The sequence below is a fragment of the Agrobacterium sp. MCAB5 genome, assembly GCF_052114365.1.
In the GTDB taxonomy this organism is placed as follows: Bacteria; Pseudomonadota; Alphaproteobacteria; order Rhizobiales; family Rhizobiaceae; genus Agrobacterium; species Agrobacterium tumefaciens.
The window spans coordinates 1-115343 of record NZ_JBFREP010000011.1 but is presented as its reverse complement, the minus strand read 5'-3'; the positions used below and the strand labels follow the sequence as shown (position 1 = coordinate 115343).

Below are 115343 nucleotides of genomic sequence, written 5' to 3'. Positions count from 1 at the left end.
GCCCTTTATCGGGGAACGGGGTGCAGAAACCGCAAAGTCGGGTACCCCTGCCGCCACCCCCGGCAGCGAGAGCACGACCATCGACGAAAACGGTCAGGTCTCGTTCCAGAAAATGCTGCGCCTTGCCGTCGACAGCCCGCGCTCAAGCTTTGCCGAGACGCTGCGCAACGTGAAGCTGACGGCTGATGTCGTTATCCAGGAACGCCAGTGCCGGGTAATCGGCGTCATCTCATGCCTGCCGAACGAGGGTAAATCGGTCGTGGCGCTCAATCTCGCCGGTCTGATCGCCTCCACCGGCAAGCGCACGCTTGTGGTGGATGCCGACATCCGCAACCCCGGCCTCAGCCGCATGCTGACAACGCGGCAATCCGCCGGTCTGGTGGAGGTCGTGCTTGACGAGATACCGTGGACGCAGGCAGTGAAGGTCGATACCCGCACGAAAATGGGCATCCTGCCGGTTTCCACCAGCAACCAGTTTGCCCATTCAAGCGAGCTTCTTGCCTCCTCCGGCATGCGCAAATTCATCGAATCGGCGCGTGAGGCCTGCGACTACATCATTGTCGACCTTGCACCCGTCGTTCCCGTCATCGACGCTAAAGCCTTCGCACCGCAGGTCGATGGTTTCGTCTTCGTTACGGAATGGGGCAAGACGCCGATCCAGATGGTGCAGAACCTGATGGCCAACGAACCGCAGATTGCCAACAAGACGTTGGGGATCGTGCTCAACAAGACCGATATGACGGAATTGCAGCGTTATGCAGGCCCCGGTGGTTCTGAGCACTATCACGAGACATTCGCGGCCTATTACGGCGACGCCAAACCGCCGGTGAAGGAAAACGCCTGAATGGTGTAGCGGCCCGGTGCAAACCGGGCCGCTTTTTTTTTGCAGCTCAAATTTTGCYATCCAGCCTATGGCGTTGCCCGCAAAATTACGCATTGATGGCGACCAACCAATCGCCAGCAAGCAGGACCAGTTTCATGCCATCACCCATCGCCCTTGTTTCGCGGATGAATGCGCAAGCGGAAGCCATCTGGAAGCAAGCGCTTCGCGACGCCATGCCGGAAGAGGAAATCCTCTCCTTTTCCGAATTAAGCGGGGAGCAGAAACGCGCGGTGGACTTCGCCATCGTCGCCAATCCCGATCCAGCCGATATTGCAGCCTTGCCGGGTCTTTCGTGGATTCACAGCCTGTGGGCGGGTGTCGAACGGCTCGTTCTGGAACTGGGAGACAAGGCGCCGCCGATCGTGCGGCTGAAAGACCCGGAGCTTTCACGCGTGATGGCGGAAGCCGTGCTGGCATGGACATATTACCTGCAACGCGACATGCCGGCCTATCGCGTAAACCAGCAAAAAGCCCTCTGGCAGGAACTCGATTATCGGCATCCGGGCGAGATGACCGTCGGCCTCCTCGGCCTCGGCGCGCTCGGAACGGCTGCGGCGCAACGCCTGCTTCATGCAGGCTTCAACGTTTCCGGCTGGAGCCGCTCGGCCAAGGCAATCGAGGGAGTGGCAACGCTGACGGGCGATGACGGGCTGGGGGACTTGCTGGAAAAAAGCGACATTCTCGTCTGTCTGGTGCCGCTGACCGATGCGACGCGCGGCCTTCTGAATGCCGACCGTCTCGGCGCCATGAAAAAGGGAGTCGCACTCATCAATTTCGCCCGCGGAGCCGTCGTCGTCGCCGATGACCTGATCGCGGCGCTTGATTCCGGCCAGCTTTCGCATGCGGTTCTCGATGTCTTCGAACAGGAGCCGCTACCTCACGCTTCCGCATTCTGGCAGCACCCGAAAGTGACCGTCCTGCCACATATTTCCGCGCCGACAAGCCGGGAAAGTTCAGCGAAAATAGTGGCAGGCAATGTCAAGACATGGCGTGAAACAGGTACGCTGCCGGAAACGGTCGATATGACGCGCGGTTATTGAGACAGGATGGCGGGCGGTTTATTCGCCCGCCATCGTGTTTGCCGTATGGGCCAGTTCGACAGCTGAGACGATCTGCTGTTCGTCATAGGGCTTGGTCAAAAGCACTGCCGTTTCCGGCGCCCCGTTCGGCAGTTGGTTGTCTCCCGTGGCAAACACGATGGCTAGTCCCGGTTTCCGGCGCAATGCCTCAACCGCCAGCTCGCCGCCCTTCATGTCCGGCAGGCCTATGTCGGTAACGAGAACATCGATCTCTTCCGTCTCGATCGCCTTTAGCGCCTGCACAGCATTTCCGGCCTCGACGACGGCAAAGCCGTTATCGGCCAGCATCTCGGTCGAATTCATCCGGATCAACTCGTCATCCTCAACAAGAAGCACGCAAACCGATCTGGTCTCGTCTCCGACGACCTGCGCGGATTCGGGGGTTTTGGAATGACGCGGTGATGATACCGGCCTCGTCTTGGCGAGAGAAACCTGCTTGCGATTGGCGATGACATGGCGGATGCGCCGCGCCAGCGCTTCGCGCGTGTAAGGCTTGGAGAGCAGTTCCACCCCGGAATCCAGCTTGCCGCCATGCACGATGGAGTTTTCCGTATAACCGGATGTGAAGAGAACGGCGAGATTAGGCAACCTTTCCTGCGCCCGGCGCGCCATTTCCCGGCTTTTCAAAGGTCCCGGCATCACCACATCGGTGAAGATTACGTCAATCGGAATGCCGCTTTCGACCACCGTCAAACCAGCCTGCGCATCGCGGGCAGTGAGCACGCGGTAACCGAGATCGCTCAGTGTCTCGACGACGGTGCTGCGCACCTCCTCGTCATCCTCCACCACAAGGATCGTTTCCGTGCCACCCTCGACGGGGCCGGTCGGTATCACCACTTCCCTGTCCTCGTCGGCGGCGGATCGCGGTAGATACATCTTCACCGTCGTGCCCTGCCCCACCTCGCTATAGATGTTGACATGGCCACTGGACTGTTTTGCAAAACCGTAAACCATCGAAAGGCCGAGACCGGTGCCCTTGCCTTCCGGTTTCGTCGAAAAGAACGGCTCGAACACCTTTTCCAGAATGTCCGGCGACATGCCCGATCCGGTATCGGTAACAGCCAGCATGACATATTGCCCCGGCGAGACTTCCGAATGCTTGCGCGCGTAATCGCGATCGAGAACCGCATTGCCGACCTCGATTGTCAGCTTGCCGTGCCCTTCCATGGCATCACGCGCATTGATCGCCAGATTAAGGAGAGCGTTTTCCACCTGGTTGGGGTCGGCATAGGTATTCCACAGGCCGCCGGAGGTGATGACCTCAACCTCGATCGCCTCACCAAGCGAACGGCGCAGGAGATCGTCCATGCCGGTAACGAAGCGGGAGATGTTGATAACGCGCGGTTCCAGCGCCTGACGACGGCCAAAGGCCAGAAGCTGGCTTGCAAGCTTGGCACCGCGATGAACGCCGGCCAGCGCATTTTCCAGCCGCCGTTCGGCACGCTCGTTGCCAATCACGTCCTTTGACAGCAATTGCAGATTGCCCGCGATTACCTGAAGAAGATTGTTGAAATCATGCGCGACGCCACCGGTCAACTGGCCGATGGATTCCATTTTCTGCGCCTGCTGCAACGCTCTTTCGGTCTGGCGGCGCTCGGCGATTTCCGTCTCGACCCGCGCTTCCAGCCCTTCATTCAATTGGCGAAGCTGCTCTTCCGCTCTTATGCGGTGGCGAATCTCGCGTTCCAGATTGCTGGCATGTTCTTTAAGCGTGTTCTCGGCCAGCCGCTGTTCGGTGATATCCGTGTGGACACCCACCCATTCCGCAATATCACCGGAATTGTCGAAAATCGGAACGCCACGGATCGCAAATGTGCGGTAGACGCCGTCATGGCGGCGAACGCGATGCTCCCAAATATAGGTCGCCCGCGCGGAAACGGCTTTTGTCCAGCTTTCCAGCGAATGGTCCCTGTCTTCGGGATGAACCGCTTCGACCCAGCCGAACCCCTGATACTCGTCGAAGCTCTGCCCGGTAAGTGCACCCCACGCAGGCTGCTCACCCAGCATCATGCCGTCGGCGGTATTGGTCCAAAGCACGCCGTGGACCGCATCAACAGCGGCGCGGAAACGGTTATTGCTAAGCACGATTTCGTGCTCGGAACGTTTCCGGTCCTCGATATCGATGATCAGCACATAAATGCCGTCAACCGAACCATCTGCGATATAGCGGGGAACATAACGGATTTCGGCGGCTCGCTTGCTGCCATCCGGTCTGCTGATCACCGTATCCGAAACGATCTTTTCGCCGCCGAGCGCACGATCGAGATAGGCCCTGCGCGAACTGAAGAACGCGTCTCCAACAATTTCCGGAACGCTACGGCCGATCACCTCCTCGGCGCTGCGGCCGAACCACTCCAGATAACCGTCATTGGCGAATTTATAGACATAGTCGCGATCGACATATCCCACCAGGATTGGCAGGGCATTGGTAAGCCGGCTCAGCTCCTTGCGGCTCTGCTCCAGCGCCTCCACGGCCTTCACCTTTTCGGTGTTTTCAAGCACCGTGCACAGGACGCCGTCCACCGCGCCGCCATCATTGTAGATCGGCGTATAGAACAGATCGAAGATCACCTCTTCCGGCTGACCGTGCCGCATCAGCGTCATCGGCTGGTCGCGATAAGCCATGACCTCGCCACGAAAGCCAGCCTCCAGAATGCGGCTGTTCCAGTCCCAGATCTCGGGCCAGATACCTGGCACCGTTCCGCCCAGCGCCCGCGGGTGATAATTGCCGGCAATTTCCGCATAGCCGTCATTGTAGATCATCACATGATCCGCACCCCACATCAGCACCTGCGGAATGGGAGAGTTGACGACGGAATTGGCCTTCTGCCTCAAATTCTGCGGCCAGTCGCTAATCGGACCGAGCGATGTCTTCGACCAGTCGAAGCCACGCACAAGCTCACCCGTTTCACCGCCGCCGATCGGCCATACCGGGGCAGCACGAAGATTGGTCATTCAATATCACCACAAAAAAGAGACGAAATTTTCCGTAGTACAGAACGGAATAAATGTCCAAGAAAACAGAAACTTCTGCTTGTTGTTCACGGCTTTTCAGAAGCGCGACCGGCAAGACTGGGGAATTCGCACGCCGCAAATTTCGCAGAAGCACCCCACAAGCGTGATGATTGATTGACGATTGCCATCCTCAATACGCCAAAAACTGCCGCAAACGGAACGGCAACAAAGTAATTATTAACGCTCAATGCGGGTGCTGGCGGTCGCGGTGCCGTCAGCGCCCGGGTCTTCGCACACCGCGACCAGAGGGAACAAAAATGAAAATACTTTTGGGTGCCACAATTCTTTCCGCCGGCTTCGCCCTTACAGGCGGTGCAGCCTTTGCTGCGGACTGTGGAAACGTCACGATCGCCAGCATGAACTGGCAATCCGCTGAAGTCGCCGCCAATCTCGACAAGATCATTCTGGAAAAGGGTTACGGTTGCAGCGCTGAAATCGTCACAGGCGACACCGTACCGACATTGACCTCCATGGCCGAAAAGGGCCAGCCTGATATCGCGCCGGAGGCCTGGGTCAGCCTGCAGCCGGAAATCGTCAAACAGGGACTTGAGGGCGGCAAGGTCGTGGCGGCCGCCAAGATTCTGTCGGACGGCGCTGTGCAGGGATGGTGGATCCCGAAATATGTCGCCGATGCCAACCCCGATCTCAAGACCATTCCTGATCTCTTCAAACATCCCGAGCTCTTCCCCTCGCCTGAAGACAAGGCAAAGGGCGCCGTCTTCAACGGCCCGCAGGGCTGGGGCGGCACCGTCGTCACCGCCCAGCTTTTCAAGGCTTTTGGTGGTGAAAAGGCCGGCTTCACCCTGGTGGACACCGGTTCCGCCGCAGGTCTCGACGGCTCGGTCGCCAAGGCTTACGAAGCGAAACAGCCGTGGGTAGGCTATTACTGGGCTCCGACCTCGCTGCTCGGCAAATATGAGATGGTGAAGCTCGGCTTCGGCACGGAATATGACTCTGCCGAATGGAAGCGCTGCACCTCGGTTGCCGATTGCGCGGACCCGAAGCCCAATGCATGGCAGGTTGACGACGTGCAGACGCTGGTCAGCAAGACCTTTGCCGACCGCGCCGGCCCGGCCATGGACTATCTGAACAAACGCGCCTGGACCAACGACACCGTCAACAAGCTGATCGCCTGGATGACCGACAATCAGGCAACCGGCGAAGATGGCGCGAAACACTTCCTGAAGGAAAACGAGGCTCTGTGGACGGGCTGGGTTTCCCCCGACGTCGCGCAAAAGGTCAAGGCTGCCCTCTAAAAGGGTGGCACGACATATGTGGTCGACAGCTTGGCCCGCCAATGGCGGCGCCCGGCCGTTTTTAAGTTCCGGAGCGCGGCGGATATTGCCCGCCGGCCCCGGTTCGTCGTGGAGAACAGGATATGGATTGGCTTTTCAAATTTCCGACCATGAATGACGATGCCCTGCGTGCGCTGAAGAAAGTGATCGACGAGGGGTTTCGGGGTTTCACCAGAGCCTATGGCGGCACGATAGAGGGGCTGTTCACACCGCTCCAAAGCTTCCTCATCTGGGCGGAAAGGCTTTTGATCGGCACCCCCTGGCCGGTCGTTATTCTTATTGTCGGCGTACTCGCCTGGTTTGCCAGCCGCAGCGCCACCATTGTTGGACTATGTTGCGGTATTCTCTTTGCCATCGGCTGGTTCGGCATGTGGGAAGACACGATGAAGACGATCTCGATGATCTTCGTCTGCGCCGTGCTCTCGATCGTGATCGGTTTGCCGATTGGCATCGCCATGGCGCGGTCCAACCGCCTGCAGAGTATCGTGAACCCCGTTCTCGACGTCATGCAGACGATGCCGAGTTTCGTCTATCTCATTCCCGTCGTCATGCTGCTCGGCATCGGCCGTGTCCCGGGCGTCATCGCCGTGGTGATCTACGCCATTCCGCCGATGATCCGGCTTACCAATCTCGGCATCCGCATGGTTGACCGGGACGTGCTGGAAGCGGCAGACGCTTACGGTTCCTCGAAGCGCCAGAAGCTTTTCAAGGTGCAGCTGCCGCTTGCACTCCCCACCATCATGGCGGGCATCAACCAGACAATCATGATGGCGCTCGCCATGGTCGTCATCGCCTCCATGATAGGTGTTCAGGGCCTTGGCCAGCCGGTTCTGAAGGCCATCGCCAACCAGTATTTCACGCTCGGTGTGTTCAACGGCCTGGCAATCGTCGGCATCGCCATCATCTTCGACCGCATCAGCCAGGCCTACGGCCTTCGCCTGCAAAAACACCGGGAAGTGGCGCATGGCTAGTCAATCGATCGAAATCCGCAGCCTTTACAAGATTTTCGGCTCCAAGGCGGAGAACTACATCGACGCCGTGAAGGGCGGCATGTCCAAGGCGGAACTGAACGCCAAGCACGGCCATGTGCTCGGCCTAAGCGACATCAACATCACCATGCCGGGCGGGCAGATCACCGTGATCATGGGCCTTTCCGGCTCGGGAAAATCGACGCTGATCCGCCACGTCAACCGCCTGATCGACCCGACAGCGGGAGAAATCCTTTATGGCGGAACGGATGTCTGTCGCCTCAACGAAGCGGAACTTCTGGAATTCCGCCGCCACAAGACGGCGATGGTATTCCAGAAATTCGGCCTGCTGCCGCACCGCAACGTGCTGCAAAACGTCGTCTATGGCCTTGAGGTGCAGGGCGTCGACAAGGGCGAGCGGGAAGAAAAAGCCGACGTCTGGATCAAGCGGGTGGGGCTGGAAGGCTTTTCGAGCCATTATCCGAACCAGCTTTCAGGCGGCATGCAGCAGCGCGTGGGTCTCGCCCGCGCGCTGACCAACAACGCCGAAATCCTGCTGATGGACGAGGCCTATTCGGCACTTGATCCACTCATCCGCGTCGACATGCAGACAGTGCTGCTGGAATTGCAGAAAGAGCTGAAGAAAACCGTCGTCTTCATCACCCACGATCTGGATGAGGCTCTTCGGCTGGGAGACAAGATCGCCATTCTGCGCGACGGCGAGATCATCCAGCAGGGTACGGCCGCCGAAATTGTCATGAGTCCGGCAGACAGCTATATCGAAGCCTTCGTGGAAGAGGTCAACCGTGGCCGGGTCATTCGTCTCGGCGCCATCGTCCAGCCGGAGTTTACCGGCCAGTCGCGTCTTCAGCTCGATGCGGACATGACCGTCGAGGAAGGCTTGCGCGCGCTCGTCAGGGAGGATGTCGGCAGTGCCGTGATCATCGGCGAAAACGGCAAGTCACTCGGCTCCGTCACCACGGATGCCATCATGCGCTGCCTCGTCAGGACCACGCCAAGCGCGGAAAAAAAACTGGCCGAGGCCGGTTAGGCCAAGCCGTCGAGCCATTTGGTCATGCCCTTGGCGGCGGCCTTGCCAGTGGCAAAACAGGCGGTCAGCAGATAACCGCCGGTCGGCGCCTCCCAGTCCAGCATTTCCCCGGCAGCAAAAATGCCGGGGAGTTTTTTCAGCATGTAGTTCTCATCGATACCTTGCCAGTCAACGCCCCCAGCCGATGAAATCGCCTCGGCAATCGGTCTCGTCCGTGCAAGCGGTATCTCCGCATGTTTGATTCTTGCGGCGACCAGATCATCCGGCATCGCCGAGATATCGTGAAAGATTTCCCGCAGAAGTCCGACCTTGACGGCGGAGAGGCCCACGGCCTTCCGCAACCGGTTTGCAAAACTCTCCTTGCGGCCAAGCTTTGCCAGATCCCGGCCAAGGCGCTCCACGGTACGTCCCGGCGCCAGATCGACAGCGAGTGTCGCCTTTCCCGTGTGTTCCAGCTGGTCGCGAAGTGCGGCGGAATGGGCATAGATGACGCTGCCCTCAATGCCGTGCTGCGTCACCACGAACTCACCCTGAAACGCTCCGGCCGGGGAAATGGTGGTGACGGATTTCAACGCCTCACCGGCAAAACGCTGCCGGAAGACATCGCTCCAATCGACATCAAAGCCACAATTGGCGGGGCGGAAAGGGTTAAGCTCCACGCCTTCAGCCGCGAGTGCCGGCACCCATGCCGCATCCGAACCCAGACGCGGCCAGCTTGCGCCGCCGAGCGCCAGAAGAACGGCATCGGCCTTCATGAAGACATCGCCCTCCGGTGTCGCGAAAACCAGCCCGTCTGCGGAAAAACCCATCCAGCGATGCCGCGTCTTGATGATAACGCCGTGTGCCTCCAGCCGGGCAAGCCATGCCCGCAACAGCGGCGAGGCCTTCATGACCGTCGGAAACACCCGACCTGACGTGCCGACGAAGGTCTCCTGCCCCAGACCTTGCGCCCAGTGACGCAGCGCGCCGGGCGTGAAATCAACGAGGGCGGCGCGCAGCTTTTGCTCCGCGTCGCCAAAACGGTGGAGGAAAATGTCGTAGTCTTCGGCATGGGTGATGTTGAGACCGGATTTTCCGGCCATCAGCAATTTGCGCGCGACGGTCGGCATGGCCTCGAACACCGTTACGGCATGGCCAGCCGCAGACAGCACTTCGGCCGCCATCAGGCCCGCTGGCCCGCCGCCGACAATCGCGACCTGCCTTGCCTTCTTCAAAACCCGCTCCATCGCATCTTCGCCATTGTGGCCTTATACCGATTTCCGCGCGCGAATATATGCGATATTGAAGCGCGCATGTTCACGCTCGACCGACCCGTCACCTTTTCGCAGGATATCAAGAAAAGCCGCTTCATTGCCTTTGCAGCACCTGTCACTGGCGAGGAGGATGCGAAAAGCTTCCTTGCGGCGCATTCTGACTTCGACGCAAACCACAATTGCTGGGCATGGCGAACCGGCCAGACCTATCGTTTCAGTGACGACGGCGAGCCTTCCGGCACGGCGGGAAAGCCAATCCTTCAGGCTATCGACGGTCAGGCCCTGGACAATGTCGCGGTCCTCGTCATCCGCTGGTTCGGCGGCATTCTGCTCGGCAGCGGCGGCCTCATGCGCGCCTATGGCGGCACGGCGGCGGCCTGCCTTCGGCTTGGCGAGACGTCACCGGTCATCGCCTATGTCAGCGCGACCTTGAGCTGCCCGTTCTCCGATCTGGCCCTGGTAAAATCGCGCCTCGCCGCCACGCAAAACCTGCGAGTGGAAAAGGAGGACTTCACCGGCACCGGCGCGGATATGCAGCTTTCGGTTCCCGTAGAGGAAGCCGAGCGTCTGACACGGCTCATCAGCGATCTGACCAGTGGCCGCGTCAATCTTCATATTCCGGACTAATCATATTGCGCGGTGGGCATCTGGCCCCATGCCCGATTTGTGCTAAGGAAGCGCAATGTCATCTGAGCTTTCCAACCCCGTCTATAATCCGCCGCTCGAACCGTGGCTCACTATCGTGCACCGGGATGACGATCTACTGGTGCTGGACAAGCCGAGCGGACTTCTTTCGGTGCCGGGACGCGATCCCGCGCTCTCCGACAGTCTTTTGACGCGCGTGCAGAAACAGTTTCCAAAAGCACTGATGATCAACCGGCTGGACAAGGATACATCAGGCATCGTGTTGATGTCCCTGAACCGCAAGGCGCACGCGACCGTCGCCGCCCAGTTCGAGAACCGCCAGACCCGCAAATCCTATGTTGCCGTCGTCTGGGGTGAAGTCGAGGGTGAAGAGGGCAAGGTGGACCTGCCACTTGCGATCGACCCCGAGAACAAGCCCCGCCACCGGGTGGACCACGACCATGGCAAGCCGGCGCAAAGCCTTTGGCGCGTGCTGGAAAGATTGCCGCTTCCCGCTACGAGGCTCGCACTTGCCCCTCTCACCGGCCGCACCCATCAATTGCGGGTGCATATGAAGGCTCTCGGCCACCCTATCCTTGGCGATGAATTTTATGCAGAAGGTGAAGCGCTCGCCGCCGCGCCGCGTCTTATGCTGCATGCCGAGGCGGTGGGCTTTCGTCACCCGGATGGCCGCGACGTCACCTATACCGTGCCCTGCCCCTTCTGAGGCCTGCGATGAAAGAACAAGACGAAAGCTTCGTGGTGGATTTTGTTGGCGGTGCGGTCGGTCACCGTTTCCGCTCCGGCGAGGGGCGCGGACAGGCTCTGCCGAAGGCCGCGGGCTTCACCAAAGGCCGCACGCCAAAAATCGTCGATGCTACGGCAGGGCTCGGGCGCGATGCCTTTCTGTTGGCGTCACTCGGAGCCGAAGTTACGCTGATAGAGCGTTCACCCGGTATGCACGCCCACCTTGCTGACGGCATTCGCCGCGCATTGGAGGCGGGTGGAGCCTATGCCGAGGCTGCCTCCCGCATGACGCTGCTGCAGGGCGATTCCCGGCTTCTGCTGAAAGAACTTTCACCGGAGGTGGTGATCGTCGACCCAATGCATCCGCCGCGCCACAACACGGCGCTGGTGAAAAAGGAGATGCGGGTGCTGCGGGAACTGGTGGGATCCGATCCCGATCAGGTAGAGCTTATGGAGGCTGCGCTTGAACATGCGACGAAGCGGGTGGTTCTAAAATGGCCTCTGCGCGCCGAACCTATGCCCGGCATTCGCAAGCCTTCGCACCAGATAACGGGAAAGAACACCCGATATGATGTTTTCATGATTTTCGGAAAATCTCTCGATCCGGAGGACTGATCAGCGGAAGTTCGGCTTGCGCTGAGCGTTCATTAAAAGCTCGTGCCGGGATGCGAATTCTCCGAACAGCCTTCTCAACCGTGTCTCCTCGGCCTTGTCCAGCCGGTAACGGCGGCAAAACTCCGCAACATTGAGAATTGGCTTGGCTCTGTTCCCGTCTATGTTCTTGTTGTCGATGATCTGCATGGCGGCGCCCTCCGTGTAACCAGGGGGAAAACGTAGGCGTGGGCTTGCGGTTCCCTGTAAGTTTACATGGATGAAAAAAGAGGATGCCGCCCGTACACGGCCTCATCAAGTTTTCTTGAAACTATCGCAAGAAACGAATTCCTCCCCAAATGGTTCTCTGCCCGATGCAGACAAAGGAAGGGAGACCCATGTTCCGCAACAACCGATTTCTGAGTTCGACGATGCTATTCGCGCTGCTGGCCGTACCACTTGCCGGCGGCGCCCACGCACAGACCGCCCCGGCAGTCGAGACGAAACGGCCCAATGCGCCGGATCAGAAACCGGCTTTCGAGGGTCAGACCCGTGCGCCGCAAGCCGCCACTCAGCCGGATGTCGAAAAAACCGTCATTGCCGAGGGCCTACCGCATATCTGGTCGATGGAATTCCTGCCCGATGGCCGCATGATCGTGGCGGCCAAGGAAGGCGCAATGCACATCGTCGCAGACGGCAAAGCTGGCCCAGCGGTCGAAGGCGTGCCGGAGGTAGCGTCCGACGGACAGGGCGGTCTGCTCGACATCGCGCTGGCTCCCGATTTCGAAACCTCCCGTAAAATCTTCTTCTCTTTTTCCGAGCCACGGGATGGCGGCAACGGCACCTCCGTCGCATCGGCCAAGTTGACCGAAGAGGGTGGAGCAGCAAAACTGGAAGACGTCTCGGTGATCTTCCGCCAGATGCCGACCTATGATGGCGATAAGCATTTCGGCTCCCGCCTGGTCTTCGGCCAGAACAACGAGCTCTACGTCACCGTCGGTGAACGTTCAGACGCAACGCCGCGTGTGCAGGCGCAGGACCTGTCGAGCGGGCTTGGCAAGGTCTTCCGCATTGATGCCGAAGGCAAGGCCTTCGAGGGCAACCCCTTCGCCGGCCAGCAGAACGCCCTCCCCGAGATATGGAGCTATGGCCACCGTAACCTCCAGTCGGCAGCACTGGATGGACAGGGCAGGCTCTGGACAGTGGAACATGGCCCGAAAGGCGGCGACGAGATGAACCTGCCGAAGGCGGGCCTCAATTATGGCTGGCCGGTCATCACCTACGGTGTCGAATATAGCGGTCGGTCCGTTGGCGAAGGTGCCACCGCCAAGGAAGGCATGGAACAGCCGGTTTATTATTGGGACCCCGTCATCGGCCCGTCCGGCATGGCCTTTTACGACGCCGACCAGATTTCCGAGTGGAAGGGAGCCTTCATCGTAGGCGGTCTGGTGAGCCAGGGCCTCGTCATCCTGCACATTGACGGCGACAAGGTTGCGACGGAAAGCCGATTGCCGCTGGAAGCGCGCATTCGTGATGTGAAAGTGGGTCCGGATGGCGCCGTCTATGCCGTGACCGAAGAGCGCGGCGGCGGCAACTCGCAAATTTTGCGGATCGCCAAGGCCGGCTGAGAAAGTCATGACCGGAACAGCAGGCCGCCGGAACGAAGGCGGCCTGTTTCTCGTTTCCTGCAACCTTAAACCTGCCGGAAAAAACGATGCCACAACCGCCCACCCGCCTTCTTGCCAAAATCGGACTTGCCTATGTCAACGATCAGGAGCCGGGCATAGCCCGAGAAAGGCGCGGGCGCGGTTTCTGTTACCGGTTGCCGGGCGGCGAACTTCTGTCCGATAACGTGGAGTTGAAGCGCATCAAATCGCTCGGCGTCCCGCCTGCCTACAAAGATGTCTGGATATGCATCGACCCATCCGGGCATTTGCAGGCAACGGGCTTTGATGCGCGCGGGCGAAAGCAATATCGTTACCATCCCGACTGGCACGCATTGCGCGGTGAGACGAAGTTCTTTCAGCTGAAAAGCTTCGGCAAGGCGCTGCCTGCCATCCGGCGACGCGCCCTGGCTGACATTGCAAAACAGGATCACGGTCAGGACATGACACTGGCGGCCCTGACGCTGCTTCTCGATGCCGCCTATCTGCGCGTCGGCAACCGTTCTTATCTTGAAACCAACGGTACCTATGGCGCAACCACATTGCTCAAGCGCCACGTGTCCTTCGGCGAGACAATCGAATTGCGCTTTGCAGCCAAGGGCGGGCAGAAGGTGAAACGGCAATTGCGCCACCCGCGCCTTCAAAAAATCCTCGAGGAAATCGCCGATCTGCCCGGCAAGGAGCTGTTTGTCTGGCAGGACAGTGAAAACCGGGTTCACTCCGTCGATTCAAGCGATCTCAACGCCTATCTTTCCCGCGTCGGCGGACAAGGCATTTCTGCCAAGACTTTCCGTACCTGGGGCGGAACGCTTGCGGCCTTCTGTCATGCGATGGAACATGTGGCTGCGGGTGAAAAACCCAGCATCAAGGGTATGTGTCAGGCAGCGGCGACGGAACTGTCCAACACACCCGCCATTTGCCGCAAGAGCTACGTACATCCTACCGTTCTCGATATAGCGACGGAGGAGAAGGCGCAGAAGAAGCTTGGCCGTATTCTGAAGGTGGGCGCAAAGCCGGTCTCGGGCCTCAGGGCCGATGAAAGACGTCTGCTTGCCTTCCTGCCGTGATAATCAGCGGCCAGTCGCCCATTCGCCCAATTCCCGCTCGGCCCTTTCGAGCGCGCTGTAATTCAACAGCTTGCGCAGGAAAGCGACGGTGACGGCGCGGGTTCGAAGATTATAACGGCCTTCCGCCTCGTCATCACCGGCCGCCTGATGGACGTTCAGCTTTTCGTAGAGGCTTTGCAGCCGGTTCTGCACGCTGCGCAACGAAAGGTTACGGCGGCGCGCAATCGCCTTGTCCGTCAGGCCCAGCGCAACATCAACAAGGATTTCATATTCGGAATCGGTGAAGCCATGCGCCTTGCCAAGGCTTTTTTCCTGTAGGCCGCGCACTTCCCTGTCGATCACGCATTGCGCCTCGATGAAGATGCTGCGCAACGCCAGCCGCAACCGGTCGTCAGATGCTGATTTCAGCACGTAGCCATAGGCAGCACCTTCGGGCACGATGCGGGAAACACCGCGCACATAGGCCTCGTCGGAATAGTTGGACCAGAACAGGATGCGGGTGTCCGGCCGCTCCTTCCAGATGGTGCGCGCCGCCTCGATGCCGTTGCGTTCGTTCATCTGCAAATCCATGACGATATGGGCGGCGCGGTTTTCCCGCGCCAGCTTTTCGCCGGTTCTGCCGTTTGCCGCCTCCAGCACCTTGTCGCATTCCGGCAGGGCGGCTCTCACCGCCTCGTTCAGATAGGCGCGGTGTAGCGCATCGTCCTCAACGATCAGCACATCCATGTCATATTTCCTCCCGCCGGTCGAAAGCGCCTTCCGGCAACGTCACGGTAATGCGGGTTCCAGCGTCTTTGCCATTGCCACCAATATCGAATCTGGCTGAAATCAGCCGTGCCCGCGTCTTCATGTTGCCGATGCCTAGTCCACCAGAGACAGCCCCCTCGCCACGGCCGCTACCGTCATCGCTCACGGTCACCCGCAACCCGCCATCCGTTAACGACAGTGTCACCGCAATCGTTTCCGGCTGCGCGTGACGGATGGCGTTGTTGACCGCCTCCTGCACGATGCGGAACAGCGAGATGGCAACGGTCTTGTCGAGTGTCTCAACAAGACCGTCCGTCTCGTCCGTAACCGACCAGTCGATAGAAGAGCCGCTGTCGCGCACGGAGCGATCCACATAGGTCTCGATGGCCTGCACGACGCCGAACAATTGCAGGATGGAGGGTTTCGCCTCCTCAATGATCTCGCGCAGATCCTGCATGCAGTGCTGCAGGCTGCGCACCACCGGTTCCAGCATCTCGCCCGACACGTCCGGTGCGTGGCTCATCCGCTCGATGCGCCGTGCAAGCCGCGTCAGGTCCGCCAGCGTCTGGTCGTGCAAATCCATGCCGATCCGCTGTCGCTCGGCCTCCAGCGCTTCGGTCAATTGCAGGGCACCCAGCCGCAACCCCTCCTCGCGGGCATTGGCGCGCGCCTCCTCGATCGCAGACCGTTTGGCCTGTTCGGCGGCGCGGATGGCGTAAAAATAGGGCGCCAGCAAATCCGCAACCGCGCGGGCATTGGCGACATCCTCCATCGTATAGGCATCCGACTGGTGCGAGGAGCAACTGAGCGCGCCGATAATGTCGCCATGCACCTTCATCGGCACGTGCAGGCGGCTATGCAGATCAAGCTCGATGATCGGGCTGGAAAATGCGCCTTCGAAATGGAAGCGCGGATCGGCGCAGGCATCGCCGCTCAAAAGATATTCCACCTCGCCCGAGAGCACGGAACGGATGGGACTGCCGGACAGAAGGGCGGGCGGCTGGCGGCTCCAGGCGCTTGCCAGACCGCTTTCATAGGCGATGTGAAATTTGTCATCCAGCTGCTTGATGCAGACATCCATGTGGACGTGAGGAATTATATGGGTGATTTCGGTAGCGACCGCCTGAATGATGGCGTTGAATTCGAGCTGCCCGGCGAGCAGCCGCGAAATGCCCATGTAGTGATGGAAAAGAGCGCTTTTCGGCGTATCCAGCATGTGCGGACACCCTCCCAAGCGCCTGCCTTGTCAACTTGTGGCGGCGCGACCTGCCCCGTATCGGCTATTCTGCGCCCGGCGGTGGCGTTTCGTCCTGCGGGTTCCCGCATCCTTTCTGCGGAAACCCGCAGGAAGATTGCCGTTATCCGCCTGTACAAGCCAAACCTTCTTGGTCATTCTCGCTTTTACTGGGGAAAGGAGCTCCAGTGCAAAGGAATTCCGCCTGCCGCCGAGGAGATTTGCGGGAAAGCGGGTTCCGAGCTCAAAAAGGGCAAGCCACCAGGGAGGAAAATCAATGGCTTTCAGAAMGATGCTTCTGGCATCGGCCGCTGTCGCATGCGCAGCTTTGCCGATCACCGCTCACGCCGATACCTCGGCTAAAAAAATCGCGCTTTCGAACAATTACGCGGGCAATTCCTGGCGTCAGGCAATGCTGACGAGCTGGGACAAAATCACCAAGCAGGCAGTTGCAGACAAGCAGGTCGCTGCCGCTGACGCCTTCACGACAGCCGAAAATCAGGCGACCGAACAGGCGGCGCAGATCCAGAACCTCATTCTTCAGGGTTACGACGCCATCGTCATCAACGCCGCCTCGCCCACCGCTCTTAACGGTGCTGTCAAGGAAGCCTGTGACGCCGGCATTACCGTCGTCTCGTTCGATGGCATCGTCACCGAGCCTTGCGCCTGGCGTATCGCCGTTGATTTCAAGGCGATGGGCGCAAGCCAGATCGACTATCTCGCCAAGGCGATGCCGAAGGGTGGCAACCTGCTCGAAATCCGCGGCCTCGCGGGCGTTTCGGTGGACGATGAAATCCATGCCGGCATCGTCGACGCCGTCGCCAAGAACCCGCAGTTCAAGATTGTCGGTTCGGTCAATGGCGACTGGGCGCAGGACGTCGCACAGCGCGCTGTCGCCGGCATTCTGCCGAGCCTTCCCGAAGTTGCGGCAGTCGTGACGCAGGGCGGTGACGGTTACGGTGCAGCACAGGCTTTTGCCGCCGCCAAGCGCCCGACACCCACCATCGTCATGGGCAACCGCGAAGACGAGTTGCAATGGTGGAAGCAGCAGAAGGATGCCAGCGGCTACGAGACCATGTCGGTCTCCATCGCCCCCGGCGTTTCCACGCTCGCTTTCTGGGTGGCGCAGCAAATCCTCGACGGCAAGGATGTCAAAAAGGATTTGACCGTACCTTTCCTGCGCATCGATCAGGGCAATCTTGAGGAAAACCTCAAGAACACCCAGAAGGGCGGCGTCGCGAATGTGGAATATTCACAGGAAGACGCCCAGAAGGCCATCGCCTCCGCCAAATAGGCCGGACAATTTCCGGACACAAGCGATTGCGGCGCTCCCTGAACGGGCGCCGCAACTGCCACCTATATTATCCAAGTTTCAGATCACTGGCGTGAATGCTCATGAATGACATCATCGAGGCGGAAGAAGTCGTTGCCGCGCGCGGCGTGAAGGTCGTGTTCGGCGCGGTAAGGGCGCTTGATGGGGCCGATCTCGTCATAAGTTCGGGCGAATGCCTGGGGCTCGTCGGCCATAACGGTGCGGGAAAATCCACCATCGTCAACGTCATCAATGGCGGGCTGACGCCGCATGAGGGGTCCATTTCCTATCGCGGCGAACAAGGCCGTCAAGGAATCGCGGCAGCACGCGCCAGCGGCGTTCGCTGCGTGTTTCAGGAATTGTCGCTCTGCCCGAACCTGACGATCAGCGAAAACGTCCGCATCATGCATGCCGCGATGAACGGGCGGAACTGGCGCGGACGTGCGCTCGCCATGATCCGGCATACGCTGGACGAGATTTTTCCCGGCCACGGTATCGATTGCGAATTGACGATCGCGGAACTCTCCATCGCCGAGCGGCAGATGGTAGAAATCGCCATCAATTTTTGTCGAACCCCGGATGCGCCGAGACTGGTAATCCTCGATGAACCGACTTCCTCGCTTGATGCGGGTCTTGCGGAACAATTGATGGATTATGTTCGCAGTTTCGTGCGCACCGGCGGCTCCGTGCTGCTGATCTCGCATATTCTCGGCGAGATTCTGTCGACAGCAACCCGCATCGTGGTGATGAAGGACGGCCGAGTGGTCGCTGATCGGGCAGCGGGCGAGTTCACGACGCGCACGCTGGTGGAAGCCATGGGCAGCGTCGTCAAGGAACAGGACAGGCAAAAGGGCGAAAACCGCAAGGCGGGAGAGAAGGTGCTTTCGATGCCGGCGCGCCGGGGCGAAGGCCTCGCCTTCGAGGCTTTCCGCGGTGAAATCATCGGCCTTGCCGGTCTCGGCGGCCACGGGCAGACCGAAGCGCTACTCGATCTCTACCTTGCCCGCAACAGCAGCTGGCTGCCCGCGCGCAAGACCGACATCGCCTTCGTGGCGGGTGATCGCAGTCTGAACGGCACCTTCCCGCTGTGGAGCATCCTCAAAAACCTTTCCATCGCCTCGCTGCGGGATATTTCATCCGCCGGCATGGTGGACAGGGGCAAGGAAACCGAGCTTGGCGCGCAGTGGAAAAAGCGCATCGAAATCCGCACGCCCGACATGGGCAACAAAATCCTTTCGCTCTCCGGCGGCAACCAGCAGAAGGTGCTTTTCGCCCGCGCGCTCGCCACCACGGCTAGCACCGTGCTGATGGACGACCCGATGCGTGGCGTCGATATCGGCACCAAACAGGAGGTCTACGATATCTTGAGAACCGAAGCCTCCCACGGCCGCACCTTCATCTGGTACTCCACCGAGATGGATGAAATCCGCCTTTGCGACCGGGTCTATGTTTTCCGCGACGGCGCCATTCAGGCGGAACTGGTGGGAGAGGACATCACCGAACAGAATGTGCTGGCCGCTTCCTTTTCCGGAGAGGACCACGCATGAAACTCTCCGCCAGTGCCCTTCGTCTCATCATTCCCGCCGCCTCGCTCGCCTTCCTGCTCGCCGCCGTCTTTTACATGCAGCCGCGCGCCATGAGCTATAACGGACTCAACTTGCTGTTCAATCTGGCGGTGCCGATTGCACTTGCCACCATTGCGCAGATGCTGATCATGTCCGTCAACGATCTCGATCTGTCGATGGGTACCTTCGTCAGTTTCTGCGCCTGCGTCACCGCCACCTTCCTGCAAACGACGCCACTGCTCGGTATCGCGATCTTCGCCGGTGCGATTGCGGTTTATGCGATGCTGGGCGCCATCATCCACATCCGCGCCCTGCCCTCAATCGTCGTCACGCTTGGCATGAGCTTTGTCTGGGGCGGCCTTGCCGTCCTCATCCTCCCCTCACCCGGCGGCCAGGCGCCAGCCTTCATCCGGGCGCTGATGACGGCAAAACCGCCGCTCGTGCCAATTGCCATCGTTGCCAGCATCGTGATTGCGGTCGTCGCCCACTACATCGTCATGCGCTCCTCCTTCGGCGTGCTGATGCGCGGCGTCGGCGGTAACTTCCGCTCCGTCGAGCGCTCCGGCTGGTCGGTCATCGGCATACGTGCTGCCACCTTCGCGCTGGCCGGTTTCTTCGCGGTGTTGTCGGGCATAGCGCTCGTCGGGCTAACGACATCGGCAGATGCCAATATCGCGCTTCGCTACACGCTGCTGTCGATTGCCGGCGTTATTCTGGGCGGCGGCGAATTCGTCGGCGGTCGGGTCTCGCCCATCGGTGCTGTCATCGGCGCGCTGACGCTCACCCTTGCCGGCTCGTTCCTGTCCTTCATGCGCATTTCGCCGGACTGGCAGATAGGCGCACAAGGGGCGATCCTCATCATCGTGCTGGCGCTCCGCATCCTGCTCAACCGTCTCGAAAAGCGGGAGAAAAACCAATGAACGGGCTTTCGTCTCTCTCGAAAAAACCATGGATCTGGTCGTTCGCCGCAACGGCCGCGGTCTGGATCGTTACCGTCATGTTCACCGGCGGCGCCAGCTCCTTCGGCCTGTCGCACGCAGCCCTGACCTTCGCGGCCTTTTCCGTGATCGTCGGTATCGGCCAGATGTTCGTCATCACGCTCGGGCCGGGTAATATCGACCTCTGCGTTCCCGCCACGATGACGCTATCAGGCACGCTGGCGCTCAAATTCATGGATGTGTCCGATGGTCTCATCCTGCCGGGATTGCTGATCGCCATCCTGATCGGCATCGCCATCGGCATCGGCAACTATACGTTGATCAAGCTTCTGCGCATCCCACCGATCATCGCGACGCTTTCGATGAGCTTCATCGTGCAGTCTATCGCCATCTGGTCCAACCGCGGCCTGCGGATCAAGCCGCCGGAAACACTCGCCACCTTTGCCACGTCGAGCTCTCTCGGCATTCCGAATGTTGCCCTCGTCGCCCTTGTCCTCTCGGTCATCGCCTGGCTGCTGCTCGACCGCACCTTTTACGGACGCTGGATTTCCGCCATCGGCCAGAGCACTTTCGCCGCCCGCATGACCGGCATTCCGGTGGATGGAGCACGCTTCGTCACCTATGTGCTCTGCGCGGTACTGGCGGCGATCGCGGGTTATCTGCTCGCCAGCTTCTCCGGCGGCGCAGCACTCAACATGGGATCGGAATATCTGCTGATGTCCATCGCGGTGGTGGTGATCGGCGGCACGGCGGTTGCGGGCGGCGATTCCAACGTACCCGGTATCTGGGGCGCTTCGCTGTTCATGTTCCTGGTGGTCTCGATGCTGAACACCTATGGTTTCGGCGCGGGCATCCGCCTCATCCTCACCGGCCTCATCATCATTTCCGTCATTCTTCTGGCTAGCGGCCCCAAGGCCACACGCTGAACCCCGAACGAAAAGCCCTCAAGCGGACCACGCTCATGACCACAGACAACGCCTCCCCTTACGAAATCCACGATGAACGCTTCCGCCTTCTGATTGTCGGCAATGCGGAACTGGAAGAGCTTTATTCCGGCTGCCGCTGGGCGGAAGGCCCGGTGTGGTTTTCTGATCTGAGCTGCCTGCTGTTCAGCGACATTCCCAATGAGCGCATGTTGCGATGGGTGCCGAATGGCGGGATTTCGGTATTCCGCCACCCCTCCAACTTCACCAATGGCAATACGCGCGACCGGCAGGGACGGCTGGTTTCATGCGAACATGGCGGCCGTCGCGTCACCCGCACCGAAGTCGACGGCTCGATCACCGTTCTTGCCGACAGCTACGGCGGCAAGCGGCTGAACTCGCCTAATGACGTGGTGGTGAAATCCGATGGCAGTGTCTGGTTTACCGACCCCACTTACGGCATTCTTTCCGATTATGAGGGCTACAAGGCGGAACCCGAACAGAAGACGCGCAATGTTTACCGGCTCGATCCCGCAACCGGTGAAATCAAGATCGCCATCGATGACTTCGTGCAGCCAAACGGTCTGGCTTTCTCGCCTGATGAAACCAAGCTCTATGTCGCAGACAGTTCCTACAGCCATGATGTATCCCGCCCACGCCATATCCGCGTTTTCGATGTCGTGGACGGCGTGAAGCTCACAAACGGCCGGGAATTCTGCAATCTCGACAATGGCTTGCCTGATGGATTCCGTCTGGATACAGCGGGCAATCTCTGGACCAGTGCCGGCGATGGCGTGCACTGCTTTTCGCCTGACGGTACGCTGCTTGGCAAGATCAAGGTGCCGCAGACGGTCGCAAACCTCACCTTCGGCGGCCCGAAGAAAAACCGCCTGTTCATCACCGCAACGAAATCGCTCTATTCGGTCTACGTCGCCGCAACCGGCGCGCAGACGCCCTGATACGCTGGAAAAACCGGAGGGCATGTAGCAGACGGGAACTGGCAAGACGGCTTCACTGCGCTATAAAAGCGGGATGACCGATGATTCCAGCCCCTTCCTGACCGACGACATGGCACTGGATGGCGAAACGCAGGCTATCGAACCCACCAGCCGCATGCTGTCATGGGCGCGCAATTCCGCTCTCTACCGGCTGGAACAGCGCATGATGACGGAAAAGCAGCTGCGCGATGCGATCACCCGCAAGGCGCGGGAAAAATTCGAGGATATCAGCCCCGCTCAGATAAAGGCGCTTGGCGAATTCGCCGTGACCTTCGCCTATGGCATCAAGGCGCTCGACGATACGGCTTATGCAGAAATTGCCGTGCGAAGTGGCCAGCGCAGCGGCAAGTCGAAGCGCGGGCTTGCGCAAAAACTTCAGATCAAGGGCATTGATCGGGAAACGGCCGCAGTCGCACTGCAGGAAACCAACGATCTGGTGGCGGCCGTCATCTTTGCGCGCAAGCGCGCCTTCGGCCCCTTTCGCCGTGTCGAGCTTGATGAAAAACGCAAGTCGAAGGAATTTTCTGCCTTCGCCCGCAACGGCTTCGGCTTCGAAATCGGCGCGAAGGTGATGGCGATGACGGTGGAAGAGGCAGAAGAGATCGTCTCGGAAGCACCGCTTTAAAGGTTATTGCGGCATCGGATGCGTTTTCAGATAAGCGATCAGATCCGCGATATCCGTTTCGCTCCACAGCCCGAAAAAGCGCATCGAGGTTCCAGGGATCGCCTTTTTTGGGCTCGAGATAAAACTTTGCAGCTCCTCCTCCGTCCACACCCGACCCGCGGCACCGGCATCCTTCAGCGCCTGCGAATAATGGCCGTAACCAGCCACGGAGGCTATCGGCCTGCCCACCACGCCCATCAGATGCGGTCCCATGCGGGTGCGCGGCGCATCGATACTGTGGCAGGTGGAACAGCGGCTGAAAACTTTTTCCCCGTGCACCGCATCGCCTTCGGCCAATGCCGGCGCAGCAATACAGAGGAAAAAAGCCATTGAAGCCGGAAGCGTTCTGAATGCCGAGATCATCATGCCCCGCATAATACAACGCCCTCCCCGTCTGACAACGAAGAGGGCGTTTTTTGACATGCGACAGAATGCCCGGCGTTATAAGCCGGGCAGTACGTCGATGATCAGTTCATCGCAGTGAGCGTCACGGATGTACCGGTTGCGGCGAGGTTGAGGCCAACCTGACCCGTCACGCTGACCGTCTGAAGCTGGATGGAGCCCGAGGTGCCGCCAACGAGGATGTTGGTGCCAACGCCGAGGCCAACGGTTACTTCAGCCGTGGCGCCCTGATAAAGGCCACCGAGCGAACCACGGTGGTAACCCGCTGTCGGGGCGAAAACGGCCCAGACCAGACGGCCCTGCGTGGTGAAGCCAAGGTCAACGCCCATCTTGCGGATGGCGCCGGTATAATGGTCGGTGCGACGCGCGCCCATGGTGGACTGGAAGGTGCAATCCAGTTCCTTGGCCGAGCCGATTACGTAACCGACGCCACCGCCGATATCGCAGGTGAGGTAACCGATCTTGACGCCATTGCGTTCGTCCTGCTCCTGCGGAGCCGGCTCATATCTTGCAAGGTCGGCAGCGAGTGCGGACACGGTTCCACCGAGACCCATCGTCAATGCGGCAAAAGTTACGGCAACAGCCTTTTTCATCTGATTTTCTCCTGTTTTATTCCTACCCGCAGCAGCCCTTCTTGCCCTCTCCGGATATTGAATTCCGCACTGTTAACGTTTGTTCCCCGAAATCGATCCAAAACAACTGAATTGGGTGCAAGGAAAGCAAAACGGTTAACAATGTCTACTGGCGGTAGGATGCCATTAAGACATTGTTAGGGCGGGAAACGCCTGCGGAATTCCTGTTAAAGGCGAGTACGTCAGGGCGTTGTTTTGCTGCAACGATGTCAAAGCGGCAGTGCTACGGGAAAGCCGGTCGCAGCATGGGTCATGACATCCATACGGACGCCATAGATACGCTCCAGCGTTTCCGGCGTCATGATTTCGTTCGGCGTTCCCCTTGCGATAAGCCTACCGGAATGCAGTGCGACGATCTCATCGCAGAACCGCGCCGCCATGTTGACATCGTGCAGCACCACGATGACGCCGAGACCCTTTTCCCGCGACAGTCTTTGCACCAGCGAGAGAACCTCGAGCTGGTGTGCCATGTCGAGCGCCGATATGGGTTCGTCGAGAAGCAGGCTTTCGGCGTTCTGGGCAACCAGCATGGCCAGCCACACGCGCTGGCGCTCCCCGCCGGAAAGCGTGTCCACCAGCCGGTCCCTGAAGGCCACGGTGTCGGTCAGCTCTATAGCCTCGTCCACCCTCTCCTGATCCGCCTTGGTGAATTGGCCGAGCGCGCCGTGCCAGGGGTAACGGCCAAGCGCCACCAGTTCCTTGGCCAGCATGCCGGACGCAGCCGGCGTATATTGCGGAAGATAGGCGAGCTTTCGCGCAAATTCGCGGTTGCCCCAGCTCCCCAGCGGCTGCCCCTCGAACGACACCTTGCCCGCCGTCGGCTCGTGCATGCGCGCGAGAATCTTAAGCAGCGTCGATTTTCCCGAACCGTTATGGCCGATAAGACCGATGGTCTTGCCGGTGGCAAAGCTTGCCGTCAGCGGATGCAGCAATGTCCTGCCCGGAACCTCCATGGTTACCGCTTCCAGAAAGAAAAGCGGGATATCGTCGTAATCTACGGCAGGTGCGGCCTGACCCATTGTTCTCATCTCCGTAAATCGTTCAGAAAAATCATCATCGCCTGCCTGAAAGCCAGATCAGATAGGGCGCACCGGCCAGAGCCGCAAAAAGCCCAAGCGGCAACTCGTAAGGAAAGGTCACGGTTCTTGCCCCGAGATCGGAAAGCGCCATCAGCACCGCACCGAACAGGAACGATGCAAACAGGTGGTCGCGCGGTGTGGTGAAACCGGCCCGAAGCGCAATGTGCGGTGCCATCAACCCGACGAAGCTCAGCGGACCGACCAGCAGTGAGGCCGCACCGGTGGCAATGCCGGCCACGGCGATGACTGCAATACGCGCCGTAGCGAGCGGCAGACCTAGTGAGAGCGGCACATCCCGGCCAAGCGGCAGGATCACCAGCCAGCGCGTCACCGACAGGGCAGCGGCCAGGAGCACGACGGAAAGCACCGCAAGAAAGATCGCCGAACCTGATGTCGCCGTCGAACCCGAGCCGCTGAGCCAGGAGAGAATTTGCCAGGCCCGCTGATCACCAATGGCAAGCAGTGCCGAAAGTACCGCCGAGCAGAGCGAACTGATGGCAATGCCGGCGAGCAGTATTTTTTCAGGCGCCAGATGCCGGCGCACCGAAAAGAACAGAACGAGCATCATGACGGCTGCCGAGCCGAGGCCGGCGCCGCAAAACAGTTCGAACAGCCCGGCGGCCGGAAAGAGCGTGATGGCGGCGGCAAAACCAAGACCCGCGCCACCGCTGACGCCGATCACCTCCGGGCTTGCCATGGGATTTCCGGTCAGCCGCTGCAGAAGCGCGCCCGCCATCGCCAATAAACCACCGGCAGCACAAGCCGCCATCAACCGCGGCCAACGAAAGGGCAGAAGGCTTTGCAGGTCGCCAGCTTTCAGCACCGTCCAGCCCTCCGGCCCCTTGCCGATGGCGAGGGCTGCAAAAACCAGCCCGGCCATGATGACAAGCACCGGCAGCAGGGAGGCAAGCCTGCGTCTGATCGCGAGATCGCCGCCCTCATTGCGATGGATATTCGTAGGCGGGATTTTCGGCAGCAGCCAAAGCAGCAAAGGCCCGCCGATGAGAGCCGTGACCGCACCCGTCGGAAACACTTCCGCTGTCGTACTCGCCAGAAGCTGCACGAGACCGTCGCAGAACCAGAGCAGCAGACCGCCCAGAAGCGGCGAAACGAACAGCACGGAAGATGCACGTCGCACACCCAGCGCACGGGTAAGCGCAGGTGCTGCAAGTCCGATAAAACTGACGAGACCGACGGCGGCGGCGACGAATGCCGACAGCATCACGGCGACGGCAGCCACCGCCAGCCTGATCGAAAAGAGCGATACGCCGAGCGATCGCGCACTGGAATCGCTGAGACCCAGAACCGTCAATGGCCTTATCAGTAGCCCGGTGAGAACCAGACCAGCGAGAAGTTGGGCGGCAAGCAGAAACGCATTCGACCAGTCCTGCTGGCTGAGGGAACCGCCATTCCAGACCACAAGCGACATTAGATATTCGCCTCGTGCAAGCGTCAGCGCGGCGGCAACGGAAGCGGCGGTGATGCCGACCAGCAGTCCCGACACCACCATGGTGACGGGCTCGAAGGACCGCCGCCAGCCGAGAAGAAACACCACGGAGGCCGCAGCGGTACCGCCGGCGAGCGCCACCCATGCGCGGTTGCCATCCAGCACCGAGGGGAAGAACAGGGTCGCGATGACGATTGCCAGCTGGGCGCCGGCAGAGATGCCAAGGGTGGAGGGGTCGGCAATCGGATTGCGCAGCAATTGCTGGAAAAGCGCACCCGACAATCCCAGCATCGCCCCCGCCAGAATGGCAACCGCCACACGCGGCATCAGGCTGAAGGCGAAAATGACCTGATCCATCGACATGGACGCGGCATCGAACGGCAGGCCGGGCCAAGCGCCGAGGGGTAACCGCAGCAATCCGGCATGCAGGGAAAGCCCGCAGGCCAGAAGAAAGACGAGGCCGAAGAAAAGCTGGAGAGGCCGTGCCGTCACAATGCCTCTCCGTGGGTTGCCAGAGCCTCGGTCAAAAGCCGCGCAAAACGCATGGCTGCGGTGATACCGCCATAGGGGCTGACATTACCGAGGGTGACCACCCGGTTTTCCCGCACGGCCGGAAGCGCACGCCAGATGGCACTGTTGCGCAGAGTTTCCCGCGCCTCCACCGGAATATCGGAGACGATGACGATGCGCGCATCGGATGAGGCGGCGAGGTTTTCAAGCGGCACCGGGGCCGCGAAGGTGAATTGCGACCGATCCACCCAGGCATTGGTCAGCCCCAGACGGCCAAGAACATCCCCGAACATGCTATCCGCACCAAAGGCACGAAAATGCCGGGCGTCGCCTATGTTGATGACATAGGTCGGCCGTGCGGAAAACCCGGCAAGACGGGCCCGCATGGCGTGCAGTGCCGCTTCCGTTTCACCCAGAACCTTGCGCGCCTCTTCGGCCCGCCCGAGCTTTTCACCAAGCGCGGTGACCGCCGCCAGCGCCTTTTCGAAAGGCGGCTCACCCTTCACGTAAAAGGGCAGTGAAAAGACGGGGGCGATCGCTTCCAGCCTGCCGGTATAACGTGTGTAGAAAGGCGAAATCAGAATGAGCTCCGACCGGGTGAGCTGCAGAAGCTCGAAATTCGGAGCGCCGCGCAGGCCGAGATCGGCGACGGTTTCAGGGATATCAGGCTCGACCGCGCCGGACCGGAACTGGATGAGTTCGGTCGCCGCCACCGGCATGACGCCGAGCGCCACAGATGTTTCCAGCATGGCCCAGTCGATGGCGGCGATGCGCGGCGTCACTGCTGCCCGCGCCTTGCCCGCAAGAGCCGAGGCGGCGAGCAGGCTTAAAAATTCCCGCCGCCCCCAGAGGGGGGAAATCCATCGATCCTTACGCGTCATGCCCCTGCTGCTTCACTTTAATATGGCGTTACCAACGGTAGGTCAGCTTGCCCATAACGGTTCTGCCGTCACCGTAATAGCATCCGAAAGTGGAGCAACTAGAAATATATTCTTTATCAGTCAAGTTTTGCACCAGAAGCGAGGCGCGGTAGCCGTTCTTCTCGTAATGCACGCCGAGATCGAGCAGGGCGAGGCCCTTCATTTCGAAGGCATTGGCCGCATCGCCATAACGTTTTCCGACATAACGGACACCGCCGCCGATGCCGAAACCTTCAAGCGCCGTATCTTCCGGGAAGGTGTAGTCGAGCCAGAGGCTGGCGGCGTGCCGGGGCGTACTATCCAGCTCCTTGCCGTTGTTCACACGGCCGGAGACCTCGCTGTCCATGTAGGTATAGGCCGCCCGCAGGTCGAGCCCGTCTGCAAGGCTTGCGACGCCTTCCAGTTCGAGGCCTCTCACATGCGCCTCGTCCATCTGCTGCGTCACCCCGCCCACCGTCGTCGTGACGTTCTTCTGTTTCAGATCGTAGATCGCCGCGGAAAAGAAACCGTCAAAGCCCTCGGGCTGATATTTGATGCCCGCTTCCCATTGTTCGCCCGTGGTCGGTTTCGGCGCATCACCGACAGCCGGCTGCGGCACGGGCTCGAAGGAGGTCGCGTAGCTGACATACGGCGCGATGCCGCCATCGAAGAGATAGCTGACCCCGACACGGCCCGTCAGCTTATGGTCGTCCTTGTCGAGAGTGCGGTAGGTCGTTCCGTTGAACGTCGTGCCGCCGGTGCTTGCCCAATCCTGCCGCAGACCGGCGGTGACCCGCCAGTTCTCAAAGGCCATCTCGTCCTGCGCATAAAGACCGATCTGGGAAATATCCGTCTTCACATCGGCATAAAGCGTGCGCGAGGTGAGACTAATTGGCCCGCCATAAACAGGATTGACGGGATTGAGCGGCGTTGCGGCCCAGAATTCGGTTTTGACGTTATTGTCGAAATAGCGGTAATCCAGCCCGACAAGCAGGGTGTGGTCGACTGGTCCCGTGGAGAACTCCGCCTGCAGGCTGTTGTCGATGTTGAAGGTGTTCAGCAATTCATCCTGGAACGTCGCATTGCGGCGGATGAGATTGCCGATCATGCCGCCGCTGGTCGAAGACATGCCGAGCGCGCGGTAGGACCAGTCGAAATTGGAATAACGCGCATTCTGCCGGAAGGTGAAGGTCTCGTCGAAACGGTGCTCGAACTCATAGCCGATATTAGTGAACTTGCGGCTTGAGGTATCGAAAGAGGGATCGCCGACATAAAAGCTGCGGTCCAGCATATTGCCTGGTCTCAGATAGGTCAGCGCCGGCGGCAGGCCAGACGGCGAACTCGGATTGTCGTGCTGATAGGAGGCGAGAACCGTCAGTTTCGTATCCTCGTCGGGCTGCCATGTCAGCGCCGGGGCGATGAAATAACGATCGTTCTGCAGATTGTCCGTCTGAAGATGGGCGTTGCGGGCAAGGCCGGTCAGGCGATAGGCAAAACTGTCGCTATCCGCGACCGGCCCACCAATATCGAACATCGATTGGTAATAATCGAAGCTGCCGATCTGCGCTCCGACTTCGCCGAAACGCTCGAAAGTCGGCCGCTTGCTGATGAGATTGATGAGGCCACCGGGATTACCCTGACCGTAAAGCACCGAGGCCGGCCCGCGAATGACTTCCACCCGCTCCAGACCGTAGACCTCATAAGACGGCGCACCGGCCGTGCGCATCAGCCGCAGACTGTTGAGGAACTGCAGCTGGTTACCCTGAAAGCCGCGAATGCGCGGCGCATCGAAACGTGGATCCGCCCCAAACGGCTGCGCGACGACGCCAGGCACATAATTCAGCACCTCGCTGAGATTACGGACATTCTGCGCATCCATTTGATCCCTGGTGATGACGGAAACCGATTGCGGCGTCTCGATCAGGGATCGCCCCGTCTTGGTGGCGCTGGCGCTGGTTTTTGCCACATAGCCCTTCACCGGCGCCTTGGAGTCCTGATTTTTCGCGCCGTCCACGGTGATGGTCTGCAGCACCGTCGTTCCGGCTTCCTGCGCAAGGGCAACGCCGGAGGTCACGAACGCCACATAGGCGATGGCAGCGCAACCGCCCGCCAGAATGGAAATGTGTTTAGATTTTCCCTGCACGCCAAGACCCTTCATCAACCGCGCCGCCATGAGACGGTTATTTTTCTGGAGAATTTAAGTCATCTTATTACGCAAGGAGCGGATTGTGATCCAATAAGTGAAACTGGATTTTTTCAGAACTACTGATTATGAAAATTCTTACGGATAATAGCTTGGAATTATTCAAATCCGTCAGGAAAGGCAGTGATGATGGGCAGGAAACCGGCAAACCGGGCGGACGCGTTCGAGCTGCGGCACCTGCGCTATTTCACCACGCTGGTGGATGAGCGCAATTTCGAGCGCGCCGCCGCCCGCCTCGGCATTGCCCAGCCGGGTTTGAGCCAGCAGATCATGGCGCTCGAGCAGATCGTCGGCATGCCGTTGCTTGACCGGACACGGCGATCGGTGAAGCTCACCACGCCTGGCCAGCTTCTTTATGAGGATGCCCGCAAAATTCTCGCCAATGCCGAGGCGACACTTGCGGCGCTTAAACGCGTCGATCGCGGCGAGACGGGCCGCATCTCCATCGGTTATGTCGCTTCGGCCGCCTATTCCGGCCTGATGATCCAGTCCATCGCCAGTTTCCGCGCCTCTCATCCCGATGTGGAACTGCAACTGATCGAGATGGAGATGCGGCTGCAACTCGCCAAGATCGCCGACGGAAATCTGGATTTTGCCTTCATCCGCCCGCCTGCGCCCGTTCCGGAAGGTGTCACAACCCATGTGGTTCTGCGCGAACCGCTGGTGGCCGCACTTCCTGAAAACCATCCCCTGGCCTTTGCGCTGCAGGTCGACCTCAAGAACCTTGCCGACGAGACCTTCATCACACCGCGGCAGCCGCCGGATGTCGGCTTTCATTACAATACGATAGAAGCCTGCAACGAGGCCGGGTTCCAGCCAACGATAAGCCCGGAAGGCCGGGATTACACCACCATTACCAGCATGGTGGCGATCGGCCTCGGTGTGGCGCTGGTGCCGCGCTCGCTCGATTGTCTGCGGTTGCCCGGCGTGCGCTACGTGCCGCTTGCAGCAAGCGCCACGACTTCCGACCTCGCCATCGCCCACCGGAAAACGGAAGCCTCTCCCGCCGTCAGGGCCTTCATTCTCCATACCCGCAATTGACGCGACCGCACCCGCCCATGCGCTGAATATCCACGACCCGGCTGCCGATCCCGTGGACGAAAAACCCGTCATCGTCCGTTTCCGCGGCATCGGTGGCAACAGGCCAAGCGACGCAACCACATGAGATTACGGAAAGAATGGCGCTCTTTTCGGCAAACCGGAAGCAAGGCCTAAATCCCGTCCGGATATTTTCTGTTCCCGCTTTTCCCCGCAGCCGCGGCGCACCGTATAATCGCGGCAGATTTCGATTTACGGGAGACAGCAATGGCTGAGACTTACGAACACCACGCCGCAGGCCTCGAATCCCCGGCATCCCATGCTTTCGAGGTTGTTCCTGATGATACGAACCCGCTTCCTTCCCCCACGCGCGCCATCTATGTGGGCAATGGTGGTCATCTCTGCCTGACCCTGCTTTCCGGCGCGACGGTGACCTTCCAGAACCTGCCCGCAGGCAGCCTGCTGCCGGTCAGGGCCACCCGCATATTTGCAACCCGCACCACCGCCACAGGCATTCTGGGGCTCAATTGAGCGCTCCATCGCCGGCTGATCTCCTCGATCTGAAACGCAGCCCTCGCCAGAAGCCCACCAAGGAGTGTGACACTTTCATGACAAGCTTTCAGGTTGATGTCAGCAAAATGAAGCATCCGCCATTGATCGGCCCATGCGGCAGCTTGGACAGCGGCGTTCCCGCCCCTTTTTCGTTGCCGCCGGCCTATCGGAAATCTGGTGGATCTGGCAGTGGCTCTTTTTACCGCGAAAGCGACGGGAACAATAACGTATCGTCCGGAGATCGGCAGCGTGCCGCTCAGCCTGCTGACGGCGGCCTATCTGCTGTTTTTCACGAACCAGACATTCTGGTCGAAGGTTCACACCTATCTTTCCGCCTATCCGGTTGCCATCGTCGCGCTTTATGTCGCCATAGCGGCGCTTTTCGGTGCGCTCATCACCATTTTTTCCGCCAAATATCTCATCAAGCCGTTTCTTATCTTGCTGATATTCGCGGCCGCGGCGGCTTCATGGTTCATGGACCGCTACGGCATCATCATCGACAGCGACATGATCCGCAACGCCGTGGAGACCACGCGCGCGGAAGCGGGCAATCTGATGACACCTGGCCTTTTCTGGCATCTGACGATCTATGGGCTGGTGCCGTCGCTCGTCATCGCCGCCGTCCGGGTTCGGCATCGGCCGATCATCGACAAGTTGCTGTGGAACACCGTCAGCATCCTGATCTGCCTCACCGTTGCCGGCATCATCAGCTTTGCGAATTCCAAAACATTCACCACCGCCGTGCGCCAGCACAAGGATATCGTCAAAAGCGTCAATCCCTTGTCGCCGATCATATCCACCATTCACTATCTGACGCAGGCGGAAAAGGAAGCTGACATACAGGTGAGCCCGATCGGCAAGGATGCGAAAATCCTGCCGGCGCTGGGTGGCATCCACAAGCCACGCATCACCGTCATCGTGGCTGGTGAGACCGCGCGCGCTGCGAACTTTTCCCTGAACGGCTATGGGCGCGACACCAACCCGGAACTGGCAAAGCGCGACGTGATCTATTTCCCTAATACAACCAGCTGCGGCACTGCGACGGCGATTTCCATTCCCTGCATGTTCTCGAAATTCCCGCGTTCTGAGTATAGCCACAACAAGGCGCTCGCCAACGAGAACGTCATGGATGTTCTTGTCCATGCCGGTGTCGGTGCAACCTGGCTGGACAACAACACCGGCAGCAAGAACGTGGCCGACCGCATTCCCTTTTTCGACCTGCCTTCCACCAACGACACCCGCTTCTGCACTGGCGGAGAATGCCGCGACGATATCTTCTTCGACAAGCTCGACGCATGGCTCGATAACGTCAAGAAGGACAGTGTCATCGTGTTGCACCAGATGGGCAGCCATGGGCCGACCTACTATCTGCGTTACACAGACGAATTCCGGAAGTTCACCCCGGACTGTCGAACCGCTGAGCTTGGCAATTGCACGGACGCGCAAATCGTGAATTCCTATGACAACACGCTTCTCTACACCGATCATTTCCTGTCGACCGTGATCGACAAGCTGAAGGCACGCTCCAACACGCTGGCGACGGGGATGATCTACGCCTCGGACCATGGTGAATCGCTTGGCGAAAACGGCGTCTATCTGCACGGCGCACCCTATCTGCTGGCACCCGACCAGCAGACCCATGTGCCGTTTCTCGTCTGGTTCGATGATGATTTCGCCAAATCAATGGGGCTGGATCGCGCATGCCTTGCAAAAGGCGCAGCAAAGGGCGGGCGCTCGCACGACAATTATTTCCACAGTATCCTTGGAATGATGAACGTCTCCACCTCCGTCTACGATTCCGCGCAGGACGTGTTCGGCGGCTGCACCCAGCGCCAGAATAGCTGAACATACAGTGCTTGACGCTTATCCCGTGAAAGCGATACGCAAGACGACGCGATAAAGGAGCTGTCTTGCGGGTTCTGCTTGTTGAAGACGATCATGTGCTGGGAGAGGCGCTGCGAGACCATGTCGCCGCGGCAGGCCACGCCGTYGACTGGTTTAAGTTGCTCGACGACGCCACGGCGGCGACGCTGACCATGGCYTACGGGCTCATCCTGCTCGACATGCGGCTGCCGGAYGGCGATGGCATCACCCTTTTGCAATCACTGCGCAAYCGCGATGACTCGACGCCGGTGATCATTCTGACGGCGCACGACCAGGTGTCCGACCGGATTGCCGGACTGAATGCCGGTGCGGACGACTATCTGGTCAAGCCCTTCGATCTCAACGAGCTTTCGGCACGCATGCTGGCGGTCTCGCGGCGTTACGAGGGGCGCTCCGCCCCCGTCATTCGCCTGCCCGGCATCGAAATCAACCAGGTGGCGCGCAATATCGTCGTTGACGGAACAGCGCAAACGCTCAGCGCCAGAGAATGGGCCGTGCTGGAAAAGCTGGTCGAGCATCCCGGTGCGGTCGTCTCTAAATCTCAACTGCACGACACGCTCTATGAATTCGGCGCGGAAATAGAAAGCAATACGGTCGAGGTTTATATCAGCCGGCTGCGCAAGAAGATCGGCCATGACCGCGTCGAGACCGTGCGCGGCGTCGGCTACACCATCAGGTAGACAGAAATGGCCAGACCAACCAGCATGACCCGCAAGCTCGTCACGGCGCTGACGAGCGTTGTCGCCATATCCTGGTTTATCGCCTGCGGGTTRGGCGTCATGGTGATGCAGGACGAGTTCGCTGAAATTTTCGACGCTGGCGTTGAGGAAACAGCCGAAAGACTGCTGCCACTGCTGGTGGACGATCTCAGGGAAAACAACACGGGCCCCGCCTCGCAAAAACTCAACCAGTCTGCACATGCGGCGGAATATCTGACCTATCAGGTTCGCGACCGGGAAGGACAGGTCGTCCTTCATTCACATGACAGTTCGACCGAACCTTTCGAGGTCTCTCTCGACCCCGGTTTTTCTGAAACGGCGACCCAGCGCATCTACACGGTGGCGACACCGGACGGGAATTACTTCCTTCAGGTCGCAGATGCCTTCGCCAACCGGCGTGAGGCAATCGAGGAAGCCGGCACTGCAATTTTGCTGCCCGTTCTCATTCTTATCCCCGCCAGCATCTTTGCCGTTATCTTCGTGGTGCGCAAAACCCTGCAACCGATACAGACCTTGCGCGACGAGATCGGGAAAAAAGACGGCGGCAATCTCGCGCCACTGGAAACCCTGCCGTTTCCGGCTGAACTTCACCCGATTGCCCGCTCGGTTAATCTGCTGCTGAGGCGGCTGCGATCGACAATCGAAGCGGAAAGGGAGTTCACCGCCAACAGCGCCCATGAATTGCGCACGCCGATTGCCGGCGCGCTGGCGCAGGCGCAGCGGCTGCACGCCGATATTCCGCCTGAACTTGCACCGCGCGTGGAAAATATCGAGAAAGCCCTGATGCATCTCGGCCATCTCGCCGAAAAACTGCTGCAGATGTCGCGCGCGGAAGCAAGGATCGGGGTAACAGACACGGCGACCGACCTCATCCCCATTCTCGAGCTCATCATCGACGATATGAGCAGAACGGCGATCGGCACGTCCCGCATCCGCTTCACGAATCGCTGCGAAGGCGGCCTGAACTGCAAGCTGGGCACGGATGCCTTCGGCATCATCATCCGCAACCTACTCGAAAACGCCCTGATCCACAGTCCGSCGGAAAGCCCGGTGCACATACTGGCCGAAGAGGACGGTACGATCCTTATCGTCAATTCCGGCGCGGCGATCGACAAGGCGCTTCTTCCCAAACTGACGACGCGCTTTGTCCGAGGCCCGTCCAAGGCTGATGGCACCGGGCTTGGCCTCGCTATCGTCAGAAGCCTGATGGAACAGATTGGCGGCGAACTCGTGCTATCCTCCCCYGCACCCGGCAGACAGGACGGTTTTGAGGCCCGCATCGTGCTTCCGGTCGAAGACGCCGGAATGCGCTGAAAACAAAAAGCCCCGCCAGGGGGCGGGGCTTTCGCTGGTATTATTGTGGCCGCTCAATCCTCGTGAATATGGCTATGGTCGCGCGTATCGCGCATCTTCACATAAACCACCAGCGACAGCGCAATCATGATCGTAACGTACCAGAAGAACCAGTTTTCGTGGCCGATCTGCTTGAACTTCAAGGCTACGAATTCTGCCGTTCCMCCGAAAATCGTGTTCGCCAGCGCGTAGGGCAGAGCCACACCGAGCGCCCGGATGTGGGCGGGGAACATTTCCGCCTTCACCACCGCATTGATGGAAGTGTAGCCGGTGACGATCAACAGGCCGACCAGAACGAGAGCGAAAGCCATGATCGGGTCGGTTGTCGTCGCCAGCGTCGTGAAGATGAGATAGGTGAACAGCGTTCCAAGAATGCCGAAGCCGACCATCAGCGGCTTGCGACCCACCTTGTCCGACAGYGCACCGGCAATCGGCTGGCACAGCATGAAGACRAAGAGGGCTGCCGTGGTGATTTCGGTCGCGCTTTCCTTGCTGAAGCCGGAGGTATTGACGAGGAATTTCTGCAGATAGGTCGTGTAGGCGTAAAAGGCGAGCGTGCCGCCTGATGTCAGCGCCATGACCATCATCGCTTCCCGCGGRTARTGCTTGAAMAGCGCCCATCCGCTCGATTTCGGCTTGTCCGCGTTGCCCGCCTTGGCATTTTCAAAGGACTGCGTCTCGGCAAGGCCGCGACGGATGTAAAACACCGCAATTGCAAGAACGCCACCGATGAAGAAGGGAATGCGCCAGCCCCAGGCGCCGAGCTGCTCGGGTGTCAGAACCCGCTGCAGAACCAGCAACACCGCCAGCGCCAGAAGCTGGCCGGAAATCAGCGTCACGTACTGGAAACTGGAGAAAAAGCCGCGACGGTTCTTGCCGGCCATTTCGCTGAGATAGGTCGCGCTGGCGCCATATTCACCGCCGACGCTGATGCCCTGCAGCAGGCGGGCAAACACCAGAATGGCAGGCGCTGCAATGCCGATCGTCTCGTGGCCGGGTGTAATTGCGATCAACAGCGAGCCGAGGCACATCAAGGTAACGGACAAGGTCAGGCCGGCCTTGCGGCCCTTGCGGTCGGCATAGGTTCCCATGAACCACGCACCGATGGGCCGCATCAGAAATCCGACGGCAAAAACGGCGGCCGCGCTCAGCAATTCGGCGGTCTGGTTTCCGGAAGGGAAAAACACCGGCGCGAAATAAAGGGTGAAGGCCGAATAAACGTACCAGTCGTACCATTCGACGAGGTTGCCCGCCGATCCGCCGATAATGGATTTCAAACGGGTTTTCTGATCCGGTGCCGTAGCGGGACCATTTGCCATAATATTCACGGTAAACTCCAATTCATCTCGCCTGGAGGTGGAAGGGCGAACGGAAGGTGTGATAATTTGTCGCTCTCGGAGGGGGTATATACCCGCCATATTGCAATGCGCAAGTTTACGCCGCATCGCAGCATGGCAATGGCAGCGTCTACTCGCCATCTTCCGCGCCGGACCATTCTAATACGCCTTGTCACCCGGCCGTGCTCAAACTAAAAAATATCAATGATTTACGATACATCGGACATCCATATCGAAAAGCTTCTCATCCCCGCCGCGCGCGCGGGTGAAGCGCTGGCACGACTGGATGAGAGGATAAGCCGGTCGCCGATGAAACACGGCTTCATCGAAAGGCAGGACTTTACCGACGCGATTTCCTCCATGTGGGTTGATGGCGAACTTGTCCATATGGAAGATCTGGTCCTGCATGACGCCCATATGGATGTGCGGGCGCCAACCCATGAAATGACGGCGGCGCACCGGATCGTCCGCTCAAGGCGGCTGATTTTTTCAAACGCGCCAGGCTGGGCCTTCACTGCACCAGGCCTTTCCCGTCTGCGCGGAAGAATGGGAATTGCCGCCGACGCGACGGCATTTGCCCCGGAAACGGTGGATCATTCCGGCAACGAAGAGGCTGATGCAGAAGGCGAGACACCGCTGGACGGGGCCTTTTCCGAGCTGGACGCACTTCTGGCGCGAAGCGCCGCGACYTTGGACGCGATCACCGCCGGCACCACCCTTGCGCCGGTGACACATCGGGARGAGGCCCATCCGATGATCAACGATCCCGAYTGGGACGAGGAGGAAAGGCTGAAGGAATGGCGGCAGGTCCTTGGCCAGACGGAGGAGYTGCCCCCRATCCTGCGCACCGCAATCCTGCTGGATGCCTGGAATATGATCGAGGTTCTGCAACGCAGCCCCTGGCTCGGCAGGCTCATGGCCGCCGCTTTTCTGCGCGACGGGGCTGTCTCTCCCGACCACCTGCCGGCGCTCAGCGCTGGTCTTCGTGCCGTCCCGCGCGAGCGCCGGCACGCCAGAAACCAGACGCAACGCCTAGTCGCCCTTCTCGACAGCTTTTACGAGGCGGCGCTGGCCAGCATGAAGGAACATGACAGGCTGACCCACGCCAGAGAACGCATGATGCGCAAGCTGGCCGGCCGACGCTCGTCTTCGCGTCTTCCAGAGCTGGTGGAGCTTGTCGTCTCCCGGCCGGTGGTTTCGGCGGCCATGATCGTCAGGGAACTCGGCACCACGCCGCAGGGCGCGATAGGGCTCGCCAATCAACTGGAGTTGAGGGAGGTTACGGGCCGCGGCCGCTTCCGTGCCTGGGGCATGCTRTAGCACAAGCCGCYAGTCTTCATCCGCCTAAACCCCGGAAAAATAGTATTTTTCTCAACCCCTTGTTCCTGCGATGAATCCCGCAGGAATCCTGCGATCACGAATCTTAACAAAATTTAACTATTGCGTAGGTGGATGAAGCGGCTATGTTCTCGCTGCGTTGCAACACGATTTTTCTCCGGTAACGCGGTCGCATTCGGCTCCGGCAACCTTTCTTTGCCATCCGCATTAAAGTGTCCACCATGAGGGAGATGCAAAAAATGACAATTTCAGTCTCACAACTCGATTCCGATCAGGAAACAGATGCTCCTTTCGCCCGAAAAGTCCTGATGGCGCGCAATCTCGCCGGATATACGGTCGATCAGCTTGCCATCACCTGCGGCCTGACAGCCAATGAAATCCGCGCCYTGGAAGACGGCTCAGACAGCGATCCTCTGCGCATCAGGCGCGTTGCCGCCGCCCTGCATATTCCAGTCGAAACCGTTATCTGATCGTTCACAACGATCCGAACCAAATCTCAGCGCCGCCGGGGACGATGTTCACGCAACATCCGGGCGGCGCGCGTARCGGTTTGAACGCTACAAGTCTCTCCGGAACATTTTCCGCTCCGCTCTCTTAACATTTCCGTTATCCGGCACCACATGATGTCCGCACGGGACATGTTCGCCATGTGGCCCGCCTGCGCGAGAGCACCAATAATTTCCGGAATCCTGCCATGACACTCAGCCTTAACACCGAAGAACGGGTTTCTTCAGCATTGGATGAATTGTGGCCAACGGAGAAAACGGAAATTCTCGACTGGCTCGTCACCGGCACAAAGGACGAGCGCTTTATCGATGAGATATTCTTCGAGCTGTGTAGCAGGTTGCGCGAAAGTGGAATTTCCATAGCGCGGGGCGCACTTGCCTTCCGCATTCGTCACCCGCAATGGCTTGGCGCGCGCATCCTGTGGAAGGCCGGCATATCGTCGGCCGAGATCACCACCTATGGCTATGGGGCGGAGAGCTCGCCCGAATATCTGAACAGCCCCATCAACGACATCCATCAGGGCGCAACCGAAATCCGCCACCGGCTGACCGGCGACGAAATCGAGCCATCCGCTTATCCGATCTATGAGGAATTGCGCGCCGACGGGCTGACGGATTATTTCGCCTGGCCGATCGAACATACGTTCGGCAAGCGCCATGTCGCCACTTTTTCCAGCGATCGGCCCGGTGGCTTTTTGGAAGCGGAAGTCCTTGCGTTGAAAAACCTGCTACCGGCGCTCGCGCTGGTCAGCGAAATTCGCCTGAAAAACCGCATGACGCGCACCCTGCTGGAGACCTATGTCGGGCCGCATGCGGGCGAAAAAATCCTCAATGGCGCAACGACGCGCGGCAGCGGCATAACGGTCGGCGCGGCGATCCTGATCTGCGACCTGCGCAACTTCACCCATATTTCCGACCTCTGGCCGCGCGATGATGTGATCGAATTGCTGAACGGTTATTTCGACGCGATGTGCGATCCGATCGAGGAATTCGGTGGTGAAATCCTGAAATTCATGGGCGATGGGCTGCTGGCGATTTTCCCGCTCAGCGATCCACAGGCTTGTGAAAACCTGCTGAAAGCCATTGCCAGCGCACAGAAAAGTCTCGTTGCCCTCAACGACATCAATTGCCAGAAAGGCCATGACCCTCTGGGTTACGGCATCGGCGTCCATGTTGGCGATGTCATGTATGGCAATATCGGCTCGAAAACCCGCCTCGATTTTACCGTCATCGGTCCGGCCGTGAACATCGCATCACGGCTTGAAACCCTGACCAAGGAAACCGGCCGCAACGTCCTGTTTTCCGAAGAATTTGTCCGTATGGCCGGACACGAGGACAAGCTGGACAATCTCGGCCCATGGCTTCTGCGCGGCCTTGAAACCCCGGTCGAGGTTTATGCGCTTCCCCAACAGGAGGTCCTCGCACCCTCTGTCGACTGACTGCCGGTCAGGACTTTATTCCCGTTTCAACGCTTTCTCAACGCAGCGCTCACCCGTGCTGCGCAACCTCCCGAAGAGATGATTTCCGCTGCCCTGCCCGTCGTCAAAACGCTTGACACGCCTCCGATGTCGATCTAGCAAAATAGAACATATATTCCATATCGAAACATTGTTTGCGTTCATATTCTGTCTTTCCGGGAGTGGAAGACGGGTGTGAGGAACCGGAGGAAAGATGGTTACGAAATTGGCACTGCTCGGCGCTGGACGGATCGGCAAGGTCCACGCCAAGGCGATCACCACCGACAGCCGTGCGAAGCTGGTGGCCGTTGTGGACGCCGTTGCCGGTGCTGCGGAAGCAATCGCCCGCGAAGCGCAGTGCAAGGTCAGCACAATCGACGAGGTTCTGGCTGACAAGACGATCGAYGCCGTCATCATCTGCACGCCGACCAACACCCATGCCGATCTGATTGAGCGTTTCGCCCGTGCCGGCAAGGCCATCTTCTGCGAAAAACCCGTCGATCTGGATGTGGCCCGTGCGGAAGCCTGCGCCAAGGTGGTTGAGGAAACCGGTGCAAAGGTGATGCTCGGTTTCAACCGGCGTTTCGATCCGCATTTTCAGGCCGTGCACAAGGCAATCGAGGATGGCCGCATCGGCAAGGTCGAAATGGTGACCATCACCAGCCGCGATCCCGGCCCGCCGCCAGCCGAATACATCAAGGTTTCCGGCGGCATTTTCCGTGACATGACTATTCATGATTTCGACATGGCGCGGTTCCTGCTCGGCGAGGAAGTGGAAAGCGTATTCGCCACCGGTTCCGTTCTCGTCAATCCGGAGATCGGTGCACTCGGCGATTTCGATAGCGCCAGCATCATTCTGACGACGAAAAGCGGCAGGCAAGCCAGCATTTCGAATTCGCGACGCGCGACCTATGGGTATGACCAGCGTATCGAAGTGCATGGTTCGCTCGGTTCGGCTGCGGCCGAGAACCAGCGGCCGGTCTCCATCGAGATCGCCAATGCTGAGGGCTACACCCGCCCGCCGCTGCATGATTTCTTCATGACGCGTTATACGGCGGCCTACGCGGCGGAAATTACCGCTTTCATCGATTGCATCGAAAACAATGTAGCTCCGTCACCCTCCATCAAGGATGGGCTGATCGCATTGAAACTGGCCGACGCTGCGCTGAAATCCGTCACCTCGAAGGCGGCCGTGACGATCGGCTGATCGACGCGGAAATCACTCCGTAACCGACATCCTGTCCGCGGTGCGTTAACGCATGGCGGACAGGAAAACAGCTATTCGCAAAGCTTYCGCCAGCATCGGCGCCACCCGTGAACTTGACCGGGCAGAGGCAGTCTTCGGACTTGCATGGCAGCTATTCGGAAAATAAGGTTGTCTGACAAGATACGGCCAGACCATATGGCTGCTATTCACCTTATTCACGCCGAATCCTCTTTTTGCCGGCAACAGCCGGACAGTGGTTTATTTATGCCATCACCCAAGACCGGTTATCTTTATGCGCTCATAGCATTCACGATCTTTGCAGCGCAGGATGGCATATCCAAACATCTTGGCRGTTCTTATCCGCCCGTCTTCGTCGCCATGCTTCGATACTGGGCCTTCGCCGTCTTCGTTTTGTTGATGGCTGCAAGGTCCTCTGGCGGCATTCGGGGCGCTGTCATGGCAAACCGTCCGTGGCTGCAGATCAGCCGCGGCGTCCTTCTTGCCGTGCAGATTGTTTTTTCCATTTTCTCCTTCGCCGTTGTCGGGCTGGCGCACAGCCACTCCATCCTCGCTTCGGCGCCGCTGATCGTCGCCGCACTGTCCGTGCCGTTGCTTGGCGAACATGTGGGCTGGCGGCGCTGGTGCGCCATTTTTGTCGGCTTCGTCGGCGTTCTCGTCATTCTGAAACCTGATGGCGAAGGGTTCGACAACCGCCTGCTGATCACTTTCATCGCCGCCTTCATGCTTGCGCTCTACAGCGTCCTGACCCGCCTTGGCAGCAAGAGCGATTCAGCGATGACGAGCTTCTTTTATACCGGCGTGGCCGGTGCGGCAGCACTGACGCTGGTGGGTCCGTTTTATTGGGTTAGCCTTGCACCCCAGGATTGGGGCTGGATGCTGGCGCTGTGCATTACCGGCATGAGCGGCCATTATTGCCTGATCAAGGCATTCGAGCTGGCGGATGCGGCCTCGGTGCAGCCGTTTTCCTATTACCAGCTCGTGCTCGTCTCCATCATCGGCGTCACCATCTATGGCGAGGTCGTGACATCCAACATGGTTCTGGGTGCTGCAATCGTGATCGCCGCCGGTCTCTTCACCATCTGGCGGGAACATGCCGTTGCCCGCAGGGAACGCAGGCGGGCTGGCTGACGTCATTCCGGTTGAACGTCCTCTCAGGCGAGAGCCGCCTCGCAGCGCAACAGCATTCCAAACAGGTCGCGCGGCTCATCCGGATCGGCCAGCAGATCCAGYTCCGTRTAAAGCCCGGTGGCGGCCAGTTTCGAGCGCACATAACGCAGCGCCGAAAAATCCTCGGTCGCGAAACCGACGCTGTCGAACAGCGTGATCTGCCTGTCGTTTACCCGCCCGTGCTTTTCACCCGATATGACCTGCCATAGYTCWGTGACRGGGTAGTCCGCTGGCAATTGCTGGATTTCACCTTCGATGCGCGTCTGCGGTGGGTATTCGACAAAAATGTCCGACCGCAGCAGAATGTCCCGGTGCAGTTCCGTCTTGCCGGGACAATCGCCGCCGACGGCATTGATGTGAATGCCGGGGCCAACCATGTTGTCGGTCAGGATTGTCGCATATTGCTTGTCAGCCGTGACGGTGGTGATGATATCTGCACCTTCCACTGCGCCCTGCGCACTATCGCAAATTTCGATGGTAAAGCCCTGCCCGACAAGATTGCGGGCGCATTTTTCGCTGGCGGTCCGGTCGATATCGAAAAGCCGCACCGTGTCGATGCCAAGAATAGCCTTGAAGGCCCGCGCCTGGAACTCGCTCTGCGCGCCATTACCGATGATGGCCATCGAGCGGGCATTTTTGCGGGCTAGGTGTTTTGCAGCGACAGCCGAAGTAGCAGCGGTGCGCAGCGCCGTCAGAATGGTCATTTCGGTCAGGAGCAGTGGATAGCCGTTGCCGACATCGGAAAGCACCCCAAAAGCAGTCACCGTCTGGCGGCCCTCCTTCATGTTTTTCGGATGGCCGTTCACATATTTGAAGCCATACAGCGTTCCATCACTGGTTGGCATCAGCTCGATGACGCCCTCTTGGGAATGCGATGCGATGCGCGGCGTCTTGTCGAAACTTTCCCAGCGGCGGAAATCCTCTTCCACGACGTCGGCAAGTTCGCGCAGAAACGTATCGATCCCCACGCGCAGCACGAGTTTCATCATATGATCGACGCTGACGAAAGGTACGATATTAAGGTTCGGTATAATCGTCATTGCATCATCCCCCTTAGCCGGCCCGCGTCGGGCGGTCCATAACCCGCTTGCCCATCAGGCTGGCAGCCAGGTCGACCATCAGCGTCGCCGTCCTGCCGCGCTCATCGAGAAACGGGTTAAGCTCCACGAGATCGAGACTGCACACAAGCCCGCTATCATGCAGCATCTCCATCACCAGATGCGCCTCACGGAACGTCGCCCCACCCGGAACCGTGGTGCCGACCGCAGGCGCGATCGACGGTTCGAGGAAATCGACATCGAGACTGACATGCAACAGGCCGTTTGCCGCCTGCACCCGCGCAAGGAACGCGCGCAGCAGAACCGCGACACCATGCTCGTCTATCGAGCGCATGTCGTGAACGGTGATGCCGCTGTCTTCCAGTGCGGCTCTCTCGGCTGGATCGACGCTGCGGATGCCGATCATGCCGATATTTTCCTCAGGAACTGCATGGGAGAGCGGCGGAAAGTAACCCGAAAATCCGTCGCGACCACTGAAATAGGCGACCGGCGTGCCATGCAGGTTACCGCTGCGCGTCGTTTCAAGCGTGTGGTAATCAGTATGGGCATCGAGCCAGAGCACGAAAAACGGCCGGCCACTCTCCGCCACCCGCCGCGCCATGCCGGCGACGGTTCCCGCGGAAATTGCGTGGTCGCCGCCAAGAAAGATCGGCACGGCGGCAGCACTTTCTCGATAGGCGGCCTCCGTCAGCGCCTCGGTCCAGGCCACCGTCTCAGCGAGATGATGCACCGCCGGATTGGGGTGGCTAAACTCCCTCAGCGGCGCCGGCGTCACATTGCCGGTATCCACCACCCGATGGCCCAGATCTTCGAGCGCCCGCGTGAGACCGGCGATGCGATACGCACTCGGCCCCATCTCACACCCCAATTGCCCGGCTCCGATTTGCAACGGCGCACCGATCAGCCTGATATCCATTTGAGCCCTCGCTTTCATCAACCGATAACCTCACTAAACCACACAGACATGGCGGAATGAACATCAAATATTGGCAATATTATCGAAATAGGCTATCGATTTGGTCAAATCTATTTATCAGAATGGCTACCAATGGATGATCTCGACGAACGGCTCGTGACCCTTTTGAGGCATAACGGCAGACGCAGCATTTCCGATCTGGCGATCGAGACGGAAACCTCGCGCGCAACGGTACGCTCACGCATCGAAAAAATGGAAAATGACGGCACTATCATCGGTTACACCGTCATCCTGCGTGCCGATGCGGTGGAGGCGGCGATCCGCGGCATCATGATGATCGAGATTGAAGGACATGTGACGGACCGCGTCATCCGCACTCTCGGCGGTTTCCCGGAAATATCCGAAATCCACAGCACGAACGGCCGCTGGGACCTGATCGTAGAACTTAACGCCGCCACTCTCAGCGATTTCGACGCGGTGCTCCGCCGTATCCGCCTTGTCCCTGGCATTACCGGCAGCGAGACCAGCCTTCTGCTCTCCACCCCACGCTCCACCCGTGCGCGACTCTGACGCAGGAGACAGACGCAAAAGAGCGACGAAAACGCATTTTTCGATTTTTTCGACTTGCGCCCCGCAAGAAATCATCTATATGACGACCCACCAAAGCGAACGCGGTAACCCGCTTCGGGCTTTTGGGGAATAGTTCAATGGTAGAACGACGGACTCTGACTCCGTTAATCTTGGTTCGAGTCCAGGTTCCCCAGCCAAATTTCTCCAAACAAAATCAAATTGTTTCGAGCACTTGAGCTGCATCACCGCGCTCTGCCTATATCTGCCAACGTTGTGCGCGCGGCTCGATCCGACTAAGACATTTCCGTCTCCAGCTGGCCTTAGCCTCGATACACCACCGCCCCCCCAGTCATCCCCGCCCCTGCCGCCGTCAATAACAGCGTTTCACCCTCCGTGATGGGCCGCTCAGCATTGGAAACGGAAAGCGAAAGCGGAATAGTGGCGGCAGAAGAGTTGCCGAAGGTTTCGACTGTACGTACCGTCTTTTGCCGGTCGATGCCGATATTGCCGCAGACGGCATCGAACATGCGGGCATTGGCCTGATGCGGCACGAACCGCTGGATATCGGTGGCCGTCATTTCTGCGCGTTGCAGAGCGCGCTGTGAGGTCTGCGTCATTGTTGCGACGGCACGGGAAAAGACCTCGCGGCCGTCCCGCATCGTCATAAGGGTATCTTCAGCCTCTGTATCATTGGAAAAAGGCTGGCTGCTGCCGCCCGCCGCGATCTGGATCAGGTCGTAACCGCTCCCATCCGAAACGAGATCGGCAGACAAAAGGCCGCGCTGCGCATCCCGGCAGGGGACAAGCACGACGGCGCCGGCAGCATCGGCGAACAGAACCGCAGTTGCCCTTTCCGCCGGATTGATACGACGGCTCAAGATATTGGCGGCAACAACCAGCACCGCGCGGCCGTGGGTGCGGACAAAACCATCCGCAAGAGTGAGCGCATAAAGAAAACCGGAACAGGCCCCGGCAAGATCGATCGCCCCGGATTGTGTGAGGCCCAACCGGTGCGCAAGCAGCGGGGCCGAAGGCGGCAAAAGATGGTCTGGCGTGGACGTCGCAAGCAATGTCAGTGCGATATCCTCGGCGCCAATTCTCGCGTTTTCCAGTGCCATGCGGCCGGCTTTTTCGGCAAGGCCGCTCAGCGTCTCGCCCTCTTGCGCCCAATAACGTGTGCGGATCCCCGTCCGACGCTCTATCCAGCCAGCCTCCAGCCCAAGACGCGTCTCAATCTCGGCGTTGCGGACACATCGCGCTGGCACGGCATGCCCGAAGCCAGCCATGCGGGAAGAACGGGTCTGCATTGTCAGGCCTTTCGGAGACGGTTTTTGATCGCGGCCGCGCCGGGTTCTCCCGGAGCGGCTTCAGTCACGATCGAGGCCACTTCGTCCATGGCGTCAAAGGCGCGGGTGAGGTCTTGCGCCGTCGAACAATAGGGCGGCATCAGATAGAGCACATTGCCGAGCGGGCGGATGATGAGCCCGCGCTCGCGGAACAATTGCCGCATGCGTGGCCCCGCCTCCGCGAGATAACCGCCAGAGGGCACGACGAGGTCAAGCGCTGCGATGGTTCCAATCTGGCGCATGTTCGTGAAGCGCCTGTCATCCGCAAATCGCCCGAGATTGTCGCGCAGCACTTCTTGCAGTTGACCGATGCGCTGTACCACTGGCTCATCGCGCCAAACCTGCAGATTGGCGACAGCGGCAGCGCAGGCAATCGGATTGGCGGTGTAGGAACTCGAATGGAAAAAGGTCTTGCGGCGATCGGTCGAGAAGTGCGCGTCGAAGATTTCGCCACTGCACAAGGTCGCTGCCAACGGCAGGGAGCCACCGGTCAGCCCCTTGGAGGTGCACAGAATATCCGGTGAAACTCCCGCCTGCTCGCAGGCGAACATGGTTCCTGTCCGGCCCCAGCCCGTCATCACCTCGTCGGCGATGACAAGGCAACCGTAGCGTTCGGCAATTTGTTTCAGTCCGGCGAGAACTTCCGCGCGGTAAATCTTCATGCCACCGGCACCGAGAATAAGCGGCTCGATCAGCAAGGCGGCGACTCGGCCCAAACGACAAAAGCTCTCGAACATGTCGAGCGTCTCCTGCTCACAATCCGCTTCCGGAAAAGCAAGTCGGTCGACGCCGAATAGCAGTGGTTCATACGCAGCATTGAACACGCCGCGTTCGCCCGTCGACATGGCGCCGATCGTATCACCGTGGTAGCCGTGCTCCATGACCACGATGCGATCTCGCTTTTCACCGCAATTGTGAAAATAACCGAGCGCCATTTTCAGCGCCACTTCCACCGAGGTCGAACCGCTATCGGAATAAAACACATGTTCCAAGCCGGCAGGCGCGAGTTCGATCAGCCCTTTGGCCAGCGTTTCGGCCGGCTCGTGCGAAAACTCGGCGAAAATGATCTGGTCGAAGGTCTCGGTCGCTGCGCGGATGGCGGACATGATTGCCGGGTGCCGGTGGCCGTGAGTGATGACCCACCAGGATGAAATTGCATCGAACAACCGCTGGCCATCCTCATCGACCAGATAGGCGCCCTCCGCCGAGACGATGCGTTTCATCGGCGGTTCCAGCCCGTGCTGGGTGAAAGGATGCCAGACGCGGGAACGGCTCATGCCGGCACCTCCAGGAAATCAGCGAGATCGAATTGTTGAGCGAATGCATCGTGCAGCGCCTCGGCAGTCATCTCCGGTATGCGAGGCAAGCGGCCAAGCGAGCGAACTCGGCCTATATCGGCGATAATGCGCTGATTTTCCCGGTTCTCATCACCGATGAAGACCACGCCGTGCACCGGAATGGCTCTCAGCCGCAGCGCCTCGAGCGACAGCAGCGTGTGGTTGATGGTGCCGAGTGAGGTTCTGGCGCACAGGATCAGCGGAATTCGCCAGCGGGCGAAAATATCGACAAACAGCAATGTGTCGGTCAGCGGCACCAGCAGACCGCCCGCCCCTTCGATCACCAGCGGCCCATCGGTTTCCGGCGGCAGCAAAAGCTCGGGCTCGATCGTGACATTGTCGAAGCGGGCCGAAAGATGCGGTGAGGCCGGCATTTTCAGGCGATAGGCCTCCGGCAGGATGCGCGCGCGCGGCACGCCACCCATCCGCTCCACCACCTCGCTGTCGGTCTCTTCCTCGAGCCCGGATTGCACCGGCTTCCAGTAATGGGCTTGCAATGCGTGAGTAAGCGCCGCAGAAAAAACCGTCTTACCGATACCCGTATCGGTGCCCGAGACGATGAAACGGAGGCTCATCGTTCCTCCTCCATGGCGAAGGCGAGCAGCCCGACCATATCGGCGATCTGGCTTTCCTCGACATTGAGCGTAATGGATATGCGCAGGCGTGCCGTGCCTTCCGGCACCGTTGGCGGGCGGATAGCGCGCACGTCGAAGCCGCCGTCTCGCATACGCGTGGCGATCTTCAGTGCACGCGCATTGTCACCAATCATCACCGGCAATATCTGCGAGCCGCCGGGCGTCACGCCCAGCCCGGATCGTAATTGTTCGCTGGCCAAATTTATCAGTTCTTCCAGACGGATGCGCCGCCAGGGCTCGTCGGCGACGATCCGCAAGGCCTCCCGCACAGCCGCCGCCATCAGCGGTGACGGCGCGGTCGAATAGATGAAACCGCGGGCGCGGTTGGTGAGGTAATCGGCAAGAACCGCAGGCAGACTGATAAGCGCGCCGGAAAGACCAAGCGCCTTGCCGCAGGTGTGCAGCGCCACGACATTACCGCGACCTTCCAGTTCAGCGGCCAGGCCGCGCCCGCCCGGCCCGAACACGCCGGTGGCATGCGCCTCATCGACGACGAGAAAGCCGCCATGTCGCCCGGCGAGGTCGGCAAGGGCCGCAACCGGCGCCCGGTCACCATCCATGGAATAGAGGCTCTCCACCGCGATCCACGGGCGACCTTTGCCGCCCGCCTGCCGCCATCGGTTTATTTCCCGTTCGAATGCCTCAACCTGATTATGCGGCACAGCGACCGCCTTCGCCTTGCCGGCGGCAATGCCGTCATGCACGCTGGCATGGATCAGCGCATCGTAGAGAACGAGGTCGTCCCGCAGCGGCAGTGCGGAAAAAAGTGCGACATTGGCGGCAAATCCGCTACCGAAATAGATCGCCCTCTCAGCGCCGAAAAATACCGCCGCCTCCGTTTCAAGCGCCTCATGTTCGGGATGGTTGCCGCGAAGCAGCCGCGAACCACCGGCACCCACAGGCACGCCGCTCTCGATTGCGTCAGTGATCGCCGCCTTCAGCCGGGGTGCATCGGCAAGCCCGAGATAGTCGTTGGAGGTGAAGTCGATACCCTGCCGGGGCGCTAGCGCCCGCAGGCGCGACTTGCGGTGCAGACCGGCAAGCTTCAGCTCATAGGCGGAGAGCGCCGACGAATTCACCGGGTCTCTCCCGCTTCCGCCGTTTGCAACGCCATCGGCTTCAGGCCCAGCCGCCGGAACAGCGCCGTATCGTGATCTTCCCCCGGATTATCCGCCGTCAGCAGCGTCTCGCCGACGAAGATGGAATTCGCCCCGGCCAGAAAACAGAGCGCCTGCGTCTCATCACTCATTTCGGTACGTCCGGCGGAAAGCCTCACATGCGAACGGGGCATGAGGATGCGCGCAAGCGCAATGGTGCGGACGAAGTCGATCGGATCAACCGGAGCGGCCTTGGCAAGCTTCGAGCCGGGGATCGGGATCAGCATGTTGATCGGCACGCTTTCCGGCGGAACCGGCAGATTAGCAAGGGTTACCAGCATGGAAATACGGTCCTCGACCGTTTCTCCCATGCCGAGAATGCCGCCGGCGCAGACCTTCATGCCGGCATCACGAACATTGGCGAGCGTTTCCAGCCGATCCTCGAAGGTGCGGGTGGTGATGATCTCCGAATAGAACCGCTCCGACGTATCGACGTTGTGATTGTAGTAATCTAGCCCGGCGTGAGCGAGACGTTCGGATTGTTCCGGCGTCAGCATGCCGAGTGTCATGCAGGTTTCCATGCCGAGCGACTTGACGCCTTCGACCATGGCCACCACCGCCTCCATGTCGCGCTCCTTAGGGTTGCGCCACGCCGCCCCCATGCAATAGCGCGTCGCCCCGCCCTCTTTCGCCTTGCGCGCCTCTGCCAGAACTCGCTCCACCTCCATGAGTTTGGAAGCCTTCAGACCTGTTGGATTGCGGGCGGACTGGCTGCAATAACCACAATCCTCCGGGCAGCCGCCGGTCTTGATCGATAAAAGCCGGCTCATCTGGATGGCGTTGGCATCGAAATGGCGACGATGCACCTGCTGCGCCCGGAACAGGAGGTCATTAAATGGTAAATTATAGATAATTTTTGCTTCTTCGAGTGAAGAATCCACTTTGATTGAGGGGACTGGCGCCTGATTTTGTTCAATTTCCATAACAATCTGATCCATCCGGCGATTTTCCCTTCAAATAAATAGATAGAACTTATTTTTATCTATTTTTTTATCGGACCTTTTTGCAAGAACTTTTTTCGAGAAAAACGTCAGTCACCGGAGGTCGAAGAAATATGCGGGGTAAGACTGCGGCGTTTGGCTGCGGGGATTTAGCGAGTGGGAAAACGCCTTGCGGAAAAGACCCATGGCGCAAAAACGCCGCAATTGCTAARGGTGAGGSATGATCACAYTTCGTYCCGCCAACGCTCGCGACACGGCCCGCATCCTTGAAATATGGCGTAAGGCCGTAGACGMTACCCATGATTTTCTTCACAGAGCGGATCGCGCCGCAATCGAGGAAGAAGTGACGGCTTTTCTTCCCGAGGCCGCTTTGATGCTCGCCGTCGATGCGTCGGATAAGCCTCTCGGGTTCATGTTTCTGCATGAAGGGCACATGGAAGCGCTTTTCATCGATCCGGATTATCACGGCAGAGGCATCGGCAAGGCGCTCGTGCAGGCAGCACTTGCCACACACCCCGCGCTGACMACCGATGTCAACGAACAGAATACGCAGGCCATGGGCTTTTATCGCCGGCTCGGKTTCAAGCCGACGGGACGCTCCGACCTCGACGGGCAGGGACGTCCCTATCCGCTCGTCCATCTTGGGTTTSGCGCAACCGAACAATAAGCCGGGGGGACATGGCTCRTCTGGGGGGAGCAAGCCACGAACACCATCATCCGTTTCGCAACCGAGGATTTTCRGCCCGAGCACCGCTTCGACCAATGGCGCGAAGTGCGCGGCAAAAGCCTGTTTGGCGTAACSATCGAGCTTGCGCCGGATCGCCGCCRGGCCTTCAGCGGGTCGTTTCAGGCGCGCTCTGTTGCAGGCGCCGTCGTAAGCGAAATGCGCGCTTCCTCWTACCGGGTCAACCGCACGGAAGCCGATATTGCCCGCATTGCCGGCGACAGCCTCTGCATTGGCTTGCAGGTGAAGGGTTCGGGGTTGCTGCATGCCGGYCGAGACAGGATCCATGCCGTTAGCGGTGGTGATTTCACCATCAACTATTCGGACTTGCCCTATGACGCGATACCGGGCGGTGAGGCGGATTTTCACTACAAGATGCTCAAGATCCCCGTCGACGACGAAGTCATGCTTGGCCGACCGGCCGATGACCTGTTCGCCACGCGTTACGCCGACAAGACCGCCTTCTCCCGGCCGTTCCGGGCGCTCTTCAACGCGCTGAACGGCGAACACAGCAGGCTCATCGATTCCGTGCGCGATGTGACGCATATCGCTCGATTAGCCATAACGGCGCGTGGACGACTTTCGCCTGCAATGCCGGAAGTGCGCGCATCTTCAACTGGTTCGACGCGGGCGGGCTGCTGATGGACCGCCTGATCGCCGGGATCGACTGGGAAAAGCCGACAGAACAGGGCAGACACCTGACGGATGTGAAAACAGCATCGCAACTGGCGGCATCGCTCTCCCTTTCCCGAATCCATGTCAGGCGCAAGCTTGGCGCGGCCGAACTGATCGGCGGCATCGGCTGGAGCGGACGGAAGGGGCGTTCCGCTCTCTGGATCTCCACGGGCTTTTACGAGGAATATGCCCGCATGCAGGCACGTAAACTCCTCATTCTCGACGATGCCTTTATGGAGACAGTGTGAGGTTTAAGAACCGGCAGACGTGCTATTTATTGATGGTTATGAGCGATATCCATTGACAAACTTCAGGACTGCGGCTCTTCTACAGGGCATGCGTGGGATGTTGCGAACATCGAAATTGACGGCACTGCTGTTTCGACTGGTGATGATATTGTCACTGGCGGGATACAGCGTTTCCACCGTCAATGCCGCAATGCATGGTCCCGATACCGCGGAAATGCAGACCACCCAATCCGCCATGATGATGGATCACCGCGCGATGATGGACCATGGCGGTTCGGCCATGATGTCCAGCGACCACCATAATATGGATACGGCAGACCACGACAGCGGCGTCAAAAAGCCCGTGAAGCAGGAATGCTGCAACGATTTCTGTCTCGGCATGGCGGTGCTGATTGCGCATGACGCCCTTGGCGGACCAGTCGTCAATTCCATCCGTTCCTTCCTTGACGACAGCAAGACCGTGGGCCAGATCCCGCTGCTTCACCGTCCACCGAATATCTGAACAGGCAAAGCCCGCCTCTCGGGCAATGATCGTGCGTGAACGGCTTTAGCGCCGTCGCGCCGTTGCATCTCCTGTTCGGAAATTACCATGAACCCTATCTACATCGTGGTTGCAGCGCCCCTTTTGCTGGGCGGCTGCACAGCCACATCCTCGATGAACGAGGCCGCCTCGTATGAAGACGCGACAAACCCGTCGCTCGGCGTCACCCCTCTGCGTTATAAGACACCGGTCACAGGTTACTCGCACCGTGCTCCGGTGGACCCGAAGCCCTGGCGAAACCAGAACGATGCGCAGGCTCCGAAAGGAGACGCATCATGACGCTACGCGTGATCAAACTCACGGCCGTCCTTTCCGTCCCGCTCGTTCTTGGCGGCTGCGTCACGGCCGCCGACTACACCTCGACGAACGCAGGCTTCACCACCGTTTCGGCCAGGGCGACCGAGGCGACAGGAAAGCAGACTGTCTGGATACAGAACCGGGCCGAGGCGCAGGCAACCGCAACCCGCGTCAAATCGCTGATGTCAGCGAAAACAATCGATGTCGAGACGGCAGTTCAGGTCGCGCTCCTCAACAACAAGGGCCTTCAGGCGGCCTATGCCGATCTGGGTGAATCGGCCGCAACCGCCTGGCAATCGACCATGCTGGTCAATCCGAGGGTCGGCATCGGATTGACGGGGATCGGCACTCCGGGGCTCCGGGCCTACAAGGCGATCGAGGGTGTGATCGTCACCAATATTCTGGCACTGGCCACGCTCAAACAGAATGTCGAGATTGCCGATACCGGCTTCCGAAAGGCGCAGCTCGCAGCCGCGCTGAAGACGTTGCAATTGGCGGCAGATACCCGCCGCGCCTGGATCACGGCGGTTGCTGCCTGGGAAAATGTCGGCCAGCTGGCTCAGGCCCAGACAGCCGCGGATGCCGCCTCGGAACTTGCGAGGAGGCTTGGCGAAGCAGGCTCGCTGAACAAGGAAGGCCAGGCTCGCGAGCAGGTCTTCTATGCCGAACTGACCGGCCAGATCGCCAAGGCGCGGCTTGAAGCCCGGCTTGCGAAGGAGGAACTGACAAGGCTGATGGGCCTGTGGGGCGCGGACATAGACTACTCCATCCCCAACCGCCTGCCCCAGCTTCCAAAGGATCTGGCCAAACGTGAGATGATCGAGGCTGAGGCGCTGCAGCGCCGGGTGGATTTGCAGATGGCGAAGCTCGATCTGGAATCGACCGCCCGGTCGTTCAAACTCACAGAAGCCACCCGATACGTTACCGATCTAGAACTTCGTTCCGGCTTCGAGACCGAACGCGAACTTGAAGACGGCGAAAAACACAAACAGACGACCGGCAATGCCGAGCTGGAATTCGTCATTCCGATCTTCGATTCCGGTCGGGCAAGAATGCGGGAATCCGAACTCGCCTATATGCGCGCAGCAAACCTGCTGGCCGAAAAAGCGGTCAATATCCGCTCCGAAGCCCGCTCCGCCTATCAGGCCTATCGCTCGAACTACGACATCGCCCGGCACTATCGCAACAGCGTGGTGCCGCTGCGGACCAAGATCGAGGAGGAGTCGCTGCTGACCTATAACGGCATGCTCACCAACACCTTCGAACTGCTCGCCGACAGCCGCGAAAAGGTCAATTCGAACCTGCTCGCCATCAATGCCAAACGTGACTTCTGGCTCGCGGAAGCCAGCCTTGCGCCCGCCATCTACGGCGGTGGCGCGGGTACGGCAGGCGCGGAGACCGAAGTTGCCGCCACTGGTGGCGGCAGCGGTGGCGGACACTGAGAAAGGAAACGACCATGTTCAATAGAAGAAACTTTCTGGGCGTCGGCGCCGCAATGGTCTCCACGGCGGCCTGGGCAAAGACATCGAATAGCAGCCTRCCGGAAGCAGCCGTGATGGAAACGGCAGCAACGCAAGCCCCCGTCAAGCCCACTACCGGTCCCGATTACAATCCGGTCGTCACCCTCAACGGCTGGACCCTGCCCTTCCGGATGAACAATGGCGTCAAGGAATTCCACCTTGTCGCCGAGCCGGTGGAACGCGAGATGGCGGAGGGCATGACCGCCCGCCTCTGGGGCTATAACGGCCAGTCACCCGGCCCGACCATCGAGGCCGTAGAAGGCGACCGGGTGCGGATTTTCGTGACCAACAAGCTGCCGGAACATACAACGGTCCACTGGCACGGCATGATCCTGCCATCAGGCATGGACGGTGTCGGCGGCCTGTCGCAACCGCATATCCCCGTTGGCAAGACCTTCGTCTACGAGTTCGATCTCGTGAAGTCCGGCACCTTCATGTACCACCCGCATTCAGACGAGATGGTGCAGATGGCGATGGGCATGATGGGCTTTTTCGTGGTCCATCCAAAGGACCCGACCTTCATGCCTGTTGATCGCGACTTCGTGTTCCTGATCAACGCCTTCGACATCAATCCCGGCTCCTACGTTCCGAAAATCATGACCATGACGGACTTCAATCTGTGGTCATGGAACAGCCGGGTATTTCCGGGCATCGATCCGCTGGTGGTCTCCAAGGACGACCGGGTGCGTGTCAGGGTCGGAAACCTGACCATGACCAACCACCCGATCCACATGCACGGTTATGATTTCGAGGTGACGTGCACCGATGGCGGCTGGGTGCGGCCCGAGGCCCGGTGGCCGGAGGTCAGCATCGACATCCCCGTCGGCGCCATGCGGGCCTATGAATTCGACGCCAAATATGTCGGCGACTGGGCGATCCATTGCCACAAGTCGCACCACACGATGAATGCGATGGGACACGATGTCCCGACCTTCATCGGCGTCGACAAGAAGACCGTCACCGAAAAGATCCGCAAGGTGCGGCCGGAATACATGCCGATGGGTACAGCCGGCATGGCCGATATGGGCGCGATGGAGATGGAAATCCCTGAGAACACCGTTCCCATGATGACCGGCTGGGGTCCGCACGGCCCCATCGAAATGGGCGGCATGTTCTCCGTGGTGAAGGTCCGCGAAGGCATCTCCGCGGGCGATTACTCAGATCCCGGCTGGTACCAAAACCCGCCCGGTACCCAGGCCTGGGAATGGACCGGCGACGTGCCGGATACCGAAAAGACCAATGATCCGAAAACACAGATAACGCCGAAACCGATGAAACACGGCTGATCGTGCAGACCATATCCCCACCAGAACCAAGGAAAAATTCGATGACCAGACTGAAACTTGCACTGCTTCTCACCGCTCTTGCCACACCCGCCTTCGCATCGGGCACCCACGGCGGCGGCCATGAAGCGATGGCGATCGGCGAACCCGGCGACAAATCCAAGGTAACCCAGACCATACAGGTCACCATGAAGGAAACGCCTGATGGCAAGATGCTGTTCACGCCCGCCAAGTTCGAATTCAAGAAGGGCAAGACCGTTCGCTTTGCCGTGAAGAATGTCGGCGAGCTGGACCATGAATTCATTCTCGACGAACAGAGCGCAAATCTGGAGCACAAGGCCGCCATGGCAAAGGCCCCGGAGATGGAACACGACAATCCGAACGCAATCAGCCTTGCGCCGGGCGAAAGCGGCGAAATCATCTGGAAATTCACCAATGACGGCATGTTCGAATTCGCCTGCCTGAAGCCCGGACATTACGAGGCCGGCATGCGCGGCGATCTCAAAGTTTCGGCCAAGTAACCAATCGAAAAAAGGAATCTGACCATGAAGACGATCGTTAAAATTACCCTTGCAGCCGCTTTGTTGCTTACAGCCCCCTTTGGCGCATTCGCACAGGAATTCACCAAGGGTACGGTGAAGAAGGTCGACGCCACCGCCAAGAAAGTCACCATCATTCATGAGGAACTGAAGAACCTTGACATGCCCGCCATGACGATGGTGTTCCGAGTCAAGGACGATGCCCTGCTCGCCAAGCTCAAGGAAGGCGCGAACATCGAGTTCATCGCCGAACGTGCGGATGGCAAGCTGGTCGTCGCCCAGGTGAAATAAGGCAGTCACCGTCTGCACATGCCCGTACCAGACCACAGGCACGGGCATGTGCGATTTGAGCAGGCGGCGGACGAACCCCGAACACAAATTTATTGCTCGGGGCATGACCTTTGTTCGGCGCTATGCCGTATTCCCATGAATTAGCGCAGAAACGCAGTGTCGATTGTGTCCGCATGCTTCGTGAACAGCCGATGCAGTGAGAGGAACACGGCGAGCATCAGTGGCCATGCAATCAGGACATCGGAGAGAAAATGTGCGCCCATAGCTGCCCTGTTTAGGGAGCAAAGCACGATGAACGGCATCAAGATCGCCGTGGCGCTCAGGCGGAATTTTTCCGGCAGGAAGATGATGAACGCCAGCAGGGCGATTGCCGACGCGCTTTCGCCGGATGGAAAGGAGCAGTTGCGCGAACAGCTGCCATCGAGGGAAAGAACGGGCGTAAAAAACAAATCCGCCCCGAATTCACTGATATGCCGCGGTCTGGCACGTCCGAACAGGTCTTTCAGCACATGCACGGTCGCACCCGGCCCAAGCGCATAAAAGGTGAGAACAAGTAGCAGTTTGTGAGGGCGGATGGCACGCCGCACGCCGGAGACAAATGGCGTGGCAAGGAGCAGGCAGACAAGCGTGGACAATAAAATGGCGGGAAGTGCGCGGTTCAGATCGCGGACGGAAATCAGGAATTGATCCTCGCCAAGACGAAAACCATCTGTCCAGAACCAGCGACTGGCGTCAAGATCGATATCCGGCCTGACAGTGAAGAAGACCATCATTGCAAGCGTGGTCGAAAGCGCGAGCAGAGATGGGCTGCCGGAAACCCATGCGAAAGTCTGGCGCGCCGTGGGGATGACGGCAAAGCGGAACTTCGGTTTTTCGGGCCGGCCTGGCCATTTCTGTTCGGTCTTATGGGAGAGATACTGGTGCATAGCCAGCTTTCTTCCGTAGAAATGTCAAGGTTCTGCGGAGGAAGTCCCAAGACTGAGAGGAAAAGCGTGCCTGCCGCATCTATCTCGTGAGACGGCTCTTGCCCGGCGCTTTGCGTCGGCTTAGCGTCCCGGCAATAAAGCGGTAATATCAGTAAGTTCGTAAGGTCAGCATGGACAAAGGGCTCATTCTCATCGTCGAAGACGACCCCGACATCATGCAGATTCTGGACGCCTATCTCATTCGTGACGGATACAGAACCGTTAGAGCCGGGGATGGCGAGACGGCCATGACGCATTTCTCCATGCTGCGGCCGGATCTCATTCTTCTCGACATCGGGCTACCGAAGCTCGATGGCATCGATGTGCTGACACGCATACGGCGGGAGCGTGATACACCGATCATCATGGTCACCGCCCTTGCCGAAGATATGGACAAGCTGACCGGTCTGCGCCTGGGTGCCGACGACTACATCGTCAAACCTTTCAACCCGCAGGAAATGGTCGCCCGGGTGAATGCCGTTCTAAAACGCTCGCGTCAGCCAACTGGCGGAGGGATCCTGCGTTTCGGCGCCATCGAAATAGATACCGAAGCTTACATCGCGGCTGTTTGCAGCGATGCGGGACGAACCGTTCTGCCGTTGACGCTCAGCGAATTCAGAATTCTTGCCCATATGACGCGTCGCCCCACCTATGCCTTTCAGCGGGCCGATCTTCTGGATGCCTGCCTGCCGGAAAGCGATGCGCTGGCACGCACGGTCGATACGCACATCGCCAATCTGCGTAAAAAACTGACGGATCACGGTGCTGGCGGTTATCTGGTGTCGGTGCGCAGCATCGGCTACCGGCTTGCCAGGGAGCAGACATCATGAGGTTCCGGCGGCTCCGCCTGCGCACGATGACAGCGATCACAATCACCACAATGCTCATCTTTGCGGTTGCGTTGGTCTATTTCGGCGTTTCCTGGTATTCGGACACCATTGAGGAGCGCATCCTTGCCCAACTGTCGCCTGATGCCGCCAAGGCTTTCTCGGATATTGACCGGGGCGTGATGCCGGATCAGAGCCAGCTTCAGGCCCTTATCGAGGTTTTACCGGGCCTGGAGGACCAGGCAGATAGCGAACTTCTCAAATCGGTGTTCCTCTTTGGATTGCTCGGTGTCTTCCTGTGCAGCTTGCTTGGTTATTTCATCTCCCGGCGCATTGCAGCACCTCTCGGCGAACTTGCCGACGCGGCGCGGCGCATGGCGACCGGCGACTTCAGCGGAGGCGCAAAGATCAAGGCGAGCCGCATCGCCGAAGTCGGATTTCTGGTCGACAGTTTCGAGACTTTGACGCAGGAGCTTCAGATGATGGAGCGCCGGTTGAAGTTCAACACCATGGCGGTAGCCCACGAGCTGCGCACCCCGCTGACCATCCTGCAAGGCCGTTTACACGGCATTGCCGATGACGTCTTTCCGCTCGACAAGCAGGCCATTCGCCACCTCATCGGCCATGTGGAAGGACTTGCGCGTCTCGTCGACGATCTGCGGACGCTTTCGCTGGCAGAAACCAACAGTCTCGTTACGGAGATGCGGCCACTCGATCTCGCTACCGAATGCGCGGCCGTGGCGGAGGCGGCACGGCCTCTTCTCGAAGAGGCAGGAATTCGTCTCGATATGTCGCTGCAGACGGCTCCAATTAGCGGCGACCCTCAACGCCTTCAACAGCTGCTGCTCATCCTGATGGATAATGTACGCCGCTATGCGGCGAGCGGGAAGAGCCTCTTCTGCTCGACCGGAGTCCGGGAAGGACGTCCCTTCATAACAATCGAAGACAAGGGGCCGGGTTTTCCCCCCGGCATCGAGGCACACGGCATCGAACTCTTCTGGCGCACAGAGCCGTCGCGTGCACGTAAGACCGGTGGCACCGGCCTCGGCCTGTCGATTGCTCGAGCGATCGCAAGGGCGCATGACAGCGATTTGCAGATAGATCCGCGACAGGACGGCGGAACCGTCGTCACGGTTCTCTTCAAGGCGGCCTCCTGAAAAATCCCGGCGAGTTGATGCTCTCCCATGCGCGCTGACGGTGTGCTTCGTTGGGGCTTATTCCACGGTTCACCGCGCCAGGACTGCTGTCGGGAATAAGGTGATCGCAAATTTTCCCTACGCCGAATTATTTTCTATAAAATAGATAGAAAAAGAACGACCTGTCTTTCTTGAGGCGCTCCTCATGCCTAGTTTAGCTGTCATCATTGGTCGCCGTCAGGGAGGACCGATGTTGAGCGAAATCCCGTATCGATCCAGCAAACTGCACCGCTGCAATTGATACTGGCGCATTATCGGCCCGGTTGAATTGGAGGAAAAGGTGACACGATACGTTATCATTGGCGCAGGCGCGGTTGGCGCGAGCCTTGCCGCACAGTTCGAGCTTTCCGGCATCAAATATGCTCTGGTCGGACGCGGCGCACAAATTGCCTCCATCATTGAACAGGGGCTGAGCTACCAACGCCCCTCAGGCACGCAGCAAATAAGGCTGAACGCCTTCGACGTATCCGCTCCGCCGGACCTGGCGCCCGACGATATCCTGCTGCTGACCGTCAAAACGCAGGATGCGGCAGCCACTCTGGCAGACTGGTCATGGCGACAGGTATCCGGCGTGGAAGGTCTAACAGCCACGCAGTTGCCGGTGGTTACCTTTCAGAACGGTCTGGCGACGGAAGCGCTGGCGCTCAGGACCTTCGCCAATGTCTACGGCGCCAGTATTCTGACCCCTGCCCGGTTTACACAAACCGGCGCGGTTGCGGCGGCCGGCAATCCGCAGGTCGGCGTGGTCACGATCGGGCGCTTCCCGGCCGGTTCCGACGAAACGGCGAAGGAGATTGCCGCAGACCTCACACGCGCCAATTATCTTGCGGAAACCAGCAGCGATATCCGCCGCTGGAAATCGGCAAAACTGCTTCATAACGTCCGCAATGCGCTGGATCTGTTCGACGGAGAAGACGATCTGCGAGCATCGATCGCCGAAGCGCTGGTCAATGAAGCCCGCCAGACGCTTGAGGTAGCAGGCTACAATCTCGCCTCTCCCTCTGAACGGGCTGTCGATATTTCAGGCTGGAGCATCGCTCAAAACAGCGGCATTCAGCCCGGCCAGCAATCGACCTGGCAGAGCTTTGCCAGAGGCGCTTCCAGCGAGGTCGATTTTCTCAACGGTGAGATTGTGCTGCTCGGCCGTCTGCATAACGTCGCGACACCGTATAACGAGGCTATCCAGTCTCTTGGCGGCAGGCTGGCGCATCAGGGCGGCTTCTCGAGGGCGGTGCCGCTTGACGCGATCCTTTCTTTTGTCGGGCAGCTCCACGAGCGCGACAAAACCGGTCTCGCCGCCGCGCAATGATGCGTGCGACCTGTTCTTCCCATGAAACCACCAAGCTGAAGCGATAAAATGAGAGAAGCCATTCCAGACCAGATTCTCACCGCCGCCGGAGCGCTGTTTTATACCGAAGGTATCCGGGCGGTCGGTATCGACCGCATCATCGAAGAAGCGAAGGTCGCAAAAGCTACTCTCTATCGGCATTTTCCGTCCAAGGATCATCTTGTCGCGGCCTATCTTCAGGATCGCCACGATCGTGTCATTCGCTCGCTGAAGGATGTTCTGACGGCGACGATTGATCCAAGGGACCAGCTGCAGGTGATTTTCGAGCGGCTTTACGAGAAGGCCGACAGCCCTGAATTCAGGGGCTGTGCCTTTGCACTCGCGGTTGCCGAACACGGCGATTCCGAACGCGTCGTCACCGTGGCTCGAACCCACAAAAGAATGGTGCGGGATATTTTCGAGACCGTCATGTCGAAAGCGGGGGTGCGACTGGATCAGGCCGCCTCCCACCTTTCGCTTCTTTACGAAGGCGCACTTGCCACCGTCGCGGTCGGGCGCGATCCGCATGCCGTACTCATCGCCCGGGACTGTGCGCTCTCGGTGTTCGATCTCGCCACCGGCAAGATATCCTCAGGAGACAAGATATGACCAAGACCATCGACTATTTCTTCGGCATCGGCTCCCCCTGGGCCTTTCTCGGCCTGGATCCTTTCGCCGCGCTCGCTAACGAGCACAACGCCACGATACGGCCCTATGTCATCCCGCTGATCGAGGATAATGGCGCCATCTACTCACGCAACCGTCCGGAAGCGCGCCGCGCCTATTGGACGAAGGATTTGAAGCGATGGGCGGCGTTGCGCGGCAAGTCCCTTAACTTCGACAATCGCGCCGCCCTTTCCGATCCCACGCCGGCCGGCTTCATGGTCATTGCCGCGATCGATGCGGGCGAGGACTGGTTGAGGCTGACCAAGGCGCTTCAGGAAGCTTTCTGGGAAGGCGGCGAAGATATCGGCAATGCCGAAGTTCGCCGCGCAATCGCTGACAAGGCCGGTTTCGACGGTGCGGCGCTGGACGAACGCGGCGGAAGCGATGCCGTGGAAGCCATCCGGAAAGCCAATTATGAGGCCGCAAAGGCAGCCGGTGTGTTCGGGCTTCCGACATTCCGCTACGAGGACGAACTGTATTGGGGACAGGACAGCTTGCCCTTCCTCGAACGTCATCTCAAGGGCGAAAAACTGGCCGCCTGATCCCCGCCGAAAACCGGGTGACTGTCACGCCGTGGCCGCAACCCGGCCATGGCTCTCTCCAGACCATTCCCGTGGAGTTTCTCATGTCTCTTTTCCCGCCCTCCTCGCGCGGAGTATCGCGATGAGCGCACTGCCTCCCGCTCTCTCGGACTCTTTGCGCAACCGTTTCGGCGAGCGTTTTTCCACCGCGCAGGCATTGCGGGAACAACACGGCCGTGGCGAATCCCACCACACGCCGGCGATCCCGGATGCCGTCGTTTTCGCCGAGAGCACGGATGATGTGGCGGAAGCCGTGCGGCTTTGCGCCGCTGAAGGTGTTCCCGTCATCGCCTTCGGCACCGGCACTTCGCTCGAAGGCCATCTGACGGCAGTGCGTGGCGGTGTCTCCGTCGATCTGTCGCGCATGTCGAAAATCGTCCGCATCAGCGCCGAGGATCTCGATTGCACGGTGGAGGCCGGCGTCACGCGCGAGCAACTGAACACACATCTGCGCGACATGGGCCTGTTCTTTCCGATCGATCCTGGCGCCAATGCGTCCATCGGCGGCATGGCGGCAACCCGCGCTTCCGGCACAAACGCCGTGCGTTACGGCACAATGCGAGAAAACGTGCTGTCGCTGACAGTCGTCTTGCCGAACGGCCAGGTCATCCGCACCGGCGGGCGGGCGCGTAAATCATCAGCAGGTTATGACCTAACGCGGCTGTTCGTCGGCTCCGAGGGGACGCTCGGCATCATCACGGAAGTGACATTGCGACTCTACGGAATTCCCGAAACCATCTCGGCTGCACTTTGCTCCTTCGAAAGCGTCGAACAGGCAGTTGCGGCAGCCATTACGGTCGTGCAGCTCGGCATTCCAGTTGCGAGAATGGAATTAATGGACCGTGGCCTGATCGAGGCCGTCAACGCCTATTCCAGTCTTTCCCTCAAGGTCGAGGACACGCTCGCCTTCGAGTTCCACGGCTCGCCTGCTGGCGTGAAGGAACAGGTCGAGATGGTCGCTGCCATAGTGGAAGACAATGGCGGCAGGGATTTCGAATGGGCGAATGCGCCGGAGGACCGCAACCGCCTGTGGAAGGCGCGCCACAACGCGTTTTACGCCGTGGTCTCGCAGCGCCCGAACGCCAAGGGCTGGTCTTCCGATGTCTGCGTGCCGGTATCCGAGTTGAGCGGCTGCATCGTCAGGACCCGGGAATTGCTACGCGACTGCAGCGTGCCCGCCGCCATTCTCGGCCATGTCGGCGATGGCAACTATCATGTGGTCTTCGCCGTAGACCCTGCAAATCAAGCCGAACTCGACGAGGTGGCGGCAATCAACAAAAAGATGGTGCAGCACGCCATCTCGGTTGGCGGCACTTCCACCGGCGAGCATGGGGTTGGCACCGGCAAGATCGCTTATCTGCGGCAGGAACACGGCGACGCGGTGGACCTCATGGCGATCATCAAAAACGCCATAGATCCGGCCGGCATCATGAATCCGGGCAAGATCCTGCCGAGCCAAGACTTGCCCAGCCGCCGAGAAACGCTTTGACCGTGCGGGATTTCGCAGATGGATAATTACAAGACCCACAGCTCCCACTGGGGCGCCTTTTCCGGCAGCTACCGGAATGGCAAGCTCGATATCCGTCCACATCCGGACGATCCACACCCCTCGCCCTTGCTCGCCAATCTGCCGGCAATCGCCGATAGCGCCGCGCGCATCCGGCGTCCGGCGGTCAGGCGCGGCTGGCTGGAGGGGAAACCGGGCAACGCGCAGATACGCGGGGCGGACGACTATGTGGAGGTCGATTGGCCGCAGGCGGCGGACCTCGTCGCGAAGGAGCTTCAAAGGGTTTACGGCGATTACGGCCCACAGGCCGTGTTCGGCGGCTCCTACGGCTGGTCGAGCGCCGGGCGTTTCCATCACGCGCAAAGCCAGGTCCACCGTTTTCTGAACACGCTTGGCGGATATGTGCGCTCCGTCAACACCTACAGTTCCGGCGCGGCGATGGTCATCATTCCGCATGTGCTCGGACCCTACGATCATTTCGACCGCAAGAGCGTTACCTGGGATGCAATCGAGCGCAGCAGCGAATTGATCGTCGCCTTCGGCGGCATGGCGATCAAGAATACGGACGTGCATGGCGGCGGCAACAGCCTGCATATCGTGCCACAGAAGCTGAATGGCGCACGTGCACGCGGCGCGCGATTCGTGCTGATCAGCCCGCTAAAAGACGATTTTCCGAAAGACCTCAATGCGGAGTGGCTGCCGGTCATACCCGGTACCGATGTCGCGCTGATGCTCGGACTTGCGCATGTTCTCGTCACCGAGGGCCTGCACGATCGTGCGTTTCTTGACCGCTATGCCGTCGGCTATCAGCGTTTCGAAGACTACCTGCTCGGCCGGACCGATGGTGTGGCGAAAAGCCCCGAATGGGCTTCCGGGCTCTGCGGCATCGGCACGGAAACTATTAGGGAACTCGCCCGCACCATGGCGCGCGCGAGAACATTGATCACTGTCAGCCATTCGCTTCAGCGCGCCGATTATGGTGAGCAACCCGTCTGGCTGGGGATCGTTCTTGCCGCCATGCTCGGTCAGATTGGCCTCGACGGCGGCGGATATTCCTATTCCCTCGGCGCTTTGGGCAATGTCGGCAAGAACCTGCTGGCCGTTCCCCTGCCGACACTTAGCCAGTTCAAAAACCCGGTCGCGGATTTCATTCCGGTCGCGCGCATCGCCGACATGCTGCTCAATCCGGGTGGGGAATTTCACTATAACGGCCAGAGGATGCACTATCCCGATATCCGCTTGGTTTACTGGGCGGGTGGTAACCCGTTCCACCACCATCAGGATATCAACCGRCTACGGGCAGCGTTCAGACGGCCCGAGACCATCATCGTGCAYGAAACCGCATGGACATCATCTGCGCGGCATGCCGATRTCGTGCTGCCGGCGACGACAACTCTGGAGCGCGACGACATTGGCGCCGCCGACCGCGATCCTCTGATGATCGCGATGAAAAAGCTGATCGAACCGGTTGGTGAGGCGCGCGACGACTAYGAAATCTTCTCCGAGATCGCGCGCCGGCTCGGCAAATTCGAAACCTTCACCGAAGRYCGCAGCAGCCGGGAATGGCTTGCCTTCCTCTATGAAACAACGCGTGGGGCGCTTGCCGCCGGTGGGYAYGAGGCTCCCGATTTCGAAACGTTCTGGGAACGTGGAGAGATAGGTCTTCCGCTCAAGCCGGATGACGGAGGGCCTGCGCGTGCCTTCCGTGATGATCCCATAGCCTTCCCTCTGAAGACACCATCCGGTAAAATCGAAATCTTCTCCGAGACGATCGAGGGTTTCGGCTATGACGATTGCGGCGGCCATCCGCAATGGTATCCCGGCAGGACGAAACCGGAAGACGAAGCGCTCTATCCGCTGCATCTGGTGTGCAATCAGCCGCATCAGCGTCTGCACAGCCAGCTCGACTATGGCGCTTTCAGCCGCTCCACCAAGATTAAGGGCCGGGAACCCGTGCGCATCAACCCCGAAGATGCAGCCCGCCGGGGCATTGCCGATGGCGATATCATCAGGCTGTTCAACAGTCGTGGCAGCTGCCTCGCCGCAGCCGTCCTGAGCACGGATGTGCGCAACGGCGTGATGCAGCTGGCAACGGGTGCGTGGTTCGAACCGCATGACCGGCATGCAGAGCAAGCGAYGTGCATTCACGGCAATCCGAACATCCTGACGCGCGACATCGGCACCTCGAAACTGGCGCAGGGATCGACCGGTCAGATTACCAGAGTGGAGGTGGAACGTTTTGCCGGTGAGGCGCCTCCGGTGCGGATTTTCGAAAAGATGGCATTTGCAAAATAAGTGAGGGACCGGTGTTCCGGCACTGCCGGAAAAATCGCACCGCCAACGTATTCCGGGCGTCGGAAAAGCTGATCCTACCACCTTCGGAAACCGCGGCAAAATAATCCATTAATTCGATAGAAAAAGAACAACTGGTCTTTCTCCTTCTGGCCACCCTGCTACGTTAGACATCAAGAACCGAATTTCGAAACAAGGGACCGCGTCATGACCGCACGATGTATCAGCAAGCACGGCCTGCGATCGAACGAGCCGTCAATGGCTGAAAGTAACGGCTAAGCCGTAACATCGGTCGGACCCTCCAAGAGGTAACGCAGGCACATTTTTCCCGATTTCAGGACATTGAAACCACCGGCAAGGCTGTCGTGTGAAGCCTTTCGTGTGGCCGCAAAAGACCGGCGCAGAGCGGCGATAGTTCCTGAAATCACAAAGACAAGAAACAACGCGACCAATCAGGATTTTTTAATGACGATACGTTCYTCGCTTTTTTCCTTCTCCCGTCGGGGTCTGCTGACCACCACTCTCGCAGGGGCAATCGCGCTTCTGACGACGATGGSGCCTGCTCCGGTTGAGGCAGCCGATACCCCACGCAATGGCGGCGACATCACCTTCCTCATCGATTCTCTCGGCGACACCTGGATCCCGAATAACAGCGCCATTTCCAGCTTCCAGGGCCATATCTGGGGCCATGTCGCCGACAAGCTGCTTTATGTCGATGCCGACGGTAAGGTCAGCCCCTGGCTTGCCGAGCGCTGGGAGCAGAACGACAATGCCACCGAATTCACGCTTCACCTCAAAAACGGCGTGACCTTCTCCGATGGCACACCGCTGGATGCAGCGGCGGTCGTCGCCAATCTCGACATCTGGTATGCCGGACGCAAGAGCGAAGGCATCAACCCGATCGGTCTTTTCCCCAAGACCTACGACCATGCTGAAGCGGTGGACGCATCCACGGTGAAGGTCTTCTTCAAGAAGCCGACGCTCGGCTTTATTCCGACGCTCGGTTACCACGGCTCGATCCTGATCTCGCCGAAGACCATCGCCCAGCCCGCCACCCAGCAGGCCGATCTCAGCAAGACTTCCGGCAGCGGCCCCTATGTGGTCGAATCCTGGAAGGAGGGAGATTACGTCAAGCTGGTCAAGCGCAAGGAYTACAATTGGGGTCCTGCCGCCGTTGGCCACACCGGCCCAGCCTTCCTCGATTCCATCACCTATAAGCTGGTGTCGGAACCGTCGTTGCGTGTCGCCTCGGTCCAGTCCGGCCAGGCCGATGTCGCCTATAATGCTTCGCCGCAGGAACTGAAGTCGCTGCACGAAGAGGGCTTTACCGTCGCAACGCCGCGTTATCTCGGCTTCGTCAACGGCTGGGCGGTCAACACCAAGCTTCCGCCCTATGATGATGTGAAGGTTCGCCAGGCRCTKCAGGCCGGCGTRAACCGTCAGGAAATCATCGACACCGTCTATACGCCRGACTGGAAGCTCGCCACGTCCTTCATCCARAGCAACGTGCCGGGCGCGACCGACCACAGCGCACTTCTCGCTTACGATCCCGCCAAGGCCGAAAAGCTGCTCGACGAGGCGGGCTGGGTCAAGGGCGCCGATGGTATCCGGACCAAAGACGACAAACCGCTGTCGCTGACGATCCACTCCAATCCCTATCTCGCGACATCCAAGTCGGTCGATGAACTCATCGCCCAGCAACTCGGCAAGCTCGGCTGGAAAGTCGCTATTCGCGCTTACGACGTCGTGACCTTTGGTGAAAAGGTCAAATTCGGCGGTGCGGCCATCCCGACCTATGAGGTGACGCGCAGCTTCATCGATGCAGGCACCGTCGCCAGCATTCTCACCAACGCCAACAATGGCGAGAACTGGTTCGCCCTTGACGACCGCGACGCGACGCTCAACGGATTGCGCGACAAGATCGCCGGCGCCGGCTCTGTCGACGAGCGCAGCCCGCTTCTCGATGAGCTGCAGAAATATGTCCTTGAGCAGGGCTATTTCATTCCGCGAACGCAGATCGTGCAGCGGATCTACGTGCAGTCCCCGAARCTGAAGGGCGAAGTGTATAACGGCGTGGCTTATGCCAGCTACTAYACCGCCTCCATCAGCGACTGACGCGCACAACAAGGCAACGTTGAAGGAGGTCACCGGCATGAGCAATGCCTACCTAACCTACGCCGCAAAGCGGCTTGGCCAGGCGGTCGTCGTCATACTGCTGGCCTATGTCTTCACCTTCGTGGTCGTCAGCATCCTGCCTGGCGACCCGATCACCAGCGTGCTCAGGAACCCGCAAAACGGGTTTACCGAGCAGGAGATCGCGGAAATCATCGCCGCGCAGGGCCTCGACAGACCGGTTCTCGTGCAGCTGTGGTCGTCCCTGTCGGGGTTTCTGACTGGTGATCTGGGCATGTCGATGCGCTCCAACCGGCCGGTGGCGACCCTCATCGCTGAAGTGCTGCCATCGACACTGATCCTTGCATCCACGGGACTTGCCGTCGCCTTGATTCTGGCAATGGCCGTTGCTTACGGAACCCAGGTGGTACCAAAGCGCTACGGCCAGGGATTGCTACGAGCTTTCCCATCGCTGTTTCTCTCGACACCTAATTTTGTGATTGGCCTGATACTGATCCATCTCTTCGGCTTTCAGCTGCGCCTCTTCCGCGTTATCGAACCCGATAGCTTCTGGGCAACGGTGTTTGCCGCAATCACAATCGGAATTCCTTTCTCTGCGCAAATCGCCGAGGTACTTATAGCGAACCTCGACAGGGAGGCAGAACAGGAATACGCGGCCGTCGCCCGCAGCCGCGGCATCGGACAGGCGCGGCTGTTTGCACAGCATCTGCTCAAGCCTGCCTCGTTGCCCGTCGTCACCGTGATCGCCATCACCGTCGGTGAACTGCTTGGCAATTCACTGATCACCGAGTCTGTCTTTGGGCGAACCGGTCTCGGCAGCCTGGTGCAGCGCTCCGTGAGCACGCAGGACCTGCCCGTCCTGCAAGCGATCGTTTCGCTGGGAGCCGTGGTGTTCGTGCTCGTCAACCTGATTGCCGATCTTCTTTATCCCCTGCTCGATCCACGCGTGCAAATTCTCGGCGCGCGAAAGCCTCGCTTGGCCATTACAGAGGATCCCTCCACCACCACCAAGGCGGTGACACCATGACTTTCGCCTCGAACGCCTCCCTGCCGGGTGCGACCCCTGCAAACAGGCTGACAGGCCTGCGGATACCGCTGACCGTCGCCTTGTCCTTCGCCATTATCGCGCTCGTCGTCGCCTGGTCACTGGCGCCCGGCCTGTTTACCAGTCACAGCCCGGTCGTCGGGGTGCCGACGGACAAATTGCTCGGCCCAAGTCTCGCACACTGGTTCGGCACCGACCACCTCGGCCGCGATGTCTACGCACGCGTCGTTTATGGCACGTCCTCTTCCGTCTCCAGCGCACTCGTCGCTGTCGTCATCGGCGTCTTCGCCGGCGGTCTCATCGGGCTTCTTGCGGGCTTTCTCGGCGGCTGGGTCGATATCACACTTGCCCGGCTGGTCGATGTGCTCTTGGCAATTCCAAAGTTTYTGCTGGCGGTGATCGTGGTCACCGCCATAGGTTTCGAGACCATCAATGCCGCCATCGCCACCGGCGTCTCCGCCGTAGCGGTCTTTGCCCGCGTCACGCGTGCGGAGGTCATCAAGACCAGACAGGCGACATTCGTGGAGGCTTCGTACCTGCTCGGCGGCTCGCGCTGGTTCATCCTTCTGCGCCATGTTCTGCCTAACGCGTCACGCTCGGTGCTGCCGCTTGCCGTGTTGCAGTTCGGCGAGTCGATCCTCGTGATCGCAAGCCTTGCCTTTCTCGGATACGGCGACCCGCCGCCCGCCTCCGACTGGGGCCTGCTGATCTCGATCGGCAAGGACTACCTCAAATGGCCGTGGCTCGTATACGCCCCCGCCTTCGTCACAATCGCGACCGTCCTCTCTGTAAACAGGATCAGCCGATGGCTACGCAAGACAGACTGACCACCACTATCGCCCGCCCCGTTACCTTTGCGGCCAGACCGCAGCCGCAGCAGGCTCCTGTCCCGCTTCTCCGGGTCAACGATCTTTCGGTCGCCTATGGAGGCCAGGAGGTCGTCAGCAATGTCGGTTTCGAACTCGGCCGTGGCAAGAGCCTTGCCCTTATTGGCGAGTCCGGCTCCGGCAAATCGACAATCGCCCGTGCGGTCCTGCGGCTTTTGCCAAGCGGAGGACATGCCACCGGCCACGTCACCTTTGGTGATCAGGAGATATTGGGACTGCCAGAGCGCAACTTCCGACCGCTGCGGGGACGCGCCATCGGCTTTGTCCCGCAGGATCCAGGCAATTCGCTCAATCCGGTGCGGACAATCGGCGCGCAGGCCATGGAGGCGGCCGCACTTCTCGACGAGCCTGACAAGGCGATCCGCAAGGCCCTCATTCTCGAGACCTTCGCGCAGGTGGGATTGGACAACCCGGGTGTTGTCTACGAGTCCTACCCGCACCAATTATCCGGCGGCATGTTGCAGCGGGTGCTCATAGGCCTTGCGGTTCTGCCGCGCCCGTCACTTCTGGTCGCAGACGAGCCAACATCTGCGCTCGATGTGACGATCCAGAAGCGGATCCTCGATCTGCTCTCGCGGTTGCAGCACGAGCTGGATATCAGCCTGCTCCTCATCACACACGATCTGGCGATCGCCGCCGAACGGGCGGATTCGCTGGTAGTCCTGAAGGGTGGCAAGGTTCAGGAAGCCGGAAGCACCGCATCGGTGTTTTCCGCACCGGCCTCTGCCTATGCAAGGAAGCTGCATGCGGACGTGCCGGCACTCAATCCGGATCGCTACGCCCGGCTGCGCGATCCGGGTTTCCGTCTGCTGAAGGCAGAGTCCACCACGACGCCAAAGATCGCGGTCAATGCCGTCACCAAGAATTTCAGGGTCGGCGACAGGGTGCTGACGGCGGTCAACAACGTCTCCTTCAACGTGCCTGCAGGTACCACCCATGCGCTGGTTGGTGAGTCCGGCTCTGGCAAGACGACAACCATTCGGCTGCTGCTTGGCCTCGAGGAACCCGACACCGGCACAATATCGGTAGCCGGCGAAGAATTGACCGGCCGCTCCCGCACGTCGCTGCGTGCAACCTGGCGCCATCTTCAGTTCGTCTACCAGAACCCGTTTACCTCGCTTGATCCCACCTGGAGTGTCGAACAGCTGGTGCGCGAGCCGCTTGATCGTTTCAAGATCGGAACCCGTGCGGAACGGCTCAAAACTGTTCGTGAGGCTTTGGCCAATGTGGGCTTGAGCGAACACCTTCTCAACCGCAAGCCGACGGCCCTTTCGGGTGGCCAGCGCCAGCGCGTTGCCATTGCAAGGGCGCTGGTTCTCCGACCGGATGTGATCGTGCTCGACGAGCCGACCTCCGCACTTGATGTCAGCGTCCAGGCAGACATCGTCGATGTGCTGCTCTCGCTGCAGGCGAAGCTCGGCCTGACCTATGTTTTCGTCTCCCATGATCTGGCACTGGTACGCCAGCTCGCCCACACCGTTTCGGTGATGCAGCGCGGGCGTATCGTCGAACATGGAACGGTCGTCGATATCTTCGACAATCCGCAGCACCCCTATACCGCGTCGCTGCTGGAATCGATCCCATCCGGTGCCGCAACCATCGCCCGTGCGCCACAGCCGCCGCCCCGGCGGGTTCACGATAAGGAAAAGATCGCATGACCATCGCTGCACCCATCGATACTGCGTCYACGTCCTTCCGCCCCAAACAGCGGCTCGGCTTCAATACCCGTGTATCCTTCAGCGACGATGCCGGGCCGGCGCAGGGGCTGCGTGAGGGTATCGAACTGTTCAAGGYTGCCGAACAACTGGGCTACCAGTCCGGCTGGGCCTATCAGCGGCATTTCGATCACTATCTGTCCTCGCCACTTCCGTTCTTCGCCGCTGCCGGCCAGCATACCCGGCATATTACGCTCGGTTCTGCGGTCATCCCCATGCGCTATCAGGATCCGATCCTGCTTGCCGAGGCGGCCGGCACGACCGATCTTTTGATTGATGGGCGACTGGAACTTGCCATTTCGACCGGCGCAAACGCCGCCTTTGACGCGGTATTCGGCACGGTCGACACCGATGCCCGCACAGAGGCCAGACGTCGTCAGGCCCGCTTCCTCTCGGCAATCGCTGGCGATGTCCTGCACCGTGTCGAAGGCGGCCAATCCAACCCGGAGGGCACGGCACTGCGTGTCACGCCGCATAGCCCGACACTGCGTTCGCGCATCCGGCAGGGTGCAGCAAGCATTGCTTCGGCTGTGCAGGCGGCGGAACTCGGCATCGGCCTTATCTCGGGAACCGTCCAGCACGATCAGGCAGAAGGCGAGAGCTTCGGGGAATATCAGGCCCGAATCATCGAGGCCTTCCGTTCCACATGGCGAAAGACATGGACAACGGAACCGCCGCCGGTCGCCGTCGCCGCCTCCATCCTGGTTGGCACCACAGCCGAGCTTCGCGAAAAATACGCCGCCTATGATCTGGAGCGGCGTACCAAGGGTATTGCCGCGTCTCGCCCCAAAGGCGCTCTCGAACAGGCAGCCCAGCCAGCGGGGTTTCAAATTTCGCCCGTTTTCCAGGGCACGCCCGATCAGGTGCTGGAATCGGTATTCAACGATCCGGGCCTTGCAGCAGCCGATGAGGTCGTGCTGTTTTTGCCGCCTGCCTTCGGTCTCGCCGAAAACATACAACTGCTGACCGATCTGGCGGACACGGTGGCTCCGGGCCTGGGCTGGTCGCCCACCTTTTAACCGTTAGGGCACCGAGCGATTGCCACTTCGTGGCAGCGACTTGAAGACGGAAACGCGGCGGCGGTTGCTGGTCCTATATCGAAGGCCGTCACAGGGAATATTTTCTACATATTCGATAGAAAAAGAAAGACCTGTCTTCCTCGTTCCTACGCCGCGCCCTAACATGCTTGCATTGAACCTGAAGGAGCGCCCATGTCCGCGGAATTTATCAGCGTAAGCTTTCCCAATGCATCGAACGATCTAAACCCCGTTCCAGACGCACCTGTGGATCCTGTTTTTCTGGAGCGCTATGCCCGCGCCCTTGATGATTACGGTTTCAACTATACGCTGATCCCYTACTCCTCATCGTCTTTCGATCCTTTCACGCTGGGCGCCACGGTGCTCGCGCACACGAAAAACATCAAGATCATCGTCGCCCTGCGGCCGAACACGGTTTATCCCACAGTTGCGGCCAAGTCGCTCGCGACGCTCGATCAGTTGAGTGGTGGACGTGTCGTGGTGCACTTCATTGCCGGCGGCAGCGATGAAGAACAGGCGCGTGAAGGCGACTTCCTCAACAAGGAAGAACGCTATGAGCGCCAGGAGGAATATATCCGCATCCTGCGCCTGGCCTGGACCTCGAAAGAGCCCTTCGACTTCGACGGAAAATATTACCAGTTCAAGCAATTCCGCAGCGCGGTGCGGCCCACAAACGGGCTTATTCCGATTTCGCTCGGTGGCTCCTCGGACGCCGCCTATCGCATCGGTGGTTCGCTCTGCGATATCTTCGGCCTGTGGGGAGAGCCGCTTGCCGAAACCAAGCAGCAGATCGAGCGGGTCTATGCGGAAGCCGCAAAAGCGGGCCGCACGGATCGCCCCCGGATCTGGGTCACATTCCGGCCGATCGTCGCCGAGACGGACGAGCTTGCCTGGGAAAAGGCTCACAGAACTCTGGATCGGTTGAACGAGAACCGCCAGAAAGGCGTAACACGCGCACCGCTCAACGCGCCGCGCCCGGCCAATGTCGGTTCGCAACGGCTTCTGGAAATCGCCGCACGCGGCGATGTGCATGATCGCGCCCTCTGGTATCCGACGGTCACCGCCACCAATGCCAGCGGCGCCACCACTGCGCTGGTCGGTTCGCCACGCACCATTGCGGATTCCATCCTCGACTACATCGATCTTGGCGCTGACCTGATCTCGATCCGCGGCTACGACAATTACAACGACGCGGTGGATTATGGCCGCTACATCCTGCCGCTTGTCCGCGAAGGCATTCGCGAACGGGAAGATGCGAAGAAAAAGACCGCTGCATGATGCCGCGATCCGGCCCGGTCGCCTGACCGGGCATTTTTTTGAAGTGCGGACGGAGCCAATCGCCCCTGATGGGGAAATGGTATTCCCCACAGACAGAGAGCCTCGACCACGCATGTCTCATGACCCAACTGTCCTAGACGCAACCGCTCGCATCCTTGAACAGGCCGCACCGGATGCGGACCAGACTGGCCAGTTTCCCTGGACGGGTATCCGTGCCGTTCACGAAAACGGCCTCCTCGAAAGCACAGTTGCGACACGTTATGGCGGCCAGGGAGCGACGCTTGCCGATACCGCCCACATTCTCGCGGCACTTGGCCGGGGCGATCCTTCCGTGGCGCTGATCAGCGCCATGACGATCTTTACCCATCTCGCCCAGGCCGCGAAAAACCACTGGCCCGAAGATCTCTACCGGCGGCTTCTGACGGACGCCAAACAACGGCCGTTGCTGCTCAATGCCGCGCGTGTCGAGCCGGAGCTGGGGTCGCCGGCGCGCGGTGGCCTTCCCGCGACGCTCGCCCGCCGGACAAACAATGGCTGGTCTATCACGGGCCGAAAACGCTTCGTGACGGGCGCATATGGTCTCACGCATTTCCTCGTCTGGGCGCATACTGACGAAACGCCGGCGCGGGTGGGAACATTCGTGGTGCCGAACGGGTTGCCGGGCATCAAGGTCATCGAGAACTGGCAGAGCCTCGGCATGCGCGCTACGGGATCGCACGATGTCGAATATGCCAATGTCGAAATCCCGGCGGAAAACGTCATCGACCTCGTCGATCCATCGGTCGCCCAGCAGGACAACCGGGCGCATGCGGCACTCACGCTGGCTTTGACAGCGCTTTACCTCGGCGTGGCAGAAGCCGCTCAGGCCAAGTTCATCCGCTTCGCGCATGAGCGTGTGCCGGCCAATCTCGGCCATCCCATCGCCCGCACGGAACGTTTCATAACGCTTTCAGGCGAAATCGATCTTCTGGTCTCAGGCGCCCGCCAGATCATTTTCGGCACGCTCGAAAACAACAATGGCGATGCGGAAGGATTCATCAGGGCAAGGCTGCTTGCCGGCCGGCAGCTGCGTGATGCCGTCGAGATCGCAGTGCGCGGCATCGGCAATCCAGGTCTTGGTAGCGAACTGGGCCTCGAACGACATTTCCGCGACATCCAGACGGTGCTCGTCCATGCGCCGCAGGAGGATACGTCGATTGCGATTCTGGGCCGCTCCGCCTTTGGCCGCTGGAGCCGCGAGGAGACTGCGGCCGCAAAACCATCGGCAGGACTGCAAATCCTGAAATCCGCCTGACTATCGTCCCAGCGCCAGGGCACCACTAACCGTGGGCAAGCTTTCGCGCCGGGCCGAAGATCACAAAGCTCAGAGCGGCGAGCAACCAGACACTGATGCCGGCATAAAGCATGACCAGACCGAAACCGTCTGCGAGTGCCTGATGGACGAGTGCATCCGAAACACGCTCCACCGACGATCCCGCGGTTCCCGCCGCGATCTTCTCCGCGAGCGAACGCAGGGCGGGCAAATCCGCGCCGGACGGCAGGTTGGCCCTAAGCGACGACCAGACGCCCTCAACCAGAATGAAGCCCATGATCGGGATGTTGATGGCAAGCGAGATCATTCGCGCGCTCATGTCGATGCCGGAGGCCATGCCGGAACGGGCAGCGGGAACGGCACCGGTTGTCGTATTGGTGACCGGCGTGTTGGTGAGGCCAAGCCCGACACCGGACAGGATGCAGCCGGGCAGCATGGTGAGCCAGCTCGCATCTGCGACACTGCTGCCAAGTTTCATCAGCATGAAACCGAGACCGATGGTGAACAGCCCGGCCGGGACGACAAGACGGGGTTGATAACGCAGCGACAGGCGCTCGGCCAACGGCGGTACGACCAGCGCTGGCAGCGTATAGGCAAGCAGACCGAGACCGGCGGTGACGCTGTCATAACCAAGGCCCGCCTGAAACCAGATCGGCAGATAGATCATGAACGGCCAGAAGCTGATGTTCATCGCCGCCGAGCCGATAATCGCGCCGGAAAATGGCCGGATGCGGAATACGGAGAAATCGAACATCGGCCTTGGCGTGAGCTTTTCGACGATCACGAAGGCGATGAAACTCGCGACTGATAGACCAAGGATCAGAAGTGCCTTTGAACTGGCAAAGCCGAGTTCCGGTCCCTGGGTGATGAAAAACGCAAGGCAGAACACGGCAACCGAGAGTGTGGCGATACCGGCAAGATCAAGACGGGTCGCATCCGGATCACGCGATTCTTCCACACCGCTTGCGGCAAGGAACAGTGTCACGATGCCGAGCGCCACGTGAACGAGGAATACCCACTCCCAGCTCCACAGCGCAACGATGGCTCCGCCGATGATCGGCCCGAAACCCAGCCCGACGCCGGAGACAATACCCCACCAGCCGAAAGCCATTCCACGCTCGCGGGCCGTGCGGAACTGATGTGACAGAATGGCGATCTGGCATACCAGCATCGCTCCACCGCTTAGTCCCTGAAGGAAGCGTGCGCCGATCAGCACCGCCACGCTTTCAGTCATGCCGCAGGCGAGGGAGGAAATGGCGAAAGCGACGATGGTCGCGATGAAGACGCGTTTGCGACCGAAGCGGTCGGCCAACGCGCCGGTTGCCATCAGCACCATCGTCACGCCGATCGTATAGGCGTTCATGATCCACTGCAGCTGCCGGAAATCCGCGTGCAGCACCTGCTCGAGCGTCGGCAGGATCGCCGGCACGCTGGAGATTTCCAGCCCGAACATCAGAGCGGAGAGACAGACGGCGGCGAGCGCAATGGCACTTCTACTCCGGGTTGGGGCGGTAACGGCAAGGGTCATTCTTCAGCCTTTCGTGGTTCGGACTGAAGCATCAGAAGACATGCACGCTTCGATCCGTGTTTTGCAGAGTCCAAGGCAAATTAGTGAAAGCTTGACCATAACTGAATTGGATGCTTGGATATTTCAGAGACAACAAATTTGGATTATTAAAGTGACCACTCTGGATGTGGATGCCGTTCAGGCTTTCGTCACCATTGCCGATCTGCAGAGCTTCACCCGCGCTGCCGAAACGCTCGGAACCACGCAGGGTGCCATCAGCGTCAAGCTCAAGCGGCTGGAAGACCGGCTCGGCCAGCGGCTTCTTGAACGGACGCCGCGCTCGGTGCGCCTTTCCGCGCAAGGCGCAGTGTTTCTAACACCAGCCCGCGAATTCCTTGCCGCGCATGATCGCGCCATGGCAGGGCTTTTTTCCACGCGCCGACGCTTTGGCCTTGGCATAGCCGCCCATGTTGCAGGGCCGGAAGTGCCAACGCTGCTGGCGCGGCTCAACGCGCACGATCCGGGACTGACGATAGAAGTGCGGATGGACAATTCCCGCACGTTGCTGGATGCCTTCGACCGCGGCGAGATCGATGCTGCAATCATCCGGCGCGAGGATGACAGGCGTGATGGCGAAGTGCTCGGGCAAGAGCATTTCGGCTGGTTCGCAGCCCCGCAATTCGAGCATCGTCAGGGCGAGCCGCTGCGACTGGCAGCGCTTTCGCCCGCCTGCGGTGTACGTGACATCGCCACTCGTGCTCTTGATTCCGCCGCCATCGCGTGGACGGAAGTCTTTCTTGGCGGCACCTCATCGATGGTGACCGCGGCCGTTTCGGCAGGTCTCGCCATTTCGGCATTCTCCTGCCGCCTGGCGCCACCCGGTACAATCGAGGTCAGCCAGCGTTTCAGCCTCCCGCCGCTGCCTTCCACCGAGATCGTGATGTTCTCGACCCTTACCGACAGCAGATCCCGTGAGGCGCTGCGCACACTGGCCGCCGCTTTCCGGGAGCATCGACCGTGACACAGAGCGACACCCAGTGGGTGCACAGGTCCTTGACTGGTCGCGCGCCCAGGTCGCACTGATGCGCCCAAGCCGGAGCACACGAGCGCTGGAAGCCATCATCCGCGATCTCATCGAGACCCGCGACGGCGCGACGTATTTCGCCGAGCGCGTATGCGGCATTTCCCTCCGCTATGAGCTAGGCGAGAACCATCCGCTGGTGGGCTGCAGCGTTCCGGACTTCGAACTGGCGGACGGGAGCAGGACCGGCGAACTTCTGAGAAAGGGCAAAGGTCTGCTTTTGAATTTTAGCGTGGACGCATCGCTTGAAGCGCTGGCAGGCCGCTGGAACGGCCGGATCTTCTATGTCGTCGGCAATGCCATCGATCAATTGGGCTTGAGCACAGTCCTGGTGCGCCCCGATGGTATCGTCGCCTGTGCCACGGAGTCTGCTCCGGACAAGGAGAAATTCGCAAGGGCAGCAGCCCTTTGGTTCGGAGAGATTTGAAGGTTATGTGAAGTGGCCGATCCGGTTGCCAAGCCATTTCTTCGGCAGATATGCCAGCCCCCGGCAATCTCGAGATTGTTTCATCGCCTTCCTGCGTCAGCCGTACCGATGTATCGTTCCTTCCTATCAATGCAATGGAGTCATCATGTCCCTTCCCCAGAAAATCGGCTTTATCGGAACCGGCGCTATCACCGATGCGATGGTGCGGGGGCTCCTCAGCACGCCTGCCGCCGTGCCGCATGTCATGGTGTCCCAACGCAGCGCGGATATCTCGGACAGGCTTGCCGCCGATTTCCCGCAGGTGATCGTCTCCAGCGACAATCAGGCGATTGTTGACGGCTGCGATACCGTCGTTCTGGCCATCCGCCCGCAGATCGCCGAGGACGTCATCCGGCCGCTGCGGTTTCGCGAGGGGCAGAAAGTCATAAGCGTCGTTGCCGCAACCGGTCGACATGCACTGCTTGACTGGATCGGCGCGGATGTGCGCCTGACCCAGGCGATCCCGCTGCCTTTTGTCGCCCGCCGCAAAGGCGTCACGGCCGTTTACCCCTCCGATGCGGATACCGCCGCGATCTTCAACGTGCTCGGCAATGCGGTGGAATGTGAAACAAAGGCGGAATACGACCTTCTCGCCGCCGCAAGCGCCCTGATGGCAACCTATTTCGGCATTCTGCAACAGACGACGGAGTGGTTGGCCGAAAACGGCCTGCCGGAAGAAAAGGGCCGCGCCTATCTTGCACCCCTCTTCGCCGGCCTCTCCGAAGTGGCGCTGCTTGCCGGCAAGGACACGGACTTTACCGATCTCAGCCGCGAATTCGCCACCAAGGGTGGCCTGAACGAGCAGGTTCTTCAGGACTTTGACGGCAATGGCGGTTCGAGCGCATTGAAGCGGGCATTGAGCCGCGTGCTGGAACGGATTACGCAATAGACAGTCCGCGCCGACAATCGATCCGAACTGAAAGAACGATGCCATGACCTTTACTATCCATATGATCGATGTATTCGGCTCCGGCCCGCTTTCTGGCAATCCGCTGGCGGTCGTCACGGGTGCAGACACCTTGACCACGGATGACATGCAGCGATTGACGCGGTGGTTCAATCTGTCCGAAACCACGTTTCTGCTGCCGCCCACCCACCCCCAAGCTGATTACCGTGTCCGGATATTCTCACTGGACCGGGAGATGCCTTTTGCCGGACACCCTACGCTCGGCACTTGCCATGCCTGGCTTTCCGAAAACGGCCTGCCCAAAAGCGAAACGGGCATCGTTCAGGAGTGTGGTGCCGGTCTGGTCACGATCCGTCACGCGCATGGTCGACTTTCCTTTGCCGCTCCGCCCCTTATCCGTTCCGGCGCGCCGACACCCGCAGAGCTGGAAGAGGCCCGGCAGCTGCTGGGAATAGAGACACGCGACATCGTTGATGCCGCATGGATCGACAATGGCCCCGGCTGGTTGGGGATCAGGCTGGCATCGGCTGAGAAGGTGCTTGCCCTTGAGCCGGTCCGCAGCTGGCCCGGCCGCATTGACGTTGGCGTCGTTGGTCCGCACGCAAATGGCGGCGAAGCCGCCTTCGAGGTTCGCGCCTTCTTCAGCGATCATCTGGGCGCCATCGCCGAGGATCCGGTCACCGGAAGCCTCAACGCCTCGCTGGCGCAATGGCTGTTTGCGACAGGCGTGGTCGCGGAAGACTATGTCGCCGCCCAGGGCACACGTCTTGGCCGTAAAGGCCGCATTTACCTGACCCGCGATGATACCGGCCAGATATGGGTCGGCGGCGAGACACGCACGCAAGTCGAAGGCCGGCTGCACGGCCTTTGAAAAGACAGATAATGACGAGGTGACTTGATGAATAGCAGCGTTTACCGCCCGATTTCGCAACGCGTATTGGCGGATGATTGGGGACGGCTGACCAAATATGAGTATGAACTTCAGCTAAGGGACGGAAGCTGGCAACGGCAGACCCGGGAGGCGTATGATCGCGGCAACGGAGCGACATGCCTGTTGTACAACCCCGCAAACGACCATGTTTTGCTCACCCGCCAGTTCCGTTTGCCGGTTCTCTTGAACGGCGGCCTCGAGTCGCTGATCGAGACTCCGGCGGGGCTGCTGGAAGGCGCTGAACCGGCAGCGCGCATGCGTGCGGAACTGATGGAGGAGACCGGTTATGAGGTTTCCGAACTCACCCATCTGTTCGATATCTATATGAGCCCCGGATCGGTCACCGAATACCTCGCCTTTTTCTACGGCGAATATGCCGAGAACCATAAAGTGGGCACAGGCGGCGGCTCCGCGGACGAGGGAGAAGACATAGACGTGCTGGAAATCGCTCTGCCAGACGCTATGCAGATGATCAGCCGCGGCGATATTCGCGACGCCAAGACCATCATTCTGCTGCAGCACCTCACCATCCGGCTTTTGCAGGAAAAGCACGGAACACGCTGATCTCGACCGCAATATCTACCAATGCGGAAGCGATGCTGATTACGGCCAGACTACAGGATCAACAGGACGAATTTGCCTGACGTAGACTGGCCGAAACCCATCACTTGCGTTGGGCAACAAAGATCAAAGACTTACGATTTGGGCTTCACCTGCCATCCTCAAAACGGAATGCGGGAAAGCCCTTGATGTCGGACGGAATGACCCAAACGCCACCGGAAAGAGGTACCTCGCTCAGCCTGTCTTGCGTCATGTTATGGCGGTGCGATGTCACGAAAAGCGAGCCGAAATCCGGCCCGCCAAAGCAGGGCATCGTTGGATGCGGAACAGGCATCCTTACCGTCCCGATCTGTTGACTGCCGTCTTCCGAGAAAATGTTCAAAACGCCGGCAGAGACACCCGCGCTCCAATATCGGCCGCTTATGTCAAGACATCCACCATCGGGCCTTCCGGTCTCTTCCTGCATTTGTGCGACGAGCACACCTTCATCAAATACACCGTTGGTTTTGTCGAAATTCCGCCTGCGTATCCATTTCTGTACGGAATCGCTTTGCCACATGACGGAACCGTCCTGCGAAAAAGCGAGGCCGTTGGGACATGTCAGTCCGGTCTGGATACGTTCGGCCCCGTTATTCGTAATACGCCAGAGCTCTCCATGGGGCTGCATCTGCGAGAGCGGGACATTGTGCATGGTACCAACCCAGAAAGCTCCATCCGGACCGACACGTCCGTCATTCAGCCGGCAGGCGATGCCTTCAGGTGCGGGAATGGAATGAAGTGTGCGCCGCGCGCCGCTTTCCGGATTGAGGATGAGTATATCCATCCCGCAAGCGGCAATCAGATCACCGCTCYGACAGAGCCCAAGACTGGAGACGGTTTCCGGGAACGTCCATTCACGATACTGGACGCCGCCCATCCCAGCTGAACGTAGCTTCTTGCCAAGAATGTCGCACCAGAACAGGACCTGACGTCTTTCGTCCCACACCGGGCTTTCCGCAAGAATGCTGATTTCGTCGCACAGGAGTCCTGCCTGATCGATCGCAGGCGCGTTGTCGAAATTTGCTGTTGTCATTTTCTGTCTGAACCGTTGAATTGCGCAGCGTGGCGTTATTCGAAATATTCCTGATGTGCTTCGAAGATCTGCGACAGAATGCCGAGGACGCGGCGGAGATGCTGGCGCAGATAATCCACCGCGCTCTCCTCCTCACGTGCCTTGATTGCATTGTAGACGGCCTCATGCTCCGTCAGCAGTCTGGCCATGTGTGCTTCGTCGGTAATCGCCAGCGCTCGCAGGCGGTCTAGCCCAGCCTTTTCCCGGATCAACAGGGTCTCCAGCCTTTCGAGGCCGGTTGCGGCGGCAAGGGCGCTGTGGAACTGGTCGTCATGGATACGGAAGGCCTTTTTGTCGCCAAGCTCCATCGCCACACGCTGGCCTTCCAGCGCATGCAGGATTTCCTGGTCCGCTTCGGCCGGAATGCCGGTCTGGCAGAGCCTGCGGGCAGCGGCAACCTCCAGCGCCTCACGAATGAACTGCGCGCTGCGGATATTTTTGTCCGACAGTCTGGAGACATAGGTCCCGCGGCTCGGCAGGGTGACGATCAAACCGTCATCTCGCAGCCGGCTCAACGCCTCGCGCACCGGGGTGCGGCTGGAGTTGAAGGACTGGCCAATCTCGTTTTCCGACACGGCTTGGCCCGGAAACAGCTCCCGCGAAAGGATGGCAGATTTCAGCGCCGAATAGATCTGGTCCACAACCGGTCGGTTGAAATCCAGTCGTTCCATCATCGGCACCGTGCCGCCTGTCATCGGGATCTTTGGCATACGCTCTCCAAATGTCTTTCTCTATAACCGGTATACCGGAACACTGGTGTGTTGACAACCGGCATACCGGTATGCAATTGAATGGCCATGGGAAGGAGGCTCCCGAATGCAAAATATCAAGACCTGCGTCATCGTTGGTGCCGGAATGGTAGCGAAGACGCATGTGCTTGCCTGTGCGGCAAGCCCTGAAAAAATCCGCCTGAAAGCGATTGTCGACGGTGGCTCCGGCCGCGCGAAAGCGCTGGCTGCCGAAGCGGCAAAACACACTGGTCACCACGTTGCCGTATACGCGTCAATCGAGGAAGCCGCGCGTGACGGCGATGTCGATTTCGCCATCATCGCAACGCCGCCCAATGCCCGCGCCGATATCGTCGGTCCGCTTGCAAAAGCCGGCAAACACATTCTTCTCGAAAAGCCTGTCGCCCGCAACACGCGGGAAGCGGCCGATCTGGTAGCGCTCTGCCGCGATGCGGGTGTAACGCTCGGTATCATTTTCCAGCACCGCATGCGCGCCGCATCGCAAAAGGCACGCGAACTGGTCGCATCCGGCACGCTCGGCGAACTAGGCCTTTGCGAGATTTCGGTGCCGTGGTGGCGTACCCAGGCCTATTATGATGAGCCGGGACGCGGCACGCTTGCGCGTGACGGCGGCGGCGTTCTGATATCGCAGGCAATCCACACGATCGATCTGGCCCTGAGCCTTGCAGGCCCTGTTGCCCGCGTGCAGGCCATGGCGGCAACGACGCGTTTTCACAAGATGGAAACCGAGGATTACGTATCGGCCGGCCTTCGTTTCAAAAACGGCGCCGTCGGCTCGCTCGTCGCGAGCACCGCAAGCTTTCCCGGTGCGCCTGAATCCATTCTTCTCCATTTCGACAAGGCAAGCCTGCGGCTCGCATCCGGCCTGCTGCATGTCGACTGGCGCGACGGCCGCCAGGAAACCTTCGGTGGTGCCGCTTCCGGCACCGGCGGCGGCGCCGATCCCATGGCTTTCACGCATGAATGGCACCAGGGCGTTTTCGACGATTTCGTCGACGCCATTTCTTCAGGGCGTCCGCCGGTCGTCACCGGTGAAGCAGCTCTTTTGTCTCACAGACTGATCGACGCGATCATCAACTCAGCCGAAACCGGCAAGGAAGTGGAACTGCAGGATGAGTAAACCAATCAAGTTCGTGGCTCTCGGCATAGAGCACAGGCACATTTTCGGCATGGCGCAGAACATGCTGGATGCCGGTGCGCAATTCGCGGGCTGGTGGACGCAAGGCGAGCCGGACGTGGTCGAAGGTTTCGTAAAGCGCTTCCCGGACGTGCCGCGTGCTGCCTCCAAGGAGGATTTGCTGGCTGACCAAACCATCGATCTCGTCATCATTGCCGACATTCCGTCCAAGCGTGCCGATCTTGCCATCGCTGCCATGGAAGCGGGCAAGGACGTCATGTCCGACAAGCCGGGCTGCACCACGTTCGACCAGCTTGAGCGCCTGCGCCAGACCGTTGCCAAGACCAAAAGAATCTGGACCGTCGATTTTTCCGAGCGCTTCGAAGTCCCGAGCGTCACGAAAGCCGCCGAGCTGGTTGCACAGGGTGCCATCGGCCGCGTCATCCAGACGGTTGGCCTTGGTCCGCACCGCCTGAACCGACAAATTCGCCCGACATGGTTCTTCGAACGCGAGGCCTATGGCGGCATTCTCACCGATATTGCCAGCCACCAGATCGACCAGTTCATGTTCTTTACCGGCTCCACCGAGGTTGAGATCGTATCTGCCACCGTTGCCAATTACGCCAATCCGGGCGATCCGGGCCTGCAGGATTTCGGCGAAGTCGTGCTGCGCGGCGACAAGGGCCATGGGTATATCCGCGTCGACTGGTACACACCCGATGCACTGCCGACATGGGGTGATGGCCGCCTGACGATCCTCGGTACCGAAGGTTACATCGAACTGCGCAAATACGTTGATGTCGGCAACACCGAGGGCACAGACCGTCTGATCCTCGTCAATGGCGACCGTTGCGAATATATCGACGCATCCGGTGCCGGCCTGCCCTACTTCGCCCGTGTATGCGACGATATCCGCAACCGCACGGAAACTGCCATGACGCAGGAACACGTCTTCAAGGTTTGTGACCTCTCGCTTCAGGCGCAGGCCAAGGCTGAAGGAACCGCAGCATGATCGGCGTCGCCATTATCGGCGCCGGTATCGGCGCACAGCATCTCACCGGTTATCTGGCGCTGCCGGAACGTTTCACCGTCAAGGCGATCTGCGATCTTGATGTGGAGCGGGCACGGGCGGTGGCTGGCGAAAATTCTTCCATCCGCATCACGGCGGATCTCGAAGAAGTCCTCGCCGATGAAAGCATTTCGCTCATAGACGTCTGCCTGCCGCCGCATCTGCATTTCCCCGTAATGCTGAAGGCCCACGCGGCCGGCAAGGACGTGGTCTGCGAAAAGCCGCTGGTGCGTTCGCTGGAGGAAGCAAATGCGCTGATGGACTCTGTCAAGAAGACCGGACGGCGCGTCTTTCCGGTTTTCCAGTATCGTTTTGGTCCCGCCCTACGGCAGCTGCGCGCCCTCATCGACGCCGGACTTGCTGGCAAAGCCTATGTGGCAAGCTCGGAAGTTCACTGGAACCGTGGCGCGAGCTACTACGACATTCCCTGGCGCGGCACCTGGAAGGGTGAATGTGGCGGCGCGATCCTCGGTCACGCCATCCATGCCCACGACCTTCTGTGCCATGTCCTCGGTCCGGTCGATGAAGTCTTCGCCATGGCCGACACCCGGGTGAACAGGATCGAGACGGAAGACTGCGCCGCCATCAGCTTCCGCATGAAGAGCGGCGCGCTCGCCACCAGCTCGGTCACGCTTGGTGCAGCCGACGACACGTCCCGTCTGCGGTTCTGCTTCGAAGGCTTCACGGCCGAAAGCGGAACGCTGCCCTATCGTCCGGCGGAAGATAAATGGCACTTTACGGCGCGGGCGCCGACCACGCAGGACCAGATCGACGCCGTACTCGCAACGGTGGAAGATGGCGAAAACGGCTTTACCGGTTTTGTCGAGGCGATTGCCAATGCGATGGAGGGTCGCGCGGGCAAGGAAGTGACGATTACGGACGGCTTGCAGTCCATCGAACTCGTAACCGCAATCTACACATCGGTACAGGAAGGCACGGCCGTTCGCCTGCCGCTGACCGCTGACAATGAGCGGCTCAAGGGTTGGGCTCCGCGCGCGTCCGCCACGGCATAATCATCTAAAGGGAGGAAACCAGATGAGCAGAAAATACAGCCTGGCGTTTGCCTTGGCCCTCGGGACGGCATCTTTTGCCGGTGCCGCTGAGGCACAGGAGGTTCGCTTCACCTGCGCCTATGACGGCAACGGCTGCGAAGTCCTGAAGGACATCCTGTCGCGTTACGAAAAACAGCATCCTGACGTCAAGATCGTTACGGATATCGTGCCCTACAAGGCGCTTCTCGAAGGCCTGCCGGTGCAGCTCGCCGGCGGCAGCGGCCCGGATTTCGCAACCGTCACTGATCTTGGCGGCCTCAATCGCTATTATCTCGACCTGACGCCCTATGTGGATGCAAAGTACTGGCAGGACAATTTCGGCGATGTGCTGAAATGGTATCGTAGCGGCCCCGACGACAAGGGCATCTATGGTATGCAGACGCAGCTTACCATTACCGGCGCCTTCATCAACCGCACCTTGTTCGATCAGGCGAAAGTCGCCGTTCCCGGCAAGGATGCGACTTTTGACGACTGGGCGAAGGCCGCAAATGAAGTGGCCAAAGCCACCGGCTCGCCATACCCCATGGCGATCGACCGCTCCGGTCACCGTATCGCCGGTCCGGCTATTTCCTACGGTGCGAAACTTTTCGACGCCGACGGCAAGCCGATCCTGGTCGACGAGGGCTTCACCACTTTCGTGAAGAAATTCGTCGAGTGGAACAAGGACGGCACCATGGCGCGTGACGTCTGGGCCGGCCAGGGTGGCAACACCTACCGCGATGCGGCGCAGGAATTCATCAACGGTCAGCTCGTCTATTATTATTCCGGCAGCTGGCAGACAGCGCGCTTCGACAGTCAGGTCGGCGATGCTTTCGACTGGGAAGTCGTGTCGCAGCCATGCGGACCGGCCGCATGCACCGGCATGCCGGGCGGAACGGGTATCGTGGGCTTCAAACAGACCAAGAACCCCAAGATCGTCGCGGATATTCTGAACTTCCTTGCGCAGGACGAAAATTACCTCGATTTCACCGTCCGTACCCGCAACGTCCCGGCTCACAAGGCCGTCGGCGCAAAGCCTATCGACTACACCGGCGCAACCCCGGCGACCCAGAAGGCCATGAACGCGTGGCTGGATCAGGTCCCCGGTATCAGCCCCATCGCCTACGCCTATCAGGGCTACAAGAACAACCGCGCGATGTTCAACATTTCCGTCCAGCGCGTCACGCAGGCGATTGTTGGCGAAAGCTCGGTTGACGACGCCATGACACGTGCGAAGGCCGATCTTGAGGAAGCGTTGAAACAGGCGAAGTGATCCATCGCCTTCCGGCGCGGCCTTGCCGCGCCGCGCCGGATCGAAGGAGGACCATCAATGTACAGACTTCTTGCGCCCGTCATGGGCATCATAGAGCTGCCTTTCGCCCTCTTGCAGAAAATGCTCGGGCATCGGCGCATCGCATGGGTGTTTCTGACACCCAATCTCCTGTTGTTTGCGGTCTTCGCGTTTTTGCCGATCGTTCTTAACATGGCTTATTCAGTGACCGGCAGCGAGCATATCCTGCTGTCGGAACGCCCCTCCGTGGGCGGCGAAAACTTCTCGGTCCTTCTCTCGTGCCAGAACTATTTCGATCCCAATTCCTGTCAGCGCGATCTTTTCTGGCGCTCCGTCTGGAACACGCTTTTCTTCGTCGTGCTGCAGGTCGGGTTCATGGTGGGCTTCTCGCTGATTACGGCGGTCGTGCTCAACCGTGACATCAGGGCACGCGGTTTCTTCCGCGCCGTCTTCTTCTTTCCCGTGCTGCTTTCACCGGTGGTCGTGGCGCTGATATGGAAGTGGATATTGCAGCGTTTCGGCGTCCTGAACGCTGCGCTCGATTCCCTCGGTATCGGTTCGGTGGACTGGCTGCTGGAGGCCAACCTTGCCTTTGGATGGTCGGTATTCCTGTCCGTCTGGGCGCATATGGGCTTCTACACGCTCATCCTGCTTGCCGGCCTTCAGGCCATTCCGCGTGACGTCTATGAGGCGGCACAGCTGGACAAGGCAAGCCCGTGGCGGATTTTCCGACGGATCACAATGCCGCTTCTCGCCCCGACCATGCTGGTGGTTCTCGTATTGTCCCTCATCAAGGGCGTACAGACCTTCGATGAAGTCTTCGCATTTACCGGCGGTGGGCCGGGTTCGGCGACGACCTTCATCATTCAATTCATCTATCAGACTGGTTTTGCCGGAACACCCCGCAACTTCGGACTGGCCGCGGCCGCTTCGCTGCTGCTTGCCGTGGTTCTCGTGGTGCTGACTGCCCTGCAATTCCGGGCCAACAGGAGCAAAGTCGATGGCTAGGATTGGCGCATTTCTAACCCGCACACGCGGCAGAAACGGCAAATTGCACTGGACCGACTGGCTGTCCTACGCCTATCTCGGCGTTGCCGTTTTGATGATGTTCGGACCCGTTCTCTGGCTCGTTCTCTCCTCCTTCAAGACGGAAGCCGACCTCCAGCGGTTTCCGCCGCGCCTGCTTCCCTATGCGCAGGAAACGGTGGTGATTGACGGTCAGGCCGCACCTTTGCCGGCCTTTGTCGACAAGGAAGGCCGCAAGCTCGGCATGATCAGGCGCGTCGGGCTCGTCGCCCAGGTGGTGGATCCGGCAAAGCCCGGCGAAGTCATGAAGATGCCGTTCAACGAGCTGCGCCCGGCCGAGAAGGTTGCACTGGCGACGGAGAACTACACCGAGCTTTTCCAGCGCTTCAACTTTCCGCTTTATTTCTGGAACTCGACCTTCATCACCGTGACGTCGACCGTCATCATGCTGATCGTGAACTCCATGGCGGCCTTTGCACTGTCGAAATACAGCTTCAAGGGCAGAGGCGTGGTTCTGGCACTCGTCGTCGGAACGTTGATGATCCCGCAGACCGTCGTGCTCGTTCCGCTTTTTCTCATCACCAGCCAGCTCGGCATGATCAACAGCCTGTGGGGTGTGATCATTCCAGGAGCGGCCACACCGACAGGGGTATTTCTGCTGCGCCAATACATGCTGACCATCCCGGATGAAATCCTCGATGCGGCACGCATGGACAAGGCCAGCGAATGGAAAATCTACTGGCGCATCATCCTGCCGCTGTCTGCACCGGCGCTCGCGGTATTGGCCATCCTCGCCATCATGTGGCGTTGGAACGACTTCCTGTGGCCGCTTATCGTGCTGACGCGTAACGACAATTTCACCCTGCAACTGGCGCTCAACTCCTTCCAGGGCGAAATGACGACAGAGTGGAGCAATCTGCTGGCCATGACGGTGCTGACATTGGCGCCAATCGCGCTGGTCTTCATGTTCCTGCAAAAATATATCGCCACCGGCATCGCATCGACCGGCGGAAAATGATCCTCAAGGGAGGGAATGACACAATGGCAAGTATAGAGCTTCGTCAGGTCAAAAAAACATATGGCGCCCTCGACGTCATCAAGGGTATCGATCTCGATATCAAGCACGGCGAGTTCTGTGTTTTCGTCGGCCCGTCCGGTTGCGGAAAGTCGACGCTGCTGCGCATGATCTCCGGTCTTGAAGAGCTGAGCGGCGGCGATATCGTCATCGGCGGCGATGTGGTGAACGCGGTTCCGGCTGCCGATCGCGGGCTTGCCATGGTGTTCCAGTCCTATGCGCTCTACCCGCATATGACGGTTCGGGAAAACCTGTCCTTCGGCCTGGAAAATATCGGCACGCCGAAAAAAGACATCGTCGAGAAGGTCTCACAGGTGTCCAAGATGCTGCAGATCGACCAGCTGCTTGAGCGGCGGCCGAAGGACCTGTCGGGCGGCCAGCGACAGCGCGTCGCGATCGGTCGCGCTGTCGTGCGCGAACCGCGGGTTTTCCTGTTTGACGAGCCGCTGTCGAACCTCGATGCGGAACTGCGCGTGGATATGCGCGGCGAGATTTCCAGCCTGCATCGGCGTCTTGGCAATACCATGATCTATGTGACCCACGATCAGGTGGAGGCCATGACGATGGCCGACAAGATTGCCGTGCTGCGCGCCGGAAAGCTCGAGCAGTTCGGCGTTCCCCTCGATCTTTATAATCGCCCCGCAAACCTTTTCGTAGCAGGCTTCATCGGTTCGCCGAAGATGAACTTCTTCGCCGGCGAAGTAGTAGCAGAAGGTCAGCCGTCCCTTAAAATCGCGACCGGCGAATTGATCCCGTTGCCGCAGAGCGGCTTTTCCTACGCATCCGGCCAGAAGGTCACGCTCGGCATTCGCCCCAACCATGTGCAGCCCACACCGGACGGTGCGGTGACCATGTCCGTGCGAACGGCAGAGCAGCTCGGCGGGGAATCCTATCTCTATGGCAACCTCGGTGACGGCAGCCACGTCACCCTGCATCTTGAGGGGCAGACATCGACATCGGCTGGCGAAGTCATCCGCATGTCGGCGCCCCTCCAACATATCCACCTCTTCGATACGAAAAGCGGGCTGACGCTGAAGCAGGACTAAGCCTCCGTCGCCACGCCCCGTAAAGCAGGACCTTTGACATGACCGACAAAAAACTCCGTTCCTCCCGCTGGTTCGCGCCTGACGATCTGCGCAGTTTCGGCCACCGCTCACGCATGATGCAGCTTGGCTATTCGGAGGAGGATTTTGCCGGCAAGCCCGTCATCGGCATTCTCAACACCTGGTCGGAGCTGAATACCTGTCACTCGCATTTTCCCGAACGTGTGAAGGATGTGAAGCGCGGCGTTCTACAGGCAGGTGGCTTCCCGGTCGAGATGCCCTCGCTTTCGGTCGATGAGAGTTTCACCAAGCCGACCTCCATGCTCTATCGCAACATGCTCGCCATGGAGACGGAGGAAATGATCCGTTCGCATCCGCTGGATGGCGTGGTGCTGATGGGTGGTTGCGACAAGACCACCCCCGGCCTCGTCATGGGAGCGATCTCGGCCGGCGTGCCGATGATCTATCTTCCGGCCGGGCCGATGCTGCGCGGCAACTATGCCGGCAAGGTGCTGGGCTCCGGCTCCGATGCCTGGAAATACTGGGACGAGCGCCGGGCCGGTAACGTGACCGATGAAGAATGGCGCGGCGTGCAGGGCGGCATTGCCCGCTCCGCCGGCGTCTGCATGACCATGGGTACGGCATCGACCATGACGGCAATCACCGATGCGCTCGGTCTCACTTTGCCCGGCGCTTCCTCCATCCCGGCGGTGGACGCCGAACACCAGCGCATGTCGGCAGGCTGTGGCCGTCGCATTGTGGAAATGGTGGCCGAGGAGCTGACCCCGGATCGTATTCTTACTGCGGCCGCGTTTCGGAATGCGGCCATCGTTGCCATGGCGACCGGTTGTTCCACCAATGCCGTCGTGCATCTGATTGCCATGGCGCGCCGCGCCGGTGTACCGATGACGCTGGACGAGCTGGACGAACTCGGCCGCGTGACGCCGCTTATCGCCAATGTCCGCCCCTCCGGCAAAGATTACCTGATGGAGGATTTTTATTATGCGGGCGGTCTGCGAGCCCTGATGAAGCAGATCGAAAGCCGTCTGGACTGTTCCGTGCTCACCGTTACCGGCCGCAGCATGGGCGAAAACCTCGAAGGCGCGCGGGTCTATAATGACGACGTCATCCGCTCGCTGGATAACCCTGTTTACGCTGAAGGATCGCTTGCCGTTCTACGCGGCAATCTCTGCCCGGATGGTGCTGTGATCAAGCCCGCCGCCTGCGATCCGAAACTCCATTTCCATGAAGGTCCGGCGCTGGTCTTCGATAGCTACCCCGAGATGAAGGCGGCAATCGACGATGAAAATCTGGATGTGACGCCCGATCACGTTCTGGTTCTGCGTAATGCGGGCCCGCTTGGCGGCCCAGGCTTTCCCGAATGGGGCATGTTGCCCATCCCCAAGGCGCTGATCAAGAAGGGTCACCGCGATATGGTGCGCATCTCCGATGCCCGCATGTCCGGCACCTCCTATGGCGCCTGCGTTCTTCATGTCGCGCCGGAAAGCTTCGTCGGCGGGCCGCTTGCCCTGCTGAAGACCGGCGATATCGTGCGGCTCGATCTGCCCCAGCGCCGTCTCGACATGCTGGTCAGCGAAGAGGAGATCGCCCAGCGTCGGGCCGCATGGCAGGCGCCGCCGCCGCGTTACGAGCGTGGTTATGGCTACATCTTCTCGAAACACGTTACCCAGGCGGATGCCGGATGCGATTTCGATTTCCTGCAGACGGATTTCGGCCGCACCGCTGGCGAACCCGACATATTCTGAGACGGGAGYGCGCAAAATGATGAAACGTTTGCTGATTACGGGCGCCGGCGGCAAGCTGGGCAGCATGTTGCGCGGCAGGCTCGGCCACCTCGCGGAGATCATCCGCCTTTCGGATGTGGTTGATATGGGTGCGGCGGCAGCGAATGAAGAGATCATCCGCTGCTCTCTGGAGGACGGTGGCGCCGTCCATGCGCTGGTGAAGGATTGCGACGGCATCGTCCATCTCGGCGGCATCTCCGTCGAAAAGGCTTACGATCCCATCGAGGCCGCCAATCTGCGCGGTGTCTATAATCTTTACGAGGCAGCAAGGCTTGCTGGCATGCCACGCATCCTGTTTGCCTCCAGCAACCACACCATCGGATATTATCCGCAGGGTGAGCAGCTATCGCCGCAGACGCCGTTTTTGCCGGATGGCCTTTACGGCGTCTCGAAGATTTTCGGCGAGGCAATGGCGAGCCTCTACCATTCCAAATTCGGACAGGAAACGGCCATCGTCCGCATCGGCTCCTGCGAAGAGAAGCCCACCAACTGGCGCATGTTATCCACCTGGCTCAGCCATGACGATCTGGTCTCCCTGGTAGAGTGCGTATTTCACGCGCCAAAACTCGGTTGCCCGGTCATCTGGGGCGTCTCTGCCAATGACGACAGCTGGTGGGATAATTCCCACGTCGATTTTCTCGGCTGGCAGCGGCGGGATAATGCCGCACGCTTCCGGGCCGATATCGAACGGGATGTCCCTCGCCCTGATCCGGATGCCGCAATCGCGAAATACCAGGGCGGCGTTTTCATAGACGAACCGATCCACAAAAACTGATGTGCAGACACTCACGCTATTCGAGGAGAATAAGATGAATACAGAAACCAGGGAAAAATTGATGACGGTTTCCGTCGCCACCCTCGCAACCGCACTCTACAAGCGCGGCCTGCGCAACCAGGTCATTCAGGGTGTGCACCCGCTTGGCCACAAGGGCGCGAACATGGTTGGGCCCGCTTTCACGCTGCGTTACATGCCCGCCCGCGAAGACCGCAACCAGCTGGTGGAATTCCGCAACCCCGCACATCCCCAGCGCGTCGCCATTGAGACCTGCCCGCCCGGCCACGTACTGGTCATGGACAGCCGCAAAGACCCGAGCGCCGCATCTGCTGGTGATATTCTCATCACCCGCCTGATGGTGCGCGGTGCTGCCGGCGTCGTTACGGATGGCGGTTTCCGCGATGCTGCGACGATTGCGGAGCTGGATATTCCAGCCTACCACACCCGACCATCCAGCCCTACCAATCTCACCAAACACGAAGCAATTGAAATCAACGGACCGATCGGCTGCGGCGATGCCCCGATTTTCCCCGGGGATATCATTGTCGGTGATGCGGATTGCGTCATCGTCATCCCCGCCGGAATTGCCGACGAAATCGCGACAGAAGCGGTGGAAATGACCGCTTACGAGGATTTCGTGGTCGAACAGGTGAAGGGCGGCGCAACCATCATCGGTCTTTATCCCTGCACGAAGGACGAACACCAGAAAGCTTTCGCCGTATGGCGCGAACAGAGAGACCGTTCGGGCGCGTGAGCCGAACAGAACGCTTGCCGGTTTCGTCCGCAATGCCTTGAAGCAAGCCTGCATGGGTAGCGTCCCACTCATGCAGGCGGACTCGCATGTACAATAATACCAAGTCGCCGAAGCGACTGGGCCGACGACTTTTTCGCACTAAAAACCGGCCCGAAATGGGTTTCTGTCGATAGTCGTAAAATKATCCCCTGGAGTTTGTGGTGTTTGGTAACACCCGCAAAAACACATTGACTATGCCTATATTTCCATTAATCTGGATATATGGAACAAGAACAAGCTATTCTCGCTTTGGCGGCGCTTGCCCAGCCAACCCGTCTCGAAACTTTTCGGCTTCTTGTGCGGCACGCACCGGAAGGCTTGCCGGCGGGTGACATCGCGCGCGCGCTGGTGGTGCCCCAAAACACCATGTCCGCGCATCTGAATGTTCTGTCACGCGCGGGCCTCGTATCATCGCAACGCCAGAGCAGAATCATCATGTATCGCGCGCAGATAGAACAGCTTCGCGACATGACGCTGTTTCTCCTGAAAGATTGTTGTGGTGGATCGGCAGAGCTTTGCGCTCCGCTGATCGCCGAGTTGACGCCCTGCTGCACTCCACACGCGGGAAAGTCCGCCTGATGTCCACATTTGAACGTTACCTAACCGTCTGGGTGTTTCTGTGCATCATCGTCGGTGTCGCCCTCGGCCATTTGCTGCCCGGCGTCTTCCAGCTCATTGGCGCGGCCGAGATTGCCAAGGTGAATATCCCGGTCGCAATCCTGATCTGGCTGATGATCATTCCGATGCTTCTGAAGATCGATTTCCGCTCTCTCACGCAGGTCGGCACCTACTGGCGGGGTATCGGCGTCACGCTGTTCATCAACTGGGCCGTCAAGCCGTTCTCGATGGCGTTGCTGGGCTGGCTCTTCATCGGCTGGCTGTTCCGCCCCTATCTTCCCGCTGACCAGATCGACTCCTATATTGCGGGACTGATCATTCTTGCCGCAGCGCCCTGCACTGCCATGGTCTTTGTGTGGTCTAACCTGACACGCGGCGAACCACTATTCACGCTCTCGCAGGTCGCACTCAACGATGCGATCATGGTCATCGCCTTTGCTCCCATTGTCGGCCTTTTGCTTGGCCTGTCCGCAATCACCGTTCCATGGGACACGCTCGTCCTCTCCGTTGCCSTCTATATCGTCGTGCCCGTCTTCCTCGCGCAGTTCATCCGGCACCGGCTCATGGCGGACGGAACGTCACGGATGCTCGATCGCATTCTCGCAAGGCTGCAGCCGATTTCGCTGCTAGCGCTGCTTGCAACACTGGTTCTTCTCTTCGCCTTCCAGGGCGAGCAGATTATCGCCCAACCGGCCGTTATTGGCTTGCTTGCAATCCCCATCCTTATCCAGGTCTATCTGAACTCCGGGCTCGCCTATCTTCTGAACCGGATGAGCGGCGAACGGCACTGCATTGCCGGTCCGTCGGCACTGATCGGTGCAAGCAATTTCTTCGAACTCGCAGTTGCGGCCGCTATCAGCCTGTTCGGTTTTCAATCAGGCGCAGCACTGGCAACCGTTGTCGGTGTCCTCATCGAGGTTCCGGTCATGCTCTCGGTCGTCTGGATCGTGAACCGCTCGAAGGATTGGTACGAGGCGGCCCCAGCCGTTTCCCGAAACACAATTACCGAAAGGCAATGAGCATGGACGTCACCATCTATCACAACCCGGATTGCGGCACTTCGCGCAACACCCTCGCACTCATTGAGCACGCCGGTATTCAACCCACTGTGATCGAGTATCTGAAAACCCCGCCGAGCCGCGAGCAACTCGTCAAGATGATCGCCGACGCCGGGCTGACCGTCCGCGAGGCGATCCGCGAGAAGGGCACGCCCTATACGGTGCTTGGGCTTGGATATCCTGAACTGACCGATGACCAGTTGATCGATGCCATGCTCGAGACGCCAATCCTGATCAACCGACCATTCGTCATCACCCCGATGGGTACGCGGTTGTCGCGCCCCTCGGAAGTGGTTCTGGATATACTTCCGGCAGACGCATTCAAGGGGCCGTTTACCAAAGAAGACGGCGAACAGGTCCTCGATGATGAAGGAAAGCGCATTGCCTGACACATTCCCCGCACTTGAGGGCCAGCACCTGCACGCGATTGATCTCGATGCTCTGCGTCCGGCCTTTTCGACACATAAGCCCCGCATTCTGATCCTCTACGGTTCGCTACGCGAGGTATCCTACAGTCGTTTGCTTGCCTTCGAAGCAGGGCGGCTGCTCGAACGGCTTGGATGCGAAGTTCGGATATTCGATCCGAAGGGCCTGCCTTTGCCCGACGAAGCACCGGTGAGCCACCCGAAGGTGCAGGAATTGCGTGAGCTCTCGCAATGGTCGGAAGGGCAGGTTTGGGTAAGCCCCGAGCGCCACGGCGCGATGACCGGCATCATGAAGTCGCAGATCGACTGGATTCCTCTCTCACTCGGATCTGTTCGCCCGACACAGGGCAAGACGCTCGCCGTCATGGAGGTTTCCGGCGGCAGCCAGTCCTTCAATGCCGTGAACCAGATGCGTATCCTCGGGCGATGGATGCGGATGATCACCATCCCCAACCAATCGTCGGTCGCAAGGGCGTATCAGGAGTTCGATGCTAGCGGACGGATGAAGCCGTCTCCCTATTACGACCGGGTGGTAGATGTCTGCGAGGAGCTGGTGAAGTTCACCATCATGACCCGCGATGCCTCGGCCTATTTGACCGACCGCTACAGCGAGCGGAAGGAAGAAGCGGTCGAGTTGGAGAAGCGGGTCTCCCTGAAATCGATCTGACGACCTAGGTTGTTGCGGTGGCTGGCCGCCGACAGGATGCTGCCACCGCAACGAATGCCGTGATGCTGACCGCGCCGAGACATGCGTTTCCAATGAGTGACAGGCTCAGGCCAAAGTTTTCCATGGACGCCGCGAACGCGAAGGGTGCCCCGGCTCCGAGCGCCAGTCGAGCTGCCGCCATCTTGCCCGTGATCGCGCCATACCCTTCCGATCCGAACAGATAGAGTGGCAGGCTGCCCTGCGCGATGCTGTTGATGCCTGACCCAAGCCCGAGGCAGATTGCGAACGCGACTGCCCCCGGTAGCCAGTCTCGCGTTGCCAGCAAGATCAGGATGCCGAACACGATCAGCACCGCCGACAGGACGGCGAGCGCTGGCGGCGACAGGTTCTTTCCGAAGACCATGTTGATCAGGCGGCTTGCGACCTGTGCCGGACCGAACAGAGATCCTATAACTACTGCCGCGCCACCTAGCCCGATGGAACCGAGCATCGGCACCATGTGCGCGAGGATCGCGGCAAGCGAAAATCCGAGAAGCGCGAAGGCGAACGACACCATGATCATGCTTCGGCGGCGCGCATCGTGGGGGATTGCTCCGATTATGGCTTCGCGAGGGACGGCCGCATCCGCATTCGGTCCGGTCTTGCCGACGCGCATGATCCAGACGTGTAGAGGCATGCAAAGGAACAGATTCAGCGCTGCAAAGACCAGATAGATCTCACGCCACGACATCCATTCGGAAAGCGCGGCCGAGATCGGCCAGAAGATCGTCGATGCGAACCCACCGATCAGCGTGAGGTAGGTGATGCTCCTGGATGCGGTTCTGGGATCGCTTTCGACCAGCGTCGCGAATGCGGCCTGATACTGCACCATTCCGGACGATACCTCGAGCAGGATGATGGCAACGGCGAAGATTGCGACTGACGGTGACCAGGCACAGAGCGACAGCATCAAGGCCGCAAGGCCTGAGCCGACCGTCATCACCGTGGCGGCTCCGATCCTATCCATCTGCCTGCCGATATAGGTTGCCGACAGACCTCCGATGAAAAGCGACACCGAGAAGACGCCAAATACCTCCGCCAATGTCAGGTCGAGGTCTTCCGCCATGCCGGGGGCAAGAATACTGAAACTGTAATAGAGAGTGCCGTAACCGATGATCTGCGTGAGGCCAAGCGCTGAGACGATGCCAGCAGGTACTTTCGAATTATGCAACGACATTGCCCCCATCGGAGGAAGTGCCGGCCGGACTGGCGCATCCATCGCTTCGCTCGACATTCTCCAGAATCGCCGGATGTTCGGCACAACAGTCTTCTACCAGGAATTTCACAAGCTCGGCCAAAGTGTCGTAGCTGGCGCTGTAAAGGATAGACCTCGATATTCGTCGTTGCGAGACCAGGCCAGACCGCTCCAGTTCCTTGAGATGAAACGACACGTTCGTCGCCGAGACGCCCATGCGCTCGGCGATTGCACCGGCGGCCAGTCCGTCAGGACCGGCAACGACAAGTGCTCGAACGATCGCGAGGCGCGTCTCCTGAGAGAGGGCAGCAAATGCCGAAAGAGCCTGATGCTGATCCATACTTCAATAATCCTTGAATTATTGAAGTATGGATAGCGAACGGCGATGCCATCGGCAAGGCAATTTCTTCCCGAGATCACACTTGCCCCTCTGGAACATACGTAGGCGTTCGCGGCGACGGGGCTATGAGCGGCGTATGCTCTACGCCTTGCGCGCGTTCTTGTGAAACGCCTCTGATGCGAAACCGGCGAGTTCGCGAATGAAGAAATCGAGCACCGTCGAAGGCTTTTCAGCGGACCGCGTGGCAATAACGAAGGTGGACTGGATACGGGTCTTTGCTGCCATCAACGGCCGGAAAATTCCTTTCTGGACCCAATCATCTGCATAATGATCAGGCAGATACCCAACATAGTGGCCGGACATCACGAACATCGCCTGCGCCTCCATGTTGGAGGCCGAAGCGCGCGCCCGTGCCTGCGGAAAATATTGCAGCTCACGCATATTGGCATAGGGCCGCACGACAAAATCGAAGGATTCGATGCGCTCGACGGAAAGTTCGGCATCGGGAAGATGAAAGAGCTGGTGTCCCTTCGCGCAATACAGTGAATGCGCCTCTTCCCTGAAGCGCGAAAGCTTCAGGCCCTGATACGGCAGCGTTTCCGGTAAAAGTGCGATGTCCAGGCCGCCATTGGCAATTTCCGACAACAGGGCGTCCGGCGTGTCGATCACCAGCTCGATACGTGCTTCCGGCGCCTTTTCGCTGATGCGGGCGATGATGCGGTGAATGGGCAGGTCGTGATCGGTAATCGTGTTGTCCACAAGTCCCAGTCGCAACGTACCGGTAATACGGTTCTTGAGCGTACCGATATCGCTTTCGAAGGCGTTCAGCGCCAGGAACAGCACTTTCGAACGCTCATGCACGAGCGCGCCGCGATCCGTCAATTCAAAACCGGATCGCCCTCGCCGACACAGCTTGAAACCGAGCCTGTCTTCCAGCGCCTTGATATGGAAACTGACAGCGGACTGGCTCAGCCCGAGCGTGATTTGCGCGCCGAGAAAACTCTTGTGCTCCACGACGGCGCGGAAGACGGCGAGAGAACGAAGGTCGGATTGCGCGAGCTGCATGGGAACCGTTACATCAATTTTACAAATATAAACTTCATCAGTTTCCTATTTTTCTGGAATAATGTCCATGGTTTCCTCCTCCCCAATGACAAACCAATAAGGGAACGAAACCATGCAAAACCTGCTCACTCTGAAATCTCTCACGCTCTGCGCAGCCTTCGCCGTCAGCCTCGGCGCATCCGCCCATGCCGCCGATCTTCTGGAAAAGATCAAGGCCGATAAGGTTTTCACTGTCGCAACCGAGGCCCGGTTTGCGCCGTTCGAATTTGTCGAAGACGGCAAGATCGTCGGTTATTCCGCTGACATCATGCAAGAAGTCATGAAAGCCTTGCCGGGCGTTGAGCTGAAGCGTCTCGATCTGCCCTGGCAGGGCATCCTGCCAGGCCTTGCCGCCAGCCGCTTCGATTATGTCGTGACCTCGGTCACCGTGACGCCGGAACGCATGAAGGCCTACAAGCTCTCAGCACCCGTCGCCGATGCGACGATGGCAATCCTGAAACGCAAGGGCGATGCCGAGATCTCCAAGCCGGAAGATATCGCGGGTAAGCCCGTCGGCTCGCAGGCGGGCTCCGCGCAGCTCAAGGCGCTTGAGACGTTTTCCGCCGAACTGAAGGCCGCCGGCAAGGATGCCACGACGGTCTCCAGCTACACGGATTTCTCGGAAGCTTATGCCGACCTCGGTGCCGGGCGCCTGCGCGCCGTCGTCAACTCGCTTCCAAACCTTCTGGAAGCTGCACGCCAGCGGCCGGATGCTTTTGAAGTCGTTCTGCCGACCTTCGGACCGAAGACCTATTTCTCATGGGCGGGCCGCAACGATACTGACAGTGCGACGCTAAATGCCTTCATGGACAGTGAATTGGCAAAGCTCAATGCATCCGGCAAACTGGCGGAATTCCAGAAGAAATGGTTCGGCGCGCAGATGGAGCTTCCCGCCACTCTGCCGGCGACTGAGTGACCGGCAGGTCGAACCGGTCATGGACAAGATATCTTTTGCCATCTGGCCGGTTCTTGTGGACGGCCTCTTCACCACGCTGACCGTCAGCCTTTCGGCGCTTCTTCTGGGAGCGCCGCTGGCCCTTCTCCTCGCGGCCTGCGGTCGCAGCGGCCGCCTGCCCCGCCTGGCATCCGGTCTCTACATCTCCTTCTGGCGAGGCACGCCCATTCTAGTCCAGCTGCTGATCGTCTTCTACGTCCTGCCACTTCTGGGGCTGGATCTGACGCCGGTTGCTGCCGCAACTTTGGCGCTGGCGCTAAACACAGCCGCCTTCCAGTCGGAGATATACAGGGCAGGCCTGCAATCCATTCCAAAGGGAGAACGGGAAGCCGCCGCCATGCTCGGCCTTTCCGCAGGTCGTACATTCCTGCACATTGAAGTGCCTCAGGCCTTCAGAACCATGTTGCCGGCACTTGTCGGCGAGATACAGGCTCTCGTGAAGAACTCCTCACTCGTTTCGGTCATCGCCGTCACCGACTTGACGCGCCGTGCTCAGCAATATGCGGCCACCACCTTCCGGCCACTCGACGCCTATCTCTCGGCTCTCCTGCTTTATGTCGCGGTTGGAGCGCTGCTTGCGGGAATAGGCCTCCTTGTCGAACGCCACCTGACAAAGGGAGCGACGCGATGATTTCCGGCTTCCTGAACGATATTCCTCTCTATGCGGCCGGGTTGTTCACAACACTGACAGTTTCCATTGCGGGTATCGCGCTGGCCGTCATCATCGGTATCGTGCTGGCTGCGGCGCTACGGTCGCGGTACATGGCCATCTTCCTGCCGGTAAGGCTTTATGTGGAGTTTGCCCGCGGCGCGCCGCTCGCGCTGATCCTGTTTCTTTTCTATTATGGCGGCCCGCAATTGGGGTTGATCCTCAGCCCCTATGCCGCCGGCATCGTCGGTCTCGGCCTCTATGGCGCTGGCCCCTTTGCGGAGATTTTCCGCGCCGGTTTCAATGCCGTTCCAAGAGGCGAGATCGAAGCGGCGGGAATGCTGGGCATTACCTCCGGCGACACCTTTCTCCACATCCAGATGCCGCAGGCGCTGGCACTGACGCTGCCGGCTTCCGTCGGCCAGGCCATTAATCTTGTCAAGGAATCCGCCGTTCTGTCCGTCATCACGCTCAGCGAGCTGACCAAGGTCGCCGGTACGATCAGCTCGATCACCTTCGCGGTCGTAACCCCTTATCTCACCATTGCCCTGCTCTACTGGGCAATCGTCGAAATCCTGTCGCGGCTCGGCCTCTATCTCGAACGCCGCCTTTCCACCGAAGGCTCCTGACATGAGCGAACGAACAGTTGTTATTTCCGCGCGCGGCTTGGAGAAAAGGTTCGGTGACAAGACCGTTCTGAAAGGCATCGATCTCGACATTCATATGGGTGATGTCCTGTGCATCATCGGACCTTCGGGATCGGGCAAGAGCACGCTTCTGCGCTCGCTTGCATTTCTCGATCCCTATGACGCGGGTGATGTCGATGTCTTCGGCCGCCTGATCGGCTGGCGTGAAACCCCGCTTGGCCGCGAACGCGCCGGTCCGAAAGAACTGGCAGAGACGCGCCGCCCGCTTGGAATGGTCTTTCAGCACTTTCATCTGTGGCCGCATATGAGCGTCATCAAAAACGTGACATTGGCGCTCAGGCTCGTCCATGGTCTTCCCCAGGCCGAAGCGATAAAGCGCGGCCGCGCCATGCTGGATAAAGTCGGGCTTGCCGCTTTCGCTGACCGCCGACCCGACGGCCTGTCCGGTGGGCAGAAGCAACGCGTCGCCATCGCCCGCGCACTGGCGGTGAACCCCCGCGCCATGCTGTTCGACGAACCGACCTCGGCACTCGATCCCGAACTTGTCGGTGAAGTGCTTTCCGTCATGAAGACGCTCGCGGCGGAAGGAATGACCATGGTCATCGTCACGCACGAAATGGGTTTTGCCGCGCATGCGGCCAACCGTGTCGTCTTCATGGATGACGGCAAGATCGTTGAGGAAGGCGCGCCGCAGACGCTTTTCAGTAATCCGAAGAGCGAACGCCTTTCCCAATTTCTGCAAACCTGGCGCGAGCGCGCACTTTGATATCTGAAAGGACATCTCCATGACTGCCCACGGCTATGACGGCGGACGATTGAACCTGCCATTCGTCGGTATTTCCACCTTTGCCAAAAGTCCCTACGTCGAAAACTGGGACGCGATCGACGCGGATGTTGCGGTTCTCGGTGCCCCGTTCGATTTTGGGACGCAATGGCGCCCCGGCGCCCGCTTCGGGCCGCGCAGCATCCGTGAGGCCTCCACCCTGTTTTCCTTCGGCCACGCGGGCGCCTACGATCACGAGGACGACGTCACATATCTGGAAGGCGTGAAGATCGTCGATATAGGCGACGCCGACATTGTTCATACCGATACGGTGAACAGCCACGCGAATATCGAGTTCGGCGTCCGCAAGATCCTTAAAGCCGGCGCACTGCCTGTGGTGCTTGGCGGAGACCACTCCATCAACATCCCTTGCATCAATGCCTTCAGCGATCAGGAGCCGATCCATCTGGTGCAGATCGACGCGCATCTCGATTTCGTCGATGAGCGTCACGGCGTCCGCTTCGGACATGGCAGCCCCATGCGCCGCGCCTCGGAAAAACCGTGGGTCACCGGAATGACCCAGCTCGGTATCCGCAACGTCTCCTCCACCGCAAAGGAAGGATACGACTATGCCCGCTCCCAGGGTTCGGATATTCTCTCCGTGCGCCAGATCCGCAAACTCGGCGTGGACGCCGTAGTGGAGCGCATCCCCGCGGGCAAGCGCTATTATCTTTCGATCGATATCGATGGCTTCGACCCGTCCATCGCGCCAGGAACCGGGACCCCGAGCCATGGCGGCTTCATCTATTACGAGGTACTGGAACTGATTGCAGGTCTTGCAAAGCGTGGCGAGATCGTCGGCATTGATCTGGTCGAGGTCGCGCCTGATTACGATCACACCGGCTCAACCGCCATTCTGGCTGCGCAGATTCTGCTCAACACGATCGGACGTATCTTCATAGCTCGGAACGCATAAAAAACCGCGATCCGCCCATACTGGATCCTTGGCCACGCAGCGCGCAAGAAGGGCCGCCCTTGGGGCTTCCTGGAGTTCGATGGTCTCGTCAGCCGTGAAGCCAAAAGCCCTCCGCGGGGGGAGGGCTTTTGTTTGCATTGATGTAGCTATGGTTGCGACGGTTTTAAAAGTTCAAAAACGCCAAACGCGCCTCGCTGCACCACACAAAAATCAGATATCAACGACAAGCCCCTTTGCCTTCAGGACGGGCTCCAGATTGCTAACTTCGATAACGGATTTGCCCTGCTTGTAAGCTTCAATGAAGCCCGCTTCAGCATCTTCGCGAATTTGCGAAAGACGTGCTGATTCCTGAGCGTCCGCACGACGCACAACCACCAAACCGTCCGCATCGCCAACAATGATGTCGCCGGGATTGACGATCTCATCGCCAATGATGATCGTATCGTTTACTGCGGCAATCGTTTCCTTGACGGTACCCTTGATGCAGACGCTGAACGAGAACACAGGGAAGCCAAGGTCTCGAAGCTGCAAGGTGTCACGCACACCGGTATCCGTCACCAGACCACCGATCCCCTTTGCAAGGCAGGCATTTGCCAGCACGTCGCCAAAGGAACCAGCCTCTTCGTACTCACCAGCTGAAACCACGATGATGTCGCCGGGCTTGGCGTAATTAATGGCCAGCTGCAACATGATGTTGTCACGCGGCGCGCATTTGACGGTAAAGGCGGGACCACACAGTTTCATGCGGTAATCGACAGGCTTGATGCGGGAGGAAAGTGCGCCCCTGCGACCCTGTGCCTCGTGGATGGTTGCCGGCGAAAACTTCGAAAGGGCTTCGATTTCTGCCTTGCTTGGCCGTTCTGCTATATCTTTAATGTGGATCATAAAACCTCCCACGGTAAGGCTGGCGGCGGGAACGTCCCGCCACTCGCATTGAGTTTAATTGTCATGTGTCAATCGTTGCCGTGGCTTGAAGCCAGGCGGGATCAGGGGATCGGGTCGAATTTCAGCTCGGAGAGCGGGACGACCTTGTCCGTACGGGTCATTTTGTATTCGGTATTCGGGCCAAGCCACTTGTCCCAGATTTTGTTTATCTCGCCGGAGGCGTCGAGTGTGCGCAGCACTTCATTGATTTTCGCTGTGAGGGCAGGATTGTCCTTTGCCATGCCGACACCGATCGGCTGATAGAGCATAGGCTCCTCGATCATGCGCATCGGTTTGCCCTTGGTCTTCGATTCATTGACGAACTTGGTGGTGGTCATGGTGTTGGCCACCATACCCCGCGCCTTGCCCTGCTGAACGGCAAGATAGGCAGAGGCAGTATCCTGGAAGGTCAGCGGCTCGGACTTGTTGAGCTTGATAGACATTTCAGAGGTCGAGCCCTTGGTGGAGGCGACACGCTGGCCCTCGTAATCCGACTTCTTCTTGCCGGCATCATCAACGGGCACGATCAGCATTTCCTTGGCGAGATAATAGGGATCGCTGAACTGAATCTGCTCGGCGCGGCTTTGTGTGTAGGCGAGATTGGCGACGGTGATATCGACGCGGCCAAGCTTGACTTCCGGCACACGGGCTTCCACCGACACCGGTTTGACTTCGGCCTTAACGCCCAGTTCCTTGGCGATCGCGTTGCAAAGATCAACGTCAAAACCGGCCATTTCACGGGTCTTCGGATCGGGTGCCGCGAATGGCACGACATCAGCAAAGGTTGCGCAACGAAGCACCTTGTTCGCCATGATCGTATCGAGTTGATCAGCCGCCGCTGGTGACGCGAGAGCGGTTCCAGCCAGTGCAACGGTAAGTGTCAGGCATTTCCAGTTCATGGTCAGTTCTCCTCTTATGATTGATTGGTATCAGTGGCGCAGATCGGAAAGGAACCGCTGCGCGCGCGGATGGCGTGGTGCTGTAAAAAACTCTTCCGGCGTCGCTTTTTCGAGAATTTCGCCGGCGTCGATGAACCAGATGCGGTCGGCAACTTCACGGGCAAAGCCCATTTCGTGGGTCACGCAAAGCATGGTCATGCCCTCTGCCGCGAGCCCCTTCATGACGGCCAGCACCTCTCCAACCATTTCCGGGTCGAGAGCGCTTGTCGGTTCATCGAACAACATGACGGGCGGCTCCATGGCCAGCGCACGCGCAATTGCCACGCGCTGCTGCTGACCGCCGGACAATTGCCCCGGATAGGCGCCGGCCTTGTCGGAGAGGCCTACCCGATCCAGAAGCTTCAAAGCTTTCTGGCGGGCAACATCAGGTGCGACGCCTTTCACCCGGATCGGGGAAATCGTGACATTTTCGACAACGGACAGGTGCGGGAAGAGATTGAAATTCTGGAACACAAAACCAACTCTGCTGCGCAGAAGATTGAGTTCCTTTGTCTTGGTTGCCGCGTGAATATCCTGCCCATCGAGCGTGATGGATCCGCTGTTGATCTCTTCGAGACGATTGACGGTACGGATCAATGTGGATTTGCCGGAGCCGGAAGGGCCGCAGATGACGATAACCTCGCCCCGCGCGACTTCGGCGTCGACATTCTTCAAAACCTCGTAGTCGCCATAACTCTTGCAGACATTGGAAATGCGGATGGTCTGCTGTGTTGATGATGCCGTGTTTGTCATGGCTGCTCCGTTATGATTTTCGCCTGCGCCTGCAATGCCTGTTGCCGGCGACCGACCACACCGGCACGGCGTTTGGCGATACGCCGCTCGACGGCATTTGCGAGATACGTCAAGCTCCAGCAAATGGCGTAGTAGACAACCGCGAGGATGAGGAAGACCTGGAATGGTTGGGTCAGAAGCTGATTATTGACCTGACTTGCCGCAAAGGTGAGGTCGGGTACGTTGATGACGTAACCGAGCGTCGTATCCTTGATCGTGGCGACGAATGTCGAGATCATGCTGGGGATCATGTTGTAAAGCGCCTGCGGCAAGATGATGAAGCGCATTGCACCGAGATAGCTGTGGCCAAGCGCTCTCGCCGCATCCATCTGCCCCGCACCAAGAGCGACAATACCCGCTCTTACGACTTCGCTGAGAAATGCGCCCTGATAGATGACAAGCGTCGTCAACATGATGACGAAGCTCGGCACGTCTGCGCCGGTCCACAGCGGAACGAGGAAATAACTCCACAGGATGAGCATGAGCAAAGGCACGCCGCGCGTGACATAGACCAGCCCCGTTACCGGCCACCGCAGGAGCCGCCACTTGGACAGGCGCGCCATCGCCATAAGGATGCTGACAGGAAAGGCCAGTGCGATGGCAAGGGCAGACAGGATGATCGTGTTCGCAAGCCCTCCAAGCGGGCCGTTCGGATATTGCCCGATCAGCAGCAGCAACCAGTTGTCATGAACGATGGTAATCATGTCGCCGATCATCCGCGTGCCCTCCACGCCGGATCAAGGCGCATCGAAAGATACGCACCGGCACCCATGATCAACAGCGAGAAGAAGAGGTACAGAACAGTTCCGACAAGATAGATCTCGAAGGTCTGGAAGCTGAGATTTTCAATTTCCTTGATGGCATGCGTCAATTCGGAAGCGCCGATAATGAGGGCGAGGCTGCTGTTCTTGAACAGGGAGACACTGTGATTGATGAGCGGCGGCAGGGCATTGCGCACGCCTTGCGGCATGATGATGAAGCGCATCGCGGAGAGATAACCGTGTCCCAATGCCTTGGCCGCTTCCATCTGTCCCGGGCTGACGGAGCGCAGGCCTGAACGCAGATCCTCACTGAAATAGGCTGCCTGACAGAGACCAAGACCCACCACGGCAAAGATCGCTTCGGCATTGTGACCGATCAGCCAGTCCGTCAAACCTGAAGGCAGGAGCGTGAATATCCCGAAGTACCACAGCATCAATTGCACGAGTGTGGGCACATTGCGGTGGTAGGAAACATAGGCCGCCACGGCGCGATCAGCAAAACGCGACGATGAAAACCGCACGCATAACAGGACCAGCGCAAGCGTCATTGCGAGAGACCATGACCCGATAAAGATGACGAAGGTCATCTGCAATCCGTGCCATAGCATTGCAATATATTGCGGGTCGCTCAGGATTGCCGACAGGTCGAAACCGCTCACGGCTTTTGTTCCTTCGCTGCGTCAGCTTGCGCCACAGTCTGCGGTTTGGCCGTCTGAAGTCCGCCCATAACCTGCAATGTCGGGGTAATTTCCATATGGCCGATATTCATGGAAACTGGCGCGGCAACGGCAAAGGCTATCGCGTCGGCAATATCTTCCGCTTTCGGCAACTCGAAACCATCGATGAAGCGCTCGCGCACGCTCGGATCGTTGCCGTGAACGTGAGTGAAGATATCCGTCGCCACGCGGCCGGGGCAGATCTCCGTTACGCGGACGCGTCTGCCGAATGCATCCAGCCTCAACTGGTTCGAAAGCATGGCGACACCAGCTTTAACGGCATGATAGGTCGAGTTGCCACCGAAATTATAGTTTCCGGCGATGGACGAGATATTGACGACATGCCCGCGATCACGCTCCACCATGCCCGGAACAATCAGCCGGCAGATGTGGAGAACGGCACGGAGATTCACATCGATCAAAAGGTCGATATCCTCCGCATCAGCCTGAAGGAACTTCTTCGGCCTGTCGACGCCGGCATTGTTCACGAGAATGTCGAACTGCACCTTGTTTGCAAGATCGGCAATTGCAGCGCGATCGGTAACGTCGATCGCGTGCGGTATGCAGCCGGTGCGTTCGGCAAGTTCATTCAGGGCGCCGGCGCTGCGGGCAACCGCGTGGACTTCAATGTTTTCGCGGCAAAACCGCTCGACGACAGCGGCACCGATACCGGATGAAGCACCGGTGACCAAAGCGGTCTTGTAATCGGAGAATGRCATTCTGATCCCCTTTTTTGTTACCATCAACACTAGCGAAGCTTTCCCTGCTTGCCTAAGACCGATTATTTTTGGAGTAATAAGTAAGTTTTATGGAGACCCGCAAACAGGCAATTAGAGACGGGATTCCGGGATGTTCTTGTTCCAGGCAGGAGCTTTCCGCTCTGGCGCCCAGATTGCAAAACGCGTGCGAGCCTGTAAGCTGCGCCAAGCATGGATATAAGACGTCTCAAATCATTCATCGTCATCGTAGACAGTGGCAGCATCACGCGCGCCGCAGATATTCTGCATCTGGCGCAACCGGCACTCAGCCAGCAACTAGCCGCGCTCGAAGATCATTTCGGCCAGAAATTGCTCATCCGCAGCCAGCAGGGCGTGACGATGACGGATGCGGGACATGCCGTTTACCGCCATGCACAGATCATATTGCGCCAGATGGAACAGGCGCAGGTCGACGTATCGGCGGCGGGTAACTCAATTGCGGGACGCGTCTCKGTCGGTCTGGTCCCATTCAGCAGCGCTGCAACGCTTTCCGTGGAACTGTTGGCGGAAACGCGGAAGCGACATCCGGGGATATTGATCCACCTGACGGAAAGTGTGGGACAAACCTATAGCCAGATGATCATGAATGGACGTCTGGAACTGGCATTGATCCACGGCGTCGGACCAATCAAGGGCGTAAAATTCGAGCCCATGCTCAGCGAAGAATTTTATCTTGTCGCACATCGCGATTTCGCAATCGAAGCGGATTCAAAACCGGTGCCGATCGCCGCGCTTGATGGCATGCCCATGCTGATGCCACCCGCGTATAATTTTGTCCGGCGCGCTGTAGACACGGCATTCACCCGCAGCCGGATCAATCTGAAGGTCGTCGCGGAAGTGGAAATCGTCAGGACGCTTGCCCGCGCCGTTGCAAGTGGTCTCGGCGCAACCATCATGCCAAAAGCCATTGCCAACCGGATCGTCTCGGAAACGAGCGAACCACTTATTTGCCGGCTGCTGTCGCCACGGATCGAAGAAACACTGTCGCTCTGCATGTCCGACCAGAATTCGCTGTCTGAGCCGGCTTTTGCCGTCAAAGATATCCTGGTGGAACTGACGGAAAAATTGAAACTTTAGAGTATCCTTTGGCCCGGCAACGGAGCCAAAGGATCGTTTTCAGGATCAACGCATATCCTGGCAGAACTGCGCAATGCGGGCGCAGCCTTCGCTCAGCATCTCCATGCTCGTTGCATAGGAGATCCGGAAGTATGGGCTCATACCATAGGCGGCGCCCTGTACCGTTGCCACGTGATGCTCATCCACCAGCGCCATCACAAAATCCACATCACCTTCGATTTTGCGTCCGCCCTTGGTGGTCTTGCCGATAAGCCCAGATATATTGGGATAGAGGTAAAAAGCGCCTTCCGGCTTATGGCAGCGCAAACCGTCAATCTCGCCGAGTTTGCTCAGAACAAAATCGCGACGGTCGCGATAGATAGCGGCGCGTTCTTTAAGAAGATCCTGGGGACCGTCCAGCGCTGCAATCGCTGCCGCCTGCGAAACAGTGGCAATGCCGCCGCCGTTCTGACCGTTTACATTGCTTATTGCGGCGATAAGTTCCTTCGAGCCGCTGGCGCAATAGCCCAGACGCCATCCCGTCATGGCGTAAGCCTTCGACACGCCGTTCATTGTCAGAACGCGGTCATAAAGCCGCGGCTCCACATCGGCAATTGTGCCGAATTCGAAGCCATCATAGACAAGATGCTCGTAAATATCGTCAGTCAGGATCCAGACATGGGGATGACGCAGCATAACCTCTGCGATTGCTTTCATCTCCGCACGGGAGGAGGCGGCGCCGGTGGGGTTGTTGGGAAAATTGAGAATGAGCCACTTGGTACGTGGCGTAATCGCAGCTTCCAAATCTTCGGCACGCAGTTTGAAACCGGTTTGTTCGACGCACGGCACAGCGACCGGAACACCCCCTGCGAATTTGACGATATCCGCATAGCTGACCCATGACGGGGTGGGAATAACGACCTCGTCGCCCGGATTGCAGGTTGCAAGCATGGCGTTGAAAATTACCTGTTTGCCGCCTGCGGAAACGATGATCTGGCTGGCATCGTAGGTCAGATTATTGTCCCGCTTGAACTTTCTGGCRATCGCGGCTTTCAGCGCAGGCGTGCCATCCATCGGTGGATATTTCGTCTGCCCGCCAAGGGCTGCTTCGTGCGCGGCCTCGATTGCGTGAGCAGGCGTCGGGAAGTCCGGTTCACCTGAGGAGAGGCTGACCACCTTGACACCCTGCGCGGCCAGCTCTCTGGCGCGTTGGGTCATGGCAGCGGAAGCGGAGATGGAGACGTTTTTCAGGCGGTCTGATGTAGAGGGCATCTGCATGATCTTTCAGTAAGATTTAGAGAACGGGCCAACCAGAGGCCCATTAAGACGCGAGTTCTGCGGCAGGCGCGAGCGTTGCGCCGGAGGCGCTGATTTCACTACGCACGATACGCGCCAGCTCCAGTGAACCGGGCGTATCACTGTGGACGAGAATGGAGCGAGCCGGCATTGTGATGACCGTGCCATCAATGGCTTCGACCGTGCCATCGGTCAGGAACCGGCGGACACGGGCGCGCACCGATGGTTCATCCTTGACCAGCGCGCCGGGAAGACCCCGCGCTACAAGGCTTCCCYTGGCGTCATAGGCGCGATCGGCCAAAAACAATGCCAGGGTCTTCAATCCAGCGCGTTTTGCCGCTCTCTCGATTTCGCTGTCCGGCGTTACGAACACCACAAGCTTCGGATCAACTGCAGAAATGGCATTCATCATCATATCGGCAAGCGCCGGGTCGCGATTGACCATATTGCCCATGGCCGCATGAAAACTGAAGTGCCCGACTTCGACGCCTTCGCTTTTGGCAATCGCGATCAAGGCCCCGAGCTGATAGAGCATCTGCTGTCTCAACTCATCCGGCTGGAAGGGCATTTCGCGTCGGCCGAAGCCTGCCCTATCAGGCAATCCCGGATGTGCGCCGATGCCGACGCCATTTTCTTTGGCAAGGCGAACCATTCGCGCCATCGTATCTGGCTCGCCGCCATGAAAACCACAGGCAATATTAGCCGACGATACGATCTTCATCATCGCTTCGTCGTCACAGAGCCAGTAAGGACCGAAGCCTTCGCCCATGTCGGAGTTCAGATCGATCTTCATCGTTTCCTCCCTTTGCTCCCTGGTTGTCCGTCAACCCATCGCATTCAGCGCTCGCTTGACCATTTGTGAGGTCTGGCGAACATCATCKACGTATTTCGCAACTGCCCGCTCGGCCACACGCGCTTCCTCGTGATTGGACYTCACGAATTTGATCTTCCCACCCGCGCGTGCCTGTCCTAACCGCCACAGGTCGGCTTCGATCACGCCGGCAATCTTTGGATAACCGCCCGCCGTATTTGCATCGCTCATCTGGATGATCGGCTCGCCACCTGGCGGCACCTGTACAACGCCCGGCATCACACCGTGGGAACGCATTTCGATGGCTTCGGTCGGTTTTATAGGATCACCCGACAGCCGGTAACCGGTCCGGTCGCTGCGGGAGGATATGCGCCAGATCTGGCTCCAGAATTCCTCGCCATCATTGGCAAACAGCTTTTGTTCACCGGCCGGAATAGCACGTATCGGCAAAACGCCGTCCACTACAGGCGGGAAAATATCGCTTAAAGCCACGGAAGGCTCAACTACACCAAGCCCGTTTGATGGCAGTGGTAACAGATCGGCGGAAGCCCCTATTTCGAGCCTGTCACCTTTTGCAAGCGGTCGCCCATCGTGACCGCCGAAACTGCCGCGCAGTGCCGTGCTTCGAGATCCCATCAAAACCGGAACGTCCAACCCGCCCGTAACCGCGACATAGGCGCGGGCGAGTTTCGGCGGCTGCCTCAGTTCCAGTATCTGACCTTCCTTGCCGATATGAGCGCACCAGGAAAGCAGCTCTTTCCCGTCAAGCAACGGGCGCCCATCCGTCCCGGTAACGGCAAATGTTGCTGTTTTCGTAAAACGCAATTTGAATGGAAAAGTCTGGACCTCGATGACGGCAGCATCTGCGGCATTACCGGTCAGAATATTGCCGATCTTAAGCGACAGAGGATCCATGGCACCGCCAGCAGAAACCCCGATGTCACGGTAACCGGGGCGACCGAGGTCTTGCACGGTGTTGAAGGGGCCGGTTTCGATAATCTCGATCATAGCTCGATCCCTGTAGGTATGAAGCGAACCGTATCTCCGGGTGCCAAAAGAGCTGGCGCAGAAGAGGCGGGATCGAACATCTGCAAATCGGCGTAACCGATGGAATTCCACCCATTCGGTCCGGTCAACATCGCCACACCCGTCTGCATTCCACCGATCGTCACGCAACCCTTTTCCATCTTGATCGATGGCACAGTTTTTCGGGGCATATAGATGCGCGCATCAAGACCATGCAGATAGCCAAAGCCCGGCGCGCTCCCAAGCGCGAAGACGCGGTAGGTCGCCTCATGGTGAATCCGCACGACTTCGCGGTCGCTCAGCCCTGAAAAATCACAGATGGCTGGAAGGTCGGCAGCGTATTCGCCCCCATAATGTACCGGTATTTCAACTGTCTTCCCGACAATATCCAAACTGGCTGCTTTATCCCAGGCATCGAGCAACTGAGACACGATGGACTCTGGATCTTCAGGCGTTTCCTTAAAAATCGCCAGAAGGTTCGTCATGCCGGGAATGACTTCCGCAACACCTGCCCAGACTTTTACCGYTTGCGAAAGCGCCCAGATCCAGCGTTGTGCTGGCAGATCAAATTCGCCGGATGCTTCGAGCAAGAATGACCGGGAGCCTATGAACGAAACGCGCGCCTGGCCTTTGATGACGGGCTGGATTTCGTGACGAGGTGCTAGAGTGTTCGATGTCGCAATCATGATTGAAGCTCGATTTCGAACAGCGGATCACCAAAACCAACCAGAGCATCCTGCACGGCAAGCTGATTGACGAGCGAACCGTTACGACCCGCGACAACGGGGATGAGAATGTGGTCGATCCGGATAAATCCAATCACGTCATCTGCAGCAACCAAACGCGGAAGATWTTGCATTTTTGCAGGCAGAGCAGGCTTAGAAGAGCAGAAGAGACCGGCAATCGGCGCTTTTACCACCACTTTCGAAACAGCGCCCTTTGGTGAGCAAACAGTGCCGGCGACGGAAATTGCAGATCTTGCCGAAGCAGAAACAATAATGCGTACCTGACCCTCAGGCGTCGTGATTTCCACGCCATCCACGCCTGCATCCGTCAGCATATCGGTCAAAGCTGTGAGTAAGACAGGGTCGCTAAAGTCGGGCCTGCTCATGCCGCGTTCCGTTCTTTTAGCCATTGTTCAAGATAGTGAATGTCTGTTTGGCCCTGCGCAAAAGCSTCGTCCTCAAACAGGGCGCGCAGGAGCGGAAGATTGGTCGAAATACCCTCCACCCGTGTACCCGCAAGCGCTTGGCGCATCCTAACCATGGCTTCAGCACGGGTCGGCGCATGTACGATCAACTTGGCGATCAAGGAATCATAATAGGGTGACACCCGGTAGCCGACATGGATATGGGTATCGACGCGAATCCCCTCTCCTTCCGGCAGCACAAGATCGGTCACGATGCCTGCCGAGGGGAGAAACTTATCAGGATCTTCGGCATTGATCCGGCATTCGAAAGAATGTCCGTCGCAGATAACATCTGCCTGCCGCAAGTCCAGAGGCTTACCCTGCGCCGCCTTGATCTGGGCCTGAACGATGTCGATGCCGCTCGTCATTTCCGTGACGGGATGTTCGACCTGCAAGCGCGTATTCATCTCGATGAAATAGAACTTGCCGTCTTCAAACAGGAATTCGAAAGTTCCCACCCCGCGATAGCCAATCTGTCGGCAAGCCTCGACGCAAGCCATACCAACCGGCTGGATCACATCGACCGAAATTCCAGGCGCTGGCGCTTCTTCGACCACTTTTTGATGACGACGTTGCATCGAACAGTCGCGGTGACCAAGCCAGACGGCATTGCCGTGCGTGTCGCACAAGACCTGTATCTCGATATGACGGGGATGCTGGAGAAACTTCTCCATGTAGAGGACAGCAGAGCCAAAAGCCTGCCTCGCCTCCTCCCTCGTCAAGGTAATGGCTTCGTGAAGCAAGGCAGCTTCCTGCACYACTCGCATGCCACGCCCGCCACCACCGCCCGCAGCCTTGATGATGATTGGATAGCCGATCTCATTCGCGATACGCTCAACCGTTGCGGCATCCTCGGGAAGCGCTGTATCCGGTCCCGGTACACATGGCACACCGGCCGCAATCATTGCCCGTTTGGCAGCGATCTTGTCGCCCATCGTGGAGATCGACCTTGCGTCTGGACCGATGAATACGAGACCGGCATCTTCGACCGCCTGAGAAAAGGCGGCATTTTCGGACAGAAATCCATAACCGGGATGGATCGCACCGGCACCCGTCAGACGGGCAGCGATTAAGATGGCATTCTGATTGAGATAGCTCTTGGCAGCATTCGCCGGGCCAACACAAAGGAAGGTGTCWGCCGTTTGRCCATATGGAGCCTGCCTGTCCGCCTCAGAGCAGATGGCYACGGTCTTCAAGCCCAATTCGCGGCAGGCGCGCTGAATGCGTGCAGCAATTTCACCCCGGTTGGCAATCAGGACCGTGTCGAAACCCGGCATATCCGATGTGGTGTTGAGACCTTCCGTCACTACGCGATCTCCGCCAGCAAATCATTGGCCTCAACCTCGCCACCATCAACCTCCGTCAGATAGGTGATCCGGCCAGCGCGTGGCGCAACAATTTTATTGAAGACTTTCATGGCTTCGATAATGAAGAGGGCCTGCCCCTCCTCGACCACATCTCCAGCCTCGACAAATGAAGGTTGTCCCGGCGCGGAAGCGCGATGCAAAACGCCAAAAATCGGGGCATGAACGGAGGTCGCCGATGTGGTGCCAGGAAGGATCGACTCCGACTGATCGATTAGGGCGTTATCCTCGGCTTTAACCGAGACATTGCTGCCAGTCTCTGTTCGAGGTGCGGTTTTGAATATCCGCACAGTTACCCTTTTCTCTGTCACCATGAGTTCGGTGACGTTCGTTCGTCCGACAAAATCAATCAGCGTCTTTATCTTCGGCAGGTCCATAAGCRTACTCGGCATTGTCCAAAGCCACCCGGTAATCCCGCACGATCGGGGTCACTTTCGGCTGCCTTAGACCTAGCACGATAGGSTGTTTGATGGGGTCAGAAGAACTTTTGATGGAGGTGTTCTATTAATAGAGGCCGTGAGCCTGTTGAGTTCGCGAAGCTCGAGTGGGCGTAATGGATCGACCGCTGCACGCCATCAGAGCCCCACGTGGCTATACCGCCAGCAATTCATTTGCGGTATCCAAGGCCCTAAACGCAAGGTGCCCTCCGGGATGGGAGGGCTTTGTTGTTGATAGTCTTGAAGATATTGGTTGCGGGGGCAGGATTTGAACCTGCGGCCTTCA

Annotated in this window: 111 protein-coding genes, 1 tRNA gene and 3 pseudogenes (1 of these 115 running past the window's edge); 76 read left to right on the top strand and 39 right to left on the bottom strand. The window is 59.3% G+C overall.

The genetic code is table 11. From position 1 onward, the window contains the following. Window positions 1-844 carry the 3' end of a polysaccharide biosynthesis tyrosine autokinase gene (locus AB4Z23_RS21905; RefSeq protein ID WP_004431729.1) on the top strand. It extends 1505 nt beyond the left edge of the window, so only the last 844 of its 2349 coding nucleotides appear in the window; its start codon lies off the left edge, out of view; it ends in the stop codon at window positions 842-844. A 134-nt stretch (window positions 845-978) separates the two neighbouring features. Next, window positions 979-1923 carry a 2-hydroxyacid dehydrogenase gene (locus tag AB4Z23_RS21900; RefSeq protein WP_025595240.1) on the top strand — a complete coding sequence of 315 codons (945 nt, stop codon included), beginning with the start codon at window positions 979-981 and terminating at the stop codon, window positions 1921-1923. Window positions 1924-1941: 18 nt separating this feature from the next. On the opposite strand, the gene AB4Z23_RS21895 is transcribed toward AB4Z23_RS21900, so the two are convergent. Then, window positions 1942-4917, bottom strand: a complete 2976-nt coding sequence (locus AB4Z23_RS21895; protein ID WP_004431725.1) for a PAS domain-containing protein — start codon at window positions 4915-4917, stop codon at window positions 1942-1944. Between the two features lie 317 nt (window positions 4918-5234). On the opposite strand from AB4Z23_RS21895, the gene AB4Z23_RS21890 reads away from it, so the two are divergent. From AB4Z23_RS21890 to AB4Z23_RS21880, 3 genes are all read left to right on the top strand, one after another. Then, window positions 5235-6233 carry an ABC transporter substrate-binding protein gene (locus AB4Z23_RS21890; RefSeq protein WP_004431723.1) on the top strand — a complete coding sequence of 333 codons (999 nt, stop codon included), beginning with the start codon at window positions 5235-5237 and terminating at the stop codon, window positions 6231-6233. 122 nt (window positions 6234-6355) lie between these two features. Further along, entirely contained in the window at window positions 6356-7243 is an 888-nt protein-coding gene (locus tag AB4Z23_RS21885) for an ABC transporter permease (protein ID WP_004431720.1), read from the top strand. Further along, entirely contained in the window at window positions 7236-8291 is a 1056-nt protein-coding gene (locus tag AB4Z23_RS21880; protein WP_025595241.1) for a quaternary amine ABC transporter ATP-binding protein, read from the top strand. Before AB4Z23_RS21885 ends, AB4Z23_RS21880 begins: the two co-directional genes overlap by 8 nt. Here AB4Z23_RS21880 and AB4Z23_RS21875 read toward each other — a convergent pair. Then, window positions 8288-9517: a TIGR03862 family flavoprotein gene (locus AB4Z23_RS21875; RefSeq protein WP_035199900.1), complete on the bottom strand. Its 1230-nt coding sequence runs from the start codon at window positions 9515-9517 to the stop codon at window positions 8288-8290. The genes AB4Z23_RS21880 and AB4Z23_RS21875 overlap by 4 nt on opposite strands. 66 nt (window positions 9518-9583) lie before the next feature. Between AB4Z23_RS21875 and AB4Z23_RS21870 the strand changes: the two genes are divergently transcribed. The 3 genes from AB4Z23_RS21870 to AB4Z23_RS21860 are packed head-to-tail and all read left to right on the top strand — an operon-like array spanning window position 9584 to window position 11530. Beyond that, on the top strand, window positions 9584-10171 hold the full coding sequence (locus AB4Z23_RS21870; protein ID WP_019566553.1) for an IMPACT family protein: 588 nt from the start codon (window positions 9584-9586) through the stop codon (window positions 10169-10171). A 55-nt stretch (window positions 10172-10226) separates the two neighbouring features. Next, a complete protein-coding gene (locus AB4Z23_RS21865) occupies window positions 10227-10895 on the top strand; it encodes a pseudouridine synthase (protein WP_004431711.1) in 669 nt (222 codons plus the stop codon). Between the two features lie 8 nt (window positions 10896-10903). Next, window positions 10904-11530 (top strand): class I SAM-dependent methyltransferase, encoded by a 627-nt coding sequence (locus AB4Z23_RS21860; RefSeq protein ID WP_004431708.1) that lies wholly within the window; start codon window positions 10904-10906, stop codon window positions 11528-11530. Here the strand turns inward: AB4Z23_RS21860 and AB4Z23_RS21855 are convergent, their stop codons facing one another. Further along, entirely contained in the window at window positions 11531-11716 is a 186-nt protein-coding gene (locus tag AB4Z23_RS21855; RefSeq protein WP_004431706.1) for a hypothetical protein, read from the bottom strand. 188 nt (window positions 11717-11904) lie between these two features. On the opposite strand from AB4Z23_RS21855, the gene AB4Z23_RS21850 reads away from it, so the two are divergent. Together AB4Z23_RS21850 and AB4Z23_RS21845 are read left to right on the top strand one after the other, a co-directional pair. After that, window positions 11905-13134 carry a PQQ-dependent sugar dehydrogenase gene (locus AB4Z23_RS21850; RefSeq protein ID WP_441360763.1) on the top strand — a complete coding sequence of 410 codons (1230 nt, stop codon included), beginning with the start codon at window positions 11905-11907 and terminating at the stop codon, window positions 13132-13134. A gap of 86 nt (window positions 13135-13220) precedes the next feature. Then, the gene (locus AB4Z23_RS21845; protein WP_035199899.1) at window positions 13221-14237 is read left to right on the top strand and encodes a DNA topoisomerase IB; all 1017 of its coding nucleotides are present in this window, start codon (window positions 13221-13223) and stop codon (window positions 14235-14237) included. A 3-nt stretch (window positions 14238-14240) separates the two neighbouring features. On the opposite strand, the gene AB4Z23_RS21840 is transcribed toward AB4Z23_RS21845, so the two are convergent. Together AB4Z23_RS21840 and AB4Z23_RS21835 are read right to left on the bottom strand one after the other, a co-directional pair. Further along, complete coding sequence (locus tag AB4Z23_RS21840; protein WP_004431697.1) at window positions 14241-14963, bottom strand: response regulator transcription factor; 723 nt, start codon at window positions 14961-14963, stop codon at window positions 14241-14243. 1 nt (window position 14964) lies between these two features. After that, window positions 14965-16200: a GAF domain-containing sensor histidine kinase gene (locus AB4Z23_RS21835; protein ID WP_019566558.1), complete on the bottom strand. Its 1236-nt coding sequence runs from the start codon at window positions 16198-16200 to the stop codon at window positions 14965-14967. 295 nt (window positions 16201-16495) lie between these two features. On the opposite strand from AB4Z23_RS21835, the gene AB4Z23_RS21830 reads away from it, so the two are divergent. The 6 genes from AB4Z23_RS21830 (at window position 16496) to recX (ending at window position 22579) form a co-directional block, all read left to right on the top strand. Then, window positions 16496-17512, top strand: coding sequence for an ABC transporter substrate-binding protein (locus AB4Z23_RS21830; protein ID WP_441360762.1), 1017 nt, complete (start codon window positions 16496-16498; stop codon window positions 17510-17512). A 101-nt stretch (window positions 17513-17613) separates the two neighbouring features. Then, window positions 17614-19077, top strand: coding sequence for an ATP-binding cassette domain-containing protein (locus tag AB4Z23_RS21825; protein WP_421407712.1), 1464 nt, complete (start codon window positions 17614-17616; stop codon window positions 19075-19077). Continuing rightward, window positions 19074-20015, top strand: coding sequence for an ABC transporter permease (locus AB4Z23_RS21820; RefSeq protein ID WP_004431684.1), 942 nt, complete (start codon window positions 19074-19076; stop codon window positions 20013-20015). Before AB4Z23_RS21825 ends, AB4Z23_RS21820 begins: the two co-directional genes overlap by 4 nt. Beyond that, window positions 20012-20959 (top strand): ABC transporter permease, encoded by a 948-nt coding sequence (locus AB4Z23_RS21815; protein ID WP_004431681.1) that lies wholly within the window; start codon window positions 20012-20014, stop codon window positions 20957-20959. The genes AB4Z23_RS21820 and AB4Z23_RS21815 overlap by 4 nt, the downstream gene beginning before the upstream one ends. 35 nt (window positions 20960-20994) lie before the next feature. Then, window positions 20995-21915, top strand: coding sequence for an SMP-30/gluconolactonase/LRE family protein (locus tag AB4Z23_RS21810; RefSeq protein WP_004431678.1), 921 nt, complete (start codon window positions 20995-20997; stop codon window positions 21913-21915). 73 nt (window positions 21916-21988) lie between these two features. Beyond that, entirely contained in the window at window positions 21989-22579 is a 591-nt protein-coding gene (gene recX / locus AB4Z23_RS21805; protein ID WP_004431673.1) for a recombination regulator RecX, read from the top strand. Between the two features lie 3 nt (window positions 22580-22582). Here the strand turns inward: recX and AB4Z23_RS21800 are convergent, their stop codons facing one another. The 6 genes from AB4Z23_RS21800 to AB4Z23_RS21775 form a co-directional block, all read right to left on the bottom strand. Further along, window positions 22583-22993 (bottom strand): c-type cytochrome, encoded by a 411-nt coding sequence (locus AB4Z23_RS21800; protein ID WP_004431671.1) that lies wholly within the window; start codon window positions 22991-22993, stop codon window positions 22583-22585. A 92-nt stretch (window positions 22994-23085) separates the two neighbouring features. Further along, entirely contained in the window at window positions 23086-23613 is a 528-nt protein-coding gene (locus tag AB4Z23_RS21795) for a DUF992 domain-containing protein (protein ID WP_004431668.1), read from the bottom strand. A gap of 248 nt (window positions 23614-23861) precedes the next feature. Beyond that, entirely contained in the window at window positions 23862-24671 is an 810-nt protein-coding gene (locus tag AB4Z23_RS21790) for an ATP-binding cassette domain-containing protein (RefSeq protein ID WP_004431665.1), read from the bottom strand. A gap of 34 nt (window positions 24672-24705) precedes the next feature. Next, a complete protein-coding gene (gene fhuB / locus AB4Z23_RS21785) occupies window positions 24706-26670 on the bottom strand; it encodes a Fe(3+)-hydroxamate ABC transporter permease FhuB (RefSeq protein WP_004431664.1) in 1965 nt (654 codons plus the stop codon). Further along, on the bottom strand, window positions 26667-27569 hold the full coding sequence (locus AB4Z23_RS21780) for an iron-siderophore ABC transporter substrate-binding protein (protein ID WP_004431662.1): 903 nt from the start codon (window positions 27567-27569) through the stop codon (window positions 26667-26669). Before AB4Z23_RS21780 ends, fhuB begins: the two co-directional genes overlap by 4 nt. Window positions 27570-27597: 28 nt before the next feature. Beyond that, entirely contained in the window at window positions 27598-29760 is a 2163-nt protein-coding gene (locus AB4Z23_RS21775; protein WP_004431660.1) for a TonB-dependent siderophore receptor, read from the bottom strand. 156 nt (window positions 29761-29916) lie between these two features. On the opposite strand from AB4Z23_RS21775, the gene AB4Z23_RS21770 reads away from it, so the two are divergent. From AB4Z23_RS21770 to AB4Z23_RS21750, 5 genes are all read left to right on the top strand, one after another. Next, complete coding sequence (locus AB4Z23_RS21770; protein ID WP_004431656.1) at window positions 29917-30831, top strand: LysR family transcriptional regulator; 915 nt, start codon at window positions 29917-29919, stop codon at window positions 30829-30831. Between the two features lie 264 nt (window positions 30832-31095). Then, window positions 31096-31359, top strand: coding sequence for a spike base protein, RCAP_Rcc01079 family (locus AB4Z23_RS21765; protein ID WP_003508451.1), 264 nt, complete (start codon window positions 31096-31098; stop codon window positions 31357-31359). A 198-nt stretch (window positions 31360-31557) separates the two neighbouring features. Beyond that, on the top strand, window positions 31558-33225 hold the full coding sequence (locus tag AB4Z23_RS21760) for a phosphoethanolamine transferase (protein WP_035199896.1): 1668 nt from the start codon (window positions 31558-31560) through the stop codon (window positions 33223-33225). A gap of 65 nt (window positions 33226-33290) precedes the next feature. Next, window positions 33291-33944: a response regulator transcription factor gene (locus AB4Z23_RS21755; RefSeq protein WP_004431644.1), complete on the top strand. Its 654-nt coding sequence runs from the start codon at window positions 33291-33293 to the stop codon at window positions 33942-33944. Window positions 33945-33950: 6 nt separating this feature from the next. After that, complete coding sequence (locus AB4Z23_RS21750) at window positions 33951-35297, top strand: sensor histidine kinase (protein WP_441360761.1); 1347 nt, start codon at window positions 33951-33953, stop codon at window positions 35295-35297. 53 nt (window positions 35298-35350) lie between these two features. On the opposite strand, the gene AB4Z23_RS21745 is transcribed toward AB4Z23_RS21750, so the two are convergent. Further along, window positions 35351-36655 (bottom strand): MFS transporter, encoded by a 1305-nt coding sequence (locus AB4Z23_RS21745; protein WP_004431639.1) that lies wholly within the window; start codon window positions 36653-36655, stop codon window positions 35351-35353. Between the two features lie 222 nt (window positions 36656-36877). On the opposite strand from AB4Z23_RS21745, the gene AB4Z23_RS21740 reads away from it, so the two are divergent. The 5 genes from AB4Z23_RS21740 (at window position 36878) to AB4Z23_RS21720 (ending at window position 42330) form a co-directional block, all read left to right on the top strand. After that, complete coding sequence (locus tag AB4Z23_RS21740) at window positions 36878-37993, top strand: RHE_PE00001 family protein (RefSeq protein WP_035199890.1); 1116 nt, start codon at window positions 36878-36880, stop codon at window positions 37991-37993. Between the two features lie 257 nt (window positions 37994-38250). Then, on the top strand, window positions 38251-38481 hold the full coding sequence (locus tag AB4Z23_RS21735; protein WP_004431634.1) for a helix-turn-helix domain-containing protein: 231 nt from the start codon (window positions 38251-38253) through the stop codon (window positions 38479-38481). A 224-nt stretch (window positions 38482-38705) separates the two neighbouring features. Further along, on the top strand, window positions 38706-39956 hold the full coding sequence (locus AB4Z23_RS21730; protein WP_035199889.1) for an adenylate/guanylate cyclase domain-containing protein: 1251 nt from the start codon (window positions 38706-38708) through the stop codon (window positions 39954-39956). Window positions 39957-40188: 232 nt separating this feature from the next. After that, complete coding sequence (gene iolG, locus AB4Z23_RS21725) at window positions 40189-41181, top strand: inositol 2-dehydrogenase (RefSeq protein ID WP_004431628.1); 993 nt, start codon at window positions 40189-40191, stop codon at window positions 41179-41181. A 264-nt stretch (window positions 41182-41445) separates the two neighbouring features. Further along, on the top strand, window positions 41446-42330 hold the full coding sequence (locus AB4Z23_RS21720; protein WP_441360760.1) for a DMT family transporter: 885 nt from the start codon (window positions 41446-41448) through the stop codon (window positions 42328-42330). Between the two features lie 23 nt (window positions 42331-42353). On the opposite strand, the gene AB4Z23_RS21715 is transcribed toward AB4Z23_RS21720, so the two are convergent. Beyond that, window positions 42354-43409, bottom strand: a complete 1056-nt coding sequence (locus AB4Z23_RS21715; RefSeq protein ID WP_035199886.1) for an ornithine cyclodeaminase — start codon at window positions 43407-43409, stop codon at window positions 42354-42356. Window positions 43410-43422: 13 nt separating this feature from the next. Next, window positions 43423-44343 carry an arginase gene (gene rocF / locus AB4Z23_RS21710; protein ID WP_025595246.1) on the bottom strand — a complete coding sequence of 307 codons (921 nt, stop codon included), beginning with the start codon at window positions 44341-44343 and terminating at the stop codon, window positions 43423-43425. A 132-nt stretch (window positions 44344-44475) separates the two neighbouring features. Here rocF and AB4Z23_RS21705 point away from each other — a divergent pair, with 132 nt between their 5' ends. Together AB4Z23_RS21705 and AB4Z23_RS21700 are read left to right on the top strand one after the other, a co-directional pair. Then, on the top strand, window positions 44476-44913 hold the full coding sequence (locus tag AB4Z23_RS21705; protein ID WP_004431612.1) for an Lrp/AsnC family transcriptional regulator: 438 nt from the start codon (window positions 44476-44478) through the stop codon (window positions 44911-44913). Between the two features lie 123 nt (window positions 44914-45036). Next, window positions 45037-45110 (top strand) — tRNA-Gln (locus AB4Z23_RS21700). Window positions 45111-45233: 123 nt separating this feature from the next. Here the strand turns inward: AB4Z23_RS21700 and AB4Z23_RS21695 are convergent. Genes AB4Z23_RS21695 through bioB form a run of 5 tightly spaced genes read right to left on the bottom strand, consistent with a single transcriptional unit; the run spans window position 45234 to window position 50311 of the window. Next, window positions 45234-46220: a beta-ketoacyl-ACP synthase III gene (locus AB4Z23_RS21695; protein ID WP_026330989.1), complete on the bottom strand. Its 987-nt coding sequence runs from the start codon at window positions 46218-46220 to the stop codon at window positions 45234-45236. Window positions 46221-46222: 2 nt separating this feature from the next. Next, window positions 46223-47536: an adenosylmethionine--8-amino-7-oxononanoate transaminase gene (locus tag AB4Z23_RS21690; protein ID WP_035199882.1), complete on the bottom strand. Its 1314-nt coding sequence runs from the start codon at window positions 47534-47536 to the stop codon at window positions 46223-46225. Continuing rightward, the gene (bioD, locus tag AB4Z23_RS21685) at window positions 47533-48171 is read right to left on the bottom strand and encodes a dethiobiotin synthase (protein WP_035199880.1); all 639 of its coding nucleotides are present in this window, start codon (window positions 48169-48171) and stop codon (window positions 47533-47535) included. The genes AB4Z23_RS21690 and bioD overlap by 4 nt, the downstream gene beginning before the upstream one ends. After that, window positions 48168-49310: an 8-amino-7-oxononanoate synthase gene (locus AB4Z23_RS21680; protein WP_035199877.1), complete on the bottom strand. Its 1143-nt coding sequence runs from the start codon at window positions 49308-49310 to the stop codon at window positions 48168-48170. The genes bioD and AB4Z23_RS21680 overlap by 4 nt, the downstream gene beginning before the upstream one ends. Continuing rightward, complete coding sequence (bioB, locus tag AB4Z23_RS21675) at window positions 49307-50311, bottom strand: biotin synthase BioB (protein ID WP_376940448.1); 1005 nt, start codon at window positions 50309-50311, stop codon at window positions 49307-49309. Before bioB ends, AB4Z23_RS21680 begins: the two co-directional genes overlap by 4 nt. Before the next feature lie 238 nt (window positions 50312-50549). Between bioB and AB4Z23_RS21670 the strand changes: the two genes are divergently transcribed. From AB4Z23_RS21670 to AB4Z23_RS21630, 9 genes and pseudogenes are all read left to right on the top strand, one after another. Continuing rightward, window positions 50550-50996: an acetyltransferase gene (locus tag AB4Z23_RS21670; protein WP_441360759.1), complete on the top strand. Its 447-nt coding sequence runs from the start codon at window positions 50550-50552 to the stop codon at window positions 50994-50996. A gap of 105 nt (window positions 50997-51101) precedes the next feature. Further along, window positions 51102-51665, top strand: a pseudogene (locus tag AB4Z23_RS21665) (AraC family ligand binding domain-containing protein); the annotation flags it as partial. Continuing rightward, window positions 51659-51976, top strand: a pseudogene (locus tag AB4Z23_RS21660) (hypothetical protein); the annotation flags it as partial. The pseudogenes AB4Z23_RS21665 and AB4Z23_RS21660, both read left to right, overlap by 7 nt. A gap of 88 nt (window positions 51977-52064) precedes the next feature. Continuing rightward, window positions 52065-52478: a hypothetical protein gene (locus AB4Z23_RS21655; RefSeq protein ID WP_035199873.1), complete on the top strand. Its 414-nt coding sequence runs from the start codon at window positions 52065-52067 to the stop codon at window positions 52476-52478. 87 nt (window positions 52479-52565) lie between these two features. Next, window positions 52566-52796, top strand: a complete 231-nt coding sequence (locus tag AB4Z23_RS21650) for a hypothetical protein (protein WP_019566580.1) — start codon at window positions 52566-52568, stop codon at window positions 52794-52796. After that, the gene (locus tag AB4Z23_RS21645) at window positions 52793-54256 is read left to right on the top strand and encodes a TolC family protein (RefSeq protein WP_035199871.1); all 1464 of its coding nucleotides are present in this window, start codon (window positions 52793-52795) and stop codon (window positions 54254-54256) included. Before AB4Z23_RS21650 ends, AB4Z23_RS21645 begins: the two co-directional genes overlap by 4 nt. 14 nt (window positions 54257-54270) lie before the next feature. Next, entirely contained in the window at window positions 54271-55620 is a 1350-nt protein-coding gene (locus AB4Z23_RS21640) for a multicopper oxidase family protein (RefSeq protein ID WP_004431584.1), read from the top strand. A 41-nt stretch (window positions 55621-55661) separates the two neighbouring features. Then, window positions 55662-56138 (top strand): cupredoxin domain-containing protein, encoded by a 477-nt coding sequence (locus AB4Z23_RS21635; RefSeq protein WP_004431582.1) that lies wholly within the window; start codon window positions 55662-55664, stop codon window positions 56136-56138. Between the two features lie 24 nt (window positions 56139-56162). Continuing rightward, window positions 56163-56447 carry a copper-binding protein gene (locus AB4Z23_RS21630; RefSeq protein WP_004431579.1) on the top strand — a complete coding sequence of 95 codons (285 nt, stop codon included), beginning with the start codon at window positions 56163-56165 and terminating at the stop codon, window positions 56445-56447. Window positions 56448-56587: 140 nt separating this feature from the next. Here the strand turns inward: AB4Z23_RS21630 and AB4Z23_RS21625 are convergent, their stop codons facing one another. Beyond that, window positions 56588-57373 (bottom strand): phosphatase PAP2 family protein, encoded by a 786-nt coding sequence (locus AB4Z23_RS21625; protein ID WP_035199869.1) that lies wholly within the window; start codon window positions 57371-57373, stop codon window positions 56588-56590. 170 nt (window positions 57374-57543) lie between these two features. Between AB4Z23_RS21625 and AB4Z23_RS21620 the strand changes: the two genes are divergently transcribed. The 14 genes from AB4Z23_RS21620 to AB4Z23_RS21555 all read left to right on the top strand — a co-directional run bounded on the left by AB4Z23_RS21620 (window position 57544) and on the right by AB4Z23_RS21555 (window position 75197). After that, window positions 57544-58242, top strand: coding sequence for a response regulator (locus AB4Z23_RS21620; RefSeq protein WP_004431575.1), 699 nt, complete (start codon window positions 57544-57546; stop codon window positions 58240-58242). After that, window positions 58239-59396: an ATP-binding protein gene (locus AB4Z23_RS21615; protein ID WP_035199868.1), complete on the top strand. Its 1158-nt coding sequence runs from the start codon at window positions 58239-58241 to the stop codon at window positions 59394-59396. The genes AB4Z23_RS21620 and AB4Z23_RS21615 overlap by 4 nt, the downstream gene beginning before the upstream one ends. A gap of 319 nt (window positions 59397-59715) precedes the next feature. Continuing rightward, a complete protein-coding gene (locus AB4Z23_RS21610) occupies window positions 59716-60744 on the top strand; it encodes a ketopantoate reductase family protein (protein ID WP_035199867.1) in 1029 nt (342 codons plus the stop codon). Window positions 60745-60792: 48 nt separating this feature from the next. Beyond that, window positions 60793-61371, top strand: coding sequence for a TetR/AcrR family transcriptional regulator (locus AB4Z23_RS21605; protein WP_004431568.1), 579 nt, complete (start codon window positions 60793-60795; stop codon window positions 61369-61371). Further along, complete coding sequence (locus tag AB4Z23_RS21600) at window positions 61368-61970, top strand: 2-hydroxychromene-2-carboxylate isomerase (RefSeq protein ID WP_019566585.1); 603 nt, start codon at window positions 61368-61370, stop codon at window positions 61968-61970. The genes AB4Z23_RS21605 and AB4Z23_RS21600 overlap by 4 nt, the downstream gene beginning before the upstream one ends. Before the next feature lie 121 nt (window positions 61971-62091). Next, a complete protein-coding gene (locus AB4Z23_RS21595; protein WP_019566586.1) occupies window positions 62092-63498 on the top strand; it encodes an FAD-binding oxidoreductase in 1407 nt (468 codons plus the stop codon). Window positions 63499-63516: 18 nt separating this feature from the next. Continuing rightward, entirely contained in the window at window positions 63517-65811 is a 2295-nt protein-coding gene (locus tag AB4Z23_RS21590; RefSeq protein ID WP_441360758.1) for a molybdopterin guanine dinucleotide-containing S/N-oxide reductase, read from the top strand. 462 nt (window positions 65812-66273) lie between these two features. Further along, window positions 66274-67923, top strand: a complete 1650-nt coding sequence (locus AB4Z23_RS21585; RefSeq protein ID WP_441360757.1) for an ABC transporter substrate-binding protein — start codon at window positions 66274-66276, stop codon at window positions 67921-67923. A gap of 37 nt (window positions 67924-67960) precedes the next feature. Then, on the top strand, window positions 67961-68968 hold the full coding sequence (locus AB4Z23_RS21580; RefSeq protein ID WP_065658752.1) for an ABC transporter permease: 1008 nt from the start codon (window positions 67961-67963) through the stop codon (window positions 68966-68968). After that, the gene (locus AB4Z23_RS21575; RefSeq protein WP_003518068.1) at window positions 68965-69813 is read left to right on the top strand and encodes an ABC transporter permease; all 849 of its coding nucleotides are present in this window, start codon (window positions 68965-68967) and stop codon (window positions 69811-69813) included. Before AB4Z23_RS21580 ends, AB4Z23_RS21575 begins: the two co-directional genes overlap by 4 nt. After that, complete coding sequence (locus AB4Z23_RS21570) at window positions 69792-71531, top strand: dipeptide ABC transporter ATP-binding protein (RefSeq protein ID WP_112675597.1); 1740 nt, start codon at window positions 69792-69794, stop codon at window positions 71529-71531. Before AB4Z23_RS21575 ends, AB4Z23_RS21570 begins: the two co-directional genes overlap by 22 nt. Next, window positions 71528-72607: an LLM class flavin-dependent oxidoreductase gene (locus AB4Z23_RS21565; RefSeq protein WP_441360756.1), complete on the top strand. Its 1080-nt coding sequence runs from the start codon at window positions 71528-71530 to the stop codon at window positions 72605-72607. Before AB4Z23_RS21570 ends, AB4Z23_RS21565 begins: the two co-directional genes overlap by 4 nt. Window positions 72608-72799: 192 nt before the next feature. Beyond that, on the top strand, window positions 72800-73903 hold the full coding sequence (locus AB4Z23_RS21560; RefSeq protein ID WP_003518064.1) for an LLM class flavin-dependent oxidoreductase: 1104 nt from the start codon (window positions 72800-72802) through the stop codon (window positions 73901-73903). Between the two features lie 112 nt (window positions 73904-74015). Beyond that, window positions 74016-75197: an acyl-CoA dehydrogenase family protein gene (locus tag AB4Z23_RS21555; protein WP_113291032.1), complete on the top strand. Its 1182-nt coding sequence runs from the start codon at window positions 74016-74018 to the stop codon at window positions 75195-75197. A 25-nt stretch (window positions 75198-75222) separates the two neighbouring features. Here AB4Z23_RS21555 and AB4Z23_RS21550 read toward each other — a convergent pair whose 3' ends face one another. After that, the gene (locus AB4Z23_RS21550; protein WP_149916415.1) at window positions 75223-76743 is read right to left on the bottom strand and encodes an MFS transporter; all 1521 of its coding nucleotides are present in this window, start codon (window positions 76741-76743) and stop codon (window positions 75223-75225) included. Between the two features lie 151 nt (window positions 76744-76894). On the opposite strand from AB4Z23_RS21550, the gene AB4Z23_RS21545 reads away from it, so the two are divergent. From AB4Z23_RS21545 to AB4Z23_RS21525, 5 genes and pseudogenes are all read left to right on the top strand, one after another. Then, a complete protein-coding gene (locus AB4Z23_RS21545; RefSeq protein ID WP_019566595.1) occupies window positions 76895-77743 on the top strand; it encodes a LysR family transcriptional regulator in 849 nt (282 codons plus the stop codon). A gap of 4 nt (window positions 77744-77747) precedes the next feature. Next, window positions 77748-78230: pseudogene (locus AB4Z23_RS21540) on the top strand (aromatic-ring hydroxylase C-terminal domain-containing protein); the annotation flags it as partial. Between the two features lie 145 nt (window positions 78231-78375). Next, on the top strand, window positions 78376-79158 hold the full coding sequence (locus AB4Z23_RS21535) for a pyrroline-5-carboxylate reductase (protein ID WP_035199847.1): 783 nt from the start codon (window positions 78376-78378) through the stop codon (window positions 79156-79158). Window positions 79159-79201: 43 nt separating this feature from the next. Then, the gene (locus tag AB4Z23_RS21530) at window positions 79202-80047 is read left to right on the top strand and encodes a PhzF family phenazine biosynthesis protein (RefSeq protein ID WP_035199845.1); all 846 of its coding nucleotides are present in this window, start codon (window positions 79202-79204) and stop codon (window positions 80045-80047) included. Window positions 80048-80074: 27 nt separating this feature from the next. Beyond that, complete coding sequence (locus AB4Z23_RS21525; RefSeq protein ID WP_019566599.1) at window positions 80075-80671, top strand: NUDIX domain-containing protein; 597 nt, start codon at window positions 80075-80077, stop codon at window positions 80669-80671. A gap of 145 nt (window positions 80672-80816) precedes the next feature. Here AB4Z23_RS21525 and AB4Z23_RS21520 read toward each other — a convergent pair whose 3' ends face one another. Next, window positions 80817-81740, bottom strand: coding sequence for an SMP-30/gluconolactonase/LRE family protein (locus AB4Z23_RS21520; RefSeq protein WP_441360755.1), 924 nt, complete (start codon window positions 81738-81740; stop codon window positions 80817-80819). A gap of 35 nt (window positions 81741-81775) precedes the next feature. Continuing rightward, a complete protein-coding gene (locus AB4Z23_RS21515; protein WP_003518055.1) occupies window positions 81776-82489 on the bottom strand; it encodes a GntR family transcriptional regulator in 714 nt (237 codons plus the stop codon). Between the two features lie 106 nt (window positions 82490-82595). Here AB4Z23_RS21515 and AB4Z23_RS21510 point away from each other — a divergent pair, with 106 nt between their 5' ends. The 14 genes from AB4Z23_RS21510 to arsH all read left to right on the top strand — a co-directional run bounded on the left by AB4Z23_RS21510 (window position 82596) and on the right by arsH (window position 96321). Then, a complete protein-coding gene (locus AB4Z23_RS21510) occupies window positions 82596-83648 on the top strand; it encodes a Gfo/Idh/MocA family protein (RefSeq protein WP_013761993.1) in 1053 nt (350 codons plus the stop codon). Next, window positions 83641-84657, top strand: coding sequence for a Gfo/Idh/MocA family protein (locus AB4Z23_RS21505; protein WP_019566602.1), 1017 nt, complete (start codon window positions 83641-83643; stop codon window positions 84655-84657). Before AB4Z23_RS21510 ends, AB4Z23_RS21505 begins: the two co-directional genes overlap by 8 nt. Beyond that, on the top strand, window positions 84654-85727 hold the full coding sequence (locus AB4Z23_RS21500) for a Gfo/Idh/MocA family protein (protein ID WP_035199839.1): 1074 nt from the start codon (window positions 84654-84656) through the stop codon (window positions 85725-85727). Before AB4Z23_RS21505 ends, AB4Z23_RS21500 begins: the two co-directional genes overlap by 4 nt. Before the next feature lie 22 nt (window positions 85728-85749). Further along, a complete protein-coding gene (locus tag AB4Z23_RS21495) occupies window positions 85750-87018 on the top strand; it encodes an ABC transporter substrate-binding protein (protein WP_019566604.1) in 1269 nt (422 codons plus the stop codon). 57 nt (window positions 87019-87075) lie between these two features. Further along, window positions 87076-88044 (top strand): carbohydrate ABC transporter permease, encoded by a 969-nt coding sequence (locus tag AB4Z23_RS21490; protein WP_003518048.1) that lies wholly within the window; start codon window positions 87076-87078, stop codon window positions 88042-88044. Further along, a complete protein-coding gene (locus AB4Z23_RS21485; protein WP_003518047.1) occupies window positions 88037-89080 on the top strand; it encodes a carbohydrate ABC transporter permease in 1044 nt (347 codons plus the stop codon). The genes AB4Z23_RS21490 and AB4Z23_RS21485 overlap by 8 nt, the downstream gene beginning before the upstream one ends. A 23-nt stretch (window positions 89081-89103) precedes the next feature. Continuing rightward, window positions 89104-90183 (top strand): ABC transporter ATP-binding protein, encoded by a 1080-nt coding sequence (locus AB4Z23_RS21480; protein ID WP_035199838.1) that lies wholly within the window; start codon window positions 89104-89106, stop codon window positions 90181-90183. 38 nt (window positions 90184-90221) lie between these two features. Then, window positions 90222-91946, top strand: coding sequence for an L-arabinonate dehydratase (gene araD, locus AB4Z23_RS21475; RefSeq protein ID WP_019566605.1), 1725 nt, complete (start codon window positions 90222-90224; stop codon window positions 91944-91946). A gap of 16 nt (window positions 91947-91962) precedes the next feature. Continuing rightward, complete coding sequence (locus tag AB4Z23_RS21470) at window positions 91963-92760, top strand: NAD-dependent epimerase/dehydratase family protein (RefSeq protein WP_013761986.1); 798 nt, start codon at window positions 91963-91965, stop codon at window positions 92758-92760. A gap of 34 nt (window positions 92761-92794) precedes the next feature. Beyond that, complete coding sequence (locus AB4Z23_RS21465; RefSeq protein WP_003518042.1) at window positions 92795-93514, top strand: ribonuclease activity regulator RraA; 720 nt, start codon at window positions 92795-92797, stop codon at window positions 93512-93514. Between the two features lie 261 nt (window positions 93515-93775). Further along, complete coding sequence (locus tag AB4Z23_RS21460; protein WP_003518041.1) at window positions 93776-94132, top strand: ArsR/SmtB family transcription factor; 357 nt, start codon at window positions 93776-93778, stop codon at window positions 94130-94132. After that, window positions 94132-95190, top strand: a complete 1059-nt coding sequence (gene arsB / locus AB4Z23_RS21455; RefSeq protein WP_441360754.1) for an ACR3 family arsenite efflux transporter — start codon at window positions 94132-94134, stop codon at window positions 95188-95190. The genes AB4Z23_RS21460 and arsB overlap by 1 nt, the downstream gene beginning before the upstream one ends. A 2-nt stretch (window positions 95191-95192) precedes the next feature. After that, complete coding sequence (arsC, locus tag AB4Z23_RS21450) at window positions 95193-95618, top strand: arsenate reductase (glutaredoxin) (RefSeq protein WP_003518039.1); 426 nt, start codon at window positions 95193-95195, stop codon at window positions 95616-95618. After that, entirely contained in the window at window positions 95593-96321 is a 729-nt protein-coding gene (gene arsH / locus AB4Z23_RS21445) for an arsenical resistance protein ArsH (protein ID WP_035199836.1), read from the top strand. The genes arsC and arsH overlap by 26 nt, the downstream gene beginning before the upstream one ends. Before the next feature lie 4 nt (window positions 96322-96325). On the opposite strand, the gene arsK is transcribed toward arsH, so the two are convergent. From arsK to AB4Z23_RS21430, 3 genes are all read right to left on the bottom strand, one after another. Then, a complete protein-coding gene (gene arsK / locus AB4Z23_RS21440) occupies window positions 96326-97537 on the bottom strand; it encodes an arsenite efflux MFS transporter ArsK (protein ID WP_111802064.1) in 1212 nt (403 codons plus the stop codon). Continuing rightward, window positions 97524-97895, bottom strand: coding sequence for an ArsR/SmtB family transcription factor (locus AB4Z23_RS21435; protein WP_013761980.1), 372 nt, complete (start codon window positions 97893-97895; stop codon window positions 97524-97526). Before AB4Z23_RS21435 ends, arsK begins: the two co-directional genes overlap by 14 nt. 141 nt (window positions 97896-98036) lie before the next feature. Then, window positions 98037-98960 (bottom strand): LysR family transcriptional regulator, encoded by a 924-nt coding sequence (locus tag AB4Z23_RS21430; RefSeq protein WP_003518035.1) that lies wholly within the window; start codon window positions 98958-98960, stop codon window positions 98037-98039. Between the two features lie 112 nt (window positions 98961-99072). Here AB4Z23_RS21430 and AB4Z23_RS21425 point away from each other — a divergent pair, with 112 nt between their 5' ends. From AB4Z23_RS21425 to speB, 5 genes are read left to right on the top strand one after another with little or no spacing between them, the layout of a single operon-like run. Further along, a complete protein-coding gene (locus tag AB4Z23_RS21425) occupies window positions 99073-99915 on the top strand; it encodes a transporter substrate-binding domain-containing protein (RefSeq protein ID WP_035199834.1) in 843 nt (280 codons plus the stop codon). Between the two features lie 19 nt (window positions 99916-99934). Next, window positions 99935-100585, top strand: coding sequence for an amino acid ABC transporter permease (locus tag AB4Z23_RS21420; RefSeq protein WP_035199833.1), 651 nt, complete (start codon window positions 99935-99937; stop codon window positions 100583-100585). Next, window positions 100582-101232, top strand: coding sequence for an amino acid ABC transporter permease (locus AB4Z23_RS21415; protein WP_035199832.1), 651 nt, complete (start codon window positions 100582-100584; stop codon window positions 101230-101232). Before AB4Z23_RS21420 ends, AB4Z23_RS21415 begins: the two co-directional genes overlap by 4 nt. A gap of 1 nt (window position 101233) precedes the next feature. Beyond that, window positions 101234-102016: an amino acid ABC transporter ATP-binding protein gene (locus tag AB4Z23_RS21410; protein ID WP_003518027.1), complete on the top strand. Its 783-nt coding sequence runs from the start codon at window positions 101234-101236 to the stop codon at window positions 102014-102016. Between the two features lie 19 nt (window positions 102017-102035). Beyond that, the gene (gene speB / locus AB4Z23_RS21405) at window positions 102036-102989 is read left to right on the top strand and encodes an agmatinase (RefSeq protein ID WP_013761977.1); all 954 of its coding nucleotides are present in this window, start codon (window positions 102036-102038) and stop codon (window positions 102987-102989) included. Window positions 102990-103199: 210 nt separating this feature from the next. Here speB and AB4Z23_RS21400 read toward each other — a convergent pair whose 3' ends face one another. The 6 genes from AB4Z23_RS21400 to AB4Z23_RS21375 all read right to left on the bottom strand — a co-directional run bounded on the left by AB4Z23_RS21400 (window position 103200) and on the right by AB4Z23_RS21375 (window position 107839). Further along, a complete protein-coding gene (locus AB4Z23_RS21400) occupies window positions 103200-103874 on the bottom strand; it encodes a 4-carboxy-4-hydroxy-2-oxoadipate aldolase/oxaloacetate decarboxylase (RefSeq protein WP_035199831.1) in 675 nt (224 codons plus the stop codon). A 101-nt stretch (window positions 103875-103975) separates the two neighbouring features. Beyond that, on the bottom strand, window positions 103976-104812 hold the full coding sequence (locus AB4Z23_RS21395; protein ID WP_019566615.1) for an ABC transporter substrate-binding protein: 837 nt from the start codon (window positions 104810-104812) through the stop codon (window positions 103976-103978). A gap of 30 nt (window positions 104813-104842) precedes the next feature. After that, entirely contained in the window at window positions 104843-105604 is a 762-nt protein-coding gene (locus AB4Z23_RS21390; RefSeq protein ID WP_003518020.1) for an amino acid ABC transporter ATP-binding protein, read from the bottom strand. Beyond that, window positions 105601-106359 carry an amino acid ABC transporter permease gene (locus tag AB4Z23_RS21385; protein ID WP_003518019.1) on the bottom strand — a complete coding sequence of 253 codons (759 nt, stop codon included), beginning with the start codon at window positions 106357-106359 and terminating at the stop codon, window positions 105601-105603. The genes AB4Z23_RS21390 and AB4Z23_RS21385 overlap by 4 nt, the downstream gene beginning before the upstream one ends. Next, complete coding sequence (locus AB4Z23_RS21380) at window positions 106356-107063, bottom strand: amino acid ABC transporter permease (RefSeq protein ID WP_003518018.1); 708 nt, start codon at window positions 107061-107063, stop codon at window positions 106356-106358. Before AB4Z23_RS21380 ends, AB4Z23_RS21385 begins: the two co-directional genes overlap by 4 nt. Beyond that, complete coding sequence (locus tag AB4Z23_RS21375; RefSeq protein ID WP_441360753.1) at window positions 107060-107839, bottom strand: SDR family oxidoreductase; 780 nt, start codon at window positions 107837-107839, stop codon at window positions 107060-107062. Before AB4Z23_RS21375 ends, AB4Z23_RS21380 begins: the two co-directional genes overlap by 4 nt. A 210-nt stretch (window positions 107840-108049) precedes the next feature. On the opposite strand from AB4Z23_RS21375, the gene nac reads away from it, so the two are divergent. After that, a complete protein-coding gene (gene nac, locus AB4Z23_RS21370; RefSeq protein ID WP_003518016.1) occupies window positions 108050-108955 on the top strand; it encodes a nitrogen assimilation transcriptional regulator NAC in 906 nt (301 codons plus the stop codon). A 45-nt stretch (window positions 108956-109000) separates the two neighbouring features. Here the strand turns inward: nac and AB4Z23_RS21365 are convergent, their stop codons facing one another. Genes AB4Z23_RS21365 through AB4Z23_RS21335 form a run of 7 tightly spaced genes read right to left on the bottom strand, consistent with a single transcriptional unit; the run spans window position 109001 to window position 114997 of the window. Continuing rightward, entirely contained in the window at window positions 109001-110206 is a 1206-nt protein-coding gene (locus tag AB4Z23_RS21365) for a pyridoxal phosphate-dependent aminotransferase (RefSeq protein WP_082546185.1), read from the bottom strand. A gap of 49 nt (window positions 110207-110255) precedes the next feature. Further along, entirely contained in the window at window positions 110256-111023 is a 768-nt protein-coding gene (locus tag AB4Z23_RS21360) for a 5-oxoprolinase subunit PxpA (protein ID WP_441360752.1), read from the bottom strand. Window positions 111024-111053: 30 nt separating this feature from the next. Continuing rightward, the gene (locus tag AB4Z23_RS21355; RefSeq protein WP_441360751.1) at window positions 111054-112049 is read right to left on the bottom strand and encodes a biotin-dependent carboxyltransferase family protein; all 996 of its coding nucleotides are present in this window, start codon (window positions 112047-112049) and stop codon (window positions 111054-111056) included. Further along, window positions 112046-112753 (bottom strand): 5-oxoprolinase subunit PxpB, encoded by a 708-nt coding sequence (gene pxpB / locus AB4Z23_RS21350; protein WP_441360750.1) that lies wholly within the window; start codon window positions 112751-112753, stop codon window positions 112046-112048. The genes AB4Z23_RS21355 and pxpB overlap by 4 nt, the downstream gene beginning before the upstream one ends. Then, a complete protein-coding gene (locus AB4Z23_RS21345) occupies window positions 112750-113178 on the bottom strand; it encodes an acetyl-CoA carboxylase (protein WP_441360749.1) in 429 nt (142 codons plus the stop codon). The genes pxpB and AB4Z23_RS21345 overlap by 4 nt, the downstream gene beginning before the upstream one ends. After that, window positions 113175-114533: an acetyl-CoA carboxylase biotin carboxylase subunit gene (accC, locus tag AB4Z23_RS21340; protein ID WP_441360793.1), complete on the bottom strand. Its 1359-nt coding sequence runs from the start codon at window positions 114531-114533 to the stop codon at window positions 113175-113177. The genes AB4Z23_RS21345 and accC overlap by 4 nt, the downstream gene beginning before the upstream one ends. 29 nt (window positions 114534-114562) lie before the next feature. Beyond that, window positions 114563-114997, bottom strand: coding sequence for an acetyl-CoA carboxylase biotin carboxyl carrier protein (locus AB4Z23_RS21335; RefSeq protein WP_421446206.1), 435 nt, complete (start codon window positions 114995-114997; stop codon window positions 114563-114565). Window positions 114998-115343: the final 346 nt, after the last annotated feature.

Excerpts from the sequence above, each read along its gene's own strand:
- AB4Z23_RS21390 (WP_003518020.1), bottom strand. The coding sequence starts at position 105,604 with ATGACAAACACGGCATCATCAACACAGCAGACCATCCGCATTTCCAAT.
- AB4Z23_RS21495 (WP_019566604.1), top strand. The coding sequence starts at position 85,750 with ATGAGCAGAAAATACAGCCTGGCGTTTGCCTTGGCCCTCGGGACGGCA.
- AB4Z23_RS21705 (WP_004431612.1), top strand. The coding sequence starts at position 44,476 with ATGGATGATCTCGACGAACGGCTCGTGACCCTTTTGAGGCATAACGGC.
- AB4Z23_RS21850 (WP_441360763.1), top strand. The coding sequence starts at position 11,905 with ATGTTCCGCAACAACCGATTTCTGAGTTCGACGATGCTATTCGCGCTG.
- AB4Z23_RS21555 (WP_113291032.1), top strand. The coding sequence starts at position 74,016 with ATGTCTCATGACCCAACTGTCCTAGACGCAACCGCTCGCATCCTTGAA.
- AB4Z23_RS21655 (WP_035199873.1), top strand. The coding sequence starts at position 52,065 with ATGCGTGGGATGTTGCGAACATCGAAATTGACGGCACTGCTGTTTCGA.
- AB4Z23_RS21835 (WP_019566558.1), bottom strand. The coding sequence starts at position 16,200 with ATGCTGGATACGCCGAAAAGCGCTCTTTTCCATCACTACATGGGCATT.
- speB (WP_013761977.1), top strand. The coding sequence starts at position 102,036 with ATGACTGCCCACGGCTATGACGGCGGACGATTGAACCTGCCATTCGTC.
- AB4Z23_RS21570 (WP_112675597.1), top strand. The coding sequence starts at position 69,792 with ATGGCTACGCAAGACAGACTGACCACCACTATCGCCCGCCCCGTTACC.
- AB4Z23_RS21510 (WP_013761993.1), top strand. The coding sequence starts at position 82,596 with ATGCAAAATATCAAGACCTGCGTCATCGTTGGTGCCGGAATGGTAGCG.
- arsK (WP_111802064.1), bottom strand. The coding sequence starts at position 97,537 with ATGTCGTTGCATAATTCGAAAGTACCTGCTGGCATCGTCTCAGCGCTT.
- AB4Z23_RS21780 (WP_004431662.1), bottom strand. The coding sequence starts at position 27,569 with ATGACGCGTAAGGATCGATGGATTTCCCCCCTCTGGGGGCGGCGGGAA.
- AB4Z23_RS21770 (WP_004431656.1), top strand. The coding sequence starts at position 29,917 with ATGATGGGCAGGAAACCGGCAAACCGGGCGGACGCGTTCGAGCTGCGG.
- AB4Z23_RS21845 (WP_035199899.1), top strand. The coding sequence starts at position 13,221 with ATGCCACAACCGCCCACCCGCCTTCTTGCCAAAATCGGACTTGCCTAT.
- AB4Z23_RS21470 (WP_013761986.1), top strand. The coding sequence starts at position 91,963 with ATGATGAAACGTTTGCTGATTACGGGCGCCGGCGGCAAGCTGGGCAGC.
- AB4Z23_RS21410 (WP_003518027.1), top strand. The coding sequence starts at position 101,234 with ATGAGCGAACGAACAGTTGTTATTTCCGCGCGCGGCTTGGAGAAAAGG.
- AB4Z23_RS21515 (WP_003518055.1), bottom strand. The coding sequence starts at position 82,489 with ATGCCAAAGATCCCGATGACAGGCGGCACGGTGCCGATGATGGAACGA.
- AB4Z23_RS21885 (WP_004431720.1), top strand. The coding sequence starts at position 6,356 with ATGGATTGGCTTTTCAAATTTCCGACCATGAATGACGATGCCCTGCGT.
- arsH (WP_035199836.1), top strand. The coding sequence starts at position 95,593 with ATGATGAAGGAAAGCGCATTGCCTGACACATTCCCCGCACTTGAGGGC.
- AB4Z23_RS21335 (WP_421446206.1), bottom strand. The coding sequence starts at position 114,997 with ATGGACCTGCCGAAGATAAAGACGCTGATTGATTTTGTCGGACGAACG.
- AB4Z23_RS21620 (WP_004431575.1), top strand. The coding sequence starts at position 57,544 with ATGGACAAAGGGCTCATTCTCATCGTCGAAGACGACCCCGACATCATG.
- AB4Z23_RS21435 (WP_013761980.1), bottom strand. The coding sequence starts at position 97,895 with ATGGATCAGCATCAGGCTCTTTCGGCATTTGCTGCCCTCTCTCAGGAG.
- AB4Z23_RS21615 (WP_035199868.1), top strand. The coding sequence starts at position 58,239 with ATGAGGTTCCGGCGGCTCCGCCTGCGCACGATGACAGCGATCACAATC.
- AB4Z23_RS21480 (WP_035199838.1), top strand. The coding sequence starts at position 89,104 with ATGGCAAGTATAGAGCTTCGTCAGGTCAAAAAAACATATGGCGCCCTC.
- rocF (WP_025595246.1), bottom strand. The coding sequence starts at position 44,343 with ATGGATATCAGGCTGATCGGTGCGCCGTTGCAAATCGGAGCCGGGCAA.
- AB4Z23_RS21525 (WP_019566599.1), top strand. The coding sequence starts at position 80,075 with ATGAATAGCAGCGTTTACCGCCCGATTTCGCAACGCGTATTGGCGGAT.
- AB4Z23_RS21500 (WP_035199839.1), top strand. The coding sequence starts at position 84,654 with ATGATCGGCGTCGCCATTATCGGCGCCGGTATCGGCGCACAGCATCTC.
- AB4Z23_RS21810 (WP_004431678.1), top strand. The coding sequence starts at position 20,995 with ATGACCACAGACAACGCCTCCCCTTACGAAATCCACGATGAACGCTTC.
- AB4Z23_RS21775 (WP_004431660.1), bottom strand. The coding sequence starts at position 29,760 with ATGGCGGCGCGGTTGATGAAGGGTCTTGGCGTGCAGGGAAAATCTAAA.
- AB4Z23_RS21600 (WP_019566585.1), top strand. The coding sequence starts at position 61,368 with ATGACCAAGACCATCGACTATTTCTTCGGCATCGGCTCCCCCTGGGCC.
- bioB (WP_376940448.1), bottom strand. The coding sequence starts at position 50,311 with ATGGAAATTGAACAAAATCAGGCGCCAGTCCCCTCAATCAAAGTGGAT.
- AB4Z23_RS21800 (WP_004431671.1), bottom strand. The coding sequence starts at position 22,993 with ATGCGGGGCATGATGATCTCGGCATTCAGAACGCTTCCGGCTTCAATG.
- AB4Z23_RS21490 (WP_003518048.1), top strand. The coding sequence starts at position 87,076 with ATGTACAGACTTCTTGCGCCCGTCATGGGCATCATAGAGCTGCCTTTC.
- araD (WP_019566605.1), top strand. The coding sequence starts at position 90,222 with ATGACCGACAAAAAACTCCGTTCCTCCCGCTGGTTCGCGCCTGACGAT.
- AB4Z23_RS21550 (WP_149916415.1), bottom strand. The coding sequence starts at position 76,743 with ATGACCCTTGCCGTTACCGCCCCAACCCGGAGTAGAAGTGCCATTGCG.
- recX (WP_004431673.1), top strand. The coding sequence starts at position 21,989 with ATGACCGATGATTCCAGCCCCTTCCTGACCGACGACATGGCACTGGAT.
- bioD (WP_035199880.1), bottom strand. The coding sequence starts at position 48,171 with ATGAGCCTCCGTTTCATCGTCTCGGGCACCGATACGGGTATCGGTAAG.
- AB4Z23_RS21860 (WP_004431708.1), top strand. The coding sequence starts at position 10,904 with ATGAAAGAACAAGACGAAAGCTTCGTGGTGGATTTTGTTGGCGGTGCG.
- AB4Z23_RS21790 (WP_004431665.1), bottom strand. The coding sequence starts at position 24,671 with ATGGGTCAGGCCGCACCTGCCGTAGATTACGACGATATCCCGCTTTTC.
- arsC (WP_003518039.1), top strand. The coding sequence starts at position 95,193 with ATGGACGTCACCATCTATCACAACCCGGATTGCGGCACTTCGCGCAAC.
- AB4Z23_RS21505 (WP_019566602.1), top strand. The coding sequence starts at position 83,641 with ATGAGTAAACCAATCAAGTTCGTGGCTCTCGGCATAGAGCACAGGCAC.
- AB4Z23_RS21400 (WP_035199831.1), bottom strand. The coding sequence starts at position 103,874 with ATGATCCACATTAAAGATATAGCAGAACGGCCAAGCAAGGCAGAAATC.
- AB4Z23_RS21630 (WP_004431579.1), top strand. The coding sequence starts at position 56,163 with ATGAAGACGATCGTTAAAATTACCCTTGCAGCCGCTTTGTTGCTTACA.
- AB4Z23_RS21730 (WP_035199889.1), top strand. The coding sequence starts at position 38,706 with ATGACACTCAGCCTTAACACCGAAGAACGGGTTTCTTCAGCATTGGAT.
- AB4Z23_RS21795 (WP_004431668.1), bottom strand. The coding sequence starts at position 23,613 with ATGAAAAAGGCTGTTGCCGTAACTTTTGCCGCATTGACGATGGGTCTC.
- AB4Z23_RS21815 (WP_004431681.1), top strand. The coding sequence starts at position 20,012 with ATGAACGGGCTTTCGTCTCTCTCGAAAAAACCATGGATCTGGTCGTTC.
- AB4Z23_RS21890 (WP_004431723.1), top strand. The coding sequence starts at position 5,235 with ATGAAAATACTTTTGGGTGCCACAATTCTTTCCGCCGGCTTCGCCCTT.
- AB4Z23_RS21880 (WP_025595241.1), top strand. The coding sequence starts at position 7,236 with ATGGCTAGTCAATCGATCGAAATCCGCAGCCTTTACAAGATTTTCGGC.
- AB4Z23_RS21895 (WP_004431725.1), bottom strand. The coding sequence starts at position 4,917 with ATGACCAATCTTCGTGCTGCCCCGGTATGGCCGATCGGCGGCGGTGAA.
- AB4Z23_RS21465 (WP_003518042.1), top strand. The coding sequence starts at position 92,795 with ATGAATACAGAAACCAGGGAAAAATTGATGACGGTTTCCGTCGCCACC.
- AB4Z23_RS21530 (WP_035199845.1), top strand. The coding sequence starts at position 79,202 with ATGACCTTTACTATCCATATGATCGATGTATTCGGCTCCGGCCCGCTT.
- AB4Z23_RS21765 (WP_003508451.1), top strand. The coding sequence starts at position 31,096 with ATGGCTGAGACTTACGAACACCACGCCGCAGGCCTCGAATCCCCGGCA.
- AB4Z23_RS21485 (WP_003518047.1), top strand. The coding sequence starts at position 88,037 with ATGGCTAGGATTGGCGCATTTCTAACCCGCACACGCGGCAGAAACGGC.
- AB4Z23_RS21395 (WP_019566615.1), bottom strand. The coding sequence starts at position 104,812 with ATGAACTGGAAATGCCTGACACTTACCGTTGCACTGGCTGGAACCGCT.
- AB4Z23_RS21650 (WP_019566580.1), top strand. The coding sequence starts at position 52,566 with ATGAACCCTATCTACATCGTGGTTGCAGCGCCCCTTTTGCTGGGCGGC.
- AB4Z23_RS21695 (WP_026330989.1), bottom strand. The coding sequence starts at position 46,220 with ATGCAGACCCGTTCTTCCCGCATGGCTGGCTTCGGGCATGCCGTGCCA.
- AB4Z23_RS21900 (WP_025595240.1), top strand. The coding sequence starts at position 979 with ATGCCATCACCCATCGCCCTTGTTTCGCGGATGAATGCGCAAGCGGAA.
- AB4Z23_RS21580 (WP_065658752.1), top strand. The coding sequence starts at position 67,961 with ATGAGCAATGCCTACCTAACCTACGCCGCAAAGCGGCTTGGCCAGGCG.
- AB4Z23_RS21625 (WP_035199869.1), bottom strand. The coding sequence starts at position 57,373 with ATGCACCAGTATCTCTCCCATAAGACCGAACAGAAATGGCCAGGCCGG.
- AB4Z23_RS21385 (WP_003518019.1), bottom strand. The coding sequence starts at position 106,359 with ATGATCGGCGACATGATTACCATCGTTCATGACAACTGGTTGCTGCTG.
- AB4Z23_RS21535 (WP_035199847.1), top strand. The coding sequence starts at position 78,376 with ATGTCCCTTCCCCAGAAAATCGGCTTTATCGGAACCGGCGCTATCACC.
- AB4Z23_RS21870 (WP_019566553.1), top strand. The coding sequence starts at position 9,584 with ATGTTCACGCTCGACCGACCCGTCACCTTTTCGCAGGATATCAAGAAA.
- AB4Z23_RS21690 (WP_035199882.1), bottom strand. The coding sequence starts at position 47,536 with ATGAGCCGTTCCCGCGTCTGGCATCCTTTCACCCAGCACGGGCTGGAA.
- AB4Z23_RS21415 (WP_035199832.1), top strand. The coding sequence starts at position 100,582 with ATGATTTCCGGCTTCCTGAACGATATTCCTCTCTATGCGGCCGGGTTG.
- AB4Z23_RS21595 (WP_019566586.1), top strand. The coding sequence starts at position 62,092 with ATGAGCGCACTGCCTCCCGCTCTCTCGGACTCTTTGCGCAACCGTTTC.
- AB4Z23_RS21645 (WP_035199871.1), top strand. The coding sequence starts at position 52,793 with ATGACGCTACGCGTGATCAAACTCACGGCCGTCCTTTCCGTCCCGCTC.
- AB4Z23_RS21605 (WP_004431568.1), top strand. The coding sequence starts at position 60,793 with ATGAGAGAAGCCATTCCAGACCAGATTCTCACCGCCGCCGGAGCGCTG.
- AB4Z23_RS21820 (WP_004431684.1), top strand. The coding sequence starts at position 19,074 with ATGAAACTCTCCGCCAGTGCCCTTCGTCTCATCATTCCCGCCGCCTCG.
- AB4Z23_RS21420 (WP_035199833.1), top strand. The coding sequence starts at position 99,935 with ATGGACAAGATATCTTTTGCCATCTGGCCGGTTCTTGTGGACGGCCTC.
- AB4Z23_RS21825 (WP_421407712.1), top strand. The coding sequence starts at position 17,614 with ATGAATGACATCATCGAGGCGGAAGAAGTCGTTGCCGCGCGCGGCGTG.
- AB4Z23_RS21635 (WP_004431582.1), top strand. The coding sequence starts at position 55,662 with ATGACCAGACTGAAACTTGCACTGCTTCTCACCGCTCTTGCCACACCC.
- AB4Z23_RS21460 (WP_003518041.1), top strand. The coding sequence starts at position 93,776 with ATGGAACAAGAACAAGCTATTCTCGCTTTGGCGGCGCTTGCCCAGCCA.
- AB4Z23_RS21425 (WP_035199834.1), top strand. The coding sequence starts at position 99,073 with ATGCAAAACCTGCTCACTCTGAAATCTCTCACGCTCTGCGCAGCCTTC.
- AB4Z23_RS21430 (WP_003518035.1), bottom strand. The coding sequence starts at position 98,960 with ATGCAGCTCGCGCAATCCGACCTTCGTTCTCTCGCCGTCTTCCGCGCC.
- AB4Z23_RS21855 (WP_004431706.1), bottom strand. The coding sequence starts at position 11,716 with ATGCAGATCATCGACAACAAGAACATAGACGGGAACAGAGCCAAGCCA.
- AB4Z23_RS21840 (WP_004431697.1), bottom strand. The coding sequence starts at position 14,963 with ATGGATGTGCTGATCGTTGAGGACGATGCGCTACACCGCGCCTATCTG.
- AB4Z23_RS21865 (WP_004431711.1), top strand. The coding sequence starts at position 10,227 with ATGTCATCTGAGCTTTCCAACCCCGTCTATAATCCGCCGCTCGAACCG.
- AB4Z23_RS21875 (WP_035199900.1), bottom strand. The coding sequence starts at position 9,517 with ATGGAGCGGGTTTTGAAGAAGGCAAGGCAGGTCGCGATTGTCGGCGGC.